The sequence below is a fragment of the Halorubrum rubrum genome (assembly GCF_024494685.1).
Taxonomy (GTDB): Archaea; Halobacteriota; Halobacteria; order Halobacteriales; family Haloferacaceae; genus Halorubrum; species Halorubrum rubrum.
Window position 1 is genome coordinate 1 of record NZ_JANHDM010000015.1, and the last position, 83514, is coordinate 83514.

Sequence of the window (83514 nt, forward strand, 5' to 3'; positions counted from 1 at the left end):
GTTTGACACAGTTCTCATTCCAGGTGAACTGTGGTATGCACTATTAGCCTCAGTTTCCCGAGGGTATGGTGCTCCGAAGGGTAGTTTGGCCACGTGTTACTGAGCTATTCGCTACGAGTGTAAACTCGTACAACTAGCATGGCTAAATCGGATCCCAATAGCAATGGCCTCCGGCAGGATCAACCGGAATGACTACCCTCGCGCCTGATTCCCGGCACGAGGGGGGTTATGTTGGCGGGTGTTGACTCGTTGTGTTGTCAACACACCATTGCATGGTCCAATGTGGAGTCCGGTCTCACCGGCGACCCGGATGACACCGAACGTCCACGGCTCACATCAGATCTCCTCTTACGCCGGAGCGCAGGGGGCGAAATCCTCATCCTTCGCGGACCTGAACGTTGTCCAGCATAGGTGATAAACCCATCGGACTTCGTCGGTCCTGCGAAACCGGACCGAATTGAACGGCCCGAGTTCGCGGTGCGTTCTTCGCGTTCGGTTCGAATCGGGGTATACATTTAACCCCGTCGGAACGCGTCGACCGGCCGCCGTCGGCGGCCGGCCGCTGCCCCCACCGCGGGGGCCTTCGCATTCCATTCGAATCGCGGTGTACACTTAACCCCGTCGAACCGAACCCGCCACGTCATGCGGTTTCATGGGACGGATAACCGAGGAAGTGACGGACGAAGAACGGGTCGCCGGAACGGGCGGGCACGTCGGGGATCCCCGACGGATGTGAGGAGCCGTGAGTGGCCCACGGACGTGGCACCGTCAGCGGCGCGACCGATCGGATCCGTCGTGTGCGGTACCTCGGACTCGTGTCGCGTACCGAGGCGGTATCACGTACCGGGTCGTTTATACCACGGGCGTTTATAAGGGAGGGGTTCACATATAAAAGCGAACGATGACGAACCCTGCAGATTCGATCGAGATTCAGAACGTAGTTGCATCGACGGGGATCGGCCAGGAGCTCGACCTGGAGGCGCTCGCGGAGGACCTGCCCGGAGCCGATTTCAATCCGGATAACTTCCCTGGACTCGTTTACCGGACACAGGAGCCGAAGGCGGCGGCACTCATCTTCCGGTCGGGCAAGATCGTCTGCACGGGCGCGAAGAGCATCGACGACGTCCACGAGGCGCTGGGGATCATCTTCGAGAAGCTCCGCGGGCTCCAGATCCCCGTCGAAGAGGATCCGGAGATCACGGTTCAAAACATCGTCTCGAGCGCGGACCTCGGTCACAATCTCAACCTCAACGCGCTCGCGATCGGACTCGGACTGGAGGACGTCGAGTACGAGCCCGAGCAGTTCCCCGGACTCGTCTACCGGATGGACGAGCCGGAGGTGGTGATCCTGCTGTTCGGTAGCGGAAAGATCGTCATTACCGGCGGGAAACGCACCGACGACGCGGAGGGTGCGGTCGAGGAGATCGTCGAGCGGATCGAGGGTCTCGGCCTACTGGGTTGAAGCGGTTCGCGGGGCGCTCGTCAGCCGCCCGCTGCGTCCTCGACGAGAACCTCCTTGACGACGCCGGGGTCCTCGAGGAGTTGATGTTTGGTGTAGCTTCCCTCCGCGCTGCCGCCGCTGTGTTTCGACTGTTCGATGATGTCGAGGAAGGCGTGTTCCTTGAGCAGGTCGCGAACCCGGCGTAACGAGAGGCTGTCGGATCCCTCCTGTCGACAGATGTTCTCGTAGATCTCGTACACGCGGCTGGTTCGAAACCCGTCTTTGCGTTCGTTGGAAAGCGAGAGCAACGCGAGCGCCTGGAGGACGTACCGTGAGTGCGGCGTCGATCCGCGAATGAGTTCGCGGAAGCGATCCGTCTCTGCGCGCTCGCGCGCCTGCGTGACGAACTCCTCTCTGACCGTGGGTTCGCCGTTGGCTTGAGCTATCTCCCCGGCGTACCGGAGGATGTCGATCGCCTTTCGAGCGTCTCCGTGTTCGCGGGCGGCGAGCGCGGCCGCTCGCGGGATCGTCGACGCCTCGAGAACGTCGTCGTGGAACGCGTCGGATCGGGCCTGCATGATCGCCCGGAGCTGGTTCGCGTCGTAGGGGGGAAAGACGAACTCGCGTTCACAGAGGCTCGATTTGACCCGCTCGTCCATCCGATCCTTGTACTGGATCTTGTTACTGATCCCGACGACGCCGAGTTTACAGTCGGTGATCTTCCCGGCCTCGCCGGCGCGGGACAGCTGCATCAGGATCGCGTCGTCGTCGAGCTTGTCGATTTCGTCGAGAATGATCAGGACGACGTCGTACCGCTGATCGAGGATCCGCCAGAGTCGCTTGTAGTACGTCGACGTCGAGAGCCCCTTGTCGGGGACGTTGATCCCGGTGGCTTCGGGGTCGTTCACGCCCTCGGCGATGGTCTGGACGGCCTGGGTCTCGGTCGTGTCCTGTGCGCAGTCGACGTACGCGAAGGTCGCGTTGACCCCCTCCTCGCCCGCGGTCGACACGAGTCGCTTCGAGACGTACTTCGCACAGAGGGATTTCCCCGTCCCGGTCTTTCCGTAGAGGAGGACGTTGCTCGGGCTCTGGCCGAAGATCGCGGGGTTGACCGCGGTGGCCAGATCGGCGATCTCGTCGTCGCGGCCGACGATCCGACCCTCACCGGGGAGGTGGCTGATCTCGAGGAGTTCCTTGTTGGCGAAGATCGGGTCCTCCCTCGTGAAGAGATCGTCCGCTGCGTCCATAGGTGAGACACCGCGTTTCCGGTGAAATACGTTCTGTTTTCCTCGCCTCGTCACCCCGGCTGGGGAAGGAGCGGGACGAATTCACGAAGAGGGCCGAGACGGTTTTGCCGCGGCATGGTTCGGTCAATACAGGTGAAGAAGCGGGAGATTCGCGGTGCGGTGGCGCGCCGGTGAGTGCCGCGGAGCGGCACGAACCGCCCGCGAGGGATGCCGCGAGCGCTGAAAGCGCGAGCGGCGAGGCTGGGGAGGCGTGAGGTGCGGGATGGTAGCGGTCGGGTGGGGCTCAACGGGGCAGTCGCGATTCCCGCGAGCGTGAGCGAGCGGGAAGTCGAGAGACGAAGTCTCTCGGAAGGACGAAGCTCGACGACGTAAGCACTGGAAGGAACGAACGGAGTGACTGAAGCGCACAACGAGTCGCGTGAGTCCTCGCGGCTGGGGCTTTGGAGGCGTTCTCCGCAGTCGGTTGTTTCACCGCGTACAGCCGAGCGGCTGGAGCCTTGGACGTGTTCACCGCCCCAGCAACGATCCCGTTCTGTCCATCCCATTTCCCACCGAAACACCCGTTCTACTAGCACGCTCGATCTAGCGGCCGTTCCGTACGGAAGTCCGCGTGAAAGAACGGCTTGATGAAGCCGTAGAGACACACACCGTGTTTCCGGTGAAATGGGGTGATCGGTGGGACGTGGGATTCACCGGAAACGAGGTGTGGTACGGAACGTGGATCCGCGAGAACGAGGCAGACGGGGCGAATCGAGCCGATGGGACCTCCGAGAGCCCGCCCGCAAGCCGCGAGCCGTGAAGGAATCCGTCGGATGAACGCATAACTCACCGCCGAAACGCGGCTGATCCGTCACGAATTCGCAGAACCCCGAAATCGATCGCCGTTCACGGAACGACCTCGGTTACTGGCCGGTCACTATCGGGACGAATGGACGGCGAGAACGCGCGACGCACCCTCATCAGTCGTGTCTACCCCTCCGTCACCAGCCGCGTCCACCACTACGCTATCGGAACCAGACTCACTATCGGAATCACGATCACCGCCACCATCGACGTGGATAGATCGGCCCTTCCATCGTATCCCGAGCTGTGACTACACGTCGTTCGTCTAATGACTACACAGAACTTACTGGAATATTCTCATAAGATGTATTTATAGATACTGGAATCCAACAAGAAACGGATCGCTTCTCAGCGCACCATGAGGGGATCCCCGAGACGGGATTGCCCCAGACCAACCCGCTCCAACCCAACCCAACACCGTTTCACCGGAAACACGGTGTGTCCCTCAACCGCACCAGCAACGTGTCCGAGTCGAGCCCCGAGTCGAGCGGGAGGTCGAGAGAATCGAGGGGGCGAGAGAATCGAAAGGCCAGAAGGATCAGGAAGAGTCGCCGACCGGGTCGTGTACCTCGTATCGTACCCCGCTTTCTCGGAGTTGCGTCGTGTGACGCGAGAGTTCGTCACTGGAGACGAGGAGGAGCACGTCCAGTCCGCGGAGCGCGGCCTGTGGCACGGCGTCGACCGTTCCGAAACGGATAGCCGGCCGGATCCCGGCCCGCATCGCCAGCGCGTACGCCTCCGTGCCGGCTATCGCGACGAACCCTTCGTCTACGCGGTCAGTCACGACCTCGACCGACGGCGGCTCACCTTCGGTCACGACCGGAACGGGGATCACGGTCACGACGCCCGGATCGTACTCGACGACGCCCTCGAATTCGGTCACGCCGACGGCCTCCCCGGCCGCCCCGTCGGTGACGGCGACGGCGGTTGCCGGGTCATCGCCGTCAACCGGAGCGTTCCCGTCAACCGGAGCGTTCCCGTCAACTGGAGCGTCCTGATCCGGAAGCGACCCCGTGCCGACCGTCGTTCCCTCTCTCTCGTTCGTCACTATTCCGTCGGCGGTCGCGTGAAGGATCCCGTCGCGCATGGTCAGTCGGACCTCGTCGCCCTCCGAGATCGGATCGGCGGCGATCGCGGCGTCGACGTCGACGCTCCCGAGCACGTCCTCCGAGACGCGGGAGACGAACTCCGAGAGCGCGTCCGTCCGCGTGATCAGCCAGTCGACGCCCTCCTTCGTCACCTCGTATCTCCCTCGACCCCGTTTCTCCACGTACCCCCGGTCGACGAGCTCGCGAACGTAATCGCTCACGGCCTGTGAGGTGACTCCGAGCACGTCGGCGATCTCTCCCTGGCTCACCGCCGGCTGACGGGCCGCGATCTCGACGAGCACCCGATACTTGCTGGCGTCGCGCTTGTTATCCAGTACCCGCGGGGCGACGGCTCCCTCGTCGTCCATGGCAACTGTACTAGTGTTGAAGACAAGTATGTTTGGTATGAGTACGGACGGGGGGCGTGAGTGCGGATTCAAGTACGGATGGGTGGCGTAAGTGCGGATGGATGGCTCCGGAACCGACGGCCCCGCGTCCGAGAAGCCACTATCTACGCTACCCAACGACTCAAGCAGTAGAGAAGCCAGACAGCGAGGAATTCAACTACTAGAGGATCATTGCGACGCTACGGCTCACCGCCGTCGCTCGCCATTTGGGTCCAGGTTCGGAAAGAGAGTGGGTTGGGGCGGATTTGAACCGCCGGCCTCCTCCATGTCAAGGAGGTGTCATAACCGGGCTAGACTACCAACCCGCCGGGGCTCACTGACGCATCTCGTCGTTTCCGGGGGACGTAATTGAACCTTTCGTTTCGGGGGCCCGCGAGACGATCGCGGGCCCGAATCGGTGACTGCGCGGCAGCGCGCCCCCGACGGCTTCCGGCCGTTCGGCGCAGACGGCTTTCGACCGGTTTTACTGCGTCGACGCGAGCCGTCTCGTATGGTCGATCTCTCCGCTCGTGCGGACCGGTTGGAGGAGTACCTCGACGCCCGCGGGCTCGAGGCCGCATGGTTCGCCGAGCCCAACGGATTCGCGTGGCTCACCGGCGGCGACAACGTCGTCGACGCCGACGCGTCACACGGAGTCGCCGCCGCCGGTTACGACGGCGCATTCCGCGTGATCACCGACAACATCGAGTCCCACCGGCTCGCCGACGAACAGCTCCCGGACGCGTTCGCGATCGAGTCCTTCCCGTGGTACGCCGACTCCCTCGCGGGGGCCGTGGCCGACCGGTCCCCCCTCCCCGCCGCCGTCGACTTCGCCGGGCCCGAGTTCGCTGGGCCAGACTTCGAGCCGGTCGAGGCGAGCCGGCTCCGCCAGCCGCTCACCGACGACGACGTGGACCGCTACCGCGAGCTGGGTCGCGAGGCCGCAGCGGCCCTCGAGACCGTCTGCCGGAACCTCGAGCCGGAGGACCCCGAGTACGAGGTGGCCGCGGGGATCGACATCTCGCTCTCCTCGCGGGACGTGAACACGCCGGTGGTGCTCGTGGGGGGCGCAGAGCGCGCACAGTCGTACCGCCACTACGTCCCCACCGACGAACCCCTCGGCGAGTACGCGCTCGTCTCGATCACCGCCGAGCGCGGCGGGTTGTACGTCTCGCTCACCCGTACCGTCGCGTTCGACGCCCCCGACTGGCTCGAGGACCGCCACCGGGCGGCCGCACGCGTCGAGGCCACGGCGCTCGCCGCCACCCGCGCGGCCGCCGCGGGCGACCTCGGCGCGGGCGACGACTCCGGAACGGGCGACGGTCCCGGAACCGCCGGCGACGTCTTCGGGGCGATCCGCGAGGCGTACGACGCCGTGGGCTTCGCCGGGGAGTGGAAACACCACCACCAGGGCGGGGCGGCCGGCTACGCGGGACGCGAGTGGATCGCGCGACCCGACGGCGACGAGCGCGTGATCGCGCCGATGGGATACGCCTGGAATCCGACCGTGGCCGGCGCGAAGAGCGAGGACACGTACCTCGTCGGCGACGACCGCCACGAACTGCTCACGAAGACCGGCCAGTGGCCCACACACGCGGTCGAGTCGGTCCCCGTCGACGGCGTCCCCGCGGAGACGTTCGAGCGGCACGCCCCGGTGATCCGCTGAGTGGACACGCCCCTGTGATCCGCTGAGTGGGCAGGTGTCGACCGCTCGGCGGTCATCGCCGCTACTCGCCGACGCTACGTATCCGTGGATTCTACGGAGCCGTCGTCGGCCTCACCGTGCCGTTTGAGCAGGTACCCACCCCCGCCCAGGGCCGCGAGCCCGCTCGAGACGCCGAATCCGGGGACTTCGATCGTCGATTGGCCCTCCGCAACGGGAACGGTCTTGACGACGCTCGCGCTCTCGTCTCGGTCGTCGGTGACCGTAAGGCGGACGTTGTATCCGCCGGGATCGGCGTACGTGTTGGTCACCGTCTCGCCGGTTCCCGTCTCCCCGTTGCCGAACTCCCACTCGTAACTGACGATCTCTCCGCTCTCCGCGGTGGAATCGGCAGCGTTGAACGCGATCTGCGTTTCTACCGCCGGCTCCGACGGCTCGTACTCGAACACGGCGGTGGGCTCCGCCGATCCTGATCCGCCGGACTCGCCACCGTCGCCGTCCGCGTCCTCGCCACCGTCGTCTCCGCCGCCACTTCCATCGCCGTCGTCTCCGCCGCCACTTCCATCGCCGTCGTCTCCGTCGCCACTTCCATCGCCGTCCTCTCCGCTGCCGTTCGAGTAGATCCGTTCGATCTCCGCCGCGGATAATCCGACATCGTAGATCCGCAGATCGGAGAGTTTCCCCACGAGGAGGTCGTACCAGTCGGGGTTCCCCGTTCCGTACCAGCTCCCGATCGTCTGATTCGACCAGTAGTTCGTGTTCCGCGGGCTGTATCCGTCCATGTCGTCGTCGACGAATCGTTCCTCGCCGTCGAGGTGAAATCGGATCGACTTCTCCGGCTCCACGACGAAGGCGAAGTGGTGCCACCGCCCGACGGAGGCGTACAGCTCGTCGTCGGCGTGATCGACCGTGCTGTAGCTCTCGCCCCCGCCGAGATCATTGATCCCGAAGATGAACTCCACCGTTCCGTCCTCCTCCGTGTCCGGCGTCGCGAGGAGCGTGTACTCCGCGTCGTTCCGCAGGATGTGGTGGTTCGCAGGGTCGTTATTCGGTCTGCCGCCCTCCGCTCGATCGAAGTAAACCCAGCCGGAGACCGTGGTGGGGCTCACCCCGGATTCGACGAAACTCATCTCCGGGTTGTCCTCCCCGCTTCCGATCTGGATCCCGTCGTCTCCGTCGAATCGGACGCCACGCCGGCCGTCGTACCGCCCGACGGTCGGATCCCCGTAGGCTGCCTTCCCGTCAATGCTGCCGACCGCGTCCGCGAACCCGCTCGTGAACGGCCATCGGGCGATCAGGTCCCCGCCGCGAACGAGCTGTTGACCCGTCGCCCCGCCGGAGACCGCGGCAGCGACGAGAGCGCCGCCGACCGTCGCCCGCAACACGTTTCGTCGAGTGAGGTCGCTACCGACCATCCGAACCACCCTTCCGAACGACCCCGTGGAAACGATCGAGACATCGATCGAACGACCCTCCAGCTCCGAAACCGGCGAGCAGACCACGATTCATGACGGTGTATAGACGTGATTCCGTTACCCCAATATACCTTTGCCGGTGGCGTCTCCTTTGCCAACGATCGGACGCGACCGGATCGACGTTCGGTCGGATCGACGTTCGGCCTGATCGACGTTCGGCCAGATCGACGTTCGGCCGGATCGACGCTCGGTCGTGCGGCGCGGTGCGTTCGCTCCGTTCGCGGGGGAAGTTTCATAGCGATGGAATCCGACGTGTCTCTCATGTCAGACGAGCCGTACCGTGGACCTCGCTCGGCGCTCGAGGCCGCGGCCGAGAGGCGGGGGATCGACGACCCGAGCCCGGACGCGGGGCCACGGGTCGCGCGAGTCCCCGAGTCGCACGCCCACGACACCTTCGAAGTGGGCGGACTGGAGACGAAACGCGAGGAGACGCTGTTGCAGGCGGTGCTCGCCGACCACGACGGGGTCAGCGCCGCCTCGGCGACCCAGCGCAACGGGACGGTCGGCGTCCATCACGATTCGTCCGTCTCGCGGGCCGACCTCAGGGAGCTACTGGAGTCGTACGACCTCGCGGTCGCTCCGGGGGACGAGGCGTTCGCGAGCCGTCGCGAGTCGCAGTTCGCCTCCGCCCGCGTCGCCGTCGCGGTGCTGTTCGGCCTCATGGTCGCGACGCCGTACGTCGCGGTGTTGTACCCAACCCGCCTCGAGTGGCTCTTTTATGACCCGGTCACCGTCGAGTACCTCCGGTCGATCCTCGACTCGCGGGTGGCGACGCACTTCTTCGTCAACCTCGCCACGCTGTCGGGCGTCGCGTTCCTCGTCGCCTGCGGACCGGCGATCCGCAGGGGGGTCGCGGCGGCGACCGAGGGACGGGTCACTCGCGAACTCGCGTTCGTCGTCGGGATCTGTGCCGTCTTCGGCTACAGCACCCTCGCGGCGTTCACCGGCTTCGACGGGGCGGTCCACTACGACCTCGTCGCGTACGCGGTCGCGGGGGTCACGGTCTGGAACCACTTCGCGACCGAGGAGGCGTCCGTCGAGCGGCGCGCGACGGAACCGGAGGTCGCAGCGAGCGGGACGGAGCAGGCTACGGATGCGGACGCCGACGACCGCGTCGCGCTGACTGACGGCGGGCGATAGGTCGGGACGGTTCGGCTCCGTTCGTCCGGCTTCGTTCGTCCGGCTTCGTTCGGTTCCCTTGAAACCCTCCGCGAATGACCGGTTCTGATCCGGGTGCGGTCGATACGGGCATGGAGCTTTTCACGTGAGCCGAGTACCATACACAGCAAGGATGGCCTCCGGATCTCGAGACCGATCGCCCGCACTCACCGTCTTCGGAATCCTCGTAGCTATCGTCGCGATCGCGGGAACGCAGTTCTTCGGATGGGAGTGGGAAACCGGGGGCCTCGTTCCGACGATCGTCGGCGTCGTCGTCGCCGGCATCGCCGTCGCAGTCGTCGTCAGGCGAGTCGTCGAGTGAAAACCGTGTTCCGTCGATATCCGCTTTGACCACCGGAGCCGTTCGCGCTCGTTTCTCGAACGTTCACGATGAGGTCGAGTGCGGGTCGTCTCGAACAGACGGCACTCCGCTACCAACAGACGGCACTCCGCTACCCGATGTACGCGTGGCCGACGACGGCGACGAGCAACGCGGCGACGACGATCCACGCGAACGGCTCCGCGGCGAGCAGCGCGAACGGACGGAGTACGGACTCGTCGAACCCGAAGAGCAGGCCGGCGACGACCACCGCCGCGACCACGGTCGACGCGACGACCGCAGAGATGCCGAAAAGCGCGGCGTCCGATGCGTCCATACCCGTTCTGTGGCGGCGAAGGCCAAAAACGTCCCGTCACCGCACCGCCATGGGGCGGGTTCCGCGCCGCGTCCGCGATACGCGATCAGCGTCAGCGACGCGCGATCAGGTCGACGCGCGTGAGCGAGACGGCCGCGAGCACCATCGACACCGCCACCGCGAGAAAGACCACGCTGATGACGTTCACCTCCGGCGTCACGTTGTACCGGATCTGGTTCCAGATGTACACCGGCAGCGTCGGATCTCCGGACCCCTTCACGAAGTAGGTGTAGACGAACTCGTTAAACGAGAGGGTGAACGCGAGCAGGCCGCCCGCGACGATCCCCGGAAAGACGTTCGGCAGGGTGACCTGCCGGAAGGTCTCGAACTCGTCGGCCCCGAGGTCCTTCGAGGCCTCCTCGAGACGCCTGTCGAAGGACATGAACGTCGGGAGGATGACCAGCGTCGCGAACGGGATCGTCCGGATCACGTGGGCGATCACCACCGACACGTAGTCGGGAAGCCCGAGCGTGCCGTTGAAGAACAACACCATGGCGATCCCGGTCACCACGAGCGGGACGATGATCGGCAGCGTCGCGAGCAGCTGGAGCCAGCTCCGTCCGGGAAAGACGTACCGGTCGACGGCGTACGCGATCATCGTCGACAGCGCGACCGAGATCCCCGTCGCGGGGATCGAGATGGTCAGCGTCGTGACGATGGCGTCGAGCGCGGCGTCGTTCGAGAGGAAGACCCTGTACCACCGGAGCGTGAGCTGGTCCGGCGGGAACGATAACACGCCGCCGTCCGCGAACGACATGAACACGAGCACGGCGATCGGCAGCCAGAGGAACGCGAGCACCGCGACGATCACGACCGTGGCCATGCGCGAGGCGTGCGCCTGCGCGAACCGCTCGAACGGGGCCGTGACCCGATCGACCGCGCTCACGACGTCTCACCCCCGGCTCCGAAGAGACCGCCGCCCAGCCGCGTCGCGAGCACCAGAAGCACCACCACGACGACCGAGATCACGATCCCGATGGCCGCGCCGAACGGCCAGTTGAAGGCGCTCTTGAACTGGTTTTCGATCACCATCCCGATCATGATGTTGTTCGTCCCTCCGAGCAACCGCGGCGTGATGAACGACCCGAACGTCGGGATGAACACCAACACGATCCCGGTGATCACGCCGTTTATCGTCATCGGCAGCGTGACCGAGAGGAACGTCCGGATCGGTCCCGCACCGAGGTCCTTCGACGCCTCGATGAGGTCGCCATCGAGGTTCGTCAACGAGGCGTAAAACGGCAACACCGCGAGCGGTAGCCAGACGTACGTGAACCCGATGAGCACGGCGGTGTCGGTGTACAAAAGCGAGAGCGCCGGCAGCCCGGCGAGGTTCAGGGTCGAGTCCAAGACGCCGTCGCTCTGGAGGATGTTGATCCACGCGTACATCCGGATGATGTAGCTGGTCCAGAACGGCAGGATGACGAGGAGGAGAAGCAGCGTCGTCCGCCGCGAGAACCGGACGATGCTGTACGCTAATCCGTACCCGACGCCCGCGACGATCGCGGTCACCTGAACGCTGATCAGGAACGTCCGCCAGACGACCGTGAGGTACGTCTCCGAGGTGAGGAAGCCGGTGTAGTTACGTAGCGTCCAGGCCCCGCCGATCCGGTCGGCCTGAAACGAGACGACGAGCATCGCGAGAAGCGGGATCGCGAAGAAGAACAGCAGGATCCCGTAGGGCGGCCCGGCGATCGAGAGCGTCCGGAGTCTCGGGCGTTCACGGAGGAAGGTCGTGAGGTCGCTCACGCGGCCGTCGACGCCGGACGCGGTCCCGCCGTCCGTGGCGACCTCGCGGTCGGTCCCGGCGACCGTCTCCCCGTCGCCGGATGGGGAGACGCGCTCGTCGTCGGAACGCGGCGACTCCGCCATTAGGACCCTCCGTCGCGGTCGTCCGCGGGCTCCTCGCCGTCGCGGCGGTAGACGTGGACGTCCGCCGCGTCCCACGCGACCGTAACGCGATCGTCGACGTCGAAGGCGGCGGACCTGACCTCGGCTGACAGGCGACCCCACCGGTCCGTCTCGATCCCGTACTGCGAGTCGCTCCCTTGGTAGCTCCGGCTCCGAACGACCCCGGTCGTCGAGAATTCACCGGCAACGAGCGCGTCGCCGGCGGAATCGTCGACGTCGGTCGGTTCGACGCGCACCTGGAACGGCCGGATACAGACGTCGACCGCGTCGTCGACCGCGAGGTCCTCGACCGCGGCGTCCCGCGGGATCGACACCTCACCGCCGTCGACGTCGAGACCGATCGTCCCGTCGTCGACGGCGGTGACGCGCCCCTCCACGGCGTTGACGTCGCCGATGAAGTCCGCGACGAACCGGCTCGCGGGTTCCTCGTACAGCTCCTCCACCGTCCCGACCTGTTGGATCTCGCCGTCGTCGAGGACGACGAGCCGGTCGGAGACCGCGAGCGCGACCTCCTGGTCGTGGGTGACGTAGAGGAAGGTCGTCTCCGTCTCGACCTGGATGCGCTGGAGTTCGCTTTGCATGTGCTGGCGGAGCTTGCGGTCGAGCGAGGAGAGCGGCTCGTCGAACAACACGAGCGCCGGCTCGTTGACGAGCGCGCGGGCCAGCGCGACCCGCTGTTGTTCCCCGCCGGAGAGCTCCGTGGGGGTGCGGTCGCCGTACCCTTCCAGGCGAACCATCTCCAGCATGCGCTCCGTCCGTTCACGGCGCTCGTCCGCCGGGACGCCGGACTGCTTCAGACCGTAGCCGATGTTCTCCGCGACCGTGAGATGCGGGAACAGCGCGAGGTCCTGAAACACCATGTTCACGTCGCGCTCGAACGGCGGCGATCCGACGATCTCGACGTCGTCGAGGGCGATCTCTCCCTCCGTGGGCTCCTCGAACCCCGCGACCATCCGGAGCACCGTCGACTTCCCGGACCCGCTGGGGCCGAGAATGGAGACGAACTCGCCGTCCGCCACGTCGAAGTCCACGTCGTCGACGGCGACCAGGTCGCCGAACTCCTTCGTCAGCCCGCGGACGCGCAGCAGCGACATTCTAGGCGGCCTTGACCGCCGTCCAGATCTCGTCGTATCGCGAGCGGACCTCGTCGGAGAGGGTCTCGGAGAAGACGAGATCCCACTCGTCGGGCCAGTTCGTGAACTCGGCGTCCTCCTCGGAGAGCTCGTCGCTGATGTCGACGGCGGGCTGGTACCCCATCGTCTCGAACAGCTGTGCCGCGTTCTCCGTCTCGCTGGCCCAGTTGGTGAACTGGAGGCTCGCGATCGGGTTCGGCGCGCCCTTCGGAATGACGAAGAGGTCGCTCGTGTACATCGCCCCCTCCTGGGGCGCGGTGTAGTGGACCGGCGCGTCCTCCTGGAACCGGGCCGTGTACGTCCGCCCCATCGTGAGCGGGCCGGCCACGACGTCCTCGTTGACGAAGAGGCTCATCCCCTGCTGGTAGTCGCCCCAGTAGGTCTGAAGCAAGGGCTTCTGCTGGATCAGGACCTCCTCGATCTCGTCGTAGTCGTCGGGCTGGATCGGGTCCTGTCCGGTGTACAGCGCGGCGATCTGACAGGAGACGGTCGCGTTGTCCCACATACAGAGGTCCCCCTCGTGTTCCTCGTCCCAGAGGACGCCCCAGGAGTCGGGTGCCGAGTCGAAGTACTCGTCGTTGTACGTGAGCGGGTACAACACCAGCGACTCCGGGACTCCGTACACCGACCCGTCCTGCTGGTAGGAGCTCGCCTCCTTGATCCGGTCCGTGATGTTGTCCCAGGCGGGCATGACGTCGACCGGGATCTCGTGGAGGAAGTCGTTCTCGATGGAGCGTTCGACCCAGTTCGTCGTGGCGGCGATGTTGTCGATCTCGTCGTTGCCGGCCTGGAGCTGGGAGTACCACTGGTCCGCCGAGGAGTATCCGGAGTTGCTCACGTCCACGTCGAACTCCTCGCCGAAGGCGTCGATCGCGTACTCCGCCCAGGAGTCGTACCAGTTCCACAGGTTCAGGTTCGACTCGAGGTCCTCGGGCGGCCACTCCGTGACGTCCATCGGAACCCGGTCGCCCCCGCCGCCCCCGCCGCCGAGACAGCCGGCGGCGGCCGCGGCACCCGTCGTCACCGCGCCCTGAAGGAAGCGGCGGCGCTTCAGACTCGTCGACCCGTCGGTCACTTTACGCATGCCGTCCCTCCGTCGTACGATCCGTCATCGGAGCTCGAAACTCGTGAGCCATCACGTGCGACAAACCACGATCCTCCGTGATAAGGGTATCGAGGACGAGAGTCGATCACACGCCGTCGGCGGTCGTCGAGCGGCGAAAGACGACTACGGTGTCTGTCGATCCGAATCATCGATCACGGGGGTCGGTTCCGAAACCGCGTCCGTTTTGCTGGTCGCCTCGGTAGCGGGGTGTATGACCTTCGAGAACGCGTTCGGTCGGTCGCTCGGGAGCCGCCGCGTCGGCGGGATGAACGAGTCGGTCATCCGGGAGATGACTCGTGAGGCCCACCGTCACGAGGCGATCAACCTCTCGCAGGGGATCCCGGACGAGGACGAGACGCCGCCGTCGGTCAAACGGGCGGCGAGGGAGGCGATCGACACGGACAGCCAGTACACCATCACCTGGGGACTCCCCGCGCTCCGGGAGGCGGTCGCCGACCGCTACGCCGACTGGAAGGGGATCGAGTACGACCCGGAGACGGAGGTCACGATCACGAGCGGGACGAGCGAGGGGCTCATGTCCGCGCTCTTGGCGCTGTGTGACCCCGGCGACGGCGTCGTCTACTTCGAGCCGACCTACGAGAGCTACATCCCCGGCGTCCAGTTCGCCGAGGGGACCCCCGTCCCGATCGACATCACCGACGGGCTGGCCGTCGAGGCGGACGCGCTCCGTTCGGCGGCCGCCGGCGCGTCGATCCTGATCTTGAACCACCCGCACAACCCCACCGGGAAGGTGTTCACGCCGGACGAGCTCGAGCTGATCGCGGAGGTCGCCGTCGAGGAGGACCTGATCGTGATTACCGACGAGATCTACGAGCACATCGTCTACGCGGACCACTACCGCAGCCCGGTGACCGTCGACGGGCTCGCCGAGCGCACCGTCGTCTGTACGGGGATGTCGAAGACGTACTCCGTCACCGGGTGGCGCGTCGGGTTCGTGCTCGCGCCCGAGCCGCTCTCGGCGGAGCTGCGGAAGTTCCACGACTACACGAGCATCTGCGCGCCGACGCCGTTCCAGCACGCCGGCGTCGAGGCGCTCTCGTTGCCCGAGAGCTACTACACGGACCTGTCCGACTCCTACGAGCGCCGACGCGAGCAGCTGTACGACGGCCTCCGGTCGGTCGGGCTCGACCCCGTCAAACCCGACGGAGCCTACTACATGCTGACGCGCTATCCGACCGACGAGGACGACACGGAGTTCTGCTTCCGGCTCATCCGCGAGGCGGGCGTCGCAGCGGTCCCCGGAAGCAGCTTCTACACCGACGAGGGCGAGGAGTGGGTCCGGTTCACCTTCTCGCGGAACGAGGAGACGATCGACCGCGCGATCGACCGCCTCGACGAGAGCCGGTTCTGGGAGGCGTAGGGTCGTTCGTTCGGGAACCATGGTGGTTTCGTTGAAAAGAACCGATCGAAAGCGGAACGAAACGTGTCTCCTCCAGAGACCTTCAGAGCTCAACCACAAGGTGGCTCGGTTTGATGACGCCACCACCCCGCCGCTACCTTTTTGCCCGTCACCCGCCAGCCTCCCGCATGACCGACGCGTCGTTCCTTCGCTCGATTCTCTCGCCGGACCAGGTGTCGACGACGGACGCCGACCGCGATCACCACGGCACCGACTGGGGCACGTCGCCCGAGTCGGCGTCGCCGCCAGACGTCGTCGCCTGGCCGGAGTCGACCGAGGAGGTCTCGGCGGTGCTCGCGGCCGCGACCGAGCGGGGGATTCCGGTCACGCCCTTCGCCGCGGGCACGGGGATCGAAGGCAACGCGGTCCCGGCTCACGGCGGGATCAGCCTCGATCTGACCCGGATGGACGCCGTACTCGACGTCCGGCCGGACGACCGCCAGATCGACGTCGAGCCCGGCGTCATCGGTTCCGACGTCGACGAGGCGGTCGCCGCCCACGGGCTCTTCTTCCCGCCGCTCCCGACCTCCGGTGACATGGCGACGATCGGCGGGATGATCGCGACGAACGCCAGCGGGAAACGGACCGTCAAGTACGGGAAGGTGGGCGACTGGGTGCGCGAGATCGAGGTCGTCCTCGCGGATGGCTCCGTGCTCACGGCCGGGACGCGCGCCGAGAAGACCTCCTCGGGGTACGACCTCCGGGACCTGATCGTCGGCAGCGAGGGCACCCTCGGGGTCGTGACGCGCGCGACGCTCGCGCTCGCCGGCAGACCCGAGCGGACGCGCGTCGGGCGGGCGACGTTCGGGACGCTCGACGACGCCACCGCGGCCGCCGCGGACCTCGTCTCCTCGGGCGTCGACGTCAGCGCCGTGGAGCTGGTCGACGAGCTGAGCGCCCGGATGGTCAACGACTACGTCGGCTCCGATCTGCCCGAGGGGCCGACGCTCTTCTTGGAGTTCCAGGCCGACCACGGCCTCGAGCGGGAGGTGGAGTTCTGCCGGGCGATACTCGACGCGCACGACCCGGTCGCGGTCCTGCTCGACGGCGAGACCGACCCCGAGGAGGTCTGGAAGCCCCGCCACGAGCTGGCGGACGCGGTCCGGGCGTACTACCCCGACCTGGAGTCGCTTCACGCCGGCGACGTCGCGGTGCCGATCGGCTCCTTCTCGAGTATCGTCTCGCACGTCCACGCGGTGGCCGACGACCACGACGTGCCGATCCCGACGTTCGGGCACTCCGGCGACGGCAACGTCCACTTCGACGTGCTCGTCGACCCCGACGAGGAGGGGGCCGTCGCCGAGGCCCACGAGATCTACGAGTCGATCGTCACGGAGGCGATCGCCCTCGGCGGGACCGCCACCGGCGAGCACGGGATCGGGCAGGGGAAACGCGAGTTCCTGCCGGTCGAACACGGCGAGACCGGCGTCGCGGCGATGCGGTCGATCAAGGAGGCGCTCGACCCCCACGGGACGCTCAATCCGGGGAAGGTCTTTCCGGAGTAGGGGGAAGGCCCCTACAGCTTCGGCGTCGAGGCGTCGATCGGGTCCGCCGTCACGGAGCCGCCGGAGCCGCCGGGCGAGTCGTCGCGAAGCTGGAGGTACGCCGCGGCGATCACTCCGTACAGGGCGGTGAAGAGGACGCTCGTGACGACGCTCACGGCGACCTCCGAGGCGAGCGCGAGTCCCGCGAGGTCCAGGAGCGACCCGACCGCGCCGACCGTGCCGCCGATCCCGCCGGAGAGGACCACGAGCAGGGCGAGCTTGAGCCGGTTGCCGCGCGCGAGCGCCCAGCTCCGCTTGAGCGCGCCGATCGTCCCCTCGTCCTCGACGCCGACCGCGAACGTGAAGAACAGAAAGGAGGCGGCGAGGAAGACGCCGGGGAAAAAGAGCGCCGCGAACCCGAGCGTGACCGCGATCGACACGACGAAGCCGCCGACGACCATCGAGAGGGTCGCCCGGCCGACCCGCCGCGTGAGCAGCGCCGCGGGGAACGAGGAGAGCTCTCGCGCGGGGCGGGCGAGCGCCCGCGAGAGCGCCACGAAGTAGACGGAGCTCGCGAGGACCGCCGCGGCGAGGAGTGCGAGCCCGACCTCCCCGGAGAGGGGAAGTACCAGCCCCGCGGACTGGCCGAACTGGCCGGCCACCTCCGGGGGAAGGTAGCCGATCACCGCGGTGTTGACCGCCGCCTGGGTGACCAGTTGGATGGCGAGCAGTCCGGCGAGGAGGATGCCGCCGGTCTTGGTGAGTAACCGTCCGATGCCGTCGCTAACCGCCTGGCCGAGTTGGAGGGCCATGTCATCGAATCGATGCTACGAGCGTAATAAAACGACCGGATCCGGGGCGAGATATCTGCGGCGGTGGAGTTCCGATCGCGTCACGGTCGCGGGAGGCGACTCGGTGATAACGAAACGTTCAGGCTCGTCCAAGCTCTTATGTACCGTTCCGGTCGTATTCGAGAGTAATGGCCACGTCGACGCGAGAGAATTCCGATCACGACGGCGAGATCCGTCTCTGGCGGGAGGAAGAGTGGTGGATCGCGAAGGACGTGGAGACGGGGGTGACGACGCAGGGTGACTCACGTGACGACGCGCTGGAGAACCTCGACGAGGCGGTCGCGCTCCATCGGGGCGAGATCGGACGCGAGCCGACGGACGCGGAACTCGAAGCGTCGGGCATCGATCCGGTGGACAACTCCACGGGCGGCCGAGAGCCTCCGGACGTACTCGAGTAGATGGGGAGGCGGACGTTCTCAGGACACGAAGTGGCCAAAGTACTCGTCAACGTCGGTGGCTTCGAATGGCGACGGACGGCCGGCGACCACGCACAACTGTACTACGAACATCCGACGAACGAGGACGATCGCCGCCGAGTGACCGTTCCCTTGCACGACGAACTCCGGATCGGGACGCTCCGCGAGATCGCGGACGAAGCGGGTGCCCGGGAGTTCGACGAGTTCTGCGACTGGATCGACCGGAACGCGTAGGTCGCCAAGCACCCGACTCGACGGGAGGAAATTCCTCGTCACCGCGGGATCAGTTCTCGGCTCCTGTTCGAAGAAAAGTCTATACGGCTACCCGTATTCGTCCGTGTCATACGTGATTATCCGCGAACACGTCGGGCGGAACGCTCGGCGGGACGCCGAGCGGAGCGTCGTGGGTCCGGACCGGATCGCCGCCTTCGGCTCGGGACACGACGCGCCCGGATTCGAGGCCGGTGACGGGGTCGGCGTCGCCGACACGACGGTACCTCCTCGCGCCCTCGCCGCCAGTACGGCTCCGGACGAACGTTACGCCGCCGCTCCCGTCTAATCATGCAGCAGTCACTCACCTACCGCACGAACCGCGACCTGTTCTCGAACCACTACCTCGACGAGCACCTCCCCGAGACGGAGGCGTGGGAGGCGGTCGACGACGGGGAGCTTCGAGCCGCCCGTGAGGGGATCCTCGACCTCTACGAGAGCGAGAAGGGAACCGCTCCGAAGCGCAACGAGTCCCAACTCGAGGAGAAGTTCATCCGGCCGATGTTCCGGAAGCTTTCGATTCCCTTCGAAGTCGAGGAAAGCACCAGTCGGACGCAGCGCCGCCCGGACTACGGCTTCTTCGAGAGCGAGGACGCGGCGCGGAACGCCTTCGAGCGCCGCGAGACGGGCGGCGACTTCTACGAGGACGCCGTAGCGGTCGCCGACGCCAAACGCTGGGGACGGCCGCTCGACACGCGCGGCAACAGCGAACACGAGCGCGACTTCGAGAACCCGAGCTACCAGATCCACGTCTATCTCCAGGAGACGCCCGCCAGATGGGCGGTGCTGACGGACGGGAAGACGTGGCGGCTCTACTACGGCCCGACGAGCCACCGGCTCGACTCCTACTACGAGATCGACCTGCCGACGGTGCTCGAGGAGGGCGACCTGGAGGCGTTCAAATACTTCTATCTCTTCTTTCGGCACGAGGCGTTCCTCAAGGACGCCGGGGGCGACTGCTTCCTCGATGGCGTGTACGACGAGTCGAACGTCTTCGCGCGCGACCTCGGCGAGGACCTCCAGGACAACATCTACGAGGCGATCAAGGTGCTCTCGGAGGGATTCCTCCAGTACCCGGAGAACGACCTCGACGAAAGCGATCTGGACCTCGTCCACGACGCCTCGCTCATCTACCTCTACCGGCTGATCTTCGTGCTGTACGCGGAGGCCGAGGGGCGCGACCTGCTGGACACGGACAACGAGATCTACGAGCAGTCCTACAGCCTGAACGCGCTCAAACAGGAGGTCGCGGCGGAGCTCGACGGCGCCGACCCGAAGTATCGCGACTGGCAGGACGACCTGAGTTCGCGGCTCGACGAGCTGTTCGAGCTGATCGACCGAGGGAGCAGATCGCGGGGGATCCCCGAGGAGGACCTGTACATCCCGGCGTACAACGGCGGGCTGTTCCGGACGGACCCGGACGCGGACGACGGTCCCGAGGCGCGGTTTCTCGCGGCGCACACGGTCGGCGACGCCCACCTGGCGCGCGTCGTCGAACTGCTCACGCGGAGCGAGCAGGCGAACGGCGGCGGGAAGATATTCGTCGACTACTCCTCGCTGGACGTGCGCCACCTCGGCAGCATCTACGAGGGGCTGTTGGAGTACCAACTCCACGTCGCTGACGGGCCGCTGACGGTCGAGGACGGCGAGTACTCCGAGGCCGAGGAGGGCGAGGAGGTCGTCGTCGAGGCGGGCGAGGTGTACCTCACGACGGGCAGCGGCGAGCGCAAGGCGACGGGGTCGTACTACACGCCGGAGTACGTCGTGGAGTACATCGTCGACGAGACGCTCGGGCCGCTGGTCGACGACATCCGGGAGGACCTGGTCGGGCAGACGACCTACCGGAAGGGCGACGAGGAGGCGGGGACGTTCGCGGACGAGTTCGCGGACCGCGTCTTCGACCTCACGATCCTCGACCCGGCGATGGGCAGCGGGCACTTCCTCACGAGCGCGGTCGACTACCTCGCTCGCGAGATCATCGACGCGCAGGAGCGGCAGGCGGCCCAGCAGGGGATCGAGACGGTCGCGGAGGACCGCGACATCAACTGGGCGCGGCGGAAGGTGGCCCAGCGGTGTATCTACGGGGTCGACCTGAACCCGCTCGCGACCGAGCTCGCGAAGGTGTCGCTGTGGCTGCGGACCCTCGCCGCGGAGCAGCCGCTGGCGTTCCTCGATCACCACCTGAAGACCGGGAACTCGCTCGTCGGGAGCGACATCGAGGACGTGCTCTCGAACGGGGAGGGCGATGGGACCACGGACGGGCAGTTGACCCTCCAGCAGTCGTTCGCGCACACGCGCCAGCAGGCCCTCGAACACGTGATGGACCGGTTTCAGGACCTGCTCTCCATCGACAACGAGACGCTCGAAGACGCGAAGGAGATGGAGGACGTCTACGACGCGGTCCGCGACGACCCCCTCTATCAACACCTGCTGGCGATGGCGAACGTCCACACCGCGGAGCGGTTCGGGGTGGACGTGCCCGACGACGCCCACGAGCGGATGGCCGAGGCGCTTCGCGACGAGTCGTGGGCCGACATCGAGGGACAGGACTGGTTCGAGAGCGCGCAGGCGACCGCCGAGGAGGAGCGGTTCTTCCACTGGGAGTTGGAGTTCCCGGTGGCGTTCTACGACGAGGACGGGGACCGGAAGCCCGACGCCGGGTTCGACGCGGTGATCGGAAATCCGCCGTATATTTCCATTGTGAATTTGGAAGACGCGTTCGTTCAATATTTCAAACGCAAGTATGAGAGCGCCAACTACGGTCGAACAGATATCTATCTCCCGTTTATCGAAAAAGGAATCGAGATCGCAGACTCTCAAGGACGCTCTTCAATGATTGTTCCCGATAAGTGGCTCGTATCGGATTATGGGGAAACACTCCGGACAAACGTACTGAGAGATAATACGGTTGAGCAGATAGTTGATTTACGTTCTCAGAACGTTTTTAGTGATGCTACAAATTCACCTATCATATATTTGATTAAAAATCAGAAAAGTCAGACTAAAACAACCTTCTATTCCGGCGTACCAGGGTGGAATTACACTGGAAAGTACAGTATTAGCCAAAATATATTCAAAAATCTCAATGACAACAAAATAATAATTGGTCTAACGGAAGAAGAATGGGATGTCTGTCTGAGTTTAAGAGAAAAATCTTGGATAATTGATGATTTCATGTATGTGAGTTACGGTGCCCAGCCCGGCCTACTTTCCAAGTTTGTATTGGACTCGAGAGACGCAGCAATAGAGCAGTGTAAGAGTCTTGGATATGGCGATATTGTAGAATCAGTCGTTGAGCCATTTATAAAGGGCAGACATATCCGCCCGTACTCGATCAATCACGGCGGCGAGTATCTGGTATATCTACCGGATGAACTTCACCGTCCGGCATTTCGAGAACTGTTTGATTTAGATAAGATCGCGATGAGCGAGGTAGCAACCACGCTAAAAGCAGCTTTCGATGAAGAGGGATATTATGGAAATGAAACAGTTGTTTTTCTGGTGAAATATTGGGATTTATTCGCGGCTGACGTTGATCGGACAGGTCGTACCAGTTTCCCTAACCAGAGCCAGATACCAGATTCGACACGGAATATAAATATGAATTATATTACCACTCTGTTAAATTCAAAACTACTGGAATTTTATTTTGAATCGACTATGGCAGAGTTTCTTCACGTGTATCCAGACGATATCAGAGAGCTTCCAATATATAAGATCAATATGTCAAAATCAGTTCAGAGTGAGAAAATCAGTAGATTCAGATCGCAGTATAATACACTAAATGTTAGCGAATGTATAGAAGAGCAGAGTGGCCTGACGGATAGAGAAACACACGATGTGTTAGCATTTCTTGGAGAGGAATTAGCTGCCACGAAAAAAGAAAAGCGAGAGTACAATCTCACCTTCCTCGACTATCTCGGCAACTATGAAGCCGGCCCGAACCTCCCCGACATCGGGCTCTTTCAGCCGACCAGATCGAACATCCTCGACGCGACGGCTGAAGAGTACGAGAACCTCCGCGTCGGCGAGGTGCGCGCCGAGCGCGACAGCACGAGCGTCACGGTGTCGGCGACGGCCCGCTACAAGCCCGACGACGAGGACGCCCACGAGACCGACACCTACGGCTACACCGAGACGGACTTCTTCGAGGCGTTCACGCTCGTGGATCTGACTGAGAACGAGGCCGCGCTCGTCGAGGCGTTCGTCCCGGTCGCCGTCGAGGAGGCCGGCGGCTTCGCCGGCTTCCGCGAGAACGCCACCAAGACGAACTCGCTTCTCGACCGCCTGAAGGCGATCACCCTCCCCGACCCCGACGACGTCGCCGATGACCTCCGGCGATACGTCGAGACGAAGGACCGTGCCGACGAACTCGACGCGAGGATCGAGAAGACCGACGAGTTGATCGACGAGATCGTCTACGACCTCTACGACCTGACGGACGAGGAGATCGAGATCGTGGAGGAGGCGGTGGGGGAGTAGCGAGTCGGACGCGACCGAGCGAAGCGAGGTCGCGCCTTTTGGTCGAGCTTTTTCCGTGAGTGGTCGTGAGCGAAGCGAACGACCCGACTCGGAAAAAGGTCGGACTGAGGAGATCGAGATCGTGGAGGAGGCGGTGGGGGAGTAGCGAGTCGGACGCGACCGAGCGAAGCGAGGTCGCGCCTTTTGGTCGAGCTTTTTCCGTGAGTGGTCGTGAGCGAAGCGAACGACCCGACTCGGAAAAAGGTCGGACTGAGGAGATCGAGATCGTGGAGGAGGCGGTGGGGGAGTAGCGAGTCGGACGCGACCGAGCGAAGCGAGGTCGCGCCTTTTGGTCGAGCTTTTTCCGTGAGTGGTCGTGAGCGAAGCGAACGACCCGACTCGGAAAAAGGTCGGACTGAGGAGATCGAGATCGTGGAGGAGGCGGTCGCGGAGTATCGGGAGGCGGTCGCTTTCTCGACGTTCTCGTCCGCAAGGATCCGATACGCCATCACCCGCGGAGGGCGTCGGGATCGGTAGTCAGGTGCTCGTGATCCCGAGCGGCCGCCCCGCGCTGACGTTCGACGGCACGCATCTCCTCCGGATGGTCGTGGTAGTAAGTGAGCGCGCGGTAGACGTCGGCCACGTCGACGTCGTGACGATCGGCGACCGTCCGCGGTTCGAGACCGCGGTCTTCGACCTGCGTTTTGATGAACTCGACGGTGATCCGCCGACCCTCCAGATGCGGTTCGTCGTGTAGCTCGCGCACGATCCGCCTCGCGACTTGGCTCATACGGGTTCTACGACTCCACCGTACTTGAACGTCGGGTCCGAGACGGATCAGACGAACTCCGAGGGCCGCGGCCCGTTCGTGACGTGGACCTCGAACGGCTGGGTGCCGACGTCGTCCCGCTCGACGAGGTGCCAGTACGTCTCGGCCAGCTCGTCCGGATCGAGGAACGTCTCCGCCCCGCGGTCCGGCTGCCGCTCGCGGGCCTCGGGCGAGTCGATCTGCCCGTCGATCACGACGTGGGCGACGTGGACCCCCTCCGGGCCGAACTCCTGGGCGATGTCCATCGCCATCCCGCGGGCGGCGAACTTCGCGGCCGTGAAGCCGATCGCCCCGCCGCGGCTCCGCACCGCGGAGGTCGCGCCCGTGAAGATCACCGTCCCGCCTCCCGTCTCGAGCATGTCCGAGATGGCCTCCCGCGAGCAGACGAACGCGCCGCGCGCGCCGACGGCCCACGCCTCCTCGAACGCCTCGACGCTCGTGTCCATGAGCCCCGTCCAGGAGGCCGCGCTCGCGTGGTTGACGAGGACGTCCACGGGGCCGAACGCCTCCCGGACCGCCGCGAACCCCTCGCGAACCCGGTCGACGTCGGCCAGGTCGACGGGGACCGCGAGCCCCTCGCCCGGCTCCGGGAGGTCGGCCGCGAGCTCCTCGATGTACCCCGCCGACCGGGCGAACAGCGCGACCCGGCACCCCTCGGCGGCGAACTTCCGTGCGATCGACGCTCCGAGCCCCGGACCGGCGCCGGCGACGACCACTGTGCGCGTCATGGCCCCGCGTACGCGCCGCGGGGTGAAAAACGCGGACCCGGACGGCCGGGAAACGGGTCGGGACGACCGGGGAGCGAATCCGTATGAACGGGGGCCGCGGGATCGAGCGACGCTCCTCGGGGAAGACGATTTAACGGAGGGCGTTCTCCGGAGACGCGTGCAGCGCGAAGCCCTCCCACGACGCGCGTTCCGTGATCCGGACGTACAGACACCCAGTCCCTCGCGCCTGTCGATCCGCCGGCCGATCGGTGTGGTGGGCGAATGAACCGCCTCCGATTCGGCTCGGCCGCCGCCGGCGTCCTCCTGGCCTGCGCCCTCCTCGCGGGGTCGTTCGGCGGGACCGCGGCGCTCGCCTCGGCCGACACCCCCGCCGTACAGGTCTCCTCCGTGACCGCGTCGCCGGACTCCCCGGTCGTCGGCGAGACCGTCGCGATGGAGACGACGATCGCCAACCTCGAGGGGACCAACGGGACCGTCGAGATCACGGACGTGTACTTCAGGGACTGGCCGACCGAGTTCGAACGCGCCGAGAACGTGGGCTCCGTCGCCCCCGGCGGAAGCGTGACCGTACCGGTGACGACCGTCTTCGACGAGCCGGGCGAAAAGCGGATCACCGTCAACGTCGTCGTCAGGGACGAGGCGGGCGACTCCCACTCGTACTCGTACCCCCTCGTGGTCGACGTCGAGGAGCCCGACGCGGACGGGGGCCTCTCGATGGATCGAAACGCCTCCGGAGAGACCGCCGTGACGCTCACCAACTACGGGAACGTGGACTTCACCGACGTCGAGGTCGCCGCCGTGACCGGGGACGACCGCCGGGACCGACGACGCGCGCTCGACGTCGAGCCCGGCGGCGATCGGACGGTCACGTTCGACACGGAGGAGTACGACAGGGCCGATCTCGCGTTCGTCGCGAACTACGCCGCGAACGGCGAGACCTACCGGGTCAGGCGTGCGTTCGGCGAGACGCCCGACGTACGAGGCGGCCTTTCGGTCGACGAGAACGACCCGGACCGGGCGACGGTCACCCTCGACAACTACGGGAACGTGGCGTTCTCCGACGTCGAGGTCCGCGTGTTGACCGACGGCGAGGTACGCGATCGGCGGTTCGTCCGAGACGTCTCGGCCGACGGGAACCGGTCGATAACGTTCGATACCGAGGGGTACGACGCCGGGAGCGTCACGTTCGCCGCGAGGTACCTCGCGAACGGCGAGACGCACGAGGTGACTCGCGAGGTCGCCCTCGAACCGGAAGTCTCCGGGGAGATACGCCTGACCGCCACGGAGGCCACGCAGCGCGGCGGGAGCGTGTCGATCGACGGCGAGGCGGCGAACGTCGGCGGGACCGACGCCGAGTCCGTCCTCCTGAACGTGCGGGACGCCGACGGCGTCACGCCAGACGACGGGGGCGGTGAGTACTTCGTCGGTGCGGTCGACGCCAGCGAGTTCGCCACCTTCGAACTCGCCGCGTCCGTCGAGAACGGAACGTCGGAGGTCCCAGTCGAGATCTCCTATCTCGTCGACGGCGAGCGGGTCACGACGACGCGAACCGTGACCGTCTCCTCGACCGGGCTCCCGCCGACGGGAGCCGCGACGGGCGCTCCCGACGGCGGCGGGCCGTCCGGAGGCGGCGGAGCTCCGCGGGGACCGCCGGGCGGGTCCGGGCTGCCGACGGTCCCGATACTCGTCGGAGTCATCGCCGTGATCGGTGCCGCCGGCGGGCTCTATTACCTCTGGAACCGCGAATGAGCGTCGTCGAACTCCGCGGCGTGGGCAAACGCTACGAGAGCGGTGCCGAGATCATCGACGCGCTGAAAGGCGTCGACTTCTCGGCCGAACGCGGCGAGATGGTCACCATCACCGGTCCCTCGGGGAGCGGCAAGAGCACGATGCTCAACCTGATCGGCCTGCTCGACGAGCCCACCGAGGGGACCGTGTCGCTCCGAGGGCGGAACGTGACGGACTTCGGCGAGGACGAGCGCACGGAGGAGCGCCGCTCCGCGCTCGGGTTCGTCTTCCAGGACTTCCACCTCCTCCCCATGCTCACCGCCGTCGAGAACGTCGAACTCCCCTCGATGTGGGACACCTCCGTCGACCGGCACGACCGCGCCGTCGACCTGCTTCGCCGGGTCGGTCTCGGCGACCGGCTCACGCACACGCCCGACGAGCTGTCGGGCGGGCAGAAACAGCGCGTCGCGATCGCCCGGTCGCTCGTCAACGAGCCGGAGGTGCTCCTCGCGGACGAGCCGACGGGGAACCTCGACCAGGACACGGGAGGGACCATCCTCGACGAGATCACGCGACTGAAAAACGAGGAGGACCTCGCCGTCATCGCGATCACGCACGACGAACAGCTGGTCGAGTACGCCGATCGCGTCGTTCGGCTCGTCGACGGGGTGACGCGAACGTGAGGATCGCCTCCCTCCTCTGGCGGTTCCCGAGCGTGTTGATGGCGTGGCGCAACCTCGGGCGGAACAGGCTGCGAACCGCCCTCGCAGCGCTCGGGATCGTCATCGGCGTCGTCGCCATCTGTTCGCTGGGGATGGCCACCGTCGCGCTCGAACAGCAGGCGACCGCACAGATCGGCGACCTCACGAACGAGGTGACCGTCTCCTCGGGGGCGGACAGCGACACGGACGGGGTGACGGGAGAGCAGATCGAGGAGATGCGGGCGATCGTGACCGACGCACGGGTGATCCCCCAGAAGACGAACGCGACGACGCTCGAGGCGAGAAACGGCATGGAGGCGAGGATGAGCGTGACGGGGGTGACCGACGCGAGCGCGCTGTACGACCTCACCGAGGGGGAAGCCCCCGAGCGGTTACAGTCCGGCGCGTTGATCAGCAACGCCACGGCGGACAGGCTCGGTCTCGAGTCCGGCGATCCAGTCGAGTACGACGGGCGGATCTACCGGATCCGCGGGTTCATCGAGTCGGAGCACTCGTTCGGCTTCGGCGGCGGGGACCTCGTGATCCCGGTCTCGGGGCTCGCCGACCAGCGACACTACGACACGGTGACGATCATCGCGGCCGACGGCGACGCGGCCGGTCGGATCGGCGACCGGCTCGACACCCGGTTCAACACCGAGGAGGACGAGGAACTGCGCGTCACCACGTTCGGGAACCGGGCACAGGTCGGCGGGTTCCTCGACACGCTGTCGCTCGCCCTGCTGGGGATCGGGGGGATCTCGCTCGTCGTCGCGAGCGTCGCCATCCTCAACGTGATGTTGATGAGCACGGTCGAACGCCGCGGGGAGATCGGCGTGCTCCGGGCGGTGGGGATCCGTCGTGGCGAGGTGTTGCGGATGATCCTGACCGAGGCGACGCTGTTGGGCGCGCTCGGCGGCCTGATCGGCGCGCTCGTGTCGCTCGCGACGGGGATGGTGCTGTTTCACGTGATCACGGGCGACGCGACCGGCGCGCTCGGGTGGGCGAGCTCGCGGTACCTGGCGTACGGCTTCGGGTTCGCGGTGGCGGCCAGCGTCCTGAGCGGCGTGTATCCCGCCTGGAAGGCCGCGAACGAGTCCCCCGTGGAGGCGCTCCGCGGCTGAGCGCACGCCGCCGACGGTGGCAGCGGTGGCGACGCCGCCACCGTCGACCGCTCGTTCGTCGGCCGGGCGTTCCGAGGCCCAAATCGTTTTTTCGGTCGGGCGAGACCCTCCGAGCATGGCAGTCACCGGGGCGGAATATCTGGTCGACGCGTTGGAGGAGTACGGCGTAGAACACGTCTTCGGAAATCCCGGAACGACGGAGCTGCCGACCGTTCAGGCGGTCTCGAACAGCCCGATCGAGTACGTCCTCGCCCTCCACGAGGACGTCGCGACCGGGATGGCTGCGGGATACGCGACGGCGCGACGGTACCACTCCCATCACGACGACTCGGTGAACCCGCTCGGCGTCACGAACCTCCACGTCGCGCCGGGGCTCGCCCACGGCGTGGGCAACGTCATCGGGGCCGCCTTCTCCGGCTCCCCCCTTCTCGTCACCGCGGGCAACTACGACACCGACTTCCAACACGAGGAGCCCATCCTCCACGGCGACCTCGAGGCGCTCGTCGACCAGTACACGAAGTGGAGCGCCTCGATCCCCTCCGTCGAGGCGCTGCCGGCGATGCTGCGACGGGCGGTGCGACAGGCGCTCACGCCGCCGACCGGCCCCGTCTTCCTCGAGTTACCGATCGACGTGATGACGGACGAGACCGACGCCGACGTCCAGCGGCTCGGTCCGATCCCCGACGCGGGGCGCGGCGACCCGGACGCGGTCGCGGCCGCTGCACGGCTGGTGGCCGAGGCCGACGAGCCCGTGATGGTGATCGGCGACGAGGTCGCCCGCTCGGGACCCGACGCGATCGCGGCCGCCGTCGATCTCGCGGAGGCGGCCGGCCTCCGGGTCCACGGCGAGTTCATCACCGCGGAGTCGAACTTCCCGACCGACCACGCCCTCTGGGGCGGGACGGTACCGGGCACCGAGTCGGGCTTCGTCGGGACCGTCGACGGCGACACGGTCGTCTTCGTCGGCTGCGGCTCGGCGACGACGTCGCTCGCACACGACGAGGAGCTGCTCCCCGACGCGACGATCGTCCAGATCGGCCCGGACGGCTGGGAGCTCGGGAAGAACTGGCCCGCGGACGCGTCGGTGCTCGGCGACCCCGGACACGTCCTCCGGGAACTCACCGAACTGCTCTCCGAGGACCTCTCCACGGGCGAGCGCGACGATCGGCTCGAACGCGCCCGCGAGCGCGTCGCGGCGATCCGCGAGTCCCAGCGTCCGGCCGATCCCGACCCGGACGACCCGCGGGCCTCGAAGGGCCAGCTCGGCGAGGCGATGGCCGAGGCCGCCGCGGACGCGCTCGTCGTCAACGAGGGCGTCACCGCGGGGCACGCGGTCCGGTGGAACGTCCCGCTCGGCCCCGAACAGTGGATCGGGAACAAAAGCGGCGGGCTCGGCTACGGGCTCCCCGCCGCGATCGGCGCGGCCATCGCCGAGCGCGAGCGTCCCGACCCCCGCGACGTCGTCGCGTTCATCGGCGACGGCTCGTACTTCTACTACCCGCAGGCCATCTACTCGGCCGTGCGACACGGCGTGGACCTCACGACGGTCGTGGCCGACAACCGGAACTACCGGATCTTGAAGGACAACACGCTCCGGGTGCTCGGCGGCGAGGAGGGCGACCACGACTTCACCGCGATGGACTTCGAGCCGCCGATGGACGTCCCGGCCAACGCCGAGAGCTACGGCGCGACCGCCGAGCTCGTCGACGACCCCGGCGCGATCGCCGACGCGATCGCGGAGAGCCGGAGCCGGGACGGGCCGACGGTCCTCGACGTCGCCATCCACGACTGAGGGGCGAGCCGTCCGCCCGCCCCCGTCGGTCGACGATCGACTCGCCGACCCGACCCGCCGGTCGCCGGATTTAGTTACCCCTCCGACGCAGTGGGAGGCATGGTCACCATCGACCCCGAGCGGTTCAGGGAGACGTTCGAGCGGTACTCCGAGATCGGCCGAACCGACGCCGACGGCCTCCACCGGCTGGCGCTCTCCGAGGAGGACCGGGAAGTGCGGGACCGCTTCGTCTCGGATCTGGAGGACCTCGGGCTCGAGGTACGTATCGACCGGATCGGCAACACCTTCGGGCGTGCGGAGGGGACGGATCCCGACGCCGAGCCGGTGCTCGTCGGCTCGCATCTCGACTCGCAGCCCTACGGCGGGCGATTCGACGGGCAACTGGGGGTCCTCACCGCGCTGGAGACGCTCAGGACGTTCGACGACGAGGGCGTCGACCACCGCCGGCCGATCGAGATCGTGAACTGGACCAACGAGGAGGGGTCGCGGTTCAAGCCGGCGCTGATGGGCAGCGGGGCGTTCACCGGCGAGCTCGACCTCGAGGAGGTCCTCGAACACGCCGACGCCGACGGCGTGACCGTCGCCGAGGCGCTCGAGGAGATCGGGTACCGGGGCGAAGCGCCGGCGGAGCCGCGCGAGCCGTACCACTCCGCGCTCGAACTCCACGTCGAGCAAGGGCCGAAACTCGAAGACCAGGGCCTCTCGGTCGGCGTCGTCGAGGGCGTGTTCGGGATGGCGTGGCTCGAGGTGGTGGTCCACGGCGACGCCGACCACGCCGGTCCCTCGCCGATGTACTCCCGGAAGGACGCGCTCGTCGCCGCCTCGGACGTCGTCGGCGCGGTCCGGCGGCTCTCGAACCGCCTCGCCGACGACGTGGTCACGACCGTCGGGGAACTCGAGGTCGAGCCGGGATCGATCAACGTCATCCCCTCGGAGGTCCGGTTCACCGTCGACGTGCGCAGCTACGACGACGCGGTCGTCGGCGACCTCGTCGAGGCGGTCGAACGCGAGGTCGAGGCCGCCTGCGAACGCGAGGGCGTCGAGTACGACCTCGAGGAGATCTGGCGGATCCCCCACACCGAGTTCTCGCCGCTCGTCGCCGAGACGGCGCTTGCCGCCGCCGACGACGTGGGCGCGTCCCACCGGGCGATGGTGAGCGGGGCGGGTCACGACGCGAGCTACGTGAACGAGATCACGGACACCGCCATGCTGTTCGTGCCGAGCGTCGACGGGAAGACCCACAACGAGGCGGAGTTCACCGAGTGGGCGGACGCCGAGGCGGGCGCGCGGGTGTACGCCGAGACGGTGGAGCGGCTGGCGAACGCGGAGTGAGACGACGCGGAGGCCGGCGGACGCGGAGTGAAGGCGACTCGCCTCAGAGCGCGATCAGCGTCACGCCGGCCACGGCGAGCAGCGCCGCGATCAGGCGGACGCGGAAGTAGCGCTCGCCGAGCAGGACGCCGCCGAGGACGACCGCCACGATCGCCTGCGTGTTGATCACCGGCGAGGCGATGCTGGCGGGCAGCGACGCGAACGCGAGCGTCGTGACGTGTTCGCCGACCGCGACGATCCCGCCCGCGGCGGCCAGCTTCGGGAGGTCCGTGCGGACCCCCGTCGGCGGGTGACGGATCGCGCTCGGAAGCAGGACGAGCGCGACGCCGAGTAAAAGCAGCGGCACCCACAGCGTCTCGGGGAGCGCGAGCTCCTGGAGCGCGACGCGCTTTCCGAGGTCGCTCACCGCGTAACACATCGCGCTCACCAGCGCGAGCTGGGCCGGCCGCGAGCGAGCCGCCTTGCGGAACGGTTCGAGGAGCCCGCCCGGTTCGTAGTTGGCGACGTACACCGCGAACGTCGCGACGACGACCCCGAGCACCTGGACGGGACGCAGCACCTCCCCGAGGAGCGCCACCTCGAGCGGGAGGACGAACATCGGCACGACCTTGTTGATCGGCGCCACGTACGACACCTGTCCCTCGTCGATCGCCCGCAGGAAGAGGACGAACGCGAGCGCGGTCGCCGCGACGGTGAGCGCGACGATCCCGACCTCGGGGAGTCCGAACGCGTCGAGCGCGGCGAGGGATCCCTCGCGGTCGGCGAGGGTGACCGGGGCGTACCACGCCAGCGCGAACGCGTTGATACGGACGGTGAGCGCGGCGGCGGAGTACCCGTCGAACCATCGCTTCAACACGAAGAGGTAGACGCCCCAGACGACGGCGGCGACGACCGCGAACCCGAGGCCGAACTCCATCGCTCGCCCGGACGACCGGGCGATTCAAGAGGCGTTCGATCGGGCGATGGATCGGAAGTTAACACGTATATCCGAGGACCGTGTGCTCCCGTCGTATATGCGATTCTGCGACGAGTGCGGTTCGATGATGCGTACGGAGGGCGACGCGTGGATATGCCGCTCCTGTGCGAACGAGGAGCCGCGGGACTCGCTGGCGGAAGCGGCGATGACGACGGAGGACGTACAGCGGGACGACGGGGCACCCGCCGTGGCCGACGTGACCCAGGATTCCACCGAGACGACGCAGGAGCCGTGTCCGGCCGACGACTGCGACGGCGATCGGGCCCACTACGAGATGATGCCGAAGCCGGGCGGTTCCTACGAGGTGCGCTTGTTCACCTGCGTCGAGTGCGGCCGCAAGTGGCGCGAGTCCTGACGGCGCATCTCGCGAACCTCGCCGCGTGAAACGGTGATCCGGCACTCACCGTTCGACTCCGCTCCCGCGGCCGAGCGGAACCTTTTTGCGGCCCGTGACGCCCCGTTAGCCCATGGCCGATCCCTCCACCTCCGAGTCGTCGCCGAACCGCTACGACATCTCGACCGTCGACCTGACCGACGACCGCTACGAGGTCAAACAGTCCGCGATCCGGAACAAGTACACCGTTCGCGACGGGGCCGGCGACGTCGTCCTCCGCGGGAAACAGAAGCTGTTCAAGATGAAAGAGGAGTTCCCGTTCGTCACCGGCGACGACGCGGACGCGTTCACGGTCAAGGCCGGCGGCATCCTGGACGTCGCCGGGAACTACGCGATCATCGACGCGGGGACCGGCGAGGAGGTCGTCGTCCTCGACGAGGACTTCTCGCTTTTCGTGGAGAACTGGACGATCCGCGACCCCGAGACGGGCGAACCGCTGGCGACCATCCGGTCGAAGAACAAGCTCCTCTCGGCGCTCCGACACCTCGTCGGGGTCGCGAACCTCGTCCCGAACAAGTACGAGATATTCGACGCCGACGGCGACCACGTCGGCGACATCGAGGGGAAGCTCTCGCTGCGGGACGCCTACACGGTCAGCATCGACGACGCGGGCGGCGTCCCGAAGGAGGCGGTGGTCGCCGCCGCGTGTATCCTCGACGCGCTCGAAAACCAGTGAGGGAGGCGGAGTCACCGGCGACCGATCGCGCCGGTGAGCCGCCGTCTCCTCGCCACTCGATCGTCGACCGCTCGGCTCCCGGCCGCCCGATCGTCGACCGCTCGTCGACCCCATCCTCAGCCCCGTCTCGTGTGATGCGGTACCGCGCCCCCGGATCCGAAATCTGTTATGGGTGGTCGTGGTACCCCCGGTAGAATGAACGTCCGCGAAGACGCGTTACGGGAGACGATCCGCGAACTGGTTTCCTACGAGAGCTATCCGGGCGAGGAGGCCGCGGTTCAGGCGTGGTTCCGCGAGCACCTCGCCGACCTCGGCTTCGAGGTGTACGAGTGGGAGCCCGATCCGGAGGTGCTGGCGGCACACCCCTCGTTCCCGCCGATCGAGACGCTGGACCTGGAGGACCGACCGAGCCTCGGCGGCGTCCTCGAACTCGGCGACCCCGACGCCGGGCCGACCGTCGTGTTGAACGGCCACGTCGACGTGGTCCCGGTCGACGAGGACTCCTGGACGAAACCCCCGTTCGACCCCCGCTGGGAGGACGGCCGCCTCTACGGCCGCGGCTCGCTCGACATGAAGTCCGGGCTCGCCGCCTGCGTCTTCGCCGCGCTCGCCGTCGAGGCGCGCGCGGACGAGCTCGGCCTCGACGGCCGGATCGTCGTCGAGGGCGTCGTCGGCGAGGAGGAGGGCGGGATCGGCGCGGCCGTCGCCGCCGAAAAGAACCCCTACCCCTTCGAGCGCGACGCGGCGATCATCGCCGAGCCCACCGACTTCTCGCTCGTCGTCGCCGCCGAGGGGAGCCTGATGAAGCGGCTCGAGGTGTTCGGCGAGTCGGCACACGCCGCCCGCACCTGGGAGGGCGAGTCGGTGCTCCCGCACTTCGAGCGGATCCGCCACGCGTTCGAGGACCTCGAACGCGAGCGCGCCGAGCGCGTCACCCACCCCCTCTTCGAGGCGTTCGACAACCCGTGGCCGATCAACTTCGGCACCGTCGAGGCCGGCGACTGGGCCTCCTCCGTCCCCGCACACCTCACCGCCGAGATCCGGATCGGCGTCGCCCCACAGGAGACGGTCGCGGGGGTCGAATCCGAGTTCCAGCGGCGACTCGACGAGGTCGCCGCCGAGAGCGAGTGGCTCTCGGAGCACCCTCCCACCTTCGAGCGCTTCTCCGTCCAGTTCGAGGGGTCCGAGGTGGAAAGGGACGAGCCGGTCGTCGAGCGCGTGGCCGAGGCCGCGAGCGACCGCGGCATCGAGCCGAACTACGAGGGGTTCACCGGCGGCACCGACGCCCGCCACTACCTCGACGCCGGGATCCCCACGGTCGTCTTCGGGCCCGGCTCGGTCGACCTCGCGCACACGCCCGACGAGCACATCGAGTGGGACGACGTCCGGCTCGCGAGCGAGATCATCGCCGACGCGACCGCGTCGACGCTCGAGTCGTACTGATTTCCGGCCGGAACCGCCGCTCGGTCAACGCTTAACTCGCGCTTCCGCCAACCCCTCCCCGTGAACGCGAAATCACGGTCCCGACTGATCGAGTTGCGTCGCGACCTCCACCGGCGGCCGGAGATCGGCTGGCGCGAGTTCTACACCACGGGTCGGATCGTCGAGGAGTTGGAGGACATCGGTCCCGACGAGCTGTACGTCGGCCGCGAGATCCACCGCGAGGAGCGGATCCGCCCGCCCACCGACGACCAGTTGGCTCGCGCCCGCGAGCGGGCGCTCGAGACCGGCGTCGACGAGGACGTGCTCGAGCGGGTCGCGGACGGCTACACCGGCGCGCTCGCGGTCCTCGAGCGGGGCGAGGGGCCGACCGTGCTGGTGCGCGTCGACATCGACGGGCTCCCCCAGTCGGAGTCCGAGGACCCCGATCACGTCCCCGCCGCGGAGGGGTTCCGGTCGGAGTACGGCGAGCGCATGCACGCCTGCGGCCACGACGCGCACGCCGCCATCGGCGTCGGCGTCCTCGAGGCGGTGGCCGAGAGCGACTTCGAGGGAACGCTGAAGGTGCTCTTTCAGCCCGCCGAGGAGCTGGGCGCGGGCGCCGCGTCGGTCGTCGGCAGCGGCCACTTGGAGGACGTCGACTCCCTTCTGGCCGTCCACGTCGGCCTCGACGTCGAGACGGGGGTCGTGATCCCCGGCATCGAGTCGTTCCTCGCGATCAACGGCTTCGAGGCGACCTTCGAGGGCGCGCCGGCCCACGCCGGAAACAGCCCGCACGAGGGCGCACACGCCATCCAGGCGTTGTCGACCGCGGTCGGGAACCTCCACGCGATCCCCAGACACGGCGACGGCGCGACCCGGATCAACGTCGGCGTCGTCGAGGGCGGGACCGCGACGAACATCGTGCCGGAGTCGGCCTCGCTCCAGGGCGAGGTCCGCGGGGCGACGACGGAGCTTAGGAACTACGTCGAGGACCACGCCGCCCGCGTGCTTCGAAGCGCGGCCGAGGCCCACGACTGCGAGGTGGACGTGTCGTTCCGCGACGGCGCGCCGAGCGCCGAGTGCGACGACACGCTCGTCGACGCCGTCTCGGCGGCCGCGGCGGGACGCGACGCGACGGTCACGCCCGACGAGGGCGACGCCCTCGGCGGCAGCGAGGACGCGACGCGGCTGATGCGGGCGGTCCAGCGGAGCGGCGGCGACGCGACCTACGTCGGCTTCGGCGCGAGCAACCCGACCGGCCACCACACCGCGACGTTCGACGTCGACGAGGCGGTCATCCCCCTCGCGGTCGACACCCTGGCGGACATGGTCCGGGCGCTGTCGGCGTGATCGATCCGCATGCGAACGCTTATCGACGTCGGTGGAGACGGCGAAGCAAGGTGATGTCCATGGGACGTGACGACACGAGACACGTCGAAGCGGCACCGAATCGGGACGCGTTCGGCCGGAGATATGGGAGGTGGCGGGCGTGAGCCAGTACGAGCCCGTCGACTCGCCGGACGCGACGACGATATTCCCGTATCACGACCTCACGCCGCCCGAGCCGGGCGACGTGTACGATGCCCGCGAGATCGTCCGCCGGTACCTCCCGCGGACGCCCCTGGTCCGCAGCGAGGCGCTCTCCGCGGAGACCGGCGCGGCGGTCTACTTCAAGCGTGAGGACACGCTGCCGACGGGCGCGTTCAAGGTCCGCGGCGGCGTCACGCTCGGACATCGGCTCCCCGAGGAGTTCCGCGAGACGGGGCTCGTCGCGGCGTCGACGGGGAACCACGGCCAGTCCGTCGCCTACGCCGGCCGCGAGTTCGGCGTCCCGGTGACGATCGCCGTCCCCGCCGACCCGAACCCGGAGAAGGTGGCCGCGATGGAGCGGTTCGGCGCGGAGGTCGTCGCGACCGGTGCCGACTACGACGAGGCGCGCGAGTGGGCCGAGCGCCGGGCGGCCGAGGACGGACTCCGCTACGTCCACTCGGCGAACGAGCCCGACCTCGTCGCCGGTGTCGCCACGGCCGGGCTGGAGGTGCTGGAGACGCTGCCCGCCGTCGACCGCGTCGTGTGTCCGATCGGCGGCGGGAGCGGCGCGGCGGGCTACTGTCTCACGACCGGCGCGATCGGCGGCGCGGAGGTCGTCGGCGTCCAGTCCGCGGCCGCGGACGCGACCTACCGGGCGTACCACGAGGGCCATCTCGACCCGGCGGAGTCGGCGACGACGGAGGCGGAGGGGATCTCCTCGCGGGCCCCGTTCGCGCTCACGGTCGAGATCCTTCGCGACCGGCTGGACGACCTCGTCACCGTTCCCGAGGAGGCGATCTGGGACGGCGTCCGGGACGTGCTCGCGAACGAACGCATCCTCATCGAGGGGGCCTCCGCGGCGGCCGTCGCCGCGGTGCGGTCGATGGACGACGTCGCGGGCGAGACGGTCGTCGTCCCGGTCACCGGTCGGAACCTCTCGACCGAGAAGCTCCGGCGGGCGGTCGCCCCGGAGTGAGACCGGACGCGTCGAGCCCGTGTTCCGGTTTCCTCTCGTTCGCCCGATAGGATTATTTGGGATGCCGGTCGTTGGTCTAAGATGATTGTCAATAGACAACGAACACCATGATCCGAGATCCATCCGCGGCCGCGAGACGGTCCGCACCGACGCGCGCCGCACCGACGACGGAACGCGAGCGAGACCCACGGAGGCGTGTCGATGCCCGATAGACACGGACCGTATCGGCGGATCCGGTTCCTCCTCGAGATCGACGGCGTCGAGAAGGCGGGCTTCAGCCGCTGTTCGCTCCCGACCGCCCGGACGGACGTGATCGAGTACCGCGAGGGGAACGATCCCCCCACGCCGCGCAGGCTCGGCGGACTCGGCCGGCACGACCCGCTCGTGTTGGAGAGCGGCGTGACCGACGGCTCCCTCGCGCTCTACGAGTGGCGAAAGCTGGTCGAACAGGGGAAACTCGACGAGGCCCGCCGGCCGATCGCGGTCGTCCTCCTCGACGAGGAGGACAGTTCCGGACCGCGGTGGGAGCTCCGGGACGCGTGGCCGAGCCGCTACGTCGCGCCCGACCTCGACGCCGACCGGTCCGAGGTCGCGATCGAACGGCTCGGGATCGTCCACGAGGGAATGGAACGGACCGCGTAACATGTTCGATCGCCGAACTGCCCCGCGATCGTCGCGGGAACGGAAGCGAGCGGGAGGGGGGAACGATGTCGGCCGATGATCGAACCGACCCGTATCCGAGCCACCGGTTCGTAGTCGAGATCGACGCGGTCGGGACGGCGGGATTCAGCGAGGTGCGCGGGCTGTCGGCGCGCGCCGACGACGAACCCGAGGCGGACGGGCCGCTCTGGCGACGGCTCCTCGTGCGCGACGCGTCGTGGGGGAGCGCCGGAACGACGGATCCGGACGGCCGCGGATCCGCGTCCACGCCCGCATCGTCCCGGCTCATGCTCCGGCGCGGCGTGACCGACCGGACGGAGCTGTGGGAGTGGTTCCGCGAGTGGACCGACGGGCGCGGCACGCCGCGACCCGCCCGCGTGGTCCTGTTGGACGAGCGCGGCGACCCCGCGCGCGTCTGGCGGTGCGAGCGCGCACGCCCGGTTCGGTGGGACGGCCCGACGCTCTCCGCCGTCGGCTCGGGGGTCGCGACGGAGACGTTCGAACTGGCACACGACGGGATCACGGAGGTGTCCGCGGAGTGATCCGCCGGGCCGTCGTCCCCGCCGCTTCCCCACGCCGGAGGTGTCGAGCGTGATCCCGCTCGAGGAGATCTACGGGATCGGCGACGTCCGCGCGGCGCGACTCCGCGAGCACGGCCTGGAGTCGGTCGGGGAGGTCGCGAACGCCCCGATCGACGGCCTCGCGGACCTGCTCGACGGGGTCGGTCGCCAGCGGGCGCGACAGGTCCGCGCCTCCGCGAGGCGGATCGCCGCCGAGGAGGGGGCCGACCGACCGTCGTCGGCATCGTCGGCACCCGACGACGGATACGTGACGACGAGGCGGGTCCCCGCCGCCGACGCGGTCGTCGTCGTTCCGGGGCGCGCGTTCCTGACGCGCGCCGGCGGAACAGACCACCCGCAGCCCTGGCGGCACGCGTTGGCGTCGGTCCCCGGCGAGGGCCTCCTCGAGTCGGAGCCGACCAGCGAGACGGTCGTGTTGTGCTCGCCGGATCGGACCGCCGCGGCCTCACCCGGCCTCTACGAGGCGCTCGCGGACGCCGAGGACGGCTCCCGACCCGTCGGCGGGAGTGCCCCCCGAACCGAGGAGGAACGCGACGGCGACGTCGGCTCGTTCCTGGCCGGCGTCCTCCGACCGGGAACCCTGATCCCCGGCGACGCCCTCCGAGACCTGTACGCGCGACGCCCGGACCTCGAATCCGAACTCGACGCCGTCCTGCGGAACGGGACGGCGCTTCGGCGCGGCGAATCGTTCGATCTCGAAGCCCCCGCCGAGGCGACACTGCTCGCCTCGACGGGGACGTACCTCCGCGGCGACCGCGTCCTCCCGGAGGGCGCGGCGTTCGAGGCCGGAGCGATGCTTCCGGGGGAAGAACCTCCTCGACAGGCGTCGTTCCTCGCGCCCGGCGTGGTGGCCGTTCCCGGTCGGCGCGCGCTCGGGAGCCTCGACGCCGACGCCGGCGGCGACCCCGCGCTCGCGCTGCTCCGGGCGGGCGGCATGTTGCTCCCGCCCGACGCCGTCCGGGAGCGATGAGGCGGCGAGGGCGACGCTTCAGCCACCCTCGGACCCCTCAGGCGACGCTCCGCTCCGTGAGCGTGTCGCCGCGCTCGAACCGGTCGCCCGCGAGCGGCGAGACGTCGAGGAGGTCCGTCTCGCCGTCGACGACGAGGTCGGCGGCGATGCGCCCGGAGGCGGGCGCGTGCTGGAAGCCGTGTCCCGAGAATCCCGCGACGGTCACGAGGCCGGGTATCGTCTCCTCGACGACCGGGTGGTGGTCGGGAGTGACCGCGTACAGTCCGGCCCAGCCGCGCTGTATCCGGGTGTCGAGCCCGAAGTACTCGGCGTACTCGGCGGCGTGCTCGACCGCGCGCGCCGCCCACTCCACGTCCATCCCCTCGTCGTAGGCGTCGGGGTCCTGGTCGGGGTCGGCGTCCGTCTCGAAGTGGCCGCCGACGAGCGCAACCCCGTCCCGTTCGGGACGGAAGTACGACCCCGTCTCCAGGTCGATCGTCAGCGGGACCGACTCGGGGACCGGCGGCGTGGGGTCGACGACGGCGATCTGCCGCCTCCGCGGCGCGATCGGGAGGTCGACGCCGGCCATCTCGCCGAGCGTCGCGGCCCACGCTCCGGCGGCGTTGACGACACAGTCGACCTCGCGGCGTTCCGTCCCCTCCCCTCCCGCGCCGACCGCCCGAACGTCCGCGCCGACGACGCGGTCGCCCTGGCGGTGGAGGTCGGTCACCGCCGTCTTCGTCAGGATCTCGACGCCGCGCTCGCGGGCGGCCTCGGCGTAGCCCTGGACGGCGAGGTTCGGGTCGGCGATCCCGTCGTCCGGGTTGTACGTCGCCGCGACGAACGGGTCGGGGTCGAGCCCCGGACAGTGTTCGGTCGCCTCCTCGGGGGTGAGAAGCTCGCTCCCCGCGCCGAGCTCGCGCTGCATCTCGACGTTCTCGCGGAACCGCTCCGCGGTCTCCTCCGACCGGGCGAGGAACAGGTAGCCGTTCTTCCGGAGGCCGATGTCCACGCCGAACCGTTCCTCGAAGGCGTTCCAGACCGCCTTGCTCGCGAGCGACAGTTCGACGTTCACGCGCGTGGAGAACTGCGACCGGATCCCGCCGGCGGAGCGGGCGGTGCTCGCGTTCCCGAGCGATCCCTTCTCGACGAGCGTCACGTCCACGCCACGGTCGGCAAGCGCGTACGCGGCGGAGAGTCCGACGACTCCGCCGCCGACGACGAGTGCGTCCATGTCCCCCGATGGACTCCCCAGGATATAAACGTACGACGCCGAGGCCGGATCGATCGCGCCGATCGGCTGCGCGGACGAACGATCCCCGCCAGCGATTCTCCCCGCCAGCGATTCTCCCCGACGAGCCTTCCCGCCGACGAGCCTCACCGCCGACGATCAGGCTAAGTCGCCGGGGGGCGACGCCCCGGACATGGTGCTCGTGCTCTCCGCCGAGGAGGTCGAACGGAGCCTCGATCTGGCAGAACTCGTCGACGTGGTGGACGGTGCGCTGATCAAGCAGGCCGCCGGCGAGGTCGAGCGTCCCCACAGACCGCACTTCCCGGTCGGCGCGGGGCTCGACGGCGACGAGCCCGCGGGAACCGGGATCGCGATGCCGGCATACGTCCACGGGGCGGACCACTACGCGACGAAGCTGGTCGGCGTCCACGAGGGAAACGCGGAGCGGGGGCTCCCGACGATCAACGCCCAGATCGCGCTCACGGACGCCCGGACGGGCCTCCCGAAGGCGTTCATGGCGGGGACGACGATCACGAACGCCCGGACGGGCTGTATCGGGGCGGTCTCGGTGCGGGAGCTGGCTCCGGAGCCGGACGACGGGGGGCTCGTCCTCGGCGTCCTCGGCGCGGGCGCGCAGGCGCGCTGGCAGACCCGTGCCATCGCGACCGTCGCGGCGCTCTCGGACGTGCGGATCCGCTCGCCGTCGGACTCGCGGGTGGCGTGTGCCGCCGACCTGAGCGAGGAGGGAATCCCAGCGCGCGCGGTCGACTCCCCGAGAGAGGCCGTCGAGGGGGCGGACGTGGTCGTGACGGCGACGACCGCGACCGAGCCCGTCTTCCCGCCCGACGCGCTCGGTGCGGGGGCCCTCGTCGTCGCCGTCGGCGCGTTCACCGAGGGGATGCAGGAGCTCGATCCCCGCGTCCTCGAACGCGCCGAGCGCGTGTTCGCCGACGTGCCCGAGGAGGTCGCGGGGACCGGCGACCTCCTCGCGACCGACCTCGACGCGGACGACTTGGTCGAGCTCGGCGTCCCCCTCGCGGACGGGTACGTCCGGGAGTCGCCCGACGGGGTGTTGGCCGTCGTCAGCGTCGGGTCCGCGACGCTGGACGCCGCGGCGGGCGAGACGGTCTACCGGGAAGCGAGGGACGCGGGCGACGGGACCGAGGTCCCGCTGTAGCGACGGGCGACACGTAGCGGCCCGTCGCGACGGACGACGGCGTCGAACGCCGGGCGCGCCCGAAGGATGCCGGAACGCGTAGCGATCCACTCACGAAACCGACGAACGTCCATAAAAGTGGGCGGAGTGCTGGTGTCACGGAACGAGGATATGTAATACGCCCGAACTAATTGGTGATTTCTCTCACCGGTTCGACCATGGTCGGCTCCGTTTTTAATATCCCGTGTGTGAGACCCAGTATCGGAATGTCATCCGATACCAATGGACTCGCGAATCGCCGGACGTTTTTGACCCTCGCCGGGAGCGGAGGGATCGTCGGGCTCTCCGGTTGCGTGAGCTTCGGCGGCGGCGAGGAGAGCGGCGGGGACGACGGGAGCGGCGACGGTTCGGGCGACGGGAGCGGGAACGGAAGCGGCGGCGACGACGGGTCGAGCGACGACGGCTCGGAAGACGGGAGCGACGCCCCCGAGACCATCTCGCTCGGTCAACCCGCGTCGCTGAGCGGGCAGTGGGACTTCCTCCAGCCGGGGGTCTCACAGGCGACCGACGCCGCGGTCGCCCACATCAACGAGGCCGGCGGACCGCTCGACGCGGAGCTTGAAGTGATCCGGCGGGACACCGCCGTCGATCCGCAGGAGGCGCGGACCGTGACGACACAGCTGATCGAGAACGACGGGGTGCCGGCGATCGTCGGCCTCTTCTCGAGCGAGATCAACCCGCTCTGGGACTTCCTCCAGGACTTCGAGGTCCCGATGGTCACCCCGTGGCCGGGATCGACGTTCCTCGACACCCGCGGCGGGGACAAGGGGACGCCGGAGGACCTCTCGGACGACGAGTGGATGTGGCGGACCGTCGTCGGCGACACCGTCCACACGAGCGGGAGCGCCGTCTACGCGCTCGAGAACGACCTCGACAGGCTCGGCGTGCTCAACGGGACCACCGAGGGCGAGCGCAGCTACGTCGAGGGGTTCCTCTCCGTCTACGAGGACAACGGCGGGACGGTCGCGGAACGGGTGGAAGTCGAGATCGGATCGTCGAGCTACCAGTCGGCGCTGAGTCGACTCTTCGACGCCGACTTCGACGCGTTCCTCGTGAGCCTCCCGCTGGAGTCGGCGATCACGGCGCTCTCCGACTGGTCCGACGCGGGGTACGGCCGCCAGCCGATCCTCTCCGACCCGCTGGCACAGCAGGACCTCGTCGACCAGGTCGGCAGCGACATCCACGGCGCGTGGGCCGGGTCGCCCGGCCAGTCGGGGCCGAGCTACGACACCTTCGAGGAGATCTACTCGGAGGAGGGCGACGCGGAGATCAACGCCTGGACGCCGCCCGCGTGGGACGCCATGCAGGTGATCGCGCTGGCGATAGAGCGGGCGGGCGAGGCGACCCCGGAGGCGATAGAGCGCAACCTCGGTCCGGTCAGCCGTGAGGGCGGGACGGAGGTCAGCACCTTCGCCGAGGGGAAGGAGGCGCTCGCCAACGGCGAGGAGATCTCCTACCAGGGCGCGGCGACGCCCACGAACTTCACCCAGCACGGCAACGTCTTCGGGAGCGTCACGATCAGCACCGCCAGCGAAAACGGGTTCGAGGCGACGAGCGAGGTCCCGGCCGAGGACATCCGGGAGTACGTCGCCGAGGGCGAATACTGATCCCGATGGGCTTGCTTCAGGAAGCCATCTTCGGGATCGTCACGGGGTCGTACATCGCGATCGCCGCGATCGGGTTCACGCTCATCTACGGGATCGTGAACATGATCAACTTCGCGTACGGGGAGTACCTCACGCTCGGGGCGTTCGTCGGCTTCTTCGCCGCGAGCGCGATCCCCGTCCCGCTGCCGGTCGCGATCGTCGTCGCGATGGTCGGCGGCGGCGTCATCAGCATCGTGCTCGCTCGAGGGTTTTTCACCCCGATCAACCACACGGGGCCGGTGCCATTGCTGTTGACCTCGATCGGGCTCGGGATCGCCATCCGTAACGCGATCCGCCTCTTCGGCGGCCGGAGCGCCCGCTACATCGAGACCGAGACGACGACGTTCCGGGTCGACGCGGTTCCCGACGTGTCGATCGGCTCCGTCGACCTGCTCGGCGGCTTCTTCGTCACCTCCGAGCACCTGATCGTGTTCGGCTCCGCCGTCGCGGTCTTTCTCGCCATCCACGCGCTCTTGACTCGAACCGACGTGGGGATCGCGATGCGGGCGATGGGCGACGACGAGAGTCTGGCGCGCGTCCGCGGCATCGACACCCAGCTGATCCGCGACAGCGTCTGGGTGCTGGCGGGCGTCCTCGCCGGACTCGCCGGCGTGCTCATGGCGATCCAGACGAACGTCAGCTCCACCACGGGGTTCAGCCACATCCTCCAGATACTCTCGGCCGCGATCCTCGGCGGGGCCGGCAGCCCGTACGGGGCGATCATCGGCGCGTACGTCATCGGACTCGCGCTCGCGATCTCGACGGCGTTCCTGCCGTCGTCGATGACCGGCCTCTCCTCGGCGGTCGCGTTCGCGATCCTGATCGCCGTGCTGCTGGTCAAACCGAGCGGGATCGCCGGAACGGAGGTGCGCGAGGCGTGAGCGCTCTCGACCGCCTCCCGTCCGGACGCGGCGATCGGGCCCTGATCGCCGGGGTGGCCTGCCTGTTCGTCGGCGGGCTGTTCGCGTTGACGCCGCTTCAGGCGAGCCTGCCCAGCGCGCTGTACGTCTTCGTCGAGGTCGGGATCACCTTCGTGATCTACGGCATGCTCGTGCTGGGGCTCGACCTCCAGTACGGTCACACCGGCCTGGTCAACTTCGGGCACGTGGTCTTCTTCGCGGTCGGCGCGTACGCGACCGCGATGCTGGCCGCACAGGACAGCTTCTCGGGGATCGCGTTGGGGTATCCGTGGCCGCTCGCGCTCCTGGTCGGCGTGATCGCGGCCGCGCTCCTCGGTCTCGTCGTGAGCGCCACCTCGATCCGGCTCCGCGACGACTTCCTCGCGATCGTCACGCTCGCGACCGCCGAGATCTTCCACTCGATCTTCGTCAACTTCGAGGGAGTCTTCGGCGGCAACGTCGGGATCCTCGGCGTGCCGCGGCCGATCGCCGCGCTCGTCGGCGACGCCGACACGCGGCTGATCGCGACGATCCTCGTGATCGGGGGGATCACCCTGATCACGCTCGCGGCCGTCACCCGGCTCACCGACGCGCCGTACGGGCGCGTGCTCCGGGCGATCCGGGCCGACGAGCTCGTGACCCGCTCGGTCGGCAAGTCCACGATCGTCTACAAGACGCAGGCGTTCGTCTACGGCGCGGCGCTGGCCGGACTCGCCGGCGGGCTGTTCGCGCTGTACAACGGCGCGGTCGCGCCCGGCTTCTTCACCATCCAGGTGACGGTCACGATCTGGATCGGGATGCTGCTCGGCGGCGCGGCGAACCACCGGGCGGTGCTCGCCGGGCTGGCGATCATCATGGGACTGCGGCTCGTCTCCCGGTTCGGGCTGAGCGTGACGCCGGTCTCCGGCGACGTGTTCGCCGCCTTCCGGCTCGTCGTCGTCGGCCTGATACTGATCGCGGTGATCCGGTTCCGCCCCGCGGGGATCTGGGGCGACCCGCAGGAGCTGGGGGTGGACCAATGAGCCTCCTCTCCGCGGAGGGGCTCGTCAAGGACTTCGGCGGCCTGCGCGCGATAGACGACCTCTCCGTCTCGATCGACGAGGGGGAACTCGTCGGCGTGATGGGACCGAACGGCGCGGGCAAATCGACGTTCTTCAACTGCGTCAGCGGCGTCATCCCCCCGGACGACGGGACCGTCACTCTCGACGGGACCGACGTGACGGGCGACCCGCCCGAGTCGCTGGCACACCGCGGACTGGTACGGACCTTCCAGAACACCCGCGAGCTGGAGACGATGACCGTCCGCGACAACGTCCGGCTCGCCGCGCCCGACCAGCCGGGCGAACGGACGCTCCCCGCCCTCGTCCGGAGCGGATCGATGCGGGAACACGAGGAAACGGTCAGAGAGCGGGCCGAGGAGTTGATCGAGACGTTCGAGCTGGACCACCTCGCCGACGAGTACAGCAGCAACCTCTCGGGCGGCCAGCGGAAGCTGCTCGAGCTCGCGCGAACGCTGATGCTCGACCCCGAGGTGCTCATGCTCGACGAGCCGTTCGCCGGGGTCAATCCGACGCTGACCGGCGAGATCGCGGACCACATCCGCGACCTCAACGCGGACGGAATGACGGTCGTGATCATCGAACACGAGCTCGAGACGCTGACCGAGCTCGTCGATCGACTGATCGTCCTCCGGCAGGGACGGCTGCTCGTCGAGGGCGAGCCGGAGGCGGTGCTCGAGGACGAGCGCGTCATCGAGGCGTACCTCGGGGGTGACGCCGAATGAGCCTGCTCGAGGTGATCGACCTCGACGCGGGCTACGGCGACCTCCGGGTGCTCTCCGGGGTCGACATCCGCGTCGACGACGGGGAGTACGTCACGATCGTCGGCCCCAACGGCGCGGGGAAGTCGACGGTGATGAAGGCGATCGTCGGGATCGCGACGTGTCAGGGCGGGGCCATCGAGTACCGCGGGACCGACATCGCCGGGATGGCCCCCGAGGAGGTCGTCCGCGAGCGGATCGGCTACGTCCCCCAGTCGGAGAACGTCTTCCCGACGCTGACCGTCGAGGAGAACCTCAGAATCGGCGCGTACGTGCTCGACGAGGTGCCGGAAGACCGGAAGCGGGACGTGTACGACCGGTTCCCGGCGCTCGCCGACCGGACGGACGAGAACGCTGGCTCGCTGTCGGGCGGCCAACAGCAGATGCTCGCGATGGGGTGCGCGCTGATGCTCGATCCCGACGTGCTGCTCTTGGACGAGCCGAGCGCCGGCCTCGCGCCCGACCTCGTCGACGACATGTTCGACCGGGTCGACGAGATCAACGACGCCGGTACCACGGTCCTGATGGTCGAACAGAACGCCAAGGAGGCGCTCAGACGCTGTGACCGCGGCTACGTGCTCGCCAACGGCGAGAACCGCTACGAGGACGAGGGCGACGCCCTCCTCGGCGACGAGGAGGTCCGCCGGGAGTTCCTCGGCGGATAGGCTCCAATCGTTTTCTCGTCGGGTTCCCTCCGTTCGCTGCGTTCGCTTCGGGAACCACTCCTCGAAATCCTCGGAGGAGAAACGCCGGCTCCGCCGTCCTCGACGGCTCCGTCGGTGGACGGCTCGTGGTTCGAAACGGCGACGCCGTTTCGTCATCGCCGGAGGTCCCCGACTTCCGGCTAACAGCCGGAGTTCCGCGGACTCTGGTCACGGCATCGGAACGCTCTGTGCTCTGACGACATCGCGAACGACCTCCGGCCTCTCGAACGACTCCGCTCGCGGATGTGTACGGGACGGATCGTTCAACGTGGGGTAGTTGACTTCGAGGTGGACAGGCCGAACCATCTGCTACCATGTGACGCGAATCGACCGTCCCGGACGATCAGATCTCGCCCCCAGCACCACCCTCACCGCCGAACAGGAACAGAAACACGACACTAAGCCCGATCGCCAGCGCGAAAAGCGGATGGTGTAGTGCGCGGTCGATCAACGGCGAGACCACCTGATCCATCGCCTGTTGAACGGTGTACGGGGAAACGTAGAGGAGCGCACCGCCGACGACACCGAACGAGGCGAGACTCAGGAGGATCTCTAACGGACCGTTCATCTCCATGGTGAATCGGTGTTGAGAATCTGAGTCCTGGCTTAAAATTCTTCCCCTCAAAGCGGGCCTGACTAGGAGAGAGCACGTAGGACGGGTGAACGGGCGAACTCAGCACCCGTGACTGCCCGTCGTTCACCCTCGCTCCGATGAATTAGAACTCGGTGACGACCTCGACGCCCCGCACGTCGTACTGGTCCATCGCGGCGAGCCGGTCCGAAACCTCCGGTAACGCCAACTCCCGCGTCACGAGCGCGCCGGGGTCGATGTCGGTCGCCTCGACGAGCGCGAAGAGGTCGTCGTAGTTGGTCGGCGGCATCCCCCGTGCGCCGAGAAACGACACCTCCCAGCGGGTCATCCAGTCCGTCGGCAGCGACACCTCGCCGCGCTCGGCCTCCGTGGTCAGTCCGACCTGGACGTGGGTCCCGCGGGGTCGGACCGAATGGACGGAGTTGCGACAGGTCTCCGCGATCCCCAGCGCGTCGACCGAGACGTCGACGCCGCCGTCGGTGAGCGAGCGGACCCGCTCGGGAACGGACGCGGCCGAGTCCGGATCGGCCGCCTCTCCCTCGCCCGCCAGCACCGTCTCCGCCGCACCGAGGTCCGCGGCCCGCGAGAGCGCGTCGTCGTCGACGTCGACCGCGACGACGCGCCCGCCGACCGCGGCCGCGATCTGGACCGCCGAGAGCCCGACGCCGCCGCAGCCGTGGACGGCCACCCGGTCGCCGCCGGAGATCCCGGCGCGCTCGAGAAGCGCGTGGTAGGCGGTCATGTACCGGCAGCCGAGCGCCGCGGCGTCGCGGGCGGGCAGCCACGACGGACGTTCGACGAGGTTGTAGTCTGCGCGAGGGACCGCCACCCGCTCGGCGAACGCGCCGGGCGCGTCGGGCTCGAAGCCGAGGGCGTCCCCGTCCGCACAGACGTTGCCGTGGCCGCGCCGGCAGTTCGGGCACGTCCCGTCGCCGAGCGAGAAGGGCACCACGACGCGGTCACCGGAGGCGAACCGATCGACCGCGTCGCCGACGGCGACGACCTCGCCGGCGGGCTCGTGGCCGAGCACCTGGCCGCGCGGGACCCGGTCGTCGGCCCACTCGCCGTGGCCCTTCCAGGCGTGCCAGTCGCTCCGACAGACCCCGCAGGCGTCGACGCGGACGACCGCGTCGTCCGGCCCCGGCTCCGGTTCGGGCAGGTCTCGGATCGCCAACTCCTCGCCGTACTCGCGAAGGACGGCCGCGCGCATGGTGGGCGGTCGTCGTCCGTCGTCATACGTGTTGTGCCCGACGCCGCGACCGATCTCGGCCGCCGGGTCGCTCCCGTCCCCGCGGTCGGTCGAGCCTCCCACCCGGAAATGGTCCGTTTCCGGATACGAGAGTACACCTAATTCGGTCTCCACCGTTATTTCACCGTCAGTATCGTTAATTCGCCGTCTCACGGAGTTGATGTCTCCGTCAGACAAATGTTATTCAGATAAGATTTATGACGGTTCCCGCTCGATTCCCCCACGTATGTCGTCGAGAGCCGATCCGCGGCCGGGAGTCGCCTATCGACGACCGGGCGGTGATCCCGATCGGCTCGAACTCGACTCCCTCGGCGACCCGAGGCTTCCGGTCGCGGACCGCTCACACGAGGCGTGGCTCGACGCCGTCCACCCGGAGGACCGCGCCCGGCTCCGCGAGGAACTCGCGACCGGCGACGCCGACGTCGCCTACCGGATCGTTCGGGACGACGACCTCACCTGGGTCCACGAACACGGCCGGCGTACCGAGGCGGGGGACGTGATCGGCTACCTGCTCCCCGCGTACGATCGGATCGAGCGACAGCGTCGGCTCGAACAGCAGCGAGAGCGGCTCGAGGAGTTCGCGAGCGTCGTCAGCCACGACCTCCGGAACCCGCTCTCGGTCGCGGTCGGCAACCTCGAGTTGGCTCGCGAGTTCGGCGACGGCGACGCGATCGAACGGATCGATCGCGCCCACGACGCGTTGGACCGGATGGACGAACTCATCTCGGACCTCCTCTCTCTCGCCCGCGAGGGGCGCTCGGTCGAGTCGACCGCCGAGACCGACCTCGGCGTCGTCGTCGACCGAGCGTGGGCCACGGTCGGGCGGACGCCGAACGCGGAGCTGGTCGTCGAGGGGCCGCTTCCGCGGATCGACTGTGACCACGATCGGCTTCGACAGGCCCTCGAGAACCTGTTTCGGAACGCGATCGAACACGGCTCGGACGCCGAACTCGCCGAGGACGCGACGCCGGTCGGCGCGGACGCGGCCGACGACGGTGAGGTCGGTTCCGACGGCGTGCGCGTCTTCGTCGGCCGAACCGACGACGGGTTCTACGTCGCCGACGACGGGCCGGGGATCCCGCCGGAAGAGCGCGAGGAGGTGTTCGAGCCCGGCCACACGACCGCCGAGGAGGGGACGGGCTTCGGACTCGCGATCGTCGAGCGGATCGTCGAGGCACACGAGTGGACCGTCTCCGCGACCGAGGGTCGCGACGGCGGCGCCCGCTTCGAATTCGCCGGCGTCGAAACACGCGGAGAGACGGAAGAGACCACGTGCGACGAGGCCGCGGGGGACGAGTTCGCGGACGACGGGACCGCGGGCGGAACGACGGTCGGCGGTGCGGATTCTCGCTCCACCGAGTGAGCGGGCCGCGACGTGCCCGGCCCGGACGAAGTCGCTCAGTCCCGACTAGACGAAGTCGTTCAGTCCCGACTGGCCGTCGTCGCCGGCGTCGTCCCCGTGGGCGTCGTCGCCGTCGACCGGTCCGTCGCCGTCCGCCGTCCCGTCGGAGTCGCCCCCGGCGTCGCGTCCCGCGGGGTCGGGGTCGGCATCGTCGCTCGCGTCGGACGGATCGCGTACACGCCCGGTCCCGCCGGCGAACGCGCCGTCGGCGTGGTCGGCCATGCGCTCCTCGCGACGTTCCTGTGCGTCCTCGACGATCGATTCCACCTTGTTCGTCGACTCCCCGGAGCCGGTGACGAACGCCACGCCGGCCTCGTCGAGGTCGTAGGCGGCCGCCATCGCCACGGTGAGCTCGCGGGGCTTACAGTGGTGGGTGATCGCGGCGAGGAACGGGAGGACCTCCCGGCGAGCGGTCGCGACGCTACAGCCGCTCGCCTCGGCGATCCGGCCGACCACCTCGTCCGCGGTCGAATCGGAGGAGGGCCAGAACTGCGGCCGGCCGTATCGGGTCCAGCCGCCCTTGGTTCCGTCGCGGGCGGCGGCGACGCCCGCGGCCGCGTTGTCGGTGGCGTACCGCCAGTAGGTGTAGTTCTGCGTGGCGCGCACGCGCCCCAGCCAGACGTCCGCGTTCGCGAGGAAGTCGTACGCGCGCGTCGCCTCCCCCGCGTCGTACACGGAGAGCACGTTGTCCTCGATCCACTTCGTGAGGTCGTCGGGCGTCTCGTCGACCGCGTACGCCGACCGGAGCGACTCCTCGGCCGACTCCTCCTTGAGGACCGCGTCGAGGAACGGGAAGATCCCCATCGCCTTGTCGCGGTCGGCGGTGACGACGTCCTCGACCGCGATCGAGGACCGACCCTCGCAGGCGGCCTGGAGGTCGTTTATCGCCCCCCGAAGGTCGCCGCGGTTGCGTTCGGCGATCCGCTGGAGCGCGTCCGACTCGAACTCGATCCCCTCCTTTCGGCAGACGTCGCGCAGGACGGGGACGATGGAGCGCGCGGAGACGTCGCGGAACTCGATCTCCTGACACGCGTTCCGCAGCCCGCGGGAGATGTCGTAGAACTCGTTGGCGATGAGCACGATGGGCTGGCCCGACTCCTTGACCAGCTTCGTGATCGCGGATGCCCCACCCCGATCGTAGTTGCCGTGGATGTTGTCGGCCTCGTCGACGATCACGAGCTGTCTGGAGGCGGTGTCGCCGCCGCTCGCGCCGCCGCCGGCCGCGCTCCCGCCGAGGGTGGCGTTTCGGGCCGCGCGCCCGGCGAACCGCTCTATCACGTCGGCGGTGCGCTGGTCGGAGGCGTTCAGCTCCACCGTCTCCCAGCCCATGTCGTTCGCCAGGGCGTGTGCGGCGCTCGTCTTCCCGACGCCGGGGCTCCCGTGGAGGATGACGGCCTCGCGGTGGTCGTCCCACGAGCGCGCCCACTGCGCGAACGCGTCGCGGGCCTTGTCGTTGCCGCGGACCTCCGAGAGCGTGCTCGGGCGGTACCGCTCGGTCCAATCGGCCATTACCGGTGGGAGGCGCGAGCGCCGTTTAGTGGTTGCGGAGCGTTACTCCTCGTCGACGTTCCTCGGATCGAACCGCGACGTGGAACGCTCCTCGGAGGTCTCCCGTGCGTTCAGCGTCCGGCCTCGTTCAGGACCGCGTCCCGTGCCCCGTCACGCAGTTCGTCCACGGTCGCGTCGACGTCGGCGCACGCTTCCCGCAGCGCGGCGAGGGGATCCGCGTCGATCGGGATCGGCTTGACCCCGTCGCGGAGTTCGGCGACGTGATACCATCGCCGTCCATCCATCACTCCTCCTCCGCAACGAGCGCCTCCGCGAGCACGGGCGCGACGCTGACGACGCTACAGCCGCGCTCGATCGTGTCGGTGCCGACGATCCGGTCGACGCCGGCGGCCCGCAGCCTCGTCACCGCGTTCTCGGCCAGCATCGGGTGGATGCAGGCGGCGACGACGCGCTCGGCCCCCCGGTCTACCAGCACGTCGACCGCCTCGCTCATCGTCGACCCGGTGGCGACGATGTCGTCGACGACGACGGCGTCGCGCCCGTCGACGGAGGCGTCGGATGGAGAGACCTCGACGTCGCCCGTCTCACGGTCGCGGTGCTTCTCGAAGTGGTCCGTCTCGCCGCTGCCGTACGCGTCGCGGACGGTCTCGGCGATCCCGATCGCCCCCTCGTCGGGCGCGAGAAAGAGCGGGTCACGCAGATCGGAGAGCGGGGTCGCGAGGACGCCCGCCGCGTCGACCGTCTCGACCGGCACGTCGTAGAAGTCGGCGACGGTCGGCTCGTGGGGGTTGACGAGCACCACGCGGTCGGTGCCGGTCGAGACGGCCCGTGCCATCGCCCGCGCGGAGACGGGCTGGCCGTCGCGGAACGACTGGTCCTGTCTGGCGTAACCCATGTACGGGATGGCGGTCGTCACGCGCTCCGCGCCGGCCTCGCGGACGGCGTCCTGTAGCTGGAGCAGTTCGACCCACGCCTCGTCGGAGTCGGTCGTCGCGACCACGGTCGCCTCCCCCCCGTCGAACTCCGGGACGGCGGCGAGACGCTCGCCGTCCGGGAAGCGGTCGTACGTCGCCGTCGCGAGCGGGCGACCCGTCTCCTCGGCGAGCGCGGCCGCGAGCAGTTGCGAACTCGACCCGGGTACGATCATGGGCGTCCGTTCCGCCGACACCGATAAACCAGTTTCTGTACTCGGCCGCAACGACCGAGACACCGACACGCACGCGGTAGTCGTTGGCACGTCCACGGCTGGTCAGTCGCCGACAGATCAGTAGGAGGTCATAGAATTCCTGTCACGGCGTTCACGAACCCGAACGGGCAGCGGCGACCGCTGGTGGTGGGTCGACCGTCATAGCGCCCGCCCTCGCCCCGCCCGAGCCGAATGCGGATGGTAGCGACGGACGTGACCCAGCCGTTCAACAGCGTACCCGTTTCGTCCGGTTCGCTACTGGAAATTGGAACGGCAGGATAATTCACTGGTTCTCACGCTCTTCCCACTCCGGACGGGGTGTCGGGGACGGGAGTTCGTCAACCACGGTTCGGAGTTCGTCCTCCGTCGTCCACGGGAAGCACCGTTCGTGGAGTTCGAATTTGCGGAACTTGTTGAGATGGACCCAGCTGTACGTCGTTGGCTCTTCGCCCTCGTCTGTCCGGTCGTCGATCACCTCCCAAACCTCCTGTTCGTCGACGCCGAGACCGCTTTCTTGGGCGCGATCAACGAGCGACTCGACGTTTGCTTTGACGTCATCCGCCGACAGATCGTCTGCGAACGCGATCTCGAGAGCGGCCCGAACGACGTGTTGTTTCGAGTCAAGGTTCTCGTCAGTCACCCACGCGTAATCACGCGGGAACACGTACGACTTGTCGAGATACGGTGGGTCATCGATCTCGCCCAGTTCCGGTGCTTCACCACCACTTTCCTTCTCGAAGACCCCGACGATGTAGTCGCTGTATGTCGCGAGCAACGAGAACATGATATCGAACGTATTGAGCCGGTCAGTCGGGAGTTCGAGGAGATCACCCATGATGAACGGATAGGCACCGAGCCGCTTCGTGAGTTCGTTCTGGACGGCGCGAAGTCGGCGGATATAGGGGTCGCGATAGCTTCCGAGGATGAGATACGATGTCCGCTGACTCCAGAGATACGGCAATTCGCGCCGAGTGAACCGCCAGATTTCCCGTTTCTCGGCAGGCTCAAGTTCGATACCCCCGACGGCCTCGTGAACAACGGCCGTGATCTCCCCAGCGTCCGGCGGCGGGCTTGGGTCGGCCATTAGCTGCCGATTCAAACCACACCACCTTACCGCTTCCGAATCACTTTGGTTTTTTCTGAGTTAACCAACTTGGTTGGCCCTAACTGTTATTGCGTCTCTCCTCGTACCGGCACGTATGAGCGAGACCGACACTGGCGCGGCCGATACAGGGCCGTTCGCGGAACAGCAGCGGCTGTTCAAGCTGCTATCCCAGGATACGCGCCATCTCATCATCCAGGAGCTGCTGGGCCACCCAGCCCATCTGATGTCGCTCGCCGAACTCGAGTATATGACCGGGAAGAGCCAAGCAGCAATCAAAGACCAGCTGGAGACGTTGATCGACGCCGGGCTCCTCGAACGCTACACCTACGAACCAAGTGAGGGAACACGTGATCTCCCCTCTCAGTTCTACGGGTTCACGGAGCGGGGCGTCGAGGTCCTTCACGACTACAAGTATCTCCGTGGACTCCCGGTCGCACGCGCTCTCTACGAAAACACGCGGAAGACCGAGAAAATCGAGCGTCACGAATCGGCCCCTCGCCCGGAGCTTCCCGACGCCGTCGCGGACGCACTCGAGTTCGACGAGCCCGATCTCGACGCCATCGATGGTGGCACGAACCGATAGTTCGTCGTCGAACAGCACCGTTCTCGACGCTACGGAGAAGGTACGCCGACTTCGTACCTCGGTCAGGACTCGGTGGGCTCCAGCGTGGCTGGCTCGACGGTAAAATACGTGTTTACCCCGAGGATGCGACGGCGGGCACAGCCTGAGCTCGTGAAATCATTTCGTTGGCTCCGGAGAATCGCTGTAACAGCGTTGTCAGAACCTCGTGTGGACGATACGGCTGGTGAGCGGGACACGATCTGCCACCGAGGGCTGTACCGTCTACAGAACGCCTCGACCTCGTCGGGCCAGACTCGGAAGTCCGTCGCTCGGAACGAACCCCCTCGACCGGGGGACTCACACGGACGCAGACCCGTCTCTGACCGTACTCCCGAGAACGAGCGCGCCGGCGATGATCACGAGGTTCTTTACGATGTACTGTCCCTCGACCGTTAACCCGTACGGGAACGCGGTATAGACGACCTCGGGGAGAAGTACCATCGGAAGGAACGTCCCCGGGAGCTGGAGTGCCAGCAATAGCAATCCGGCACGCGTAAGCGGCGGATAGAGCAGACAGATCCCGATGATCACCTCCCACACGCCGAGCACCGGGACGAAAAACTCGGGCGGAAGGATGTACACCGTCGAAGCGACGAGGTCACCGGCCGGCGAGACGCCGAGTATCTTTAGTGCGCCGAACCACACGAACACCACTCCGACAGCGACTCGCAACGCCGGGACGCTCCACCGGTCCATCTTCGATGCCAGTGTCGCGTCGAGTGCGTCCAACCGCTCTTGGTACACGGTCATCGTGTCTTTCGGTTCGTTTTCTGAGGTCGCCATCGTGTACGTGATAGTTACGATTTCAGCGGGTAAAACGCTTCTAGCTCCTGATCGACCGTGTGGATCTACGGACCGTCTCTCGTCCCAAGCGAGCGAAAGGACCCCCGCTTCCGGTCAGTGCCCCATCGCGCCTCCGAGGGGCTGATAATGCGGGAACATTGGGTGCGGGATGTGAACGCCGAGCGCCATCAGTCCGTGCGCCAACAACACGTATCCCAGCACGACGAACACGACGCCGAGCAGCCGATGGACGCGACGCCGGTGGGCAACGTCGATCGACTGGATAACGGTCCCGTAGAGGAAGACGGCCGGGATCGTCCCGATACCGAGCGCACCGAGGGCGATTCCGCCGGTGGTCGGGGAACCGCTCGCGAACGCGAACAGGTACGCGGGATACAGCATCGGGCAGGGAAGAAACGCATGAACGGCGCCGAGACCAACGATACTCGGGCTGTTCACGTGCCGGTGAACTCTCGTCGCGAGCCACGACGTGACGCGCTGGACGCCGGGTATTCGAATATCACCTCCGCTTCCCCCGATCACGTACCGAACGCCCGTCAGTACGATGAACCCCCCCACCGCGAGGCCGACGGTACCCCGCAGGAGGTCAGCGATCGGTGTCAGTTGATCAGCGGTAACGAACACGACGCTCCCGAGCACGCCGAAGAGCGCCCCGAGGATCGCGTACGTCGTCGCCCGCCCGACGTTGAACAGGAAGTGCTGGCGAACCTCGTAGGTCGTGAGGTGACTGGCACGTCCGTCGTTGGTCGTCGCCGTTCCGCCGTCGGGCCGCGGCGTCATTTGCTTCGAGTACATCGTCACCAACGGCCCACACATCCCGATACAGTGTGCGCCGCCGAGCACGCCGATGAGAACGAAGAGCACGACGTCGATTCGGAGGAGTGACTCGATCATAGTCGTCCTCGGTTGCGTACGGGTTTGTGTCGTCTGGTGTATCTCTCGAACGAGACGGTCCGGATACTCGATTTCGGAGTGGACAATCACCGTGGGGATACCGCGTCGTCACGACCAGCGGGCTGGGTTCGTGGAGAGGCCGTGGTACCTCCTCGCGGTCGCGTCGGGGCAAGGTTCAAGATCCCGCTCCGATAGCGTGACGTATGGTATCAGCACCCGAATACGGGGTTGCGGTGCGTCACGACGCGACGGTGGAGACCCGCGACGGCGTCGCGCTCGCGACGGACGTCTACCGACCGGCCGACCCGGAGACGGGCGAACCGATCGACGAACCGAAGCCGGCGCTTCTCGTCCGCACGCCGTACGACAAGCGCGCCAGAGAGCGCGTCGAACAGGCCGGTAACTGGTACGCCGAGCGCGGCTACGTCGTCGCGCTCCAGGACGTTCGCGGCCGGTACGCGAGCGACGGCGAGTTCTACCTCCTCGTCAACGAGGCGGAGGACGGCGCGGACACGGTCGAGTGGCTCGCCGACCGGCCGTACTGCGACGGCCAGGTCGGGACGATGGGCACCTCCTACATGGCGTGGGTCCAGAACGCGCTGGCGACCCAGCGGCCGCGGGGGCTGGCGGCGATGTTCGTCAACCAGGGCGCGGCGAACGCGTGGAAGGCGACGCTGCGCCACCACGGGGCCTTCGAGCTGCGGTGGCTCACGTGGTCGCTGACGATCGGCGGCGGGTTCGCGAAGCGCGTCCTCGCGGACGAGGACCTCCGGCGGCGGATCGCCGACGTCGACACGCGCGACATGCTCGCGAACGAGCCGGTCCTCCCCGGCCAGTCGCCGCTACGGCACCTCCCGAACTACGAGGAGTACGTCTTCGACTTCGCGCGGACGCCCGGCGACGACGAGTTCTGGGAGGACCCGAGCGTCAACTTCGAGGCGCATTACGACGAGAGCGCCGACGTTCCGACCGTCTACGCCGGGTCGTGGTACGACTCCTACGCGAAGGCGACCTGCGACAACTTCAAGGCGCTCTCGGACCGCAAGGAGAGCGACCACTTCCTGCTCATGGGCGCGTGGACCCACGGCGGCCAGTCGACGTGGACGAAGCCGTACTCGGGCGAGACCGCCTTCGGCGACGCGATGACGCGCGATTACCTCCAAACGAAGCTCCGCTTCTTCGATCGCTACCTCAAGGGGCGGGACACGTGGGACGAACCGCGAGTCCAGTACTTCCGGATGGGCTCCGGCGACGGCACCGCGACCGGGGACGGAAAGCTCCGCCATGGCGGCGAGTGGAGGGCGGGGAGCGACTGGCCGCTCCCGGACACCGAGTTCACCGCCTACTACGCGCACGGCGACGGCACGCTCGCGACCGATCCGCCGAGGGCGGTCGGCGCGTCGACGACCTACGAGTTCGACCCGCGGGACCCGGTTCCCACGCTCGGCGGCAACTGCTCGTCGTACTACACGTTCGAGCCGCGCGAGGAGCGGATCGAGGACCTCCCGCTCGCGGACCGGCCGACGGTGAGCATCACGGGGCGCGGCGGCTACGACCAGCGGACGCGCCCGGAGACGTTCGGGGCCGATCCCCCCTACGGTCCGTTGGAGGAGCGAAGCGACGTACTCGTCTTCCGGACGCCGCCGCTCGAGGAGGCCGTCGAGATCGCGGGACCGATCCGCGTCCGCGTCCACGCGTCGACCGACGGCCCGGACACCGACTTCACCGCGAAGCTGATCGACGAGTACCCCGCGAGCGAGGAGTTTCCCTCGGGGTTCGCGCTCAACCTCACCGACTCGATCTGCCGGGGCCGCTACCGGAACTACCGGAGTGAGCCGGACCTCCTCGAGCCGGGCGAGGTGTACGAGTTCGAACTCGAGCTGTATCCCACCGCGAACCTGTTCGAGCCGGGCCACCGGATCCGGCTCGACGTCTCCTCGTCGAACTACCCGCGCTACGACGTCAACCACAACACGGGCGGCGACCTCTACGGCGACCGCGAGTACCGCGTCGCGACGAACACGATCCACCACGGGGCCGAGCACCCGACGCGCGTGGAGCTGCCGGTCCGGCCCGAGTGAACGAATGACTCCCGACGACGACGATCGACGCGAGACCGACGGACACGACGTCGACCGGGGGGACGCGGCCGACCGCGGCGGGGACGTCGACCGTGGCGGCGACCCGAACGGCGAGATGACGCTCGTCTTCACGCTCTCGGCCGCCCGGTCGCTCGCGGATCCGACCGCCGCGTTCGCGGACGCGCGCCGGTGGAGCGCACACGTCGGGATCGTCGCCAACGACGTGGGAGCGGTCGAGCAGTTCCTCGACCGGCACGATCTCGAGAACGACTACGCGCTCCGCGACTGGGACAAGTGGGGGACGCTGGCCGACATCGGCGAGTCGACGGACACCCCGCGACACGTGTTCGTCGGGACCGGACCGGCGGACCGCCGGCTCGCCGACACCGTCGGCTGGGAGTTCCGAGCCGTCCGCGAGGCGGCCGAAAAGGCCGAGTGGGCGCTCGGCGAGCCCGAGCAGGCCGACCGTGAGGCCGACGCCGGGATCGTCGCTCGGCTCCGGCGGACCGTGACCGACCGGTCCTGGTGGCCGTTCTGATCGCCGAGAGCTATCAGATCGGAAATTATAGTTAGTCTCCATGAGATGCGTCACGTATGGTCCCTCCACTCGGTGGCTACGGTCGTCGCATCGTCGTCACCCTCCTGATCGTCGGTCTCCTGGTCCCGCTCGCGACGGGAGGCGCTGCGGCCCAGTCGATCGAGGGCGCCTCCGGATCGATCGTCGTCGACGAGGGGGAGACGGTCGACGGGATCGAAAGCGTCGCCGGGACGGTCGTCGTCCGCGGGACCGTCGCCGGCGACCTCTCGGGCGCCGCCGGATCGATCCGGATCGCCGAGACCGGTCGCGTCGAGGGGAACGTCGACGCCGCCGCCGGCACCCTTGTCGTCGACGGAACGGTCGAGGGCGACGTCCGGACCGGCACCGGTTCCTTCGAACTGACCGACACCGGTCGAGTCGACGGGTCCATCGACGTCGGCGCGGGCTCGATCGTCGTCGACGGGACGGTCGGCGGCGACGTTCGCGCGGCCGGCGACTCGGTCGCCATCGGGCCGAACGCGGAGGTCGGCGGCGAGTTCCGGTACGACGCCGAGGAGTTCACGCGAAGCCCCGACGCGAGCGTCGCGGGCGGCGTCGTCGAGGACGCGAGCCTCCGCGGCGACGCCGGAGTCGGGTTCGGCATGGACGTCGCCCCCTCGTGGTTCGGCACCGCCTACGCCTTCGCGGCCAACCTCGTCCTCGGCGCGGTGCTGCTCCTCGCGTTCCCCCGGTTCTCCCGCGACGTGGCCGCCCGCGTCGAGGCCGACCCGCTCGCGAGCGGCGGCATCGGGCTCTTGACCCTCGTCGCCGTCCCGCTCGCGCTCCTCCTCATGACGATCACGATCGTCGGGATCCCGCTCGCGCTGCTCGGGATCGCCGGCTACGTCGCCGCGGTCTGGATCGCCGCCGTGTACGGCCGATACGCGGTGGGGATGTGGGTCACGCGACGACTGGGCGCCGAGAACCGGTGGATCGCGCTCGTCGGCGGACTCCTCGGGTTCGCGATCCTCGGGGCGATCCCCCTCGTCGGCGGGGTCGTCGAACTCCTCGCGCTGCTGCTCGGACTGGGTGCGCTCGCCTTCGGGCTTCGCGACCGGTATCGGCGCGGGCGGCGGACGACGGACGGGACGAACCGTTCCGACTTGACGTGACCTCGCGCGGAGTGAAATAACCACATACGGTTTCTCCTCGTCGGATCGTGATGCGTGCCGGTTACCGACAAGCCTCAAGTCAGTCTGCCGGTTTCGTGGGACTGGATGGGGAATTTCGGCGACCAACCGACCCGATCGCGGCTCGAGTTCGACCGCGGGGAGCTCACCGGGGCGATAGGAGATTCGGTTACAGTCATCCCGCTGATCGTCGCGCTGGCGCTGTTGACCGAGGTGTCGCTCCCGCACGTGCTCGTCGGCTTCGGCGTCTTCCAGGTCCTCTGGGGGGTCGCCTACGGGCTCCCGGTCTCGGTGGAGCCGATGAAGGCGCTCGCGGCGCTCGCCATCGCCGGGGCGCTCACCTACGCCGAGCTGGCGCTCGCCGGACTCGCACTGGCCGTCGTTCTGCTCGCGATCGGACTCTCGGGGACGCTCTCGGCCGTGGAGCGCTGGATCGGCGATCCGGTCATCCGCGGGATCCAGTTCGCCGTCGGGCTGGTACTGCTCGAAACGGGCGTCCGGATCGGGCTCGAGGACCCGCTGTTCGGGGTCGCGGGGCTCGCGATAGCGGGACTCGCCGTCGTCGTCGGGCGGCGAGAGGCGGGCGGGCTCGCCGTCGTCGCCGCCTGCGTCGCGATCGCGGCGTGGACCGCCGGGGTGCCGACGCCGACGCTTCCGGGCGCTCCGCCAGTGCCGGACCTCGCGTCCGCGGTCGGCTGGAACGCGGCGGAGGGAGCGTTCGCCCAGCTCGCGATGACGGTCGGCAACGCCGCGCTCGCGACCTCGCTGCTCTTCGCCGACCGGTTCGACGCCGACGTCTCCGCGGACGACCTCTCGACGAGCATGGGCGTGACGAACCTGCTTGCCGTTCCCATGGGCGCGATCCCGATGTGTCACGGCTGCGACGGCGTCGCGGGCAAACACGCCTTCGGCGCGCGGACCGGCGGGGCGAACGTCCTGATCGGCGTCGGCTACCTCGGGGCCGCGCTCGTCGCGACGCCGGCGCTGCTCGCGGCGTTCCCGGTCTCGATGGTCGGCGCGGTGCTCGCGGTCGTCGCGGTGTCGCTCGGCAGCGCCGTCGAGGAGTCCTCGAACCTCCCGCTGTCGGTCGGCATCGGCGTCCTCGCGCTGGTCACGAACCTCGGAATAGCCTTCCTCGTCGGGATCGTCGCCGACCTCGCGTGGACGCGGCTGGAACGGTGAGACGCGCGATCGAGGGAACGGTCGACGCGAGCGAACGGCCGGGAACCCTGGATTTTTGTATCTACCCTGATCGTTGATGATCGTATGTCTCGCGAGATCGCTCCCGGTATCCACTGGATCTACGAGGCCGGGCCGGACAGAACGGAATCGTGGGACCTCGCCGACCGGGACCCGGAGTGGTACGAGGCCGGGCGGGAGGCGTACGTCCCCCAGTGTGCGTACCTCGTCGACGGCGGCGAGGAGACGCTGCTCTTCGACACGCTGTCGCCGGCGAGCACCGAGGAGATACTGACCGCTGTCGACGAACTGGTCGGCGACCGCGGGCTCGATTACCTCGTCGTCTCGCACCCGGACGTGCCTCACGCCGGGAACACGCTGGCGATCTTGGAAGCGCACCCGGAGACGACGCTCGTCGCGCCCGGCTACGGCAACGACCACGAACTGTACCACCTCGACGAGGGGATCCACGTCACCGAGGGCGATCGGATCGACCTTGGCGACCGGGTCGTCGAGTTCCACGAGGCGACGTTCCTCGACGCGCCGGTCTCGGTGTGGATGACGGAACGGGAGACGGAGACGCTGTTCCCGGTCGACTGGATGGGATTCATCCATCTCGACGAGGAGAAGCTGACCTTCGTCGACGAGCTCGACGGCGAGTTCGACCCCAGCCGCCTGGTCGAGTTCCACGGCCGAGTGTTGTTCTGGTACCAGTACGTCGACGTCGAGAAGACCAACGCCGAGATCGACAGGCTCGTCGAGAAGTTCGACCCGCAGATCGTCGCGCCCGCACACGGGCTCGTGATACGTGAGAACGCCACCGACTACATGGATCTGATGAAGGACGTGACCCGCACCATCGACGGACAGGAACGGATCGGGACGCTCGGGTGACTCATGACGGGAACCCACGCTCTCGGGGTGGATCCATGACGACCCCTGTCACGCCGACCGTCGAGTGGATAAACCAGTGTTACGACCACGAGGGGCGACACGAGCACGTCTCGTTGTACCTGCTCCGCGCGCCGGCGGGGACGGTGCTCGTCGACTCCGGCTCCTTCTATCACCGCGAGGAGATCACCGCGGCCGTCGAGGAGGCGACCGGCGGGGACGGCCCCGACGCGATCGTGCTCTCGCACTCGGATTACCCCCACGCGGCGAACGTCTCGCCCCTGGGCGGGGACACCGAGGACGTCGAACTCGTCGCCTCGTCGGCGTCGCCGGCCCAGCAGGGGCTCCCGGACGCCCGCAAGTGCGACATCGGCGGCTCGCTTACGATCCAGGGCCGGGAGTTCAGCTTCATCGACCCGCCGCTCGCCGACCGATCGCACACGACGTGGATCTACGACCACGGCGACGGAGTGTTGTTCACCGCCGACGGCTTCGGGAACTACCACGACCCCGGCCAGTGCGATCACCTCTCGGGCGACTTCCCGGACGTCACGCCCGCCGAGGCCGTCTACGAGTACCACCGCGACAACCTGGTCTGGCTGCGCTACGTCGCCCCCGAAAAGGTCGAGCGTACGCTCGACGACATCTTCGACGAGTTCGACGTGCGCGCCGTCGCGCCGATCCACGGCAATCCGATCGAGGCCGCGGACCTGGACGTCTACCGCGACCGGCTCGGCGAGGCGATGCGCCGGATCGCGGACGAGTACGCCGTCGCGTGATCACCGGATCCCGGCCGCCTCGGCGCGCTCGACGAGCGTGCGGGCGCGCTCGACGAGGGGCGGATCGATCATCTGCCCGTCGACGGTGAACGCCCCCGTCCCTTCCTCGGTCGCGCGCTCCTGTCCGGCGAGCACCGTCTCCGCCCACCCCAACTGGTCCGCGGTCGGCGTGAACGCCTCGTGTATCACCGGGACCTGGTCGGGGTGGATCGCGAGCTTCCCGTCGAAGCCGAGCTCGACGACGAACTCGGCCTGCTCGCGTAACCCGTCGAGGTCCCGGATGTCGGTGTAGACGGTGTCGAAGGCGTCGACGCCGGCCGCGGCCGCCGCGACGACGATCCGCTCGCGTGCGTACAGCGACTCGGTCTTGTCGTCGGTCACCGTCGCGCCGACGTCGGCGGTGAAGTCCTGGTCGCCGAACGCCACCCCGTCCACGCCGCCTGCTTCCGCGATCTCCTCGGCGGCCACGACGCCCGCGGCCGTCTCGATCAGCGGGACGACCCCGATCGGCTCGCTCGCGAGGTCGTCGAGGTCCTCGGCCAGCGCGTCGACGGTCTCGGGCGACTCCGCTTTCGGGAGGAGGACGCTCTCCGGCGGGGAGTCGACCTCTCCGACGACGCTCTCGACGTCCTCCGGCCCGGTCCGGTCGTAGGGGTTGATCCGGACGGTAACGTCCGGCGTCGGGTCGTCGAGCGAGTCAAGCATCTCCCGGACGGTTCCACGGGCCCCGATCTTCGCGTCGGGGGCGACGGCGTCCTCGAGGTCGAAGATGACCGCGTCCGCCTCCGTCTCGACGGCCTTCTCCATCATCTCCCGATCGTCGCCCGGACAGTACAGAAGCGATCGACGAACCATGTGGGTCACACGATCGCACTCCCCGAAAAACCCGTGGTCGGGTCGATCCGGTTTCGGAACCGATCCGACCGGAACGCCTTTCGCCGGGCGGCCGGACGGGGGAACATGTCCGACGCGAGCGACCGAAAACGCTCGGCCGCGTCGCACTTCGGCGACCACGCCGCCGCGTACCTCGACAGCGACGTCCACCGCGCCGGCGACGATCTCGACCGGATCGCCGGCTGGTGCGGATCGGCCGATCGGGGGCTCGACGTCGCCACCGGTGCGGGCCATACCGCGGGCGCGCTCCTCGACGCCGGCGTCGACCGAGTCGTCGCGACCGACGCCGCGCCCGCCATGGTGGCCACGGCGACGGCGGCGTTCCCCGGCCTCGAGGGCGCGATCTGTGACGCCGAGCGTCTCCCGTTCGCGGACGCGAGTTTCGACGCGGCGACCTGCCGCATCGCGGCTCACCACTTCCCGGCACCGACCGCGTTCGTCGACGAGGTCGCGCGCGTCCTCGAAGCGGGCGGGACGTTCGCCTTCGAGGACAACGTCGCGCCCGACGACGACGCCCTCGACCGGTTCCTCAACCGGGTGGAGCGGCTCCGCGACCCGACGCACGTCCGGTCGCACCGCGTCGCCGACTGGACCGAGTGGCTCGAAGCCGCGGGGTTCTCCGTCGAGACCGCACGGGTCGTCACCAAACGCCTCCGGTACGACGAGTGGATCGCGAACGTCGACGCGTCGGCCGAGCGCCGCGACCGAGTCGCCGCCGCGTTCGAGAACGCGCCGCCCGGCGCCGCGGAGACGTTCGATCTGACCCGCGAGAACGGAGGGATCGAGTCGTTCGTCAACCACAAGCTGCTGGTCCGGGCGACCAGGTGATCGGCCGGGGGCGCTCGCCCGCTCAGTCGTCGTCGGCCGTCTCGCCGATCCGCGCTGGCTTGCCGATCGTCGACTCCTTCGTCGGATGGAAACACGCCGCCGCGTGGCCGGGCTCGGTCCAGGCGTCGAGTTCCGGCTCCTCCTCGCGACAGTGCTCGGTCGCCTTCGGGCAGCGCGGCGCGAACCGACACCCCTCGGTCGGTCCCTCCGGGTCGGGCGGTTCCCCGGAGAGAGCGATCCGCTCGCGGTCGCCCCGCGGGTCCGTCTCCGGGACCGCCGCGAGCAACGCCTCCGTGTACGGGTGTTTCGGGTCCGCCACGATCCGTTCCGTCGTCCCCGTCTCCACGAACCGCCCGAGGTACATGATCGAGATACGGTCGGCGATCTGCGTGAGGCTCGCGAGGTCGTGGGAGATGTACAGCACGCCGATCCCCTCGGTGTTGGCAAGCGACCGGAGGAGGTTGAGCACCTCCGCCTGGAGCGAGACGTCGAGCATCGACGCCGGCTCGTCGCAGATGAGGAATTCGGGGTCGATGACGAGCGCCCGCGCGATCGCGACGCGCTGGCGCTGGCCGCCGGAGAGCTCGTTCGGGTACTTGTCCAGGTAGCGTTCGGCGGGAGCCATTCCGACCCGTTCGAGCGTCTCCCGAACCGCGGCGTCGCGCTCGTCGAGCCGGTAGCCGTGGATCGTGAGCGGCTCCTTCACGAGCGTCTCGACCGTCAATCGAGGGTTCAGCGACTCGTAGGGGTTCTGGAAGACGATCTGGAGGTTCTGTCTGAACGACTGGAGGTTCCCGTCCCGGTAGTGTTCGTGAGAGCGCCCGTCGAAGGTGAAGCCGCCGGCCGTCGGCTCCTCGAGCAGCGCGAGCGTCTGTCCGAGCGTTGACTTCCCGCAGCCCGACTCGCCGACGACGCCGAGTATCTCGCCGCGCGCGACGGAGAGGGAGACGCCGTCGACGGCCCGGACGTGCGAGTCGCCGCCGTCGAGCACCTCCCGGAGGATCTCGCCGCGCCGCTCGTACCACCGGCTGAGGCTGTTCGTGAACCCCGTCACCGTCGGCGAGACGCCGTCGACGGGGAGGCGACCGAGCAGCGACTCCGAGCGCTCGTACCACGTACACAGCTCCTCGACCTCGAGAATCGCGTCATCGGAGACCGAGCGTGACCCCTCCGCACCGCCGCCCCACGTCGATGCCGTCTCGGCCTCTTCCCGCATCCGGTTCGCCCGGTCCGTGTTGTGACACGCGACGCGCTGGTTCCGGTAGGGTAGCTCCTCCAGATCGGGCGTCGTCGTCGCGCACTCATCGCTCGCGAACGGACAGCGGGGCTCGAAGACACAGCCCGCCAGTTTCTCGTCCAGTTGCGGCGGTTTCCCCGGAACCGACACCAGCCCGTCGCCGTCGTCGTCCAGCGCGGGAAACGCGTTCTTCAAGCCCATCGTGTACGGGTTCGACGGGTTGAGAAGCAGGTTCTCGACGCGGCCCTGCTCCATCACGGTTCCGCCGTACATCACCGACATCTCGTCGCAGGTCTCCGCGATGACGCTCAGGTCGTGCGTGATGAGCAGCAACGAGCTGTCGGTCTCCTCTTGGATCTGGAGGATGTTGTCGATGATCTTGTCCTGGACGATCACGTCGAGCCCGGTGGTGGGCTCGTCCGCGATGACGAGTTTCGGATCCAGCGCGAGCGCCATCGCGATGACGACCCGCTGGCGCATCCCGTCCGAGAACTGGTGGGGGTAGTCGCCGACGCGGTCGGGGTCGAGCCCGACCGTCTCGAACAGTTCGCGGGCGCGGCGGCGAGCCTTCCGCTCGGAGACCTCCCGGTGCGTCTGGATCGCCTGTCGGATCTGTGCGCCCACGGTCATCACCGGGTCGAGGGCGTCGATCGCCGTCTGGGGGATGAACGCGATCTCCTCCCAGAGGAGGTCCTGCCGCTCCGACGGGGTCAGCGCCCGCAGGTCCCGCCCCTCGAACTCGATCGTCCCCGCCTCGATCTCGGCGTGGTCCGGGAGGAGGCCGAGGATCGCCTTCGCGGTCGTCGACTTCCCGGACGCGGACTCCCCGGACAGCGCGTAGTTGACCCCGTCGTCGATGGTGAACGACACGTCGTTCACGCTGTGGAGCGCCCCGTCGCGGGTGTCGTATCGAACCGACAGGTCGTCCACGTCGAGGAGCGTCATCCGCGCACCCGTCCGGGCGGTTCCACGGCGCTCGCGCTCGGCCGGCGGGAGGTGGTCGCGCTCGGTCGATCGGCGTCGTCCCCCGCGGGATCCGCCCCCTCGCGCTCGTGGCTAACCATCCCGATCGATCGTATGGATCATCTCCGTTATGAACCCTCGGATCACGTGGGACGCCGCCACGAGGAGCGGCGCGGGAGGGGTTCATCACCGTTATGAACCCCCGGATGCTACCGCTCGGCACGATGATCGCCGAGCGACCGGCTTCCGTCCGACCGACTGAGCGACGTCGGTCGGGCATCCCCACGGCCCGCCCGAGCGCCGAGACCGACGCCGACTCGGACGGTCGAGAGCGGGGGTGCTGACGAGGCGTGGGACGGTCGTCGTCGGGTCGGCTGGGACGGTTCGACGCGATCGTCCTCACGTCGACGCTGTGGTTTCTGGGAAAGTTCGTCCGCTTCGCGTTCCCGCCGCTGTTCGAGCGGATCGCCGACGTGTACGAGGTGTCGACGGCGGTGCTCGGCACCGCGTTCAGCGGACTCCTCCTCGTGTACGCCGTGCTCCAGTTCCCGTCCGGGCTGCTCGCGGACCGGTTCAGCTCGGTGACCGTCATCGGCTCCGGGGCCGCGCTCGCCGCCCTCGGAGCGCTCGCGCTGGCCGTCGACGGGCCGTTCGTCCTGCTCGTCGGGGCCATGCTGACGATCGGGGCCGGAACGGGCACGCTCAAGACGGTCGGCGTGCGGCTGCTCTCGCGGGCGTACCCGCGCCGGACCGGGCGGACGCTCGGCGTGTTCGACACGTTCGGCACCTTCGGCGGCGTCGCGGCCCCCGCCGCGGTGGTCGCCTTCTCCGGACTCCCCGGCCTCCTCGGCGCCGGCTGGCGGACGACGTTCCTCGCGGCCGGGATCACGGGGGTCGCCGTGACCGCCGCGTTCGTCGCTCGGGTTCCCGAGCGCGTCTCGGACGTCGACGTCGGCGGGACGGACGCCGGAGGGATCCCATTCCGGAAGTACGCCGCGCTCTTCCGGAACCCGCGGTTCTCGGCGTTCGTCGCGGTGACCGTCCTGTTCTCGTTCGCGTACAACGCCGCGATCGCCTTCCTCCCGCTGTACCTCACGCGGGAGGCCGGGCTCGGATCGGCCACGGCGAGCCTGCTCTTCAGCGCGCTGTTCGCGGTGAGCCTCGTCCAACTGTTCACCGGCGAGATGAGCGACCGGACGGGGGAACTCCCCGTTATCGCGGTCACGCTCGGGCTCGCGACGGTCGGCCTCGGTTCGGTCGTGCTGTTGACCGGCGTCGCGGGGGCGATCCCGCTGGGCGCGGCGATCGTCTGTCTCGGCCTCGGCTCTCACGGCTACCGCCCGGTCCGCAGCGCGTACCTGATGTCCGTCATCCCCGCGTCCGTCGCCGGCGGCAGCCTCGGGGCGGTGCGGACGCTGCTCATGGTCGCCGGGGCGTCCTCTCCGGCGCTCGTCGGGTTCCTCTCGGAGACGGCCGGGTTCGAGCCGGCGTTCTGGCTCCTCACCGCGGCGCTGGGCCTCGGAACGGTCATCTCGGTCGTCCTCTGGGCGTTTGAGTAGCGACCGTCGCCGACTCGCGTCGCGAGCGAACCGTCCGGGCGTTATTTCCGCGAGGGGCACGTCCGTCGCGCGTATGTACGGACGTCGACGGTTGGCGGAGTCGTTGGCCGATCCGGAGATCACGATCGCTCCGGGCGTTTATGACGGGATCAGCGCGCGGCTCGTCGAACGGGAGGGGTTCGAGACCGGCTTCCTCTCCGGTGCCGGCGTCTCGAACGGCCGGCTCGCTCAGCCGGACGTGGGGTTCCTCTCGCTCCCCGAGGTGGCCGATCAGTCTCGCCAGATCACGGACGCGGTCGACATCCCGATCTGGGTCGACGCCGACACCGGATACGGGAACGCGGTGAGCGTCCACCGGACGGTCCGCACGCTGGCGAACGCGGGGGCGGCGGCGGTCATGATCGAGGACCAGGAGTGGCCGAAGCGGTGCGGCCACATGGCGGGCAAATCGGTGATCGGGTTCGATCGGGCCGTCGAGAAGGTCCGCGCGGCCGTCGCCGCACGCGACGACCACGCGCCGGATCTCCTGGTGAAAGCACGGACCGACGCCGCCGGGACCCACGGGCTCGACGAGGCGATAGCGCGGCTGAACGCGTTCGCCGACGCCGGGGCCGACGTCGTCTTCGCGGACGCGCTGACGACCGCGGAGGACATCCGGCGGGTCGCCCGCGAAGTCGACGGCGCGCACCTCTCCGTCAACATGGGGTTCGGGGTCCGCAGCCGCCCGACGACGCCGTTGATCCCGGCTCCGCGGCTCCAGGAGATGGGGGTCGACCTCGTCATCTACCCGCGGCTGATCACCGCCGCGGCGACCGCGGGGATGAAGCGGGCGCTCGCCGAACTGGAGACGGCCGTCGGGACCCGTGAGGAGTACGAGGCCCCCGACAGCGTCGTCGACTGGGACGAGTACATGGACCTCGTCGGGAAACCGGAGGTCGACCGGCTCGAACGGGAGTTCTCGACCGAGACGGAGTGAGATCCGCGCCGCGGCCGCCGAGACGACACCGAGGGCGGTCGTCGCCGGGGAAACGCCTACGTCGGTACGGGGTCACGCGGCCACCATGGTCGACTCGACGCGACAGGAGTCCGTCCGCGGGAGGCTGATCCGCGGCGGCACGAGCCGGGGGCTGTACGTGACGCCGGACGAGCTGCCGCCGGCGGGAGAGCGGCGGGACGCGGCCCTGATCGAGCTGTTCGGGACCCCGGACCCGCTCCAGATCGACGGCATCGGCGGCGGTAACTCGCACACGAGCAAGGTGATGATCGTCGAGGCGGCCGATCGGCCGACCGCGGACGTCGCGTACACGTTCGGACAGGTCGGCGTCGACCGCGCGACCGTCGACTGGTCGGGTAACTGCGGTAACCTCACGAGCGGCGTCGGCGTCTTCGCGCTGCGTTCCGGGATGATCGAGCCCACGGAGCCCGAGACGACCGTGACGCTGTACAACGCCAACACGGACACGCACGTCGACCAGACGATCCCCGTCGTCGACGGGCAGCCCGCGGTCCGCGGCGACTATCGCGTCGACGGGATCCCCGGCACCGGCGCGCGGATCGACTCGTACTTCCGGGAGCCGGAGGGGTCCCTCACCGGAGCGCTGTTCCCGACCGGGAACCGCCGCGAGACGGTGACCGTCGACGGCGACGACTACCCCGTCTCGCTGATCGACGTCGCGAACCTCAACGTGTTCCTCAGGGCGGGCGACCTCGGGCTCGACGGCACGGAACTCCCCGGAGATCTGGACGACCCCGCCCTGCTGGAGCGGCTCGAACTGATCCGCGGGGCCGCGTGTGAACGCCTCGGCCTCGTCGAGGACCGCCGCGACGCGGCCGACGAGCGGGCGGCGGTCCCGCAGGTCGCGCTCGTCTCCGAACCGCAGTCGTTCGCGCGCTCGGGCGACGGACGCGTCGACGCGGACGACATCGACGTCACCTCCCGGATCGTGACGACGCAAACGCCGCACCACTCCTACGCGATGACCGGCGCGATGTGTCTCGCGGCGGCGTGTCGACTCGACGGGACGATCCCGACGGAGTTCGTCCGGGACGGCGACGCCTCGGACGTGCGGATCGGCCACCCGAAGGGAACGATCACGGTGGGCGTCGAGACGGCGACGGAGAAAGGCGAGCCGGCGGTCGAGCGCGTCCGGGTCGGTCGCACCGCGCGGCCGATCGCGGAGGGGCGCTTCCACTACCGGCCGCCGGCGTGACCGCCACGGCCCGTGCCGGTCGCTCGAATTCATATCAACGAAACGGTAGGTTTCAAAGGGTTAAACACGGATCGGTCGGATGCGTCGGTCATGGACGCCTACGAGATCGCCGTGATTCCGGGCGACGGGATCGGGCCGGAAGTCGTCGACGCGGCGCTCCCGCTCGTCGCGGACGCGGCCGAGGAGGCCGGGTTCTCCTTCGAGACGACGCGGTTCGACTGGGGAACCGAGCGCTACCTCGACCGCGGCGAGATGATGCCCGACGACGGCCTCGACCGGCTCTCGGCGTTCGACTCGATCTTCCTCGGGGCCGTCGGCCACCCGGAGGTCCCCGACCACGTGACGCTCCACGGGCTCCTGTTGCCGATCCGCAAGGGGTTCGACCAGTACGTCTGTAAGCGCCCGAACGTCCTGTTCGAGGGGATCGAGAGCCCGCTTCGCGGGTACGGGAGCGGCGACATCGACTTCGTGGTGTACCGCGAGAACACGGAGGGCGAGTACGCCAGCGTCGGCGGCCGCGAACACCGCGGGTTCGACCACGAGACCGCGGTCCAGTCGGCGCTCTTCACCCGCCGCGGCACGGAGCGGATCGTCCGCGCCGCGTTCGAGGCCGCGGCGGCGCGGGAGGGCCACCTGACGAGCGTCACGAAGTCGAACGCGCAGGCGCACAGCATGGTGTTCTGGGACGACGTGGTGGAGGAGGTGGCGACGGAGTTCCCGTCGGTGGAGGTCGAGCGGCTCCTCGTCGACGCGGCGGCGATGGACCTGATCCGCCGCCCGCACGAGTTCGACGTCCTCGTCGCCTCGAACCTCTTCGGCGACATCCTCACCGACGTCGGGGCGCAGATCACCGGGAGCATGGGGCTCGCGCCCTCCGGAAACGTTCACCCCGACGAGTCGTCTCCTTCGATGTTCGAGCCGGTCCACGGGAGCGCGCCCGACATCGTCGGCGAGGGCGTCGCGAATCCGCTCGCGACGGTACTCTCGTGGTCCATGCTGTTCGAGGAGCTCGGCGAGACGCGGGCCGCGGACGCGCTCTGGACCGGCGTCACGGACCAACTCGCGGACGACGACGCCCCCCGAACCCCCGACATCGGCGGGACGGCGGGCACCGACGACGTCGTCGCGGACCTCCGATCGCGGCTGTAAGGGAGCCGCGAGTCGGTACGCGCCGACCCTCCACGCGCCGATCGTCGTCGCCGGCGAACGCCTCGGCCCTCACTCGACTCGGAACCGTTCGAGCGTCTCCGGATCGATCTCGACTCCGAGGCCCGGCCCGTCCGGGACGGGCACCGTCGTTCCCTCGTTCCGTATCGGGTCGACGGCGAGTTCCTCGCGGATGGGGTTCGGCGTGCGGTCGAACTCCAGTCGGGGCGATCCCGGCAGCGTCGCGAGCAGCTGGAGGCTCGCCGCGAGCGCGACCGCGCTCCCGAACACGTGGGGATAGGTCGCCACCCCCGCGGCGTCGGCGAACTCCGCGGCCCGGCGCGCCGACGTGAGTCCGCCCGCGCTGGTCACGTCGGGCTGGAGCACGTCGATCGCACCGGCGTTCACGACGCGGCGGAACTCGGGAGCGAACGCCCAACACTCCCCGCCGGCGATCGGGACCCCGCTCTCCCGGTTCAGCCGCGCGTACGCCCCGACTCGCTCCGGCGGGAGCGGCTCCTCGAAGAAGCGCACGTCGAGTTCCGCGAGCCCGTCCGCCACCCGGCGAGCGGCGGGGAGGTCGTACGCGTGGTTCGCGTCGGCCATCAGCGCCACGTCGTCGCCGACGGCCTCCCGGACCGCCCGGACCAGCGCAACGTCGGCGTCCGGCCCCCAACCGAAGTGGCGCTCCGTGCCGATCTTCAGCTTGAGCGCGTCGAACCCGGCGTCGACGTGCGACTCGGCCTCCGAGACGACCGCCGCCTCGAGGTCGGCGAACTCCTCGATCGGGGGCCAGAAGTGGCCGGTCGCGTAGGCGGGGACCGACTCGCGACGCGCGCCGCCGAGCAGCGTCGCGACGGATCCCCCGGTCGCCTTGCCGCGGAGGTCCCACAGCGCGAGGTCGACGCCGCTCACGAGCCCGGCCGGGACCGTCGAGTGGTACGCCGACCGGAGGTCGAAGACGAGGTCCTCGTGGACCGACTCGACGGCCTGCGCGTCGCGTCCGCGGAGCAGCGGCGCGACCCGGTCGTCGATGGTCTCGCGGGTGCCGGCGATCGGCCCCCAGCACTCTCCCCAGCCGACGGCCCCGTCGGCGGTCTCCACCCGGACCAGACAGTACTCGCGCGACGAGATCCACTTCTGGGCGTTCGCGAACCGCTCGTCGAGCTCCCGCCGGAGCGGGACGGCTTCGACGCGACGTATCTCCATGTCTCCACGACGTGCGCCCCGACCGTAATAAAGGATGATGACTATTGGGGGCGTTCGGGGGTACGTTGAGGCGGGTCCCTCCGAAATCGACGGGTATGTCAGGAGACGACGCGTCGGTCGTTCAGTCGCGAGCCGAGACGGCCCCCGCCGTCCCGGAACTGGGCCCGCTCTTCGATCCGGAGTCGGTCGCGGTCGTGGGGGCGAGCCCCGACTCCTTTTACTCGGGCAACCTCGTGAACAACCTCCTCGACTACGGCTTCGACGGGACGCTCTACCCCGTCAACCCGAACCGGGAGGAAGTGTGGGACCGCCGGTGTTACGACGACGTCTCGGAGGTACCGGAGACCGTCGACCTCGTCGTCGTGAGCGTCCCGCGGGAGTACGTCGTCGACGTCGTCGCCGCGGCCGGCGAGCGAGGGGTGCCGGTCGCGCTCGTGCTCACCGCCGGGTTCTCCGAGGCCGACGAGACGGGCGCGGAGCTCGAGGCGCGGTTGGCCGAGACCGCCGTCGACGCCGGGATCCGCGTCGTCGGGCCGAACTGTATCGGCGTGATGGCCGCCCGCGGCGCGACGCTCACCTCGACGTGTTCGCGCGACCCCGAACCGGGCCGGATCGGCCTCGTCAGCCAGTCCGGCGCGCTGGCGTTCACGACGTTCTTCGAGCGGGCGGCCGACCGGGACCTCCACTTCAGCCACATCGTCTCGACGGGCAACGAGGCGGACCTCGCGCTCACGGACTACGTCGCCTACCTCGCGGAACGGGAGACCGTCGACGTGGTGTGTACCTACGTCGAGGGGATCGAGGACCCGGAGCGGTTCATGCGCGTCGCCGAGCGGGCGACGCGGAACGGGACGCCGGTGTTGACCGTGAAGATCGGCCAGTCGGACCTCGCGGAGGAGGCGACGCTCTCGCACACGGGATCGCTCACCGGCAGCGACGCGGCCTGGGAGGCGGCGTTCGACCAGACCGGCGTCCAGCGGGTGCCGGACATCCCGGACCTGCTCTCGCGGGCGACCGCCCACACCGCGTACGATACCCCCGACGGCGACCGGGTCTGTATCGCCTCGACCAGCGGCGGCCTCGCGAGCCTCCTCGCGGACATGGCCGCCGAGCGCGACCTCTCGCTGCCCGACGTCGACGGGGAGGCCGAGGAGACGCTGCTCGGGATCGAGGAGCTGCTCACCTACGGCGGGTTCAACAACCCCGCCGACATCCGGGGGTACGGCGCGGAGGTGCTCCCCGCGATCGCCGACGCGGTGCTCGCCGACGACGCCTTCGACGCCTACGTGTTCGCGATCGGGCTACCGGGCGTCGACGAGCGCGCGGAGACGATCGCGGCGGACCTCGAGGCGATCGCCGCCGACGCCGCCGACCCGGTGTACGTCCTCTGGACCGGGCGGAAGGAGCCGGACGACCCGACGCAGACGCCGCCGTACGCCCGCCTCCGGGAGTCGATCCCGGTCTACGAGGACCCTGGGCGCTGTCTCGACGCGGTCGCCTCGACCGTCGAGTACGCCGCCGACCGCGACCGGGCCGTCGACGAGCCCTCGCGGGCCGACCTCGCGGCGGCGCTCGACGCGCCGGACGCCGACCGTGTCGACGCAGCCGATCTCGACCTCCCGCGGGACCGCGTGTTGACGTGGAACGAGGCCGAACCGCTGCTCGACGCGTACGACGTTCCCGTCGTCGAGACGCGAGTCGCGACGGACGCCGACGAGGCCGTCGCCGCCGCCCGCGAGGTCGGGTTCCCGGTCGTCTGTAAGGTCGACTCGCCGGCGCTCCCCCACCGGAGCGACGCCGGCGCCGTCGAGCTCGGCCTCGACTCGCCCGCGGCCGTCCGCGAGGCGTACGACGACGTGACCGACGCCGCGTTAGCGCGCGTCGACGCCGACGAGGTCGCGGGCGTGCTCGTCCAGCCGATGGTCGACGACGGCGTCGAGGCCATCCTCGGCGTCGCGCCCGGCGACGCGTTCGGCTCGCTGGTCACGGTCGGTCCGGGCGGAGTGCTGGTGGAGGCGCTCGACGAGACCGCGACGCTCGTCCCGCCGTTCTCGCGAGCCGACGCGCGCCGCGCCGTCGAGGGGACGGCGCTCGCGGACCTGCTGACCGACCGACGCGGGGACGAGCCGCTCCCCGTCGACCCCCTCGTCGACCTGCTCGTGAACGTCGGTGACCTGGCGGCCGCCGTCGACGCGGTCGCCGAACTCGACCTCAATCCGGTCGTCGTCACCGCGGACGGCCCCGTCGCCGTCGACGCGCTGGTGCGGACGCGCGACTGAAGGGGGTTACGTGCGAAAGGCGGCAGAAACGGCGGGAACGACGCGAGAAACGGCGAGATCGTCGGCGGGCGAGCCGACGACTACAGCGTTAGTTCCTCGGCGACGACCTCCCCGACTTCCTCCTCGCGGGCCGCCGCGTACCGCTCCAACAGCTCGGACTCGACGTCTTTCACCGGGTGGTAGCAGGCCGCCTCGTGGTCGTCGTCCACGAACGTCGACCGCGTCGGCTCCTCGCCCCGGCACGTCTCGTCGGCCTTCGGACACCGCGGAGCGAAGTTACACCCCTCGGGGAGGTTGACCGGGTTCGGCGGTTCCCCCGGCAACAGCACCCGCTGTCTGTCGACGTCGGGGTCGGTCTTCGGAGAGGCCGACAGAAGCGACGCCGTGTACGGATGTTTCGGCGCCGTGATGACGTCCGTCGTGTCCCCGATCTCGGCGATCCGACCGAGGTACATGACGGCCAGCCGGTCGGCGATCTGCGTGAGGCTCGCGAGGTCGTGTGAGATGTAGACGACCCCGATGTCGCGCTCGTCGGCCTTCTCCCTGAGGATGTTGAGGATGTTGGCCTTGAGCGAGACGTCGAGCATCGACGCCGGCTCGTCACAGATCAACAACTTCGGCTCGAGCACGAGCGCCTGCGCGATCGCGACGCGCTGTCTCTCTCCGCCCGACAGCTGGGTCGGGAGCTGGTCGAGGTACTTCCCGGCCGGTTTGAGCCCGACGTCCTCGATCGTCTCCCTGACGCGTCGCTCGATCGTCTCGGGGTCGTGTCCCTGGATCTTCAGTGGCTCGCCGACCGCCGCGCGAACCCGCTGGCGGGGGTTCAACGAGTCGAACGGGTCCTGGAAGATGAACTGGACCTGTGAGCGGAACTCCTTCGTGCTCTCCCCGAGAAGCTCGTCGACCGGCGTCCCCTCGATCAGGATCTCGCCGCCGGTGCGCTCCTGGAGCGCGGCGATCACCTCGGCCAGCGTGGACTTGCCACAGCCCGACTCGCCGGCGACGCCGACGATCTCGCCCTCGCGGACCGAGAGGTCCACGCCGTTGACGGCCTTGACGTAGTCGGGCTCTTCCCCGCGCAGGTCCTCGAGGATCCCCTGCGGCTGTTTGAACCACTTCTCGAGGCCTCTGGTCTCGAGGATCGTGTCGCCGACGCCGCCCGACCGATCGCGTTCGTCGCGGACGTCGATCCCCCACGTCTCGGGGTCGGCGGCCTTCTCGCGCAGCTCGTCCGACCGATCGGTGTGGTAACAGGCCGACAGCTGTCCGCCCGCCTCGGTCAGCGGCGGATGCCCGTCTTCACACTCCTCGGTGGCGAACGGACACCGGTTGCGGAACACGCAGCCGGTCGGCTCCTCGGTCAGGTCCGGCAGCGACCCCGGAATCGAGATGGCCTGCTCGTCGAACTCGTCGACCTCCGGGAACGCGTTCTTCAGCCCGATCGTGTAGGGGTTCGTCGGCGACCGGAAGATCCGGTCGGTGGCACCCTGTTCCATCACCTTCCCGCCGTACAGCACCGACATCTCGTCGCAGGTCTCGGCCACGACGCCGACGTCGTGGGTGATCATCAGCAGGGAGCTGCCGGTCTCCTCTTGGATCTCGATCAGTTTGTCCATGATCTTGTCCTGGACGATCACGTCGAGCCCGGTGGTTGGCTCGTCCGCGATGAGGAGGTCGGGGTCGAGCGCGAGCGCCATGGCGATGGTGACGCGCTGACGCATCCCGCCCGAGAATTGGTGCGGGTAATCCCCCGTTCGGTCGGGGTCGAGACCCACCATCTCGAACACCTCGGCGACGCGTTCGTTCGCCGCCGCCTTCGAGACGTCCCGGTGTTTGCGGATCGCCTGGCGGATCTGTGCGCCCACGGTCATCACCGGGTCCAGCGAGTCCATCGCGCTCTGCGGGATGTAGGCGATGTCCTCCCAGCGGACCGACTGCCACTCCCGCTCGGAGAGGTCGAGCAGCTCCCGGCCGTCGAACTCGATGCTCCCCTCGCGGACCTCGCCGTTGTCGTCGAGGAGTCCGAGGACGGACTTCGCCAGCGTGGACTTCCCGCAGCCGGACTCGCCGACGAGCCCGTAGTTGTCCCCCTCGTCGATGGAGAAGGAGACGTCGTTGACGGCGTGGACGTCGTTTCCCGGCATCCGATACGCGATCTTCACGTCGTTGACTTCGAGTAGACTCATTCTTTGTCCGTCTGTAGGTCGGGGTTGACTATCTCCTCGAACGCGCGTCCGACCAGGAAGACGCCCGTCGTGACCGCGCCGATGCCGACCGCCGGCGGGAGCACCCACCACCAGGCGGTGCGGATCGCGCCGGAGCGGAACACCTGCTGGAGCATCCGTCCCCACGACGTCGTCGTCGGGTCGCCGAAGCCGAGGAACGCGAGCGACGCCCCCGCGACGATCGACCAGCCGACGGCGTAGGCGGTGTAGAGGAAGCCGATCCCGAGGACGTTCGGCGCGACGTGGAGGAACATCGTCCGCGTGTGGCCGGCCCCCCTGGCGCGGGCCGACTTGACGAACGTCCGCTCCTTGACGGTCATCACCTCCGATCGGATGACGCGCGCGGGCATCTTCCAGAGGAAGACGACCAGCACGGCGGTGATGAGCCAGACGCTCGGCGTCACGAACGAGAGGATCACGAGCGCCATCGGCAGGAACGGGAGCGCGAACGTGAGGTCGGTCAGCCGCATCAGGAACTCGTCGACGCGGCCGCCGAAGTAGCCGCTCGTGAGCCCGACGAGGAAGCCGAGAACGCCCGTCCCGACGCCGCCGAACAGGCCGACGATAAGCGTCGGTCGCGCGCCGGCGAGGAACTGGCTCAACACGTCCTTGCCGAACGAGGTCGTACCGAGCAGCGCCTTGCCGCCGGGTGACTGGAGTCGCATCATCGATCCGCCCTGCTGGAGCGTGTCCTCGATCGGGTGGTACGGGGCCAGGTACGGGCCGAAGACCCCCAGGAACCCGAACGCGACGATGACCGCGAAGCCGGCCTTCGCCGCGTTGTCCTGTAGCACGAACCGCAGCGTGCGTCCCGCCCGTCCGAGTTCGGAGCGGAGCCGTTCCTTCGCCGTGTCGGTGTCGAAGCTGTATCCTGACATTAAACGTCACCTGCCTCGACCGTCGGATCCAGTTTCGCGTACGCTAAATCGGCGGTGAGGTTCATCACGATGACCGCGAGCGCCATGATGAACACCGCCGCCTGGACGGTCGGATAGTCTTGGTTGAGGATCGCCTGGACGAGCGCGCGGCCGATCCCCGGCCACGCGAAGACGACCTCCAGCGTGATCACTCCCTGGAACAGCATCCCCGTCCGGAGCGCGAAGTAGGTGACGAGCGGCAGAAGCGAGTTGCGCCCGGCCCGGCCGAGCTGTTCCATCTCCGAGAGCCCCTTCGCGCGGTGGAGCATGAGGAACTCCGACCCCTTCCGCTCGACGACCGAGTTGCGCGCGAGCATCAGGAAGTCGCCGCTGTAGAACAGCACCGTCGCGGTGAACGGGAGGATGTAGTGTTTCAGGAAGTCCACGGAGACGTACGTCTCGACGTACCCCTGTGGGTTCGCGAGCGAGCTGCGCATCCCGAACGCCGGGAGCCAGCCCAACCCGTACGAGAAGATGATGAGAAGGAAGATACCGGTGACGAAGATCGGCGTCGCACGGAAGACCGTGGTGACGACGATGCTCGACTGCTCGAACCACGACCCGCGGTTCCAGCCGGCGTACATCCCCGCCAGCGAGCTGATTATCGCCGTGACGACGAGCGCCGGCAACAGGAGCACGAGCGTGTTGACCAACGCGGGAATGATGATCTCGCCGACCGGGCGCTGCTGGGTGAGCGAGATGCCGAACTCGAACGTGAACAGGTTCTGGATGTATCTGAAGTACTGGACGTATATGGGGTCGTCGAGCCCGTACATCGCCCGTATCTGTTCGACCTCCGCGGGCGTCAACGACCCCGAGGCCACGAGCGCGCTGAACGGGTCGGCGGGAAGCAGACGCAGGGTCGCGAAGATGATACTGACGGCGATCAGCGTCAGCAACGCCGCGATCATCGTCCGCTTTATTAAAAATCGGCGAAAACTCATGTGAACTTATGCTCTCTATGAGAAGTCGGCCTGATCGAGGTCGGTGCGGGACGCGTGGCCGTTCTCGACGCGCTCGGCGAATGCGTCCCAGGCGTCACCCTCCGGCCAGACCAGGTTGTCGTCGCCGTCGAAGGTGTACCCCGCCTGCTGGAGCATCGTTCGCGCGCCCTCGACGTCGTACTCGTACGGCTCGGTCTCGCCGTGGTAGGGCGTCAGAAGCGGCGTGAGCAGGTTCTGTCCCTCGATCGCCTCCCCGCGGCCGCCGAGCGTGTTCTCGACGAATCCCTCCTTGTCGAAGGCGTGCGACAGCGCCACGCGGAACGTCTTGTCCCGGAACAGCGGGACGAGGTGGCTGAGGTGGACGTCCGTCGGGACGTAGTTGCGCGCCGTCTGTTTCTCGACGCCGCTGGCGCCCGCCGCGCGGTCGGCCTGCTGGTTCGAGACGGTGGTCCCGATGGCGTCGATGTCGCCGGACTGCATCGCCCCGATGAGCGTGGAGACGTTCCCGACGTTGGCGTGGACCATCTCGTCGATCCCGTCGCCGGGGACGAAGTAGTCCCCGAGCAGCTCCTCGCGGACGTCGTCGTCCCACATCCAGTTGTTCTCGTGTTTCTCCAACCGGAGCTCGGACCCCTGCTCCCAGTTGACGAACGAGAACGGCCCGGTCCCGACCGGGTTGTCGGGGTTGTACTCGCTGGGGCTGTCGACGTCCGACCAGCGGTGCTCCGGGATGATGGCGCTGCGGACGACCCGCTGGGTGAGGAACGCGGCGTCCGGCTCCGTGAGGTTGAATCGGACGCGGCCGCCGCCGCTCTCCGAAAGCACCTCCACGGTGTCGATCGTCCGGATGAACGCCGCCTGCTGGGGCGCGTTGTTCTCCTGATAGAACTCGACGCTGAACTTGACGTCGTTCGGGCCGAACGACTCGCCGTCGTGCCACTCGACGCCCTCGCGAAGGTCCATCTCGACGGTCGTGTCGTCGACGACGTCGGCGTTCGTCGCGAGCGCAGGCACGATCTCGAGCTCCGGCGAGGCGTCGAAGAGCCCGTCGTAGACGTTGAGGAGGCGCTTCTCCTCCTGTCCCCCGCTGGAGAACGGGAGGTTCGTCCCCTGCATCCCCGAGGTGACCCCCTTCACCCACGTCGTCGAGTCGCCCTGCGGCTGGAGGTTGACCTGCGTCCAGATGAACGAGTCGCGGGTCGTCCCGTTGCCGGGCGTCGGGACGTATCCCTCCCAGTCTGCGGTGTTAGCCACCGTAATGACCTCCGGGAAGTTCGCCGCGATGAGGTAGGCGTCCTCGTTGAGCAGCTGGGCGACCTCGTGACAGATCTCCGCGCGCGCCTCCTGGTCGCCGATCGTCGACGCCTGCTCGTCGAGCAGCTCCGTGACCTCGTCGTTCTTGTAGTTGTAGTAGTTCCCGCCCGTCTCCGGGTGCGCGCGCATCAGGAACGGGTTCGGGTCGAGTCCGCGCTGTGGGTCCGGTCCGTGGAGGTTCATCGTTATCGGCACCGGGTGTCCGACGTCGGCCCGCCAGAACTCGCCGTATCGGGTGCTCGGTTGGACGTTGATCAGATTGACCGGAACGCCGAGTTCGTTCATCGACTCCTGAACTTCGAGCGCGAACTCCCGCATCCACGGGGTTTCGTCCTGTGCGAAGTGGGTGTCGACCTCGGGGACGGTCTCGCCCTCGACCGCGGTGTACTCGAACTGGATCGCCTCGTCGTTGACGTCGACGCCCTTCGTCTCGACCGGCCACTCGTCCCAGAACCGGGTCTCTATCGACGCGGCGTCGCCGCCGCCGTCGCCACCACCGCCGTCGCCGTCGTCGCCACCACCGCCGTCGCCACCACCGCCGTCGCCGTCGTCGCCACCACCGCCGTCTCCACTCTGACCACCACAACCGGCCAGCCCCGCGATCCCCGTCGCGCCCGCGATCTGGATGAATCGTCGTCGTGGTGTGGTTCCCCTTTCGATATCGAAGCGCTTGTCTTGCGACATGCCACTCGCACATACCCCCGTAATCGGATTGTACCTACTCCCGATACCCCTCAATAGTCATCATTCTTTATTAGGGATGGCCGATCCGGCACCGATCCGGCCGGTTCGTCGGCTCCCGGAGATCGGGAACGGGTACGTGATCCCTGTCTCGAAACTCCGGGGGGTTTCGCGACGGGCGTGACGGGGTCTCGGCGGTCATCCCTCGTCGGCGTCGTCCGCCGACGCCCCGTCGGGAGCCGAGAAGACGAGGTCGAATAGCCGCTTTTCGGCAACCCGCAGGCGTTCGCTGAGCGTCGACTGGGCGATGTCGAGCTCGGTCGCGATGTCGTCGGCCGACGCGCGCCGCGGGACGTCGAAGTACCCCATTCGATGGGCGGTCCGCAGAACGGTCAGCTGTTCGGTGGAGAGCTCGTTGCGCAGCACCCGGCCGAGCTGTCCGCTCCCGAGCGGCTCGCCGGTCGTCTCGACTTGATTCACGCTCAGGAGCTCGAACCGCCCGAACTGCTCCTGGATCCTGTCCGCCAGCGTCCGGAACGTCTCCCACTCCTCGACGGTAACGACCCCCTGAAGGTGGCCGTTCCGGAGTTCCAAGCGATTGGGAATCGCGTTCTCACGCAGGATGACGCCGAGAAGAAACGGGTAGGGCTCGTGAGCGACGATGGTCAATCGATAGGTCGGCTCCGATCCGTTCACCACCTGTTCGTGGTGGAACAAATCGACCCGCGAGAGGGTTGACAGCACCGCCTCGGGATCGAACGGCGACCGTGAGGTGACGAGCAGCGACTCGATCCAGTCCCCCCCGTCCGCGTAGAAGGCGTTCTCGAACTCGATCGACCGCACGTCCGGTACCTGGTCGGCTATCTCACTAACGATCCCCGACGGGACGGTCTGGAACTCGATGCGAAGGATACTGGATCACCCGTGCGGCCGTCCGTCCCGTTACGAAGTGCTATACATAACGTTTTATATAACGGTTCGACGGACCTCCGAGGCACGTCGGCCGCGCCGGCCGCTCAGACGCCGTCCGCGATCCGGCGGGCGACGCGGTCGCGGTCCTCCCGGATCCGGTCGACGAGCGTCGCGATCGACGCCAACACCGGGTGGTCGGGACCCTCCATCGGCGCGTAGAGGTACTCGTAGAAGCCGGTCTCGACGCCGCCACCGACCCGGTCCGGCGACATCGGGGGATTCCGAAGCGTCGACTGCCGGTCGCCGGCGACGGCGTCACACTCCGACTCGAGGTCGGCGAGCCGTTCCCAGACGTCGATCGACGCGTCGGCCCGCCTCCCATGCGGGATCCCGTCGAGGTGCTGGTTCAACCGGACGCGACGCCGATCGATCCGCTCTACGGTCGCGCCGGCGTCGTCGAGCGCGTCGAGTTCGACGTCGATGGCGTCCGCGAGCGAGCGTCTCGCGGCCGCCGCCCGCCGGCTGCGGTCGACGAGCGCCGACTGTAACCCCGGCGAGAGCGTCCCGTTCGACGCCAGCGACACGGTCGTATCGGGGCCCAACTCCGCCGCGAGGCTCTCGGCGACGCTCTCGTCGTACTCCTCGCTGTAGTGCGGTAACGACATCACGGTGTCGCGGTACGTGTCGAGCACGCGCCTGAGACGGACGTCGCCGACCGCACTGCCGCCGGCTCGGCGCGCGCCGACCAGCTGGCTGACGGCGGCCGCGGACGGATCCGTCGCCTCTGCGGGACACGGATCGAGCGCCGCGACGCGGTCGGCGAACTCCTCGAACGCGTCGTGTTCGTCCGTGACGCGGCGGCGTTCGCGACGGCAGACGGTCTCGGCGTCCCGAATGTACGCGAACGTGAGGAGCGCGAGCAGACCCGCGATCGCGACGGCGGTGACGACGCCGGGCTCGGTCGCCGCCGCCGACAGCTCACACGAGAGGGTCGTACACTCGGGTTCCACGGCGGGCTCGCTCGAGATCCGGAAGGCGACGTCGCCGCCCCGATTCACGCTCATAATTTCGTTAACACATCGCACATTCAAAACCGTTGTGGCAGGTGTCAGGAGGGTGTCAAGGTTAGATGATGGCATTGTGGAACGCTGCGAAGGCTTTGACCCAGCGATCTACTGATTTCCAGGAGCTATGGTGGGGGAACCGGCTATAGAAGAGCCTGGTTCGGTACTTGAGAAG

The 83514-nt window shown here is 68.3% G+C and carries 74 protein-coding genes, 1 tRNA gene and 1 rRNA gene; 44 read left to right on the plus strand and 32 right to left on the minus strand.

Annotated elements, in window-relative coordinates:
* Positions 1-190: ribosomal RNA gene (locus tag NO889_RS14640) — 16S ribosomal RNA — on the minus strand; the annotation flags it as partial.
* A gap of 711 nt (positions 191-901) precedes the next feature.
* On the opposite strand from NO889_RS14640, the gene NO889_RS14645 reads away from it, so the two are divergent.
* The gene (locus NO889_RS14645; protein WP_066417002.1) at positions 902-1462 is read left to right on the plus strand and encodes a TATA-box-binding protein; all 561 of its coding nucleotides are present in this window, start codon (positions 902-904) and stop codon (positions 1460-1462) included.
* Between the two features lie 20 nt (positions 1463-1482).
* Here NO889_RS14645 and NO889_RS14650 read toward each other — a convergent pair whose 3' ends face one another.
* Entirely contained in the window at positions 1483-2688 is a 1206-nt protein-coding gene (locus NO889_RS14650; protein ID WP_256412973.1) for a Cdc6/Cdc18 family protein, read from the minus strand.
* A gap of 928 nt (positions 2689-3616) precedes the next feature.
* Between NO889_RS14650 and NO889_RS14655 the strand changes: the two genes are divergently transcribed.
* Positions 3617-3781, plus strand: coding sequence for a hypothetical protein (locus NO889_RS14655; RefSeq protein WP_256412974.1), 165 nt, complete (start codon positions 3617-3619; stop codon positions 3779-3781).
* Between the two features lie 288 nt (positions 3782-4069).
* Here NO889_RS14655 and NO889_RS14660 read toward each other — a convergent pair whose 3' ends face one another.
* Both NO889_RS14660 and NO889_RS14665 read right to left on the minus strand, forming a co-directional pair.
* Positions 4070-4987, minus strand: coding sequence for a DUF7839 domain-containing protein (locus tag NO889_RS14660; protein ID WP_256412975.1), 918 nt, complete (start codon positions 4985-4987; stop codon positions 4070-4072).
* A gap of 269 nt (positions 4988-5256) precedes the next feature.
* A tRNA-Val gene (locus NO889_RS14665) sits at positions 5257-5331 on the minus strand.
* A gap of 185 nt (positions 5332-5516) precedes the next feature.
* On the opposite strand from NO889_RS14665, the gene NO889_RS14670 reads away from it, so the two are divergent.
* The gene (locus tag NO889_RS14670) at positions 5517-6671 is read left to right on the plus strand and encodes a M24 family metallopeptidase (protein WP_256412976.1); all 1155 of its coding nucleotides are present in this window, start codon (positions 5517-5519) and stop codon (positions 6669-6671) included.
* A gap of 74 nt (positions 6672-6745) precedes the next feature.
* Here the strand turns inward: NO889_RS14670 and NO889_RS14675 are convergent, their stop codons facing one another.
* Positions 6746-8083, minus strand: coding sequence for a PKD domain-containing protein (locus NO889_RS14675; RefSeq protein WP_256412977.1), 1338 nt, complete (start codon positions 8081-8083; stop codon positions 6746-6748).
* Positions 8084-8404: 321 nt separating this feature from the next.
* Between NO889_RS14675 and NO889_RS14680 the strand changes: the two genes are divergently transcribed.
* Positions 8405-9283 (plus strand): hypothetical protein, encoded by an 879-nt coding sequence (locus NO889_RS14680; protein WP_256412978.1) that lies wholly within the window; start codon positions 8405-8407, stop codon positions 9281-9283.
* Positions 9284-9434: 151 nt separating this feature from the next.
* Complete coding sequence (locus NO889_RS14685) at positions 9435-9623, plus strand: multidrug transporter (RefSeq protein WP_256412979.1); 189 nt, start codon at positions 9435-9437, stop codon at positions 9621-9623.
* Positions 9624-9753: 130 nt separating this feature from the next.
* Here the strand turns inward: NO889_RS14685 and NO889_RS14690 are convergent, their stop codons facing one another.
* The 5 genes from NO889_RS14690 to NO889_RS14710 all read right to left on the minus strand — a co-directional run bounded on the left by NO889_RS14690 (position 9754) and on the right by NO889_RS14710 (position 14124).
* Positions 9754-9957, minus strand: coding sequence for a hypothetical protein (locus tag NO889_RS14690; protein ID WP_256412980.1), 204 nt, complete (start codon positions 9955-9957; stop codon positions 9754-9756).
* Positions 9958-10048: 91 nt separating this feature from the next.
* Positions 10049-10882 carry an ABC transporter permease gene (locus tag NO889_RS14695; RefSeq protein ID WP_256412981.1) on the minus strand — a complete coding sequence of 278 codons (834 nt, stop codon included), beginning with the start codon at positions 10880-10882 and terminating at the stop codon, positions 10049-10051.
* Positions 10879-11868 (minus strand): ABC transporter permease, encoded by a 990-nt coding sequence (locus tag NO889_RS14700; protein ID WP_256412982.1) that lies wholly within the window; start codon positions 11866-11868, stop codon positions 10879-10881. Before NO889_RS14700 ends, NO889_RS14695 begins: the two co-directional genes overlap by 4 nt.
* Positions 11868-13001 carry an ABC transporter ATP-binding protein gene (locus NO889_RS14705; RefSeq protein ID WP_256412983.1) on the minus strand — a complete coding sequence of 378 codons (1134 nt, stop codon included), beginning with the start codon at positions 12999-13001 and terminating at the stop codon, positions 11868-11870. Before NO889_RS14705 ends, NO889_RS14700 begins: the two co-directional genes overlap by 1 nt.
* Position 13002: 1 nt before the next feature.
* On the minus strand, positions 13003-14124 hold the full coding sequence (locus NO889_RS14710; protein ID WP_256412984.1) for an ABC transporter substrate-binding protein: 1122 nt from the start codon (positions 14122-14124) through the stop codon (positions 13003-13005).
* A 232-nt stretch (positions 14125-14356) separates the two neighbouring features.
* On the opposite strand from NO889_RS14710, the gene NO889_RS14715 reads away from it, so the two are divergent.
* Both NO889_RS14715 and NO889_RS14720 read left to right on the plus strand, forming a co-directional pair.
* Complete coding sequence (locus NO889_RS14715) at positions 14357-15526, plus strand: pyridoxal phosphate-dependent aminotransferase (RefSeq protein WP_256412985.1); 1170 nt, start codon at positions 14357-14359, stop codon at positions 15524-15526.
* A 167-nt stretch (positions 15527-15693) separates the two neighbouring features.
* Positions 15694-17070: an FAD-binding oxidoreductase gene (locus NO889_RS14720; protein WP_256412986.1), complete on the plus strand. Its 1377-nt coding sequence runs from the start codon at positions 15694-15696 to the stop codon at positions 17068-17070.
* A gap of 11 nt (positions 17071-17081) precedes the next feature.
* On the opposite strand, the gene NO889_RS14725 is transcribed toward NO889_RS14720, so the two are convergent.
* Positions 17082-17861: a DUF7847 domain-containing protein gene (locus NO889_RS14725; protein WP_256412987.1), complete on the minus strand. Its 780-nt coding sequence runs from the start codon at positions 17859-17861 to the stop codon at positions 17082-17084.
* A 167-nt stretch (positions 17862-18028) separates the two neighbouring features.
* Here NO889_RS14725 and NO889_RS14730 point away from each other — a divergent pair, with 167 nt between their 5' ends.
* The 4 genes from NO889_RS14730 to NO889_RS14745 all read left to right on the plus strand — a co-directional run bounded on the left by NO889_RS14730 (position 18029) and on the right by NO889_RS14745 (position 23068).
* Entirely contained in the window at positions 18029-18298 is a 270-nt protein-coding gene (locus tag NO889_RS14730) for a type II toxin-antitoxin system HicB family antitoxin (RefSeq protein WP_256412988.1), read from the plus strand.
* Positions 18299-18550 (plus strand): type II toxin-antitoxin system HicA family toxin, encoded by a 252-nt coding sequence (locus NO889_RS14735; protein WP_256412989.1) that lies wholly within the window; start codon positions 18299-18301, stop codon positions 18548-18550. It begins immediately after the preceding gene.
* Between the two features lie 103 nt (positions 18551-18653).
* Complete coding sequence (locus NO889_RS14740; RefSeq protein WP_256412990.1) at positions 18654-18875, plus strand: hypothetical protein; 222 nt, start codon at positions 18654-18656, stop codon at positions 18873-18875.
* A 2-nt stretch (positions 18876-18877) separates the two neighbouring features.
* On the plus strand, positions 18878-23068 hold the full coding sequence (locus NO889_RS14745) for an Eco57I restriction-modification methylase domain-containing protein (protein ID WP_256412991.1): 4191 nt from the start codon (positions 18878-18880) through the stop codon (positions 23066-23068).
* Positions 23069-23555: 487 nt separating this feature from the next.
* On the opposite strand, the gene NO889_RS14750 is transcribed toward NO889_RS14745, so the two are convergent.
* Together NO889_RS14750 and NO889_RS14755 are read right to left on the minus strand one after the other, a co-directional pair.
* The gene (locus tag NO889_RS14750; protein WP_256412992.1) at positions 23556-23837 is read right to left on the minus strand and encodes a DUF433 domain-containing protein; all 282 of its coding nucleotides are present in this window, start codon (positions 23835-23837) and stop codon (positions 23556-23558) included.
* Positions 23838-23884: 47 nt separating this feature from the next.
* Entirely contained in the window at positions 23885-24604 is a 720-nt protein-coding gene (locus NO889_RS14755; protein ID WP_256412993.1) for an SDR family NAD(P)-dependent oxidoreductase, read from the minus strand.
* A gap of 261 nt (positions 24605-24865) precedes the next feature.
* On the opposite strand from NO889_RS14755, the gene NO889_RS14760 reads away from it, so the two are divergent.
* The 5 genes from NO889_RS14760 (at position 24866) to NO889_RS14780 (ending at position 31278) form a co-directional block, all read left to right on the plus strand.
* The gene (locus NO889_RS14760; protein WP_256412994.1) at positions 24866-26353 is read left to right on the plus strand and encodes a COG1361 family protein; all 1488 of its coding nucleotides are present in this window, start codon (positions 24866-24868) and stop codon (positions 26351-26353) included.
* Entirely contained in the window at positions 26350-27015 is a 666-nt protein-coding gene (locus NO889_RS14765; protein WP_142986551.1) for an ABC transporter ATP-binding protein, read from the plus strand. Before NO889_RS14760 ends, NO889_RS14765 begins: the two co-directional genes overlap by 4 nt.
* A gap of 38 nt (positions 27016-27053) precedes the next feature.
* Positions 27054-28154 carry an ABC transporter permease gene (locus NO889_RS14770; protein ID WP_256413042.1) on the plus strand — a complete coding sequence of 367 codons (1101 nt, stop codon included), beginning with the start codon at positions 27054-27056 and terminating at the stop codon, positions 28152-28154.
* Positions 28155-28269: 115 nt separating this feature from the next.
* Positions 28270-29946, plus strand: a complete 1677-nt coding sequence (locus NO889_RS14775) for a thiamine pyrophosphate-binding protein (protein ID WP_256412995.1) — start codon at positions 28270-28272, stop codon at positions 29944-29946.
* 99 nt (positions 29947-30045) lie between these two features.
* Positions 30046-31278 carry a Zn-dependent hydrolase gene (locus NO889_RS14780; protein ID WP_256412996.1) on the plus strand — a complete coding sequence of 411 codons (1233 nt, stop codon included), beginning with the start codon at positions 30046-30048 and terminating at the stop codon, positions 31276-31278.
* Between the two features lie 43 nt (positions 31279-31321).
* Here NO889_RS14780 and NO889_RS14785 read toward each other — a convergent pair whose 3' ends face one another.
* Positions 31322-32194 carry a DMT family transporter gene (locus NO889_RS14785; RefSeq protein WP_256412997.1) on the minus strand — a complete coding sequence of 291 codons (873 nt, stop codon included), beginning with the start codon at positions 32192-32194 and terminating at the stop codon, positions 31322-31324.
* Positions 32195-32291: 97 nt separating this feature from the next.
* Between NO889_RS14785 and NO889_RS14790 the strand changes: the two genes are divergently transcribed.
* The 8 genes from NO889_RS14790 to NO889_RS14825 all read left to right on the plus strand — a co-directional run bounded on the left by NO889_RS14790 (position 32292) and on the right by NO889_RS14825 (position 39463).
* The gene (locus NO889_RS14790) at positions 32292-32609 is read left to right on the plus strand and encodes an RPA12/RPB9/RPC11 RNA polymerase family protein (protein ID WP_256412998.1); all 318 of its coding nucleotides are present in this window, start codon (positions 32292-32294) and stop codon (positions 32607-32609) included.
* A gap of 112 nt (positions 32610-32721) precedes the next feature.
* Positions 32722-33324 (plus strand): LURP-one-related family protein, encoded by a 603-nt coding sequence (locus NO889_RS14795; protein ID WP_256412999.1) that lies wholly within the window; start codon positions 32722-32724, stop codon positions 33322-33324.
* Positions 33325-33519: 195 nt separating this feature from the next.
* The gene (locus NO889_RS14800; RefSeq protein WP_256413000.1) at positions 33520-34767 is read left to right on the plus strand and encodes an ArgE/DapE family deacylase; all 1248 of its coding nucleotides are present in this window, start codon (positions 33520-33522) and stop codon (positions 34765-34767) included.
* 60 nt (positions 34768-34827) lie between these two features.
* Positions 34828-36096, plus strand: coding sequence for an amidohydrolase (locus NO889_RS14805; RefSeq protein WP_256413001.1), 1269 nt, complete (start codon positions 34828-34830; stop codon positions 36094-36096).
* A gap of 139 nt (positions 36097-36235) precedes the next feature.
* Positions 36236-37252 carry a threonine ammonia-lyase gene (locus tag NO889_RS14810; RefSeq protein ID WP_256413002.1) on the plus strand — a complete coding sequence of 339 codons (1017 nt, stop codon included), beginning with the start codon at positions 36236-36238 and terminating at the stop codon, positions 37250-37252.
* Between the two features lie 201 nt (positions 37253-37453).
* Positions 37454-37894, plus strand: a complete 441-nt coding sequence (locus tag NO889_RS14815; RefSeq protein WP_256413003.1) for a phage tail protein — start codon at positions 37454-37456, stop codon at positions 37892-37894.
* A 65-nt stretch (positions 37895-37959) separates the two neighbouring features.
* Positions 37960-38454, plus strand: a complete 495-nt coding sequence (locus tag NO889_RS14820; RefSeq protein ID WP_256413004.1) for a phage tail protein — start codon at positions 37960-37962, stop codon at positions 38452-38454.
* Between the two features lie 49 nt (positions 38455-38503).
* Positions 38504-39463 carry a helix-hairpin-helix domain-containing protein gene (locus NO889_RS14825; protein WP_256413005.1) on the plus strand — a complete coding sequence of 320 codons (960 nt, stop codon included), beginning with the start codon at positions 38504-38506 and terminating at the stop codon, positions 39461-39463.
* A 37-nt stretch (positions 39464-39500) separates the two neighbouring features.
* Here the strand turns inward: NO889_RS14825 and NO889_RS14830 are convergent, their stop codons facing one another.
* Positions 39501-40676 carry an NAD(P)/FAD-dependent oxidoreductase gene (locus NO889_RS14830; RefSeq protein ID WP_256413006.1) on the minus strand — a complete coding sequence of 392 codons (1176 nt, stop codon included), beginning with the start codon at positions 40674-40676 and terminating at the stop codon, positions 39501-39503.
* A gap of 190 nt (positions 40677-40866) precedes the next feature.
* Between NO889_RS14830 and NO889_RS14835 the strand changes: the two genes are divergently transcribed.
* The 6 genes from NO889_RS14835 to NO889_RS14860 all read left to right on the plus strand — a co-directional run bounded on the left by NO889_RS14835 (position 40867) and on the right by NO889_RS14860 (position 46918).
* The gene (locus NO889_RS14835) at positions 40867-41850 is read left to right on the plus strand and encodes an ornithine cyclodeaminase family protein (protein WP_256413007.1); all 984 of its coding nucleotides are present in this window, start codon (positions 40867-40869) and stop codon (positions 41848-41850) included.
* A gap of 245 nt (positions 41851-42095) precedes the next feature.
* Positions 42096-43496: an ABC transporter substrate-binding protein gene (locus NO889_RS14840; protein WP_256413008.1), complete on the plus strand. Its 1401-nt coding sequence runs from the start codon at positions 42096-42098 to the stop codon at positions 43494-43496.
* 5 nt (positions 43497-43501) lie between these two features.
* Positions 43502-44416, plus strand: a complete 915-nt coding sequence (locus NO889_RS14845) for a branched-chain amino acid ABC transporter permease (RefSeq protein ID WP_256413009.1) — start codon at positions 43502-43504, stop codon at positions 44414-44416.
* Positions 44413-45456 carry a branched-chain amino acid ABC transporter permease gene (locus NO889_RS14850; RefSeq protein ID WP_256413010.1) on the plus strand — a complete coding sequence of 348 codons (1044 nt, stop codon included), beginning with the start codon at positions 44413-44415 and terminating at the stop codon, positions 45454-45456. Before NO889_RS14845 ends, NO889_RS14850 begins: the two co-directional genes overlap by 4 nt.
* Positions 45453-46217: an ABC transporter ATP-binding protein gene (locus NO889_RS14855; RefSeq protein WP_256413011.1), complete on the plus strand. Its 765-nt coding sequence runs from the start codon at positions 45453-45455 to the stop codon at positions 46215-46217. The genes NO889_RS14850 and NO889_RS14855 overlap by 4 nt, the downstream gene beginning before the upstream one ends.
* Entirely contained in the window at positions 46214-46918 is a 705-nt protein-coding gene (locus NO889_RS14860; protein WP_256413012.1) for an ABC transporter ATP-binding protein, read from the plus strand. The genes NO889_RS14855 and NO889_RS14860 overlap by 4 nt, the downstream gene beginning before the upstream one ends.
* A gap of 382 nt (positions 46919-47300) precedes the next feature.
* Here the strand turns inward: NO889_RS14860 and NO889_RS14865 are convergent, their stop codons facing one another.
* On the minus strand, positions 47301-47525 hold the full coding sequence (locus NO889_RS14865) for a hypothetical protein (protein ID WP_256413013.1): 225 nt from the start codon (positions 47523-47525) through the stop codon (positions 47301-47303).
* Between the two features lie 148 nt (positions 47526-47673).
* Positions 47674-48759, minus strand: coding sequence for an alcohol dehydrogenase catalytic domain-containing protein (locus NO889_RS14870; protein WP_256413014.1), 1086 nt, complete (start codon positions 48757-48759; stop codon positions 47674-47676).
* 265 nt (positions 48760-49024) lie between these two features.
* Between NO889_RS14870 and NO889_RS14875 the strand changes: the two genes are divergently transcribed.
* Positions 49025-50161, plus strand: a complete 1137-nt coding sequence (locus tag NO889_RS14875) for a sensor histidine kinase (protein WP_256413015.1) — start codon at positions 49025-49027, stop codon at positions 50159-50161.
* A 45-nt stretch (positions 50162-50206) separates the two neighbouring features.
* Here the strand turns inward: NO889_RS14875 and NO889_RS14880 are convergent, their stop codons facing one another.
* From NO889_RS14880 to NO889_RS14895, 4 genes are all read right to left on the minus strand, one after another.
* On the minus strand, positions 50207-51709 hold the full coding sequence (locus tag NO889_RS14880; RefSeq protein ID WP_256413016.1) for a replication factor C large subunit: 1503 nt from the start codon (positions 51707-51709) through the stop codon (positions 50207-50209).
* 110 nt (positions 51710-51819) lie between these two features.
* Positions 51820-51993: a hypothetical protein gene (locus NO889_RS14885; RefSeq protein ID WP_256413017.1), complete on the minus strand. Its 174-nt coding sequence runs from the start codon at positions 51991-51993 to the stop codon at positions 51820-51822.
* Positions 51993-52856, minus strand: a complete 864-nt coding sequence (gene prs / locus NO889_RS14890; protein ID WP_256413018.1) for a ribose-phosphate diphosphokinase — start codon at positions 52854-52856, stop codon at positions 51993-51995. Before prs ends, NO889_RS14885 begins: the two co-directional genes overlap by 1 nt.
* A gap of 322 nt (positions 52857-53178) precedes the next feature.
* Complete coding sequence (locus NO889_RS14895; protein ID WP_256413019.1) at positions 53179-53979, minus strand: DUF8170 family protein; 801 nt, start codon at positions 53977-53979, stop codon at positions 53179-53181.
* Between the two features lie 115 nt (positions 53980-54094).
* Between NO889_RS14895 and NO889_RS14900 the strand changes: the two genes are divergently transcribed.
* The gene (locus tag NO889_RS14900; RefSeq protein ID WP_256413020.1) at positions 54095-54583 is read left to right on the plus strand and encodes a winged helix-turn-helix domain-containing protein; all 489 of its coding nucleotides are present in this window, start codon (positions 54095-54097) and stop codon (positions 54581-54583) included.
* Positions 54584-54919: 336 nt separating this feature from the next.
* Here NO889_RS14900 and NO889_RS14905 read toward each other — a convergent pair whose 3' ends face one another.
* Positions 54920-55405 (minus strand): DoxX family membrane protein, encoded by a 486-nt coding sequence (locus tag NO889_RS14905; protein ID WP_256413021.1) that lies wholly within the window; start codon positions 55403-55405, stop codon positions 54920-54922.
* 114 nt (positions 55406-55519) lie between these two features.
* Positions 55520-56320, minus strand: a complete 801-nt coding sequence (locus NO889_RS14910; protein WP_256413022.1) for a sulfite exporter TauE/SafE family protein — start codon at positions 56318-56320, stop codon at positions 55520-55522.
* A 203-nt stretch (positions 56321-56523) separates the two neighbouring features.
* On the opposite strand from NO889_RS14910, the gene NO889_RS14915 reads away from it, so the two are divergent.
* From NO889_RS14915 to NO889_RS14940, 6 genes are all read left to right on the plus strand, one after another.
* The gene (locus NO889_RS14915; RefSeq protein ID WP_256413023.1) at positions 56524-58401 is read left to right on the plus strand and encodes a CocE/NonD family hydrolase; all 1878 of its coding nucleotides are present in this window, start codon (positions 56524-56526) and stop codon (positions 58399-58401) included.
* A 115-nt stretch (positions 58402-58516) separates the two neighbouring features.
* Entirely contained in the window at positions 58517-58939 is a 423-nt protein-coding gene (locus tag NO889_RS14920; protein WP_256413043.1) for a DUF7124 domain-containing protein, read from the plus strand.
* A 56-nt stretch (positions 58940-58995) separates the two neighbouring features.
* Entirely contained in the window at positions 58996-60090 is a 1095-nt protein-coding gene (locus NO889_RS14925; RefSeq protein WP_256413024.1) for a bactofilin family protein, read from the plus strand.
* 105 nt (positions 60091-60195) lie between these two features.
* Positions 60196-61290 carry a putative sulfate/molybdate transporter gene (locus tag NO889_RS14930; RefSeq protein ID WP_256413025.1) on the plus strand — a complete coding sequence of 365 codons (1095 nt, stop codon included), beginning with the start codon at positions 60196-60198 and terminating at the stop codon, positions 61288-61290.
* Positions 61291-61374: 84 nt separating this feature from the next.
* The gene (locus NO889_RS14935; protein WP_256413026.1) at positions 61375-62181 is read left to right on the plus strand and encodes an oxygen-binding di-iron domain-containing protein; all 807 of its coding nucleotides are present in this window, start codon (positions 61375-61377) and stop codon (positions 62179-62181) included.
* Positions 62182-62216: 35 nt separating this feature from the next.
* Entirely contained in the window at positions 62217-62957 is a 741-nt protein-coding gene (locus NO889_RS14940) for an MBL fold metallo-hydrolase (protein WP_256413027.1), read from the plus strand.
* Here NO889_RS14940 and NO889_RS14945 read toward each other — a convergent pair whose 3' ends face one another.
* Entirely contained in the window at positions 62958-63812 is an 855-nt protein-coding gene (locus tag NO889_RS14945; RefSeq protein WP_256413028.1) for an HpcH/HpaI aldolase/citrate lyase family protein, read from the minus strand.
* Positions 63813-63917: 105 nt separating this feature from the next.
* Between NO889_RS14945 and NO889_RS14950 the strand changes: the two genes are divergently transcribed.
* Complete coding sequence (locus NO889_RS14950; RefSeq protein WP_256413029.1) at positions 63918-64679, plus strand: class I SAM-dependent methyltransferase; 762 nt, start codon at positions 63918-63920, stop codon at positions 64677-64679.
* 22 nt (positions 64680-64701) lie between these two features.
* On the opposite strand, the gene NO889_RS14955 is transcribed toward NO889_RS14950, so the two are convergent.
* Positions 64702-66861 carry a dipeptide ABC transporter ATP-binding protein gene (locus NO889_RS14955; protein WP_256413030.1) on the minus strand — a complete coding sequence of 720 codons (2160 nt, stop codon included), beginning with the start codon at positions 66859-66861 and terminating at the stop codon, positions 64702-64704.
* A 368-nt stretch (positions 66862-67229) separates the two neighbouring features.
* Here NO889_RS14955 and NO889_RS14960 point away from each other — a divergent pair, with 368 nt between their 5' ends.
* The 4 genes from NO889_RS14960 to NO889_RS14975 all read left to right on the plus strand — a co-directional run bounded on the left by NO889_RS14960 (position 67230) and on the right by NO889_RS14975 (position 71797).
* Positions 67230-68438, plus strand: coding sequence for an MFS transporter (locus tag NO889_RS14960; protein ID WP_256413031.1), 1209 nt, complete (start codon positions 67230-67232; stop codon positions 68436-68438).
* Positions 68439-68511: 73 nt separating this feature from the next.
* Positions 68512-69414 (plus strand): isocitrate lyase/PEP mutase family protein, encoded by a 903-nt coding sequence (locus tag NO889_RS14965; protein ID WP_256413032.1) that lies wholly within the window; start codon positions 68512-68514, stop codon positions 69412-69414.
* Between the two features lie 85 nt (positions 69415-69499).
* The gene (locus NO889_RS14970) at positions 69500-70648 is read left to right on the plus strand and encodes a 2-methylaconitate cis-trans isomerase PrpF family protein (protein ID WP_256413033.1); all 1149 of its coding nucleotides are present in this window, start codon (positions 69500-69502) and stop codon (positions 70646-70648) included.
* Between the two features lie 90 nt (positions 70649-70738).
* On the plus strand, positions 70739-71797 hold the full coding sequence (locus NO889_RS14975) for an isocitrate/isopropylmalate dehydrogenase family protein (protein ID WP_256413034.1): 1059 nt from the start codon (positions 70739-70741) through the stop codon (positions 71795-71797).
* A gap of 69 nt (positions 71798-71866) precedes the next feature.
* Here the strand turns inward: NO889_RS14975 and NO889_RS14980 are convergent, their stop codons facing one another.
* Positions 71867-73003, minus strand: a complete 1137-nt coding sequence (locus tag NO889_RS14980) for a mandelate racemase/muconate lactonizing enzyme family protein (protein WP_256413035.1) — start codon at positions 73001-73003, stop codon at positions 71867-71869.
* 95 nt (positions 73004-73098) lie between these two features.
* On the opposite strand from NO889_RS14980, the gene NO889_RS14985 reads away from it, so the two are divergent.
* Positions 73099-75282, plus strand: a complete 2184-nt coding sequence (locus tag NO889_RS14985) for an acetate--CoA ligase family protein (protein WP_256413036.1) — start codon at positions 73099-73101, stop codon at positions 75280-75282.
* Between the two features lie 80 nt (positions 75283-75362).
* Here the strand turns inward: NO889_RS14985 and NO889_RS14990 are convergent, their stop codons facing one another.
* From NO889_RS14990 to NO889_RS15015, 6 genes are all read right to left on the minus strand, one after another.
* On the minus strand, positions 75363-77468 hold the full coding sequence (locus NO889_RS14990; protein ID WP_256413037.1) for a dipeptide ABC transporter ATP-binding protein: 2106 nt from the start codon (positions 77466-77468) through the stop codon (positions 75363-75365).
* Positions 77465-78385, minus strand: coding sequence for an ABC transporter permease (locus NO889_RS14995; protein WP_256413038.1), 921 nt, complete (start codon positions 78383-78385; stop codon positions 77465-77467). Before NO889_RS14995 ends, NO889_RS14990 begins: the two co-directional genes overlap by 4 nt.
* A complete protein-coding gene (locus tag NO889_RS15000) occupies positions 78385-79368 on the minus strand; it encodes an ABC transporter permease (protein WP_256413039.1) in 984 nt (327 codons plus the stop codon). Before NO889_RS15000 ends, NO889_RS14995 begins: the two co-directional genes overlap by 1 nt.
* Positions 79369-79383: 15 nt before the next feature.
* The gene (locus tag NO889_RS15005) at positions 79384-81366 is read right to left on the minus strand and encodes an ABC transporter substrate-binding protein (protein WP_256413040.1); all 1983 of its coding nucleotides are present in this window, start codon (positions 81364-81366) and stop codon (positions 79384-79386) included.
* A gap of 195 nt (positions 81367-81561) precedes the next feature.
* Positions 81562-82206: a helix-turn-helix domain-containing protein gene (locus NO889_RS16460; RefSeq protein WP_343217973.1), complete on the minus strand. Its 645-nt coding sequence runs from the start codon at positions 82204-82206 to the stop codon at positions 81562-81564.
* 173 nt (positions 82207-82379) lie between these two features.
* Entirely contained in the window at positions 82380-83339 is a 960-nt protein-coding gene (locus tag NO889_RS15015) for a DUF7260 family protein (protein ID WP_256413041.1), read from the minus strand.
* Positions 83340-83514 lie beyond the last annotated feature (175 nt).

Coding starts and splice junctions, on each gene's coding strand:
- NO889_RS14685 (WP_256412979.1), top strand. CDS start 9,435: ATGGCCTCCGGATCTCGAGACCGATCGCCCGCACTCACCGTCTTCGGA.
- NO889_RS14870 (WP_256413014.1), bottom strand. CDS start 48,759: ATGCGCGCGGCCGTCCTTCGCGAGTACGGCGAGGAGTTGGCGATCCGA.
- NO889_RS14945 (WP_256413028.1), bottom strand. CDS start 63,812: ATGGTTCGTCGATCGCTTCTGTACTGTCCGGGCGACGATCGGGAGATG.
- NO889_RS14885 (WP_256413017.1), bottom strand. CDS start 51,993: ATGGATGGACGGCGATGGTATCACGTCGCCGAACTCCGCGACGGGGTC.
- NO889_RS14860 (WP_256413012.1), top strand. CDS start 46,214: ATGAGCCTGCTCGAGGTGATCGACCTCGACGCGGGCTACGGCGACCTC.
- NO889_RS14705 (WP_256412983.1), bottom strand. CDS start 13,001: ATGTCGCTGCTGCGCGTCCGCGGGCTGACGAAGGAGTTCGGCGACCTG.
- NO889_RS14905 (WP_256413021.1), bottom strand. CDS start 55,405: ATGGCGACCTCAGAAAACGAACCGAAAGACACGATGACCGTGTACCAA.
- NO889_RS14785 (WP_256412997.1), bottom strand. CDS start 32,194: ATGGAGTTCGGCCTCGGGTTCGCGGTCGTCGCCGCCGTCGTCTGGGGC.
- NO889_RS14950 (WP_256413029.1), top strand. CDS start 63,918: ATGTCCGACGCGAGCGACCGAAAACGCTCGGCCGCGTCGCACTTCGGC.
- NO889_RS14735 (WP_256412989.1), top strand. CDS start 18,299: ATGGGGAGGCGGACGTTCTCAGGACACGAAGTGGCCAAAGTACTCGTC.
- NO889_RS14990 (WP_256413037.1), bottom strand. CDS start 77,468: ATGAGTCTACTCGAAGTCAACGACGTGAAGATCGCGTATCGGATGCCG.
- NO889_RS14680 (WP_256412978.1), top strand. CDS start 8,405: ATGTCAGACGAGCCGTACCGTGGACCTCGCTCGGCGCTCGAGGCCGCG.
- NO889_RS14720 (WP_256412986.1), top strand. CDS start 15,694: ATGACCGACGCGTCGTTCCTTCGCTCGATTCTCTCGCCGGACCAGGTG.
- NO889_RS14715 (WP_256412985.1), top strand. CDS start 14,357: ATGACCTTCGAGAACGCGTTCGGTCGGTCGCTCGGGAGCCGCCGCGTC.
- NO889_RS14675 (WP_256412977.1), bottom strand. CDS start 8,083: ATGGTCGGTAGCGACCTCACTCGACGAAACGTGTTGCGGGCGACGGTC.
- NO889_RS14760 (WP_256412994.1), top strand. CDS start 24,866: ATGAACCGCCTCCGATTCGGCTCGGCCGCCGCCGGCGTCCTCCTGGCC.
- NO889_RS14775 (WP_256412995.1), top strand. CDS start 28,270: ATGGCAGTCACCGGGGCGGAATATCTGGTCGACGCGTTGGAGGAGTAC.
- NO889_RS14690 (WP_256412980.1), bottom strand. CDS start 9,957: ATGGACGCATCGGACGCCGCGCTTTTCGGCATCTCTGCGGTCGTCGCG.
- NO889_RS14875 (WP_256413015.1), top strand. CDS start 49,025: ATGTCGTCGAGAGCCGATCCGCGGCCGGGAGTCGCCTATCGACGACCG.
- NO889_RS14750 (WP_256412992.1), bottom strand. CDS start 23,837: ATGAGCCAAGTCGCGAGGCGGATCGTGCGCGAGCTACACGACGAACCG.
- prs (WP_256413018.1), bottom strand. CDS start 52,856: ATGATCGTACCCGGGTCGAGTTCGCAACTGCTCGCGGCCGCGCTCGCC.
- NO889_RS14955 (WP_256413030.1), bottom strand. CDS start 66,861: ATGACGCTCCTCGACGTGGACGACCTGTCGGTTCGATACGACACCCGC.
- NO889_RS14895 (WP_256413019.1), bottom strand. CDS start 53,979: ATGGCCGACCCAAGCCCGCCGCCGGACGCTGGGGAGATCACGGCCGTT.
- NO889_RS14820 (WP_256413004.1), top strand. CDS start 37,960: ATGTCGGCCGATGATCGAACCGACCCGTATCCGAGCCACCGGTTCGTA.
- NO889_RS14725 (WP_256412987.1), bottom strand. CDS start 17,861: ATGGCCCTCCAACTCGGCCAGGCGGTTAGCGACGGCATCGGACGGTTA.
- NO889_RS14985 (WP_256413036.1), top strand. CDS start 73,099: ATGTCAGGAGACGACGCGTCGGTCGTTCAGTCGCGAGCCGAGACGGCC.
- NO889_RS14770 (WP_256413042.1), top strand. CDS start 27,054: ATGGCGTGGCGCAACCTCGGGCGGAACAGGCTGCGAACCGCCCTCGCA.
- NO889_RS14655 (WP_256412974.1), top strand. CDS start 3,617: ATGGACGGCGAGAACGCGCGACGCACCCTCATCAGTCGTGTCTACCCC.
- NO889_RS14975 (WP_256413034.1), top strand. CDS start 70,739: ATGGACGCCTACGAGATCGCCGTGATTCCGGGCGACGGGATCGGGCCG.
- NO889_RS14935 (WP_256413026.1), top strand. CDS start 61,375: ATGTCTCGCGAGATCGCTCCCGGTATCCACTGGATCTACGAGGCCGGG.
- NO889_RS14790 (WP_256412998.1), top strand. CDS start 32,292: ATGCGATTCTGCGACGAGTGCGGTTCGATGATGCGTACGGAGGGCGAC.
- NO889_RS14995 (WP_256413038.1), bottom strand. CDS start 78,385: ATGTCAGGATACAGCTTCGACACCGACACGGCGAAGGAACGGCTCCGC.
- NO889_RS14645 (WP_066417002.1), top strand. CDS start 902: ATGACGAACCCTGCAGATTCGATCGAGATTCAGAACGTAGTTGCATCG.
- NO889_RS14745 (WP_256412991.1), top strand. CDS start 18,878: ATGCAGCAGTCACTCACCTACCGCACGAACCGCGACCTGTTCTCGAAC.
- NO889_RS14910 (WP_256413022.1), bottom strand. CDS start 56,320: ATGATCGAGTCACTCCTCCGAATCGACGTCGTGCTCTTCGTTCTCATC.
- NO889_RS14670 (WP_256412976.1), top strand. CDS start 5,517: ATGGTCGATCTCTCCGCTCGTGCGGACCGGTTGGAGGAGTACCTCGAC.
- NO889_RS14965 (WP_256413032.1), top strand. CDS start 68,512: ATGTACGGACGTCGACGGTTGGCGGAGTCGTTGGCCGATCCGGAGATC.
- NO889_RS14830 (WP_256413006.1), bottom strand. CDS start 40,676: ATGGACGCACTCGTCGTCGGCGGCGGAGTCGTCGGACTCTCCGCCGCG.
- NO889_RS14780 (WP_256412996.1), top strand. CDS start 30,046: ATGGTCACCATCGACCCCGAGCGGTTCAGGGAGACGTTCGAGCGGTAC.
- NO889_RS14940 (WP_256413027.1), top strand. CDS start 62,217: ATGACGACCCCTGTCACGCCGACCGTCGAGTGGATAAACCAGTGTTAC.
- NO889_RS14700 (WP_256412982.1), bottom strand. CDS start 11,868: ATGGCGGAGTCGCCGCGTTCCGACGACGAGCGCGTCTCCCCATCCGGC.
- NO889_RS14855 (WP_256413011.1), top strand. CDS start 45,453: ATGAGCCTCCTCTCCGCGGAGGGGCTCGTCAAGGACTTCGGCGGCCTG.
- NO889_RS14980 (WP_256413035.1), bottom strand. CDS start 73,003: ATGGAGATACGTCGCGTCGAAGCCGTCCCGCTCCGGCGGGAGCTCGAC.
- NO889_RS14880 (WP_256413016.1), bottom strand. CDS start 51,709: ATGGCCGATTGGACCGAGCGGTACCGCCCGAGCACGCTCTCGGAGGTC.
- NO889_RS14915 (WP_256413023.1), top strand. CDS start 56,524: ATGGTATCAGCACCCGAATACGGGGTTGCGGTGCGTCACGACGCGACG.
- NO889_RS14660 (WP_256412975.1), bottom strand. CDS start 4,987: ATGGACGACGAGGGAGCCGTCGCCCCGCGGGTACTGGATAACAAGCGC.
- NO889_RS14765 (WP_142986551.1), top strand. CDS start 26,350: ATGAGCGTCGTCGAACTCCGCGGCGTGGGCAAACGCTACGAGAGCGGT.
- NO889_RS14800 (WP_256413000.1), top strand. CDS start 33,520: ATGAACGTCCGCGAAGACGCGTTACGGGAGACGATCCGCGAACTGGTT.
- NO889_RS14650 (WP_256412973.1), bottom strand. CDS start 2,688: ATGGACGCAGCGGACGATCTCTTCACGAGGGAGGACCCGATCTTCGCC.
- NO889_RS14815 (WP_256413003.1), top strand. CDS start 37,454: ATGCCCGATAGACACGGACCGTATCGGCGGATCCGGTTCCTCCTCGAG.
- NO889_RS14795 (WP_256412999.1), top strand. CDS start 32,722: ATGGCCGATCCCTCCACCTCCGAGTCGTCGCCGAACCGCTACGACATC.
- NO889_RS14970 (WP_256413033.1), top strand. CDS start 69,500: ATGGTCGACTCGACGCGACAGGAGTCCGTCCGCGGGAGGCTGATCCGC.
- NO889_RS15005 (WP_256413040.1), bottom strand. CDS start 81,366: ATGTCGCAAGACAAGCGCTTCGATATCGAAAGGGGAACCACACCACGA.
- NO889_RS14845 (WP_256413009.1), top strand. CDS start 43,502: ATGGGCTTGCTTCAGGAAGCCATCTTCGGGATCGTCACGGGGTCGTAC.
- NO889_RS14900 (WP_256413020.1), top strand. CDS start 54,095: ATGAGCGAGACCGACACTGGCGCGGCCGATACAGGGCCGTTCGCGGAA.
- NO889_RS14755 (WP_256412993.1), bottom strand. CDS start 24,604: ATGACGCGCACAGTGGTCGTCGCCGGCGCCGGTCCGGGGCTCGGAGCG.
- NO889_RS14730 (WP_256412988.1), top strand. CDS start 18,029: ATGGCCACGTCGACGCGAGAGAATTCCGATCACGACGGCGAGATCCGT.
- NO889_RS14840 (WP_256413008.1), top strand. CDS start 42,096: ATGTCATCCGATACCAATGGACTCGCGAATCGCCGGACGTTTTTGACC.
- NO889_RS15000 (WP_256413039.1), bottom strand. CDS start 79,368: ATGAGTTTTCGCCGATTTTTAATAAAGCGGACGATGATCGCGGCGTTG.
- NO889_RS14710 (WP_256412984.1), bottom strand. CDS start 14,124: ATGCGTAAAGTGACCGACGGGTCGACGAGTCTGAAGCGCCGCCGCTTC.
- NO889_RS14865 (WP_256413013.1), bottom strand. CDS start 47,525: ATGAACGGTCCGTTAGAGATCCTCCTGAGTCTCGCCTCGTTCGGTGTC.
- NO889_RS14920 (WP_256413043.1), top strand. CDS start 58,517: ATGACGCTCGTCTTCACGCTCTCGGCCGCCCGGTCGCTCGCGGATCCG.
- NO889_RS15015 (WP_256413041.1), bottom strand. CDS start 83,339: ATGAGCGTGAATCGGGGCGGCGACGTCGCCTTCCGGATCTCGAGCGAG.
- NO889_RS14925 (WP_256413024.1), top strand. CDS start 58,996: ATGGTCCCTCCACTCGGTGGCTACGGTCGTCGCATCGTCGTCACCCTC.
- NO889_RS14835 (WP_256413007.1), top strand. CDS start 40,867: ATGGTGCTCGTGCTCTCCGCCGAGGAGGTCGAACGGAGCCTCGATCTG.
- NO889_RS14930 (WP_256413025.1), top strand. CDS start 60,196: ATGGGGAATTTCGGCGACCAACCGACCCGATCGCGGCTCGAGTTCGAC.